The sequence below is a fragment of the Streptomyces sp. C1-1 genome, from assembly GCF_050214755.1.
Classification (GTDB): Bacteria; Actinomycetota; Actinomycetes; order Streptomycetales; family Streptomycetaceae; genus Streptomyces.
Genome location: NZ_CP189826.1, coordinates 8,513,693 through 8,629,035 on the forward strand (window position 1 = coordinate 8,513,693; position 115,343 = coordinate 8,629,035).

A 115,343-nucleotide genomic window follows, 5' to 3' on the forward strand; every position below is an offset into this window, starting at 1 on the left:
CTACCTGCGGCTGGCCGAGCAGATCGTCGCGGCCGGCGCGCACATCCTGGCGATCAAGGACATGGCCGGACTGCTGCGCGCCCCCGCCGCGGCGAAGCTCGTCTCGGCGCTGCGCCGCGAGTTCGACCTGCCGGTCCACCTGCACACCCACGACACGGCGGGCGGCCAGCTCGCCACCTACCTCGCCGCCATCCAGGCGGGCGCCGACGCGGTGGACGGCGCGGTCGCCTCGATGGCCGGCACGACCTCCCAGCCGTCCCTGTCCGCGATCGTCGCCGCCACAGACCACTCCGAGCGGCCCACCGGCCTCGACCTCCAGGCCGTCGGCGACCTGGAGCCGTACTGGGAGAGCGTCCGCAAGATCTACGCCCCCTTCGAGGCGGGTCTCGCCTCCCCGACCGGGCGCGTCTACCACCACGAGATCCCCGGCGGCCAGCTCTCCAACCTGCGCACCCAGGCCGTCGCGCTCGGCCTCGGCGACCGCTTCGAGGAGATCGAGTCGATGTACGCGGCCGCCGACCGCATGCTCGGCCGGCTGGTCAAGGTCACCCCGTCGTCCAAGGTGGTCGGCGACCTCGCCCTGCACCTCGTCGGCGCCGACGTCACCCCGGAGGACTTCGAGGCGACGCCGAACAGGTTCGACATCCCCGACTCGGTGATCGGCTTCCTGCGCGGAGAGCTGGGCACCCCGCCCGGCGGCTGGCCGGAGCCCTTCCGCAGCCGGGCGCTGGAGGGCCGTGCGCAGCCCAGGCCGGTGCAGGAGCTGACGCCGGAGGACCGCGAGGGCCTCGCCAAGGAGCCCCGCGCGACCCTCAACCGGCTGCTCTTCCCCGGCCCGACGCGCGAGTTCGACACCCACCGCCAGGCCTACGGCGACACCAGCGTCCTGGACAGCAAGGACTTCTTCTACGGTCTGCGCCCGGGCAAGGAGTACGCCGTCGACCTCGAACCCGGCGTCCGGCTGCTCATCGAGCTGGAGGCCGTCGGCGAGGCAGACGAGCGCGGCCTGCGCACCGTGATGTCCACCCTGAACGGCCAGCTGCGCCCGATCCAGGTGCGCGACAAGGCCGCCGCCTCGGACGTCCCGGTCACCGAGAAGGCCGACCGGTCCAACCCCGGCCATGTGGCGGCGCCGTTCGCCGGTGTGGTCACGCTCGCGGTCGCCGAGGGCGACGAGGTAGACGCGGGGGCGACCGTGGCCACGATCGAGGCGATGAAGATGGAGGCCGCGATCACCGCGTCCCGGGCGGGACGGGTGAACCGGCTGGCGATCAACCGCATCCAGCAGGTGGAGGGCGGCGACCTGCTGGTCGAGATCGGCTGAACCGACGGAGCCGGCGACGGGGCGGTGCGCGCGAGAGCGGGCGCCGGGGACCCGGAGACGTCCCCCGCCACCTGGGTCAGCAGGCCGGGGCCGAGCATGGTGATGTTGTACCGGGCGCCGCAGATGCGGCCCGAGTACGGCAGCTCGGGCGGCGCGAAGGACACCACGTCTCCGGGGCCGAAGGAATCCCGCACACCCCGGTGGGCGTGGTCCTCGATCGTGCCGCTCAGTGGGGCCGGCGCACGAGCCTCCACTCCTGCGAGCCGTCGGCCACCGAGCTGCGCAGGGTCAGCGGGGACCCGGGGGACTCGCCGGTCAGATAGAGCCCGGTGTTCCGGGCCGCCTGGAGGCGGTAGTAGCCGTCGGCGGTCCTGATCAGGTTCCAGCTGCCGGTGGGGCTGTTGTCGACCCACTGGCCGATCCTCTGGCCCGCCGTCGCGTTCCCCGTCCAGATCGCCGCCGCGGTTCATCGACCCTCCTGGTCGGTGTTCCGGCTGTTCCCGCTGCTCTCGGTGTGGTCGCCGCCGACGGCGACCTCGCTCTCGCCGACGAAGACCCGCACGTCCCACGCGCCGAGCCGCACCGTGGCGCCGGCGGTGAGGCGGCTGCCGTCCAGCACGTCGGACAGCTCCGCCGGTGCCTGGACGGTGGCCGGTTCCCAGCTCCAGTTGTGGACCACGTGGAGGCGGCGCCCGTCGACGGCCGTGCCGGTCGTCGCGGTGACGGACGCCGGGAGGTCCTGCCACGGGGTGCGCGCCCGCGGCGCCAGCCAGGCGGCCAGCGCCCGGGCCAGCTCACGCCCCGGCACGGTGCCGACGTGGGTGACGCGGCCTCGGCCGTGTCGGCGCGTGGTGACGGCGGGCCAGCGGCCGAAGTGCGGATGGTCGTACGTCACCAGCACGTCGGCGTCGGTGACGGTGAGGCCGTCGGCCCAGTACGTGGCGGTGGCCGTCTCCGGCAGCCGCAACTCCCCGTCGGGGACGGCACGGACGCGGACGTCCCGCAGCAGATTGCTGAACTCGTCGTACGACACCCCCGCGGCCTCCGTCAGACGCCCGGGCGCCGGTTCGGTGCGGGCCCGGGCCTCGTGGTCGGCGTAGCCGGTGCGCGGGCCCAGGACCAGGTGGCCGCCCGCCTCGGCGTAGGCGGCCAGCCAGTCGAGCGCGGAGTCGGCGGCGAGGTAGAACGCCGGTACGACGAGGACCGGATGGCGGGAGACGGCCTCCCGCGGCGAGAGTCCCTCCCGCTCGCCGCGCGGGTCGTGCAACTGGCGGGCGTGGACGATGCGGACCTGTCGGCCGGCCTCGAAGGCGCCGCGGTGGAACGGGTCGAAGATGCGGTGGTAGGCGGCCGGGTCGGGCTCGCCGTGGGGCCCGGGCAGCGGCGGGTACTTCTCCATGAGCCACTTGCTCGGCGTCGAGTGGAGCAGGGTGATGTCGGCGTCCGGTTCGATCCCCGCAACCAGCGGGCCGGCGGTCTCGAACTCGGCACCCAGGCGGGCGAGTTCGGCGTACGTCCGGCCGGGCCGGCCGGTGTGCGGGAGGACGCCGCCCCAGTAGGTCTCGGCACCGAAGTGCAGGGTGTGCCAGTGCCAGTACTCGATCATGCGGGCGCCGCGCGAGACGAGCGCCCAGGCGGCCTGGCGCCACTGTCCGTCGTAGGCGGGCCGGTTGTGCCACGGCTCGCCGATGGACCCGGCGTTGGTCTCGGTGACCAGGAAGGGTTCCTGGCGGGAGGAGAACATCCAGTCGGCGGTCTGGTAGAGCGCCCACACGCCCGTGGTCTTCCAGCCCTGTTCGTGGCCCTCGGGCGTGGGATCGGGCAGCAGCAGGCCGTCCTGCATCTCGTAGTAGGGATTGCCCGAGGCGATGTCGAGGGAGTCGGTGAGTTCGTCGTCCTCCACCGCGGGACGGGTGTAGGAGATGCAGGTGGTGACGAACTGCTCGGGGCGGGCGTACGCGCGGACGATGTCGGCCTGCCAGCCGATGAACTCGGTGACCTGACGGGCCTGGAACTCCCGCCAGGCGACGTCGTACTGCGGCTGGGCGTTGGCGTCCGGCGTCCACAGGTCGGCCCAGGTGGACAGGCGATGGGACCAGTAGACCAGGCCCCACTCGCGGTTGAGGGTCTCGACGTCGCCGTACTGCTGCCGCAGGTGGTCCACGAAGCGCTGGAAGACACCGTGGTTGTGCAGGAGCTCCAGGCCGGGTTCGTTGTCCACCTGGAAGCCGATGACCGCGGGATGGTCCGCGTACCGGCCGACGATCGCACGGACCACCCGCTCGGCGTGGAAGCGGAACGCGGGGTGGGTGAAGTCCACCTCCTGCCGGGCGCCCCAGCCGATGCGCTCGCCGGTGCGCCGTTCGCCGGTGATCTCGGGATACTGGCGGGCCAGCCAGGGCGGGACGGCGTACGTCGGCGTGCCGAGGACGACGGAGATGCCGCGCTCGTGCGCACCGTCCAACACCGGTCGCAGCCAGTCCAGTTCGAACCGACCGTTCTCCGGCTCCCAGGTCGACCAGACCGATTCGCCCACCCTGATCACGGTGAAGCGGGCCTCGGCCATCAGGTCGAGGTCGGCCTTGAGGCGTTCGGCGGGTTGTGCGGTGCCGTAGGGGGGTCGGTACTCGTGGTAGTACGCGGCGCCGAACAGGACACGGGCAGGCAGAGCCGCCATGAAGAAGACCTCCGGGAAGAGGAGAGGGGAGCAAGGAGCGAGGGAGGGCTACTGCTTGACGCTGCCCGCGGCCAGGCCGCTCTGCCAGTACCGCTGCAGCAGCAGGAACGCCACGACGAGCGGGACGATCGACAGCAGGGAGCCGGTCACGACGAGCGGGAGCATGTCGCCGCTGCTGCCCGCCCCGCCGTTCTGCGCCTGCGCGGCCCAGGAGGAGAGACCGACGGTGACCGGATAGAGGCTCGGGTCGTTCAGCATGATCAGCGGCAGGAAGTAGTTGTTCCAGGTCGCCACCAGCGTGAACAGCAGGACCGTGACCAGGCCCGGCGCCAGCAGGCGCAGCGCGATCCGGAAAAAGATCCGCGCCTCGCCCGCGCCGTCGATGCGAGCGGCCTCCAGAATGCTGTCCGGGACGGCGTCGGCAGCGTAGACGCGCATCAGGTACAGGCCGAACGGGTTGACGAGGGACGGCAGGATGACCGCCCACGGGGTGTTGACCAGACCCGCCTTCGCGAAGAGCAGATAGGTCGGGATCGCCAGGGCCGTGGCCGGCACCATGACGGCACCGAGGACGAGGTTGAAGGCGAACCGGTCGCCGCGGAAGCAGAACTTGGCGAAGCCGTACCCGCCGGCCGCGGCGAGCAGCGCGGCCCCGACCGCGCTGACACCCGCGTACATCACGGTGTTCAGCAGCCAGTGCAGGAAGACCCCGTCGTCCTGGGTGAAGGTGTCCTCGATGTTCGCCGGCAGTTGCGGGGCGTGCGAGAACCACAGGCCGAAGGTGTTGACGAGGTCCTGGGTGTTCTTCGTCGAGGCGATCAGCAGCCAGCACAGGGGGAGGAGGAAGTAGGCGAGCGCCGCCAGCATCGCGATGGTGAGGGGGGTGCTGCGGCGCACCCGGCGGCGCCTGGTGCGGGCGGCGCGCACGGGTGCCGGGGCCGTCGGCGCGGCCGCGGGGGCGGGAGTCGTGGTGGTCACGGTGTCCTCCTGCGGTTCGCGGTGAGCAGGACGCCGTAGGAGGCGATCACGATGACGAGGCCGAGGAGGAAGGAGACGGTGGCCGCGTAGTCGACCTGCTGGCCGGTGAAGGCGAGGGAGTAGGCGTAGAGGTTGGCGGTGTAGGAGGAGCTGATGACGTCGGGGGCGATCTTCATCAGCAGGTTCGGCTCGTTGAAGAGCTGGAAACTGCCGATCACGGAGAACAGCAGGGTGAGCAGGAGAGCCGGACGCAGCGCCGGCAGCTTGACCGACCGGGCGACCCGCCAGGCGCCGGCGCCGTCCACCGCGGCCGCCTCGTACAGCTCGTGGGGGATCGTCCGCAGGGCCGCGTACAGAATGATCATGTTGTAGCCGACGAACTCCCAGGTCACGATGTTGGCGAGGCTGCCCAGCATCCAGCCGTCGCTGAGGAAGTGCGGTACCGGCACGGCCAGCTTCCGGCCCAGTTGGGCGAACGGGCCGAAGTCCGGGCCGTACAGATATCCCCACATGAGGGTGGCGACCACGCTGGGCACCGCGTACGGCACGAAGATGCCGAGCCTGATCACCCGGGCCAGCCGCAGCAGCCCGCTGTCCAGGGCGAGCGCGAACAGCAGGGCGAGCAGCAGCATCACGGGCACCTGGACGACGAAGAACAGCGCGACCCGGCCGAGGCCGTGCAGCAGCCGGGAGTCGCCCAGGGCCTGGACGTAGTTGTCCAGTCCGACGAAGACCGTGCCGCCGATCAGCCGCTCCTGGAAGAGGCTGAGGTAGGCGGCGTAGCCGAGGGGTGCGAGGAAGAGCAGCAGGAACAGGACGAGGAACGGGGCGACGAACAGCGGCCCCGCCGAGCGTTGACGCCGTACTGCGCTCATGTCAGCTCCCCTTGACGGTGAAGCCCTGCTTCTTGGCGTACGTGGTCAGCCGCTGTTCCCAGGTGCCGAGCGCGGTGACGGTGTCCGACCTGTCGGCCAGCGACTTGCCCACCGTCTCGGTCCAGTCGGTGGCCGCCTGGTCGAGGAACGGCGGCCACTGGAAGGAGGAGTTGACCGTGTCGCCGACCTCCGCGAACACCTGGTTGACCCGCTGGCCGCCGTAGAAGGAGGGGGTGTCGCCGGTGAAACTCGCGTCCGTGAGCAGGGACTTGGTGGCGGGGAAGAAGAACTGCTCGGTGGCGAACATCTTCGCGCTGGCCGGGTCGCTGTTGAGGAACTGGGCGAACACCGCTGCCGCGATCGGGTTCTTGGTGGAGCGGATGACCGCGGTGGTCGAGCCGCCCCAGTTGCCCGAGGCGGGCTTGGCGGCGTCCCACTGCGGCAGCGGGGCCGCCCGCCACTTGCCGGCGGTGGCCTTCGCGGAGCCCGAGAGGAAGACCGGCCCCCAGGCCGCGGTGAGCCAGGTGGCGTACTTCCCCTTGTTGAGGGCGGCGTACCAGGAGTCGGTGAAGTCCGGCTCGACACCGATGACGCCCTCCTTGGCCAGTCCGCCCCAGTAGGCGCCGTCTTGGAGACCGCGTCGTCGACGCTGATGGTGATGTCGCTCTTGCCCGAGGTGACGTACGGCTTTGCGCCCGCCTGCCACAACAGGCCGTGCCAGGCTGCCACTTGGTTGGCCGCGAGGTTGGTGAGGTACACGCCGGGGTCGGCCTTGTGGAGCTTGCGGGCCGCCTGCGCGAACTCGTCCCAGGTCTTGGGTACCTGGATGCCGTGCCGGTCGAAGATGTCCTTGCGGTACAGCATGCCCATGGGCCCGGTGTCCTGGGGCACCGCCCAGACCTCGCCGTCGGGGCCGCTGACCTGACCCCATGTCCAGTCCACGAACCTCGACTTGAGCGCGCTCGCGCCGTACGGCCGCAGATCCAGCAGGCTGTTCGTGATGGTGAAGGTCGGGATGGCCTGGTACTCGATCTGCACCATGTCGGGTGCGCCGCTGCCGGCCTTGAGCGCGGTGCGCAGTTTGGTGTACTGCGGGGTGCCCTGGCCCGCGTTGACGATCTTGACCTTGACGGCCGGGTACTTCTGCTCGAAGAGCGCCACCTCCTTGGCGATGTTCGGGACCCAGGTCCAGAACGTCAGCTCGGTCGGCGTCTTCATGGCCTTGTCGATGTCGGCCTGGCCGACGGGCTTGGCGGAGCCGGACGAGCCGCCCGAGTCACCGCCGCCGCACGCGGTGAGGGCGGCGCCGAGCGACAGGGCTCCCGTGGTGGACAGAAAGAGCCGGCGGCTCATGGGCGAAGGGCTGGATGTGGGCATGGTGAACTCCCGCCGGTGGCAAGGGTGGAGGCACGCCTGGCGAGGGCGTGCGTGTGCAGGGGAGGAGAGGGGCGCCTGAGAAGTGGAGCGACGCCTGCTCCGAGAGTGTGCTGGTGAAGGGGCCGCCGGGCTACGGGGCGGACGTCACGGCTCGGGTGCGGGTGAGAGGGGCGGGACGGGCTGGGCGCGTCGCCCCGGTGTGTGCCGCGGCGGCTGACCGGTGCTGATCAGCGGCGGGTTGCGGAACCTCCGTTCGGCGGCGCGGTCGATTCGCGGACGATCAGGTCGATCGGCGGGCCGTCCGACGACAGCGGGTCGGCCTCCGGGTTCTCGATGGCGTGCACCAGACGCTTGAGCCCCTCCTGTGCGACGGCGTCGAAGGGTTGCCGCACCGTGGTCAGGGGAGGTGTCACATAGGCGGCGACCGGGATGTCGTCGAAACCGGCGACGCTGACGTCCTCCGGCACCCGCCGTCCGGCCTCTCTCAGCGCGCGGATCAGGCCGATCGCCATGTCGTCGTTGGCGCTGAAGACCGCCCTGACGCCCGGATCCCGGGCGAACTCGCGGCCCGCCGCGTAACCGGACGCGGCCGACCAGTCGCCCTCGACGGGCTCGGGCAGGTCCCTGCCGTGGGCCGTCAACGCCGTCCGCCACCCCTCCAGACGGTCCCGGGCGGCGTACCACCGCTGTGGACCGGCCAGATGATGCACCGTCACATGCCCGAGCGCCAGCAGGTGTTCGGTGGCGGCGTGGGCCATGAGATCGGCGCCCGCGCCCGCGGTCAGCACCGCGGGCGCGGTCAGGGGCGGTGGCGGTGCGCCGATGACGAGGACCGGCACGCCGATGTGCAGGGGGGCGCCGTCGTCGCCCTGCTGCTCGTCGATCGGTTCGGAGATGACGATGCCGTCCACGCCCTGGTCGAGGAGTGAGTCGACGGCACCGGCGAGGCCCGCCGGGTCACCCTCCATCGTGTTGACCACACGCAGGGCGTAACCCGTGTCGCGGACGACCCGCTCGACGCCCATCAGCAGGGAGGCGGGCCCGTACAGGGCCGTGCCCAGCGTGATGACACCGATCGAGCGGGTACGCCCGGAGGCCAGTGCCCGGGCGGCGTTGTTGCGCCGGTAACCGAGCTGCTCCGCCGCTTCGAGGACGCGGCGGCGCACCTCGGCGGAGACATAGGGCTCTTCGTTGAAGACGCGCGACACCGTCTTCTGGGAGACACCGGCGAGACGTGCCACGTCCACGCTGTTCGGCGCGCCGGAGCCGCCGCTCCGTCCTGTGCCTCGCGTCATGGTGCCTCCCGGTGACCGCACGATCGGCCCCAATGATGTCAGACACCGCCGTCTGACTGCGCAGTCATGTCTACGCAGTCAGAGTCGTGACGTCAAGGGTTCTGACACACGGAGGAGTCTGAGGGCCCTCAGGAAGGCTGGACCTCTTCGAAGAGGGCGAGGGCTTCCGCGGGGTTCGCGCTCACCAGGCGCTCCAGGCCGGCCGTCGTGATCTTCGCCCACCTCTCGGCCCGGGCCCACATCCGTTCCTCGAAGGCGCGGACGGTCTCGTCCAGATCTCCGGAACCCGTGGCGATGCCCTCGGCGAGTTCGGCGCCCTCCAGCATCGCGAGGTTCGCGCCCGCCCCCAACGGAGGCATCAGATGCGCGGCGTCCCCCAGGAGCGTCACCCCCGAGGCATGGGCCCAGGTGTGGGAGACCGGCAGGACGTACAGGGGGCGGTGGGTGAAAGCGGCGCCGTGGCGCAGGAGTTCGAGAACGGGAGCGGCCCAGCCGTCGAACAGCGCCAGCAGGCTCGATCGCACCGCCTCGACGTCGGCCGGGTCCAGGCCCGCGTGCCAGTCCAGCGGTGCGCGGAACTGGGCGTACACCTTGACGTAGCCGCCGCTGTTGCGCTGGGCGACGAGCTTCCGGTTGACGCCGTACACGGCCACGGAGCCGTCGCCGACGAGCCGGGCGAGGTCGGGGTGACGGGTGTCGACGTCGTCCAGCGAGGTCTCCACCGAGGTGACGCCGGTGTAGTGCGGCTGCACCGGCGACACGGCGGGCCGGACCCGGGACCAGGCGCCGTCCGCGCCGACGACGAGATCGAACATCTCCTGCCGCCCGTCGGTGAAATGGACCAGCGCACCGTCCGCGGCGCCTGGCGTCACCCGCGCCACGCCCCGCCCCCACTGGACGTCGAGAGGGCCGAGCAGCAGGTCACGGAGTTGCCCGCGGTCGATCTCGGGATTGGCCCGCTCGTCGGGACGCGGTCGCCAGTCGCGCAGGACCGTCCCGTCCGTGTCCAGGATGCGCATGGCCTGCCCTTCGGGACGGGACAGCGCCTGGAACTCCGTCAGCAGTCCCGCCTTGTCGATCGCGAGCTGGCCCAGCCCTTCGTGCAGGTCCAGGGTGCCGCCCGGAGGGCGGGCGTCGGGGGAGGGGTCGCGTTCGAAGACGGTGGCGTGGTGGCCGTGGCGGTGCATGACACGGGCGAAGGTGAGTCCGGCGGGGCCGCTTCCGACCACGGCGATACGATGTCTCATATCGATACACTGTATTTCTCGCTTACGATGCACCGCAAGCAACTGCACCGCAAGCAACGGAACGGTGTGATCATGACTGTGTGGGACCGGCCCGAGCCGCCGGCTCGCCCCGCGCCGCTCGACCGGGAGCGGATCGTCGCCGCCGCCGTCGCGCTGGCCGACGAGGGCGGCCTGGAGGCGGTGTCGTTGCGCAAGGTCGCCGCCCGGCTCAACGCCGGACCGATGCGCCTGTACGGCTACATCTCCACCAAGCAGGAGCTGTTCGACCTGATGGTGGACGAGGTCCAGGCCGAGATCCTCCCCGAGGAACCGCCCGGTGACTGGCGGGAGGCGCTGAGCACGCTCGCCCACCGCACCAGGCGGGCCGCCCTCCGGCACGAATGGCTGGCCGACCTGCTCGGCGGCCGCCCGAGCCTGGGCCCGAACGGCCTCGCCGTGACCGAGGCCACGCTGGCCGCCCTGGACGGCCTCGCCGACATCGACACGGTGATGCGCGCGGTGGAGACCGTCAGTGCCTACTTCACGGGCGCGATCAGACGCGAGATCGCGGGCGTACGTGCCGAGCGGGCCACGGGCCTGTCGAAGCGCGAATGGCAGCGCGCCTTCGGCCCCCATGTGACGAGAATGCTGGCCACGGGCCGCTTCCCGGCGCTGAGCAGGGCCGTGCACGACGGCACCGACGTGGACGCCGAGACCACCTTCACGACCGGCCTGGACTGGGTCCTCGACGCCGTCGCCGCCAAGCTGCAGACGCCTGACCTTGGCGATCGGTGATCGGTGATCGGGGATCGCTGATCGGTGATCTGTGATCAGCCAGGTCAGGCGCCTTGCGTGTGCCTCTAGAAGAAGCCGAGCTTCTTCGGCGAGTACGACACCACCGTCTGCCAGGCGCTGTCTCGGTAATCCGGGGGCTTGGCAGCCCCACCCTGTGGGCGTGAAGATCGGTGCGTGGCCGTTCGGCGGGCGTCGAGGAAAACCTGCCACCAGCACCGCCCCGGCCTGCGTAAAAGCGCCTTGGATGACGTGGGCGTACCTGCGCTCCCGAGCGCGCCGCCCGTGGCACTGCCGCCGCTGACGCCGCCGCTCGACAGCGCCGTCTGACTGATCATGCACCGTATGGCGGAGGACCAGCTCGACCGCGAGCGGTACGCAGACCACTCGGCTCGAAGAACAGGCACCCCGCCGCCCGCGACCACGTGGGCAACAAGCCAACGAGACCCGGTGGGCGTCGGCACAGCGATGAGTGGGGGCCGACGTTCGGTCGTGTCGGCTTGTAGTCCGTCTATGAACGCGCGCCGCAGATCGCTCAATAACTTCACATTCGGTGCGAGAAAGAGGACCGCCGCTTGCGCAACTGCCACGCTCACAAGCGCCGAAGGAGGTGGCTGTGACCTCGATCGCGGAGACCCGGGAATCGCCCGCTCTTGCTGTGGGTACGACGGCGCAACGGATCACGGACCTCGCTGCTCGACAGCGACGGGCCCTGGCCGGCGGATCGGCACAGGCCGTGGCCCGGCAGGCCGCGCGCGGCCGCCTCACCGCTCGCGAACGCCTGACTCGGTTGCTGGATGCGGATTCCTTCGTCGAGACCGGCGCACTGGTGTGCGGCCGGAACGGCAGCGGCGACACGGCCTACGGCGACGGCGTGATCACCGGCTTCGGCACGGTCGACGGACGCCAGGTGTGCGTCTTCGCGCAGGACGCCACCGTCCACGGAGGCAGTATGGGCGAGGCGTTCGGGGAGAAGGTCGTCAGGACGATGGACCTGGCGATGGAGACCGGGTGCCCGGTCATCGGTCTCAACGACTCCGGCGGTGCACGCATCCAGGAGGGCGTGGCCGCCCTGGCCCTCTACGCCGAACTGGCCTGTCGCAACGTCCATGCCTCCGGCGTCATCCCGCAGATCTCCGTGATCATGGGCCCGTGTGCGGGCGGCGCCGCCTACTCGCCCGCCCTCACCGACTTCACCGTCATGGTCGACGGCACCTCGCACATGTTCGTCACCGGCCCTGACGTCATCGAGTCGGCCACCGGGGAACGGACGACGGCCGAGGAACTCGGCGGAGCCCGCGCCAGCAACTCCGTCAACGGAAACGCCCATTTCCTCGCCGAGGACGAGGACGATGCCCTCGACCTGGTCCGGGTCCTGCTCTCCTACCTTCCCGCGAACAACCGCTCCGGCTGCCCCGAGTACGCTTTCGCGCCGGCCGCCTCCTTCGACGATCCGCGCCTGGACGCCATCGTCCCCGATCGGCCCGAGGCGGCGTACGACATGCGAGAGATCCTCGTCTCGGTCGTCGACGACGGTGAACTGCTCGAAGTGCACGAGCTGTTCGCACCCAACATCCTCTGCGCCCTGGCCCGGGTCGAGGGCCGCTCCGTCGGCGTCGTCGCGAACCAGCCGTTGCACAGCGCCGGTGTGCTCGACATCGACGCCTCCGAGAAGGCTGCCCGGTTCGTCCGCTTCTGCGACGCGTTCGGCGTACCGCTGCTGACCTTTGCCGATGTCCCCGGCTACCTTTCGGGCACCCACCAGGAACAGGCCGGGATCATTCGGCGCGGCGCCAAACTGCTCTACGCCTATGCCGAAGCCACCGTGCCGAAGATCACCGTAGTGGTCCGCAAGGCCTACGGCGGCGGTTACGCCGTCATGGGCTCCAAGCACCTGGGCGCCGACGTCAATCTCGCCTGGCCCACCGCCAGGATCGCCGTGATGGGCGCTCAGGGGGCGGTCGGCGTGCTGCACCGCCGTGAGCTCGCCGCAGCCGCGGCGGTCGGCGAGCGGTCGGCGGCGGATCTGAGGGCGAAGTTGGTGGAGCAGTACGAAGCCGTCTGCGGCACCCCCTACGCGGCCGCCGCGCGCGGCTACATAGACGCGGTCATCGAGCCCCGCAGCACCCGCTCGCACATCGCTCGCGCCCTGCGTGTGCTGCGCACCAAACGTGCCACCGTCCCTGACCGGCGGCACGGCAACATTCCGCTGTGAGTGCTGCAGCGAAGCCGTGATCGCAGTCCCCGGTCCGTGAGACGACCAGTGACGTGAGGAGTACTCCCATGCCCTCGCACGCCTTGCCGCACACCTCCGACGCATCAGGCACAGCGCCGGACGACCCGAGCAGTCTCTCCGCTCACCTTGCCCACTGGGCCCGTCACACCCCGGGCCGTCCCGCGTTCACCTTCGCCGAGCACCCGGCGCCCGGTCTCCGGGCCAGGCACCGCACGCTCACCTGGCACCGCGTCGACATACGCACGCGCGCGGTCGCCTCCCGGCTGAGGGAAACCGTGGCTCCCGGCGAACGCGTCGCCCTGCTCTGCGGCCAAGGCCTCGAATACATCGTCGGTTTCCTCGCCGCGCTCACCTCCGGCGCCGTCGCCGTCCCCCTGTTCACCCCCGACCTGCCGGGTCACGCCGACCGCCTGGCCGGGATCCTCACCGACGCACGGCCCGTCGCCGTGCTCACCACCAGCGCCGGTGCCGACACGGTGAGCGCCTTCCTCGCCGCACATGGTCTGCGGTCCCGGCTGATCGTCACCGACCTCGTTCCCGACGACCAGGCCGATGGCCGACGTGTCCCCGCTCCGGACGGGCAGGCGACCGCCTACCTGCAGTACAGCTCCGGCTCCACCCGCACACCGACCGGCGTCGAGATCTCGCACGCGAACGTCGTCGCCAACGCCCGCCAGGCGCTCACCGCGTACGGCGCAGACGAGCGGCCGCCCACCATGGTCGGCTGGCTACCGCTCTACCACGACATGGGGCTGGTGCTCAGCGTCGCCGCCCCCGTCGTCCGTGGACTGCGGTCCGTCGTCATGGACCCGCTGGCCTTCCTGCGGCGGCCCGCACGCTGGCTGCGCCTGCTGTCCGAGTTCCCGAACGCTCTCAGCGCCGCGCCGAACTTCGCGTACGACTACTGCGCGACCGTCATCTCCGACGAGGACAAGGCCGGCCTCCGGCTGGTCCGGGTCGCCGTGCTCGTCAACGGCAGCGAACCTGTGCGGCCCGAAACCGCCGACCGCTTCCACGCGGCCTTCGCCGACCAGGGACTGCCGGCAGAGGTGCATTCCCCGTCCTACGGGCTCGCCGAGGCCACCGTCTTCGTCAGTGCCCATCGGCCGGGACAGCCGTTGCGCCGGTACTCCCTGGACCGCGAGGCCCTGGCGGCCGGCAGCGCCGTTCCCGTCGCCCCGGATGATCCGGCCGCGGTCCTGCTCGCCGCCTGCGGCGAACCTGTCGGGCAGACGATTCGCATCGTCGACCCCGTCACCACCGCCGTCCTGCCGCCGGGGGTGGTCGGCGAGGTCTGGGTCCAGGGACCCAACATCGGGCGCGGCTACCAGGGTCGCGGCCCGCAAACCCGTGAGACCTTCCAGGCCCGCTTGGCACACGAACCCGGCCACTGGCTGCGGACAGGTGATCTCGGCACGGTGCTCGACGGGCAGCTCCTGGTCACCGGCCGCCTCAAGGACCTGATCATCGTGGACGGGCGCAACCACTATCCGCAGGACGTCGAAGGCACCGCGCAAGCGGCCCACCGGGCGATACGCCCCGACCGTCTCGCGGCCTTCGCCGTCCCGGCCGGACAACTCCCCGCCGGCCGGGACCCCGCTGTCGACACCGAGACCCGTGCCGCGATCGCCACGGAGTCCGCGGTGATCGTCGCCGAACACGTCCGTGGCCTGCCCGCCCCGGCCCGCAGTCCCCAAGAGGTCGCTGCCGCCGTACGCGCGGCCGTCTCCGCCCGGCACGGCCTGCGGCTGGCCGACGTGCTGCTGGTCCGGCCCGGCAGTGTGCCGCGCACCTCCAGCGGCAAGATCTCCCGCACCCTGACCCGCGCCCGCTATCTCGACGGTTCCTACGAGCATCCGGAACGGGGCACGTCATGAGCGCGACAGCGGACGGACCGATCGGTCTGAGGCGGTTGGTCGTCGAACGGATCGCTTCCTGGGCGGGGCTGCCGGAGGAGGACGTCACCGGGGACCGGCCGTTGGCGGAGCTCGGACTTTCCTCGCGCGATGCGGTCGCCATCACCGGAGAACTGGCCCACGCGGTCGGCCGTGAGCTGCCCGCGACCCTGCTGTGGGAAGCGCCTACCGTCGACGCGCTGGTCACCCTCCTGGGCGGCGCGGCGCCCGACCCGCAGGCCGTGCACGTGTCCCGCGGGGCATTCGCCGACGAGCCGATCGCCGTGGTCGGAGTCGGCTGCCGGCTGCCCGGAGGCGTGCGCGGACCTGGTGACTACTGGCGGCTTCTCGTCGAGGGCACCGACGCCGTCACCCAGGTGTCCCCAGGACGTCGGCGTGACTTCGTCTCCGTGGTGCCGTCGGACACCAACCCATGGGGCGGCTATCTCGACGACGCCACCCTGACCGGATTCGACTCCTCCTTCTTCAGGGTCTCCCCGCGTGAGGCCGACGCGATGGACCCTCAGCAGCGCATGCTCCTGGAGGTGACGCAGGAGGCCCTCGACCACGCCGCCGTCCCCGCCGCCCGACTGGCGGGCACCGCCACGGGGGTCTTCGTGGGCATCTCGACCCAGGACTACGGTCGGCTCACGAGCGCCGACCCCGAGACCGTCGAGGCCTGGGCGACCACCGGCGCCGCTTCCTCGGTCGCCGCAGGCAGGCTCAGCTACGTCTACGATCTGCGCGGCCCGAGCGTGGCCGTCGACACGGCCTGTTCCTCCTCCCTCGTCGCCGTCCATCAGGCCTGCACCGCCCTGCGCGGCGGTGACTGCGACACGGCGCTCGCCGGCGGCGTCAACGTGCTTCTGACACCCGCCGTCACCGCCGCCTTCGACCGCTCCGGGGCTCTCGCGCCCGACGGCCGGTGCAAGCCGTTCTCCCGGTCGGCCGACGGCATCGGCCGTGCCGAGGGCTGTGCCGTCGTGGTCCTCAGACGTCTGAGCGACGCACTGCGCGAGGGCGACCGGATCCTCGCCCTCATCACCGCCACCACCGTCAACTCCGACGGCCGCTCCAACGGCCTGACCGCGCCCAGCCCGGCGGCGCAGCGCGCCCTCCTGGAGACCGCCTACGCAAGTGCGGACCGTGACCCCGCGACCGTCGACTACGTCGAAGCGCACGGCACCGGCACGCCGCTCGGCGACCCCATCGAGGCAGGAGCACTGTCCGAAGTCCTGGGCCGCGCACGCCACTCGGACCAGCCACTGCTGCTCGGCTCGGTCAAGGGCAACCTCGGCCACCTGGAGGCCGCCGCCGGGGTGGCGGGACTCGTCAAGACCGTCCTCGCCCTCCACCACGGCGTCATCCCCGGCTCGCTGCACTGCGACACGCCGGCCCTGGACGACGAACGGCTGCGCGTGGTCGTCGAACCCGAGCCCTGGCCCCGCTACAGCGGGACCGCGACCGCCGGAGTCTCCGCCTTCGGCTTCAGCGGCACCAACGCGCACGGCGTACTGGAGGACTGGCAGCCCCCGACACCTGCGGCATCCGACCCGCCCGCCCCGGAGAGCGCCGGTCTGTTCCAGCTCAGCGACGCGGACTCGGCCCGGGTCCGGGACACCGCCGCCCGGCTCGCCGACTGGCTCGACACGCCTGGCGGGAGCGCCGTGTCGCTCCGGGACATCGGACGGACCCTCGCCGGGCGCACCGGCCGAGGTCCCGCCCGAGCGGCCGTCGTCGCGCACGACCGCGCGGAACTGGCTGACGCACTGCGTTCGCTGGCCGCCGGCCGCCCCCATCCGCGGGTCAGTACCGGCGACCGGGACCGGCTCGGGCCCGGCCCGGTCTGGGTCTTCTCCGGCTACGGCTCCCAGTGGGCCGACATGGGGCGCCGACTGCTCGTCTGTGAACCGGCGTTCGCCGCGGCCGTGGAAAAGCTCGCTCCGGTGCTCGCGGCCGAGTGCGGCATCGCCCTGCACGAACTGCTCGACGGCTGCACACCGGACGACCTACGACGTGTGGAGATCGCACAGCCCCTCCTGTACGGCACTCAGCTGGCGCTGGCCGAACTCTGGCGGTTCTACGGCGTCGAACCCGCCGCGGTCGTCGGGCATTCGATGGGAGAGGTCACGGCGGCGGTCGTCGCCGGGGCGCTCGACCCCGCCGACGGTGCCCGTGTCATCGCCGTGCGGTCCCAGCTGCTCACCACCCTGCGTGGCGGGGCGATGGCGGTGGTGGACCTCACCGACGCGGAACTCGACGACATCGCACCGCGGTTTCCGGGTGTCCACCTCGCCGTGCACACCTCACCCGGGCAGAAGACGGTGACCGGTCAGGCACCGGCCGTCGCCCGGCTCGTCGAGCACCTCACGGCCGAGGGGCGCACCGCCCGCACCATGCTGGTCGAGGGAGCCGGGCACTCGCCCCAGGTCGAGCCGCTCATACCCGAACTGGTCGCCCGTCTCGGCGACGTCCGGGGCCGCTCCGGCACCGCCGTACGCGTCTACTCGACCGTCCACGACGACCCCACCGGTCCCTGCGACTTCGACGCCGCGTACTGGGCGGCCAATCTCCGCTCTCCGGTCCGGCTGGCCGGCGCGCTGGCCGCCGCGGCGGCGGACGGCCACACCGCCTTCGTCGAGATCTCGCCGCACCCGCTGCTCCTGCACGCGCTCGCCGAGAACCTGCCCGACGCCCTCCACCTGCCCACACTGCGCAGAGACGACGACCCCGCCCTCACCTTCCGCGGCCAACTGGCCGCCCTGCACACCGCGGGCCATCCCCTCCCGGCCCGCCTGCTCCACCCGGGCGGCGAGGTCGTCGACGTCCCCCTCCCGGCCTGGCGCCACACCCGCCACTGGTGGACGGCCGAACGCAGCAGCCCGGCCGGCGGACCGCCCGCCGCACCTGTCCCGGCGCCGGCCAGCGTGCCTCCTCCGCCGGATCCGGATGCCGGAAAAGGCACGATCACCGCGCGGCTGATCCGCCAACTCGCCTCCATCACCGGCCATCGCCCCGAGCACATCAGCCCCGACGTCCCGCTCACCGCACTCGGCCTGGACTCGCTCATGGCCGTCCGGCTGCGCGAGGCCGCCGTCCGCGAGTTCGGCGTACCGCTGGCGCTGGGCGACCTCCTGCGGGCCGGTACCGTACAGGCCGCCGCGGACATGATCACTCTGGCTCCGCACGACGACCGGGGGACACGCCTTGCGGACCCTACGGCCGCTCCCCGCCCGGTCCGCCGACCTCTGCCGTACCCACTCCGCGCGCTCCAAACGGTCGGCGACCGCCCGCCACTGATCCTGGTCCATGCGGCCGGTGGCACTCCCGACGTCTACCGGTCGCTGGCCGGGCTCCTGGCTCCGGGGCAGCCGGTGTACGGGCTGGACCGGGTGGAGGAGGCGGAGACGGTCGCGTCGAAGGCGCGGGTGTGCTCGGAGGTGATCCGCGAGGCGTGGCCCGACGGCCGTTACCGGATCGGCGGCTGGTCGTTCGGCGGGTTCGTGGCCCAGGAGGCCGCCCGGCTGCTGGCCGCCGAGTTCGCACCGCCCGACGCGGTCGTGCTCATCGACGCCGTATGTCCGCTGCCCCGGCCGTCCGGGCGGACCACCTGGGAAGTGGCACGCGAGCACTTCGAGGGATTCACCGCGTACGTCGCCCGTACCTACGGTGCGTCGCTGGATCTGCCGTACGAGGAACTAGCCGGGCTCGACGACCGGGGCCGCATCGAACGGGTGCTGGAGGCGCTGAGCGCGGTCGCGACCGTCCCACCCGCCGCGCTGCGGCACCAGCGTGACTCGTACCTGGACCTGAGGGCCGGTGAGGCGCACACGCCTCGTCCCTACGACGGCCGGGTGATCCTCTACCGGGCCACCGAGCGCGCCCCGCACACGGTGCGCGACCCGGCCTACGAGCGCGCGGACGACGACCTCGGCTGGGCGGAACTGTGCCCGGACCTGGAGGTCGTGCGCATTCCGGGACACCACCTGTCGCTGCTCGACCCGCCGCACGCCCAGACCATCGCCGATCACTTGAACCGAGTACTCGGCCAGGAGCCGGTCTGAGGATCGGCCGGCGCCGGAACGTCCGTACTCGTCTCCTCCCGACCCCCGCAAGGAGCCGCCCGCCATGTCCGACCGCCCGTCCGCTCACCACCGCGGTCCGTCCCGCCGTACCGTCGCCAAGGCCGCCGCCCTCGGAGTCGCGGGTGTGCTGGCCGGGGCCTGGAAGGCTTCGGCCGCCGGCGTCACCGTCACTCAACTGGACGCCCGCACCTACGACCTCGGCGTTCCCTCCGCCGCGCTGGGCCGCACCGCGCCCGTGCGGATCATCCTGCCGACCTCCTACGCCGACCAGCCGGGCCGGACCTGGCCGGTGCTCTACCTCCTGCACGGCGCGCACGACGACTACACCTCGTGGACCAGGGAGACCGACATCGAGGCGTTCACGGCGAACCGGAACCTCATCGTCGCCATGCCCGACGGAGGTCCCACCGCCATCCCCACGCACTGGCGGACCGGCCCCGACTACGAGACCTTCCAGCTCCAGGAGGTTCCGGCGGTGCTGAGCGCCAACTACCGGGCCTCGGGCGTCCGGGCCGTCGCCGGGGTGTCGACGGGAGGGTACGGGGCGATGGCGCACGCCGCCCGCCATCCGGGAGCGTTCGTGGCCGCCGCGTCGTACAGCGGTATTCCCGACACCATGGTGACGAGGATGCCGTCGATCATCGAGGCGATCGTGGCGCGCGAGAACCTCGACCCCATGACGATGTGGGGCGATCCGACCCGCGACTTGGCCACGTGGCAGGACTTCAACCCCCTGGCCCGGGCGAGCGCCCTGCGGGGCACCGCGCTCTACGTCTCCGTGGGAAGCGGCAGCCTCAACAACCCCGTCGCCATCATCCTCGCGATTATCCAGCTCATCAACGGCAACTTCGACTTCAACGGCGCTCTGCCCGGAGTCCTGGAGAGCCTCGTGGCACCCTCCACCCAGAGCTTCGTCAACGAACTCGGCCGCCTGGGCGTCCCGGTCACCCAGCACCTCTATCAGGGCGGCGGTCACCAATGGAGCGACTGGAAGCGGGAGTTCGTCACCTCCTGGCCGCTGCTCGCCGCGGCGCTCGGTGTGCCGGCCTGATCCGTGGGTGTTTGTCATGAACGGACAACTTCCCAGCCTGCATTATCACTTGCAGAACAGTTCGGCGGGGTCCCGCGGGGGATATCGTCTTCGGTTGTGCCGCCTTGACCGAGCGGTAGGAGCAGACACGATGGATCCCTTCGCTGTCGTCCCTCAGAGATTGGCGGACTTTCTGCGTCCGCATCTCGACGAGATCACCCAGGAAATCGAACGCGAGGTACAGCTTCAGGTACCCGAATACGCGCGGCCCGCCGACGACGCGTATGTGCGAACCATCAGAGCCGGAGTCAGACGGGCTCTGACGCTTTTCGTGGACCGCATCGCCGACGTCGACCAGGATCAGGAGCGTGTCGCTCGCACCTACCAGGAGATCGGACGAGGCGAAGCCGGTGAAGGTCGTGGCCTGGAAGTGCTGCAGGCCGCGCTCCGGCTCGGCGGGCGGGCCGCCTGGCGGCGCCTGACGAAGGCCGCCGACGAACTCGGGCTGGACTCCGGCGAGGTGGCCGCGCTGGCGGAGGCGGCCTTCGCCCATATGCACGAGATCATGCAGGCGGCCACCGAAGGCCACGGTGAGGCCCTGCTGCACAGCACCGGCGAGTTGCAGCGCCGCCGCAAACGCCTGATGGACCTGCTGTTCGCCGATTCGCCGGCCTCCGCCGAAGCGGTCGAGGAACTTGCCCGCGCCGCACGTTGGGCCATGCCGAGGCGTGTCGCGGTCCTGGCTGTGGACGGAATGGAGGAGGACGACGAACGGCTGCTGCCCGTCGGAGTGCTGGCCGACATGAGTGCACGCCCCGCACGTCTGGTCATCCCGGACCCGGACAGGCTCGGCGGGCCACGAAGACACGCTCTCGCACCCGTGCTGCGCGGTCGGCCCACCGCGGTCGGGCCGACCGTCCCGCTGTCCCAGATCGCCGGCTCGCTGCGCTGTGCGGCACGGGCTCTGTCGCTGATGCGTCGTGGAATCCTGCCCGGTGATGGCGTGCTCCGGTGCGCCGACCACCTCTCGACGCTGGTCCTTTACGCGGACGAGCCGCTGATCCGGGCACTGTCGTCCCGGGCTCTGGCACCGCTGGCCGGAATTCCCGCACCGCAGCGTGACCGGCTGGTGGAGACGTTGCTGGCCTGGTTACAGAGCGAGAGCAGCGTGGGGGTGACCGCCGCGCGGCTGCATGTCCATCCGCAGACTGTGCGATACCGGATGAGGCAGTTGGAGAAATTGTTCGGTGAGGCGCTGCGGGATGCGGACGCCCGTTTCGAGTTGGAGATGGCCCTGCGGGCGAACGTGGTCTTCGGCCCGTCCCGTGAACGGGGCCGGTCGGGCCCTGACCGTGAGCATTCCCGGCCGGCGCCGGAGTGCGTACGGCCCCCGGCGTCCCCCCTGCGCTCGACGGGCACCTGAGTGTCGCGCCACAGCCTGTTACAGATCTCAGGCGGGCGTCCTCCCGCGAAGAGGTGCTCACCGCCTCGTCGAACGTTCGCGGTCTCCGGTCTCCGGTGACGGGGCCGGACACCCCGGGTGGGGGCGAGAGGAGGACGCCGGTTCGCCGAGGCCGGCCGCGGCGAGTTCCGGGCCGAGGAAGGGAGCCAGAACGGAAAACGTCAGACCTGGAAGCAGGCTTGGCAGGTCGGCGGTCCTGCCGGCGGCGATCCGCCGGTAGGTCGCGGAGCACACGCCGCCGACCACGGTGTCGATCAACTCGTCTACAGGGAAGGGGAGTTCGCCATCGGGCAGGTCTATGAAGAAGTCCCGGAAACATGCCAACAGAGCCTCGCGCGCGTCTCGGCCCGCGGGCCCTACAGCGTCGATCTCCACGATGGCCATCGTCGCGAACGCGGGAGCTTCGGCCAGGATGCCCAGCAGTGCCCCGAGTCCGGCCCGTACCCGGCCTGGCCAGTCTGAGGCCGCTGGGTGGGCGTGCTCCATGGCGTCGAGGACCAGGGAGGTGCCGTACCGGTGAGCGGCGGGGAAGGCGTCCTGCTTGCCGTCGAAGATCTCGCAGAAGACCGGTCGGTCACGCCCGCGGCCAGGCAGACGTCGCTGATGCGAGTACTGGCGTAGCCGACCTCGGCGACGGTGTGCACAAAGCCGTCGAGCAGTCTGTCGCGCTGGTTGGCGGTGACCGCCTCGGGTGAGGTTCGGCGTCAGCCTCGTCGCAGCGAGCGCTCGGGGTCGCGTCCGGTCCGGGTACCGGGCAGCACCAGCTGACGTGGCGTCGACGTCCCTGCGGCCATGGCTCGTCCTCTTTCATTGCGAACTCATGTGCAATGTATTGACTTGAAAACCCATCAGGTTTACAACTCTCACAGGTTTTCAACTTGCGCGGACCTGCGGCCGTAGAGCCGCCGGAGTCGACGGCGTCACGCACGCGCAAGACCACCAGCAAGTGAGCACTCCCTCTGGCCTCGGGCCAGGGAGGCACATCGGACCAGCAGTTCCCGCAGTCCGGGAACCGCCTTGCCCGGGTCACCGCGTTCACCCCGAGTCGGGGCCGGCGAACCCGCCTTCGCCACCTGCACGCACAGCAGAGGACCCCGCATGCCCAGGTTCACAGTCCCCGCCCTCGCCGCCACGGCCGCCCTGACGGCCCTGGCCGTTCTCCCGGCCGCTGCCGCCTCGGCGGACAGCGCCGTGCTCACCCATGGCAGCGCCGCCGGAAACGCGGTCTCCGTCGGCGACGTACTCACCGCCTCGCTGGCGAGCGGCACCACAGCCACTCTCGCCACCACCAGCGACGGCGCCTCCCGCATCGCCTGCACGGGATCGACGCTCTCCGCCACGGTGTCGTCGAACCCCGCGGCCCCGGGCGTCGCCACCGAGTCCGCGACCTCCCAGACCTTCAGCGGCTGCACCAGCAACATCTTCGGCGTCACCGGGGTGCGCAGCATCACCGTCAACGCCCTGCCCTACGCCACGTCCGCCGCCTCCGACGGCACGGTCACGGTGACCCCGGCCCCGGGTGGCAGCATCCAGACCACGGTGGTGCTCTCCACCCTGCTGGGCTCCGCCACCTGCGTCTACCAGGCGCCCAGCCTCTCCGCGACGAGCTCCAACGGTGACAGCGGCCTGACCTTCACCAACCAGGTCTTCAGGAAGGTCTCCGGCTCGCTGCTGTGCGCGGGCAACGGCTACTTCTCAGCCAGCTACGCGCCCGTGGTCGACAGCAGTGTCGCCGGTGCCCCGGCCGTCTACACCAACTGACAGCACGCCCGAGAGGACTCCCGTGAAACTGCTCCGCCCCCGAGCGCTCATGGCGTTCCTTGCGGTCGTGACCTCGATCGCGCTCGCCGCCCCTGTCCACGCGGCCTCCGGTAACCCCTACCAGCGAGGCCCGGACCCCACCGAGTCGAGCGTAACCGCCGTCACTGGCCCGTTCGCCGTCTCCTCCGTCGCCGTGCCTGCCGGAAGTGGCCCCGGTTTCAACGACGGCACCATCTACTACCCGACCGACACGAGCCAGGGCACCTTCGGTGCCGTCGTCATCATGCCGGGCTTCTTCGCCGTACAAGGCCAGATCGCCTGGTACGGGCCACGGCTGGCCTCCCAGGGCTTCGTGGTGATGACCATGGACAGCAACGCGTTGTGGGACTTCCCGTCCGACCGCAGCAGGCAGCAGCTCGCCGCGCTCAACTACCTGACCACGAAAAGCCCGGTCAAAAGCAGGATCGATCCCAACAGGCTGGCCCTGATGGGGTGGTCGATGGGCGGTGGCGGCACTCTGGAGAGTGCGGCGGCCAACCCGTCGCTCAAGGCGGCGATCCCTCTGGCCCCCTGGGACATCACAAACCCCGGCGACCAGATCAGCGTGCCCACCATGATCTTCGGAGCCGATGGCGACACGGTCGCCCCCGTCTCCACCTTCACCCGGCCCGCCTACGATGCGCTGACCAACGCCCACGACAAGGCTTTCGTGGAACTCAAGGGCGCCGATCACTTCACCTTCGCGAGCCCCAACACCACGGTCGCCAAGTACAGCATCTCCTGGCTCAAACGCTTCGTCGACAACGACACCCGCTACGACCAGTTCCTCTGCCCGATCCCGAACGACCCCAACACCGTCGCCTTCGAGGGCACTTGCCCCCTGTGACCTGATCGGGAGCGCGGCGGGCACGGACCGTCCCACAACGACGGTCCGTGCCTGCCGCGCCCCATTCCGGTGGTGGCCGGAACACCTCGAGAGCTTCCGTACGTCAACCGCACCGGACTGAGAAATACGGAATCCTGACACAAAGCGGAAGCGGCAGGCCCCGGTCTCCCGGAATGCCTGCCGCTTCGCGTTACTGCATGTGCTCGGTGCTGCTTGCTACGGGATGCGGTACGACCAGAGGTAGTACGGCGAGGGGGTGCCGAGACCGGTGGCGTCGTCGTAACCGCGGCCCGCCTTCAGCAGCCGGTCGTCGCCGAAGGTCACGGTGATGGTCGGAATGTTCTGGGTCGCCGGAAGGACGGCGGCCGCGCGGGCGCCGGCCCCCTTGGCGGTCAGGTCGGTGAAGGCGGGGCTGCCGGCCCGCGCGTAGAGGGCGGGGTTCGCCCAGCCGATGCCCTCTCCGCCCTGCGCCTGGATGGCGTCGGCCTGCAGGCCGGCGAAGAGCGGGCAGGCGAGGCTGGTGCCGCCGATGTCGGTCTCGACGTACTCGGTGCTGCCGTCGGACAGGGTCAGGGTCTTGCCGGCCATGAAGGCGGTGAAGGGGTCGGCGGGCATCGACACGTCCGGGGCGACCCGCATCGGGCGGGCGACCTTCGTGCCGTTCGGCAGCGTTGTCGCGAGGTCGTCCGGGACCACACCCTTCTGGTAGTAGGGCCGGCCGAACGCGGCGCTGGTGCCGCCACCGCCGCCGAACAGCCATCCGCCGGACACCCAGGCATCGTCCTGCAGGACCCACGCGTCGTTGCCCCACGCGGTGCTCCACAGCGCCTGGTCGTGTGCGCCGATCGCCAGGCTGGTGCCGCCGACGGCGGTGACCCACGGACTGGAGGACGGGAAGCCGGCCTGCGGGGTCGACGACTCGGACACCAGGCCGCACAGGGTGGCGGGGTCCGCGGCGCCGCAGTTGCCCGAGCCGAACTGGTAGCTGATCCCCTCGATGGCTCCCTGCGCGAAGAGCCGGTTGTACTCGGCGATCGCCGGCTGGTCCACGTCGCCGGTGGTCCTGTAGATCAATCCTTCCCACGAGTTGGAGACGATGTCGGCGCCGTGGGTTTCGTTGATCGTCTCGAAGACCTGGAAGAAGCCCGTGTCCCTGCAGGTGTTGGCGCCGTAGTAGTGGACGTTCGCGTCCGGCGCCATAGCCTGCACGGCTTCGACGTCCAGGGTTTCCTCGTCCGCCCAGCTCTCGACCCCGCCGCAGCGGCTCAGATCGGTCCACTGCTCCGGGGTGACCGTCTCGGTGTACTGGCCGTCCCTGAACGGCTTGTCGCCGTGGTTCTCGGCGTGCCGGTTCGCGTCGGCGAGCATCGTGGACGAGCCGTAGACGCCGACGACCGCCACCGTCGCGCCCTTGCCGGTGAGCCCGGACCGGGTGACGCCGTACGCGCCGCGCAGCTGGGAGGGTACGTATCCGCACAGGACGTACGGGTTGTGCTTGCCGTTGAACGGCGGGTCGGTGACGTCCTTGACCTGCCCGTAGTAGGAGGAGCAGCGGGCCGGGCCGAGGAAGGCGGCACCGTTCGAACCCTTGGACACAGTGGCCTTGGCCCCTGTCACGCCCTTGGCGATGCTCGTGGTGACCTGGCCGACCAGGCCCGCCGACCGCGCCACGACCGGCATCGTCGTCAGGCCCGTGATGGTGCCCACGTCCCCGGCGACCGCGGTGGGCACTTGAGCGTCGGCCGCGGGCGCGACGTAGGTCTCACCTCTGACCTCGTAATTGTGCAGGGTGACGCCGAAGGCCTTCTGGATGGCCGGGGCGGTGCCGGTCACGGTGACACCGGCCGCGTTCGACGAGGTGATCTTCAGACCGGCTCCGGTGAGCCAGGAGCGCACCGCCTTGACCTGCGCGGCGGTGGCGCCGAAGCGCGTGTGGTACTCGGCGGGGGTGAGGTAGTGGCGGTAGAGGGGGCTGGTCGGCGTGGAGACAGCTTGCGCGTAGGCGGTCATGCCGGCGAGGTCCTGCCCGGCATAGAAGACCGTGGGGGTCAACGTGGTGGAGGCGGCTGCCGCGCCATGGTCGGCCGTGGCGGTGGCCCAGGCGGGGTGCGTGTGCGCGACCGCGGCCGTGGCCGAGGCGGCGGCGGGACTCGCTACGAGAAAGGCGCTGACGAGCGCGGCGGTCAGCAGCGTGGCCGCGGTCCGCGCGCCGCGAGGGCGGCTGGCTGAAGTCGTCCGGTGTATCCGGCTGTTCTGGGACTCGGTGAGCAACTGGATCCCTTCCCCCGGGGTGTGCCCGGGTTTACCCAGGCGGCGCCCTTGGCATCAGGGGTCGATGACACCGCGGCGGCCGCTGTCCTCCTCGCGCCGCGGCGGGTGCAGCAGCGTCTCAGTGCACGGTGCTCTGGCGCCGACACCGCTCCCGATGAATATCCGGACCCGTCAACGTCTGAATAGTCGGAGGATTGAGCGCTCCTGGCTCGCAATATGTAGAAAAAGTAAGGCTCCCGACAGGAATCCCAGGTGAACAGCCGTCGCTGGGTGAGCAGTTCTGACTTTCGGATCACCCGCCGCCTCACCCACGAGACCACCCCCAACTGGCGCGACAGCTAAAGACCGTGTCCTACGTGGTGAGGCGGACGAGTCGTCTGTAGCAGCAGAGTGCTGCGGCGAGCCCGAGAAATGCCAGGTAGTTGCGGGATGGCGCTCGTAGGGGGGCTGAGTCTGCGGTAGCCGGACAGCCACGACATCGTGCGCTCGATCATGACGTCAACGAGTCCGGCGTCGTCGAGTCGGTGCATCAGGTGTGTCCTGCGTTCCGCCGCCCTGTGGTCGCACCCGCGATGGCGGGATCAACGGCTTCGCAATCTCCCACAACCCGCAAGGGGGAGAAATCTGCTGTAAGGGGGTATATCGCCTCACCGCTTTGCTTGCGTCACGAAGGGCGCCTGACGGGCTTCTTCCCAGGTCAGGCGCCCTTTCTTTGGTGTCTAGAAGAAGCCCAGCTTCTTCGGCGAGTACGACACCAGGAGGTTCTTCGTCTGCTGGTAGTGCTCCAGCATCATCTTGTGCGTCTCGCGGCCGATGCCCGAACCCTTGTAGCCGCCGAACGCCGCGTGCGCCGGGTAGGCGTGGTAGCAGTTCGTCCAGACGCGGCCGGCCTGGATCGCACGGCCCGCCCGGTACGCCGTGTTGATGTCACGCGTCCACACGCCCGCGCCGAGCCCGTACAGCGTGTCGTTGGCGATCTTGATGGCGTCGTCGAAGTCGTCGAACGACGTCACGGAGACGACCGGCCCGAAGATCTCCTCCTGGAAGATCCGCATCCGGTTGTCGCCCTCGAAGATCGTCGGCTGGACGTAGTAACCGCCCTTCAACTCGCCGTCGTACTCGATGCGTTCGCCACCGGTGAGAACCTTCGCGCCCTCCTGCCGGCCGATGTCCAGGTAGGAGAGGATCTTCTCCAACTGGTCGTTGGAGGCCTGCGCGCCGATCATCGTGTCCGTGTCCAGCGGGTGGCCCGTCTTGATCTGCTCGGTCCGGGCGACCGCCGCCTCCATGAACTCGGCGTAGTGGCCGCGCTGCACCAGCGCCCGGGACGGACAGGTGCACACCTCGCCCTGGTTGAGCGCGAACATCGTGAAGCCCTCGAGCGCCTTGTCCCGGAACACGTCGTCGACCGCAGTGACGTCCTCGAAGAAGATGTTCGGGGACTTGCCGCCGAGTTCGAGGGTCACCGGGGTGATGTTCTCCGACGCGTACTGCATGATCAGCCGGCCCGTCGTGGTCTCCCCGGTGAACGCCACTTTCGCCACCCGCGGGCTGGACGCCAGCGGCTTGCCCGCCTCCACGCCGAAGCCGTTGACGATGTTGAGAACACCCGGCGGGAGCAGATCGGCGACCAGGCTCAGCCAGTAGTGGATGGACGCCGGGGTCTGCTCGGCCGGCTTCAGCACGACCGCGTTGCCCGCGGCCAGTGCCGGCGCCAGCTTCCAGGTCGCCATCAGGATCGGGAAGTTCCACGGGATGATCTGCGCGACCACGCCGAGCGGCTCGTGGAAGTGGTACGCCACCGTGTCCTCGTCGACCTCGCCGAGCGAACCCTCCTGCGCCCGGATCGCGCCCGCGAAGTAGCGGAAGTGGTCGATGGCGAGCGGGATGTCGGCGGCCAGCGTCTCCCGGATCGGCTTGCCGTTCTCCCAGCTCTCGGCGACCGCCAGCTTCTCGAGGTTGGCCTCCATGCGGTCGGCGATCTTCAGCAGCACGTCGGAGCGCTCGGTCATCGACGTGCGTCCCCACGCCGGAGCCGCCGCGTGTGCCGCGTCGAGCGCCCGTTCCACGTCCTCCGCGGTGCCGCGCGCGATCTCGGTGAACGGCTGCCCGTTCACCGGGGACGAGTTCTCGAAGTACTGCCCCCGGGCCGGCGGCACGTACTCACCGCCGATGAAGTGGTCGTAGCGCGCCTGGTAGGAGACGATCGCGCCCTCGGTGCCGGGCGCCGCGTAACGGGTCATGCCGGTGCTCCTTCAGAAGCGCTGCCCGCCGTTGGGCAGCTTTCCTGCGGAGGCTAGGGACGGGCACGTTGCAACCACGTTGCCGCCCGCCCGGTCGGCCGGCCGACCGCGGGGCGGTGGCAGGACCGGGGGAGCAGGGCCTGGTCGGTCAGCGCGGGCGCGCCGTGGGTGCCGACAGTTCCGCCTCCAGTGCCGTGAGGCGCGACCGTACCGCCGGTGTCGGGCGGACCGCGGCGAGCGCCCGCCACACGTCGAGGTCGTCCTCGCCCCAGGGCGCGTGCGCCCAGTCCGCGAGGAGGTCCGGGTCACGGCGGGCGATCAGCGCCGTGCGCAGGCCGTCGGCGATGCGGTGCCTGAGCCGCACCACCGCCGGAGCGTACGAACCGGGCAGCAGCGGTCCCGCGTACGCCCTCGCGGCCGCCGTGACCGCCCCCGTCTCCAGTCGCCGCTCGACCACGGCGACGTCGCACTCCACCGGCACCGTCAGTCGGTAGGGCCGCGAGGCCAGCAGCCCCGGGCCCAGCATCCTGCGCAGCCGGGCCAGTTCGGCACGCAACGTCACCGGCGTCACCGACTCGTCCTCGTACAGCGCGCACAACAGCTCGTCGCCGGTCAGCCCCTCCGGGCGCCGCGCCAGGAGCACGAGGATCTCGCTGTGCCGGCGGCTGAGCCGGATCCGGCGTCCGTCGACGCGCAGCTGGGCCTCGTCCCGTCCCAGCACGGTCAGTTCGGGCGTGTCGGTGCCGGGCCGCTCCGGCACGAGCAGCGCCAGCTGCGACTCGGCGGCCCGGGCCACCGCCTGCACGAAACCCAGGCTGTGCGGATGCGCCAGCCCGTCGCCGCCGGTGATGTCCACGGCGCCGAGCACCCGTCCGGTCCGCGGATCGTGCACCGGGGCCGCCGCGCAGGTCCAGGGCTGCACCCGCCGGATGAAGTGCTCGGCCGCGAACACCTGCACCGGCCGGTCCACCGCGACCGCGGTACCCGGGGCGTTCGTCCCCATCGCGGTCTCCGCCCACCGCGCACCCGGTACGAAGTTCATCCGTCCCGCGTGCCGCCGGGTCGTGGGATGCCCCTCGACCCACAGCAGCCTGCCGTGCGCGTCGCACACCGCCAGCAGATGCTCGCCGTCGGCGGCGAACGTCCCCATCAGTTCCCGGAACAGCGGCATGACCCGCGCCAGCGGATGCTCGGCCCGGTAGGCGCCGAGGTCGTCGTCCATCAGGTCCACGTCCGCCAGTCCGTCGGGCCCCACGCCGGCCCGCGCCGAACGCCGCCACGACTCGGCGACCACCGAACGCACCGGGCGGGTCACGGTGCCCGCCTCGGTGAACGTCTCGTGCGCACGACGCAGCAGCCGTGTGCGCTCGGCGAGGTCGGCCCCCGGCTCCAGGGCCACCCACGGATCGGTCAACTCGGCCTCCCCGGAAAACGATGCGGCTGAGGACATCGTCACTCCGGGTACGCGCCCCGACAACCGTTTGGACCACGTCACTCGGACGGGGCGCCGGCCCGCTTGCGCCGAGCGAACCCCACCGGCCACCGGACGAGGCGCCGGCCCCCTCGCCTCACGCGAAGTTGACCATCCTTATAAAGCGAGTCCAGTCCCAGTCGGGTCCGGGATCGGTGTGGTCCGTGCCCGGCACCTCGTAGTGGCCGATGATGTGCGCCCGGTCCTTCGCAATGCCGTAGTTGTCGCAGACCGCCGCCGTCAGCTTGGCCGACTGCTCGTACAGGGCGTCGGTGAAGTAGGCGGGCCGGTCCACCCAGCCCTCGTGCTCGATGCCGATGCTGCGCGTGTTGTAGTCCCAGTTCCCGGCGTGCCAGGCGATGTCCTTCTCCCGGACGCACTGCGCCACATGCCCGTCGGCCGAGCGCACCAGGTAGTGCGCCGACACCGCCTTCTTGGGGTTCTGGAAGATGGCGAGGGTGTCCGCGTACGTCTCCTGGGTGACGTGGATGACCACGTAGTCGAGCGGATAGGACATGGGCCGGCTGGACGCCGTGTAGTTGGAGGTCGTCGCGGGCTGCCACTCCGCGGACGGGTAGTCGACGGCCTGGACCCCGGCGTCGGCCCGCGCGTCGGGCAGCAGGACGTACGGGACGGCGGCCAGCGCGGCCCCCTTGAGGAACCGTCTTCTGGAGGTACCGGGTCTTGCTCGCTCCATCGAGCCGTACCTTTCGTGTGTGGGGGGTGGGAGTGGGCCTGCTCAGCGCCCCAGCGCGGCGGCGGTTTCCCGAAGCCGGGCGTGCATGCCGCGGTAAGTCTCGCGCTCGGGCAGCCACTGCTTGCGGATCTTCGCCACGCACGTGTAGTTGGTGTCGCACACGTTGGCCAACGGCGACTCCACCGCCTGGGTCGCGAACTGGTACGCGTCCAGCTCACCGAACCCGTAGTCGCGCACCAGCCACTGCACCAGGTCGAGCTGCGAGATCCGGAACGCGTCCTCCAGCGGACGGGCCGAGCCGGTCGAGATGATGTGGGTGTCCGACTCGATGCGCGGCCAGGGCGTGGCCACTCCCTTGAGCAGCTCGACGATCACCACGGTGTTCATGGCGCACTCGACGGCGACCCCGCAGGTCTCGCCCTCGCCCTGCCGGGCGTGCCCGTCGCCGAGGCTGAGCAGCGCCCCCTCCACGTTCACCCCGAGATAGCAGGTGACGCCGGCCCGCATCTCCGGCGTGTCCATGTTGCCGCCGTGGGCGTCGGGCACCAGTGCGGAGCGGACCTCCAGGTTGGCGGGCGCGACGCCCACCGTGCCGTGCATCGGGTCGAGGGGCAGCTCGGCCTCGATGTCACTGTCGTGCGCCCGGAACAGCGCCGTGCGCCGGGTGAGGTCGAGCTGCCAGATCCACACGGTCTCCGGCAGCGGTGGCTGCAGCGTGGCCGTGGCGTGCGTGGAGGTGAGCGCGCCGAACAGGGGGACCGTGGTCGACGCGGCCCAGTCGCGCGCCGGCTCGATCGACACGAAGTGCACGGCGACGGTGTCGCCCGGCTCCGCGCCCTCCACATGGAACGGGCCGGTCTGCGGATTGAGGAACGGGAACTCGCACACCTCGGACACCAGGTCCTTCTCGGACCGCACCCGCCCGGCGAAGCAGTCCTCCGTGTACAGGTCGAGGACCGTGCCGGGCGTGACGCGTGCCACGGGCGGTGCGCCACCGAACGTCCAGGCGTACTCGCCCGGTTCGGGCCGGACGGTCAGGATCCGGGGGTCGCTCATCGGTGTGTCGCTCCGTTCTGCGCGGGATCGGTGGGGGCGGGTTCGTCGAGGTGGACGCGAGCGGTCTCGGCTATTCGCCCGGGATGGCGCCGCGTCAGCACGACCAGCACCACGAGTCCGAGAGCCATCCATATGCCGAGGACCACTCCTGGTGCAGCGTGCCTGCCGTGGTGAACCCGAGCTGCAGAAGCAGCAGTGGTGGGACGAGCGCCTCCACGAAGACGTAACCCCAGCCCACCAGGAACCCGACGACGGGGTGCAGTCCCTGCGCCGCGTACGTGGACACCGAACCGGCGGCCGGGAGTTCCCGTGCCGGCTCGGCCACGCAGGACGCGGTGAACAGACAGGCCACCAGCGCGATCAGCACCGCGAGGGGCAGACTGCCCCCCGGCGAACGCCGCCCCGGACGGAATGGACGCGGCGACCGCCGCGGCCGGAGCCATGGCCGTGATGCTCTGGAACAGCACCTCGCGCAGTCCGATCGCGTCGCGCCTGAGCCCTCCCCCCGCTTCCCCCGACATGTGAATCCCCCTCAATCCACGCCGACTTGCCCGACGCCCTCGATACCGACGGCTGCGCCTCGCGTGATTCACGGTACGGCGCTCGCGGGATGGGCAGAAGGGCACGACGTGCTTCGGTGGACGCCACCGCGGGTGTGGACAACTCGGCCACCCGGACGGGTGAAGAGAGTCTGATGCGGCCGTTCCGGCGCGGTGGACCGGGTCCGCGGACCGGGCGGTGCGGCCGAGGGTCAGCCCCGCTCCGCGACCGCCGCCGGATCGTCGAGGACCGCCCGTACCACCGAGTGCGCGGCGCCCAGCAGCGGTCCATCGGAACCGAGACCCGACACCGTCACCGGGCAGGCGGGGCCGGCGGTGCGCCGGGCCAACTCGGCCTCCAGCGACGGCAGCAGCCACGGCGCGAGCCCGGCCAGCGCGCCGCCCAGCACCACGCCCTCGGGATCCAGCAGGTTGACCGCCCCCGTCAGCGCTATGCCGAGCGCCTCACCGGCGTCGTGCAGGGCCCGCCGTACGTCGGCGTCGCCGTCGGCGGCCCGGTTCGCGAGCAGACCGACTCGGTCCTCGCCCGGTTCCAGTCCCGCCGCCCGCAGCACCGCCTCCTCACCGGCGTACTGCTCCAGACACCCCCGGCCGCCGCAGGGGCAGGAGGGCCCTTCCGGACGTACCGGCACATGCCCCAGCTCGCCCGCGAACCCACGCGTCCCGCGCAGCAGCCCGCCGGCCACGACGACCGCGGCGCCGATGCCGATCTCCGCGGACACGTGCAGGAAGTCGCGCGGTGTGCCCTCGCCGAGCCAGAGTTCGGCGAGGGCGCCGAAGTTGGCCTCGTTGCCGACGGTCAGCGGCCAGTCGGACGGCAGCAGCGCGCCGAGGTCGGTGTCGTGCCAGTCCAGGTTCGGGGCGCGGACGACGGTGCGGGCGTCGCGGGCCACCAGGCCCGGCACGGCCACCGCGAGCCCCGCGGGCCACAGCCCCTCGCCCTGCGCCTCGGCGACGACCCGGTGCACCAGCTCGGTGAGTTCCCCGATCACCGGTTCGGGGGCACGGCCGCGGTTCGCGCCGTGCCGGACGGCCTTCGCCCGTACCTGTCCGCGCAGATCGACCGCGCACACCGCGAGATGGTCGACGCCGACCTCCGCGCCGATCCCGGCGGGGCCGTGCCCGCTGACGGCGAGCGCCGAGCCGGGGCGGCCCACCCGGCCGGGCCGCTCGGGACCCAGCTCGTCGAGCAGGCCCGAGCGTATGAGCTCGTCGACGAGGCTCGACACCGCCGCCCGGGTCAGTCCGATACGGGAGGCGACGGCGGCACGGGAGAGCGGGCCCTCGGCGCTGACCGTGTGCATCACCCGGGCCAGGTTGCGGCGGCGCATGCCCTGCTGGGTGTCCGGCAGCGCCCGGCCGGGCCCGGCCGGGTGTGCCTCGTGCAGCGGTGCGCTCATGCCCCCGTCCTCAGCCGTTCTCGGTGCTCCGCTCCAGCAGCGGGGCCGCGTCGGAGAGTACCCCGGCGATCCTTTCCAGCGTCTCGTCGTCCCGCTCCACGGCATCCAGCACCGGCCCCGCGGCCGTGTTCCAGCGCCGGGCGACCGCGGCCGGATCCTCACCGGTCAGCAGCCCCGCCGCCTGCGCGGCGGCGCCGAGCGCGACCAGCTCCCTGGCCTCGGGCACCTGCACCGCGCGGCCCGACAGCCGTCGTACGGTCTCCTGCCAGGCCCGGCCGCGGGCGCCGCCGCCGATCAGCAGCAGCGGCACCGAGCGGTCCGCGTCCGCGTCGAGGACGAGGTCGAGCGCGCCGAGCAGGGAGTGCACGGCGCCGTCGTAGGCGGCCTGCAGGAGCTGACCGGCGGTCGTGTCGTGCCGCAGGCCGTGCAGCAGCCCCGACGCGCCGGGCAGGTTCGGGGTGCGCTCACCGTCCAGGTAGGGCAGCAGGGTGACGCCGGTGGGTTCCACGGCCTCTCGGTCGAGGCCCACCAGGGCGGCGACACGGTCCACGGCGAGGGTGCAGTTCAGCGTGCAGGCGAGCGGCAGCCAGTCGCCGTGGGCGTCGGCGAAGCCCGCCACCGTGCCGGTGGGGTCGGCCGGTCGGTGCTTCGACACGGCGTACACGGTGCCCGAGGTGCCGAGGCTGAGCACGGGGGCGCCGGGCCGCAGCCCGAGGCCCAGCGCGGCGGCCGCGTTGTCGCCCGTCCCCGGCGCGACCAGGGTGCCCTTGGAGAACGGCAGGTCGTGGCCGTCGCGCACGGTGCCCGCCACCTCGCCCGGCCGCACCACGCGGGGCAGCATGGCGGGATCCAGGCCCACGTGCGCGAGGGTCTCCTCGTCGTAGCCTTCCGTCCCGGACGCCCACCAGCCGGTGCCCGAGGCGTCGCCGCGGTCGGTGGTGCCCTGCCCGGTCAGGCGCTCGGTGAGGTAGTCGTGCGGCAGGCGCACCGCCCGGGTCGCACGGACCGCCTCCGGCTCGTGCTCGGCCAGCCACGCCCACTTGGTGACCGTGAAGGACGGCCCGGGGACGCTGCCGGTGCGCTCCGCCCAGGCCTTCGGGCCGCCGAGCTCCTCGATCAGGCGGCGGGCCTGCGGCGCCGAGCGCACGTCGTTCCACAGCAGGGCGGGGCGTACCGGTTCGCCCCGCTCGTCGAGCGTGACCAGGCCGTGCTGCTGACCGCCGATCGACACGGCGGCCGCCTCGTGCGCCGCGTCGCCGCACTGGCGCAGGGCCTCGCACAGGGCGTCCCACCACTGGCGCGGGTCGCTCTCGCGGCCGGCCCCGGAGGAGACCGTGTGGGGGGCCTGACCGCTCGCGACGACGAGGCCGGTGGCCGCGTCGACGACGAGCGCCTTGGTGGACTGGGTGGACGTGTCCACGCCGACGACGAGCGGTCCCTCGGCTGCTGACATCGGGCTCTCCCTCTTCCGCGGCTCAGCGGGATGTTTTGTGACAGACCCCCTGGACTCTTCCCAGGGCTGCGTCCGCATACTAATTTGTAAACGGCCATGACGAAATAGTTCGCCATAGTCCGCACGACAGTCTGCGAAGCAAGGAGCCGCGGCATGAGCTACCAGCCCACCCCCGAAGACAGGTTCACCTTCGGCCTGTGGACCGTCGGCTGGCAGGGAAGGGACCCGTTCGGCGACGCCACGCGGCGTGCCCTCGACCCGGTCGAGACGGTGCAGCGCCTGAGCGAGCTCGGCGCCTACGGCGTCACTTTCCACGACGACGACCTGATCCCCTTCGGATCCTCAGACAGCGAGCGCGAGTCGCACATCAAGCGCTTCCGCCAGGCCCTCGACGCGACCGGCATGACCGTCCCGATGGCCACCACGAACCTCTTCACCCACCCGGTCTTCAAGGACGGCGCGTTCACCGCCAACGACCGCGACGTGCGCCGCTACGCCCTGCGCAAGACCATCCGCAACATCGACCTCGCGGTCGAGCTGGGCGCGAAGACCTACGTCGCCTGGGGCGGCCGCGAGGGCGCCGAGTCCGGCGCCGCCAAGGACGTACGGGTCGCCCTGGACCGCATGAAGGAGGCCTTCGACCTCCTCGGCGAGTACGTCACCTCCCAGGGCTACGACCTGAAGTTCGCCATCGAGCCCAAGCCGAACGAGCCGCGCGGCGACATCCTGCTGCCCACCGTCGGTCACGCCCTGGCGTTCATCGAGCGCCTGGAGCGCCCTGAGCTGTACGGCGTCAACCCCGAGGTCGGCCACGAGCAGATGGCCGGACTGAACTTCCCGCACGGCATCGCGCAGGCCCTGTGGGCGGGCAAGCTGTTCCACATCGACCTGAACGGCCAGTCCGGCATCAAGTACGACCAGGACCTGCGCTTCGGCGCCGGCGACCTGCGCGCCGCGTTCTGGCTGGTCGACCTCCTGGAGAGCGCCGGCTACGCGGGCCCGAAGCACTTCGACTTCAAGCCGCCGCGGACCGAGGACCTCGACGGCGTGTGGGCGTCGGCGGCGGGCTGCATGCGCAACTACCTGATCCTCAAGGAGCGCGCCGCCGCCTTCCGCGCCGACCCGGAGGTGCAGGAGGCCCTGCGCGCCTCGCGGCTGGACCAGCTCGCCGAGCAGACGGCGGCGGACGGCCTGGAGGCGCTGCTGGCCGACCGCAGTGCCTTCGAGGAGTTCGACGCGGAGGCGGCCGCCGCGCGCGGGATGGCCTTCGAGCGGCTCGACCAGCTGGCGATGGACCACCTGCTGGGGGCGCGCGGCTGAGCACGTGCGGGCGTGCGTGTCCATGCGCACGCCCGCGTGTCCGCCGCACGGCACACGCGGGCGTGCGCGGCCGGAACGCGTACGTCCGTGAGCCGGCCCGGCATGTCGCGCGCGCGTCCGTGAGCGGGCTCCGCACGGAATGCGCCGGAATCGTGCGGTCCACGGAATGGGGCCGTATCAAGTTCCGTGCGGGGCTCGCGCGTCGTCCGGTCCGAGGCGATTCTGGACGGTATGGCCATCCCGCCGGTACCGCCTCGCCCGCCCGGACCGCCGGGTGACACGCCGCTTCCAGGCGGCGGCTTCGGACCGCCCTCCTACGACGACTGGCCGTCGGGCCCCCGGCCGCCGGAGGGTCCGGACCGGCCGCCTGGGCCCGGACGGCGGCGAAGCCCGCTCTTCGTCTGGCTGGTGGCGCTCGCCGCGATAGCGGCCGTGGCCGTCGTCGTGGTCATGGCGACATCCCGGCACGACGGCTCACCCGACAAGAAGGCGCCGGCCCACAGCAGCACCGGCACCGGCGGCTCACCGTCCCCGCCCCGCGGCTTCCCGACAAAGCTGCCCAGCGAACTGCCGTCGAAGCTGCCCAGCGGACTGCCGAGCGAGATCCCGAGCGGCATCGAGTCGCTGATCCCGTCCCTGGGCGGCCTCGATGTGCCGTGACGTGCGGAAGGGCATCGGAGGCGGCTACGCGCGGTCGGGCATCTGAGGCGGCCGCCCTGCGGTGACTCCCGTCAACCGTCACCGTCCTCGGCAGCCGCCTCCAGTGAGGCCAGCGCTGTCGCCGGGTCCCGGGAAGCTACGCCGCCGGGAACCCAGCGTCCGCGCTCCTCGCGATACGGCCACCAACGCCCGTCCCGCCCCAGCCGCAACTGGACCGGCGCACCCACGACGGTCCACCGGTTGCCGACGGACCGCAGCGACGGTCGCTCCTCGTCTTCCCACGCCTCCTCAAGGGTGGCACGCGCGCGTGCGAGCGTTTCGCCCGAGACGATCCACTCCTCCTCCAGCACGGCCAGCGCGTCCGCACCTCCGAGCTCCCACGCGCGCGTGGCCGGCGCCAGACTCTCCCGGTCACGTGCCGAGCCCTCCGCCAGCCGGTCCGCCACCTCCTCCAAGGGCCCGCCGAGCGCCAGCCGCACCGCGTCCTGGGCGGTCGTCAACTCCTCGGCGAGACCGGTTTGTTCCGTTCCGGCATGCAGGGCCTCGGCGAGGAGCCGGTGCGCTTCCGCGGCGGTCCGGGCGGCCAGGTACCGCAGCGCGTCCGGATCGATGCCCGCTGGGGGTGGGGTGTCGGTGACGAAGGAGGGCGGCGTGCCGGGCTCCGCGGGCAGGTCCGGCAGGGCGGGCAGCGGCGGCAGGATGTCGCCGGCCGCATACGCCTCCGTGGCGTCCACGCCCTCGTCTGCGGATGCCTCCGCAGCGGGTGGCGCACTGCGGGCCTGGAGGTCGGTCAGCAGCGCCCGTTCGCCCCGTCCCCGCATCAGGAGCAGGGCCAGCGGGTCCTGGTCCAGCAGCCGTGCCACCTGGTAGCACAGGGCCGCGGTGTGCCCGCAGTGGTCCCAGGCGCCGCAGTCGCACTGCGCCTCCAGGTCGCCCATGCCCGGCAGCAGTTCGACGCCGGCCGCCGCCGCGTCCTCGACGAGATGCGGCGGCATGTCGCGATCCAGGAGGGCCGCGACGTGTCCGGCCCGCTCGACCGTCATGTCCAGCAGGCGGTTCCACTGCTCGCCGTCGAGCTCCGCCAACAGGACGTCGGCGCGGTGGGCGCTGCGGTCGCGGTCCTGGACCACGGCGGTGATGCGCCCCGGCCGGACGGACACCGCACCCACGGCTCCCGCGCGGGTGAGCCTGCGCCCGGCCTTGAGCTGAGCCGAGTCCAGTGCGGCGTCCTCCAGGGCCTTCAACCAGGCCCGGCCCCACCACGTGTGCGCGAAGGCCCGCCCGTGCGGGGGCGGCAGCGGCGCGAACGTGCGCTCGCTGTCGGCGTCGTGCCGGCTCATCGTGTTCCCCCTCGCAGCTCGACCAGATCGGCCAGCTCGGCATCCGTCAGCTCCGTGAGAGCGGCCTCGCCGGAGCCCAGCACCGCCTCGGCGAGCTCCTGCTTGCGGGCCAGCATCTCGGCGATACGGTCCTCGACGGTTCCCTCGGCGATCAGCCGGTGCACCTGGACGTGCCGGTTCTGGCCGATCCGGTGGGCCCGGTCGGTGGCCTGGGCCTCGACGGCCGGGTTCCACCAGCGGTCGTAGTGCACGACGTGCTCGGCACGGGTGAGGTTCAGGCCCGTGCCGGCGGCCTTCAACGACAGCAGGAAGACGGGTACCTCGCCGTCCTGGAACCGCCGCACCATCGCCTCCCGGCCGGCGACGGGCGTGCCGCCGTGCAGGAGCTGAGACGGCACTCCGCGTGCCGTCAGATGCCGTTCCAGCAGGCGTGCCATGCGCACGTACTGGGTGAAGACCAGAACACTCGACCCCTCGGAGAGGATGGTGTCGAGAAGTTCGTCCAGCAGCTCCAGCTTCCCGGAGCGCCCGCCGGTCCTCGGCAGCTCCTCCTTCAGGAACTGCGCCGGATGGTTGCAGATCTGCTTCAGTCCCGTCAGCAACTTCATGATCAGTCCGCGTCGCGCCATGCTGTCGGCTCCCGAGATCTGCGCCAGCGTCTCGCGCACCACCGCCTCGTACAGCGCGGCCTGTTCCTCGGTGAGCGACACGGCGCGGTCCGTCTCGGTCTTCGGCGGCAGCTCCGGCGCGATCCCCGGGTCCGCCTTGCGCCGCCGCAGCAGGAACGGCCGTACCAGCCGCGAGAGCCGCTCGGCGGCGGCCGGGTCCCCGCCGCCCTCGACGGCCCGCGCGTATCGGCTGCGGAAGGTGCCGAGCCGGCCCAGCAGCCCCGGGGTCGTCCAGTCGAGAATCGCCCACAACTCCGACAGGTTGTTCTCCACCGGGGTGCCGGTGAGCGCCACGCGTGCGCGTGCGCCGACGGAACGCAGCTGTCGGGCGGTCGCCGAGTACGGGTTCTTCACGTGCTGTGCCTCGTCCGCCACGACCATGCCCCACGACACCTCCCCGAGCCGGCGGGCGTCCAGGCGCAGCGTGCCGTACGTGGTCAGCACGAACTCCCCGTCGCCGACGCCGTCCAGGCCCCGGCCGGGTCCGTGGAAACGGCGCACCGGGGTGCCCGGTGCGAACCGCTCGATCTCCCGCTGCCAGTTGCTCATCAGCGAGGTCGGACACACCACGAGAGTGGGACCGGCCGTCGACGTCCTGGCCTGCCGGTGCAGATGCAGGGCGATCAGCGTGATCGTCTTGCCGAGCCCCATGTCGTCGGCGAGACAGCAGCCCAACCCCAGAGACGTCATTCGGGCCAGCCAACTCAGCCCCCGCAGCTGATAGTCCCGAAGGGTGGCCGCGAGCGCTGCGGGCTGTCCGACGGGCTCGTGCGCCTCGGGTTCCGCGAGCCGCTCGCGCAGGGCTTCCAGCCAGCCTGTGGGGTGTACGGCGACCAGGTGGCCGTCGACCTCGGTGGAGCCCGTCAGGGCGGCGCTGAGGGCGTCGACGGGCGCGATCCGGCGAGCGTGCCGCGCGCGGGCCCGCTGAGCCTCCCGGGGGTCGACCAGAACCCACTGGTCTTGCAGTCGCACGACGGGGCGTTTGGCCTCGGCGAGCAGGTCCAAATCCTCCCGCGTCAGCCGCCGGTCGCCCAGCGCGAAGCGCCAGTCGAAGGCGAGCAGCGCGTCGGCGGACAGCGACGACGGCGCGTCCGACTCGTCCCGGTGGGCCGTCGCCTCGCCCTCCGGCGGACCGATCACCGCGCCGACGGTCAGCCCGCGGGCCGGTTCCTTCGGCCAGTGCACGTCGACTCCGGCCGCGGCGAGCGCCCCGGTGCCCTCGGAGAGAAGCTCGGTGATCTCCTCGTCGGCGAGCTCGACCGCGTCCGGCACGCTCGCCGACAAAAGCGGTGCGAGCGGCGGCCACGCCCGGGCCGCGCGCCGCAACGCCAACAGAGTGTCCAGGCGCGCGCGGGGGCCGAAGCCCCTGGCGGTGTGCGCGGCGGTGTCCCACATGTCGGCGGCATCCGCCACGAGCCCCGGATCGTGCACGCCGTGCACCTGGGGCACCGCCCGGAACGTCACCGCCGTGTCGTCCGGGGCCGGGTCCGCGAGGCCGGTCACCTCGATCCGCAACGACAGCCGTACACCGGCGTCGTGACCCGCGGCGACGTCGGCGGCCCAGTCCCGCAGTTCCGGCCTGCGCCGCGCCTCGCGCGCCGCGTAGGCGGGGCCGCCGGTCACCAGCGGTGCCGCGGGGGAGCGCGGCACGGTGTCGGCGACCGCGTCCAGGAAAGCGCGCAGCAGCCGTTCCGGGTCCGGCAGGCGCCAGGGCTCGGTGCCGTTCAGCGGTGTGGCGTGCGCCTCCGGCGGCATTGCGGCGGCCAGCCGGCGCACCTGCTCGGCGTCCTCCGGGGACAGCGGACCGACGCGCCAGGCGTCGTGGTCGCCGGGCGACAGACCGGGCAGCAGCAGTCCACGCGCCACCAGGTGCAGTGCGAGTACGGCCGCGGCGCCCCAGAAAGCCGTCGCCCGGGGCCCGTTCGCGTCGGCACGCGCGCGTGTGAGGACCGGCAGTGCCGCCCGCACCGGCAGCACGGCGGCGGGCACGTCGATCTGTTCGAGACCGTCCTCACCCGGCAGGACGACGCCCACCGCACGGGCACTTCCGGCCGCGACCGACGGAGGGGCGGCGCCGTCGGGCCGCCAGAAGGCGACGGCGCCGGCACGTGCCGGGTCGCCGGGCAGAAAGACAGCGCGGCAGCGGGTCAGCTCATGGATCTCGGACGGTGTGGCCAGAAGGATCCTCTGCACGGCGAACCGCACTCCTCAAATTTGACTAATGAGGTCGGGAGGGTCGAGGGTACAGCAATCCGGCCCAAGATCCACCGCGGTCGCCGCCCACCGGAATTCCTCACCCTGGGGGTGCTGTCAACCCCCCTGTGCGCCCCGGGCTGGCACCAGGCCGTACACGGGTGGTGGCGTCATGGTCGCCGACTGTCGTCGGTCCGTACGTTTCTACAGGTCAGACCGTTGCCCGAGGAGCCGGAGACCGGACATGCCCGAGCCCGTCACAGCCGTCGTCGAACCGATCCCCGCCGCGCGCGCCGCACCGCCCTCCGCGAGCGAGTTCACGCCTTTGCTGCGCACGGTCAAGGGCCAGGGCCTCCTGGAGCGGCGCCACACCTGGTACGCGCTCGGCATCGCCGTCAACGCGCTCGCCCTGGCGTGCGTGGTCACCGGAGTCGTCCTTACCGGCGACTCCTGGTGGTCCCTCCTCCTGGCCCCGCCGCTGGCGGTCTTCTCCGCCCGTACCGCGTTCATAGGCCACGACGCCGGACACTCCCAGATCACCGGCCACAAGGCCCGCGCCCGGGCCATCGGCCTGATCCACGGCAACCTGCTGCTGGGGATGAGCTACGCCTGGTGGAACGACAAGCACAACCGTCACCACGCCAACCCCAACCACATCGACAAGGACCCGGACGTCGTCGCCGACGTCCTGGTCTTCACCGCCGCACAGGCGGCACACCGTTCGGGCCTCCGCCGCTGGCTCACCCGCAACCAGGCCTGGCTCTTCTTCCCGCTCACTCTCCTCGAAGGCGTTGCCCTGAAGGTCCACGGCTTCAAGGACCTGCGCCGACAGCCCCTCCGGGAGCGCGCGGTCGAGGGCAGCCTCCTCGTGGCGCACGTCGCCGCGTACGCGACGCTGCTGCTCATCACGCTGTCACCGGGCAAGGCGCTCGCGTTCGCCGCCCTGCACCATGCGCTGTTCGGCCTGCACCTGGGACTGGCCTTCGCTCCGAACCACAAGGGCATGGAGATGCCGGACCCCACCGGCGAGCGGTGGGGACATCTGCGCCGGCAGGTCCTCACCTCGCGCAACATCCGCGGCGGAGTGCTGACCGACTGGTTTCTCGGCGGCCTCAACTACCAGATCGAGCACCACCTCTTCCCCAGCATGCCGCGCCCCCATCTGCGTCTGGCCCGGCCTCTGGTGCGCGCCCACTGCGAGGAGTTGGGTATCCCCTACGCGGAGACCGGGCTCGTCGACTCCTACCGGCAGGCCCTGCTCCATCTGCACGAGGTGGGGGAGCCCCTCCGGCCGGCACGGTCATAAAGGGCTCTCAGGGACGAGTCGGGGTCACGACTCAGGGTCGTCTCAGGGTCGCGGCCCGGAACCGTGGGGAGCCCGGGCCCGTTTTCAGGACAGAGAGCGGCAGTGGCCGCGAAGGAGGCGACGCACATGTCGAGGAACGCGAAGATCGCCATAGGAGGTGTGGCGCTCGGGCTCTTCCTGTGGATCTGGCTGCCCTTCTGGGCGGTGGTCCTGATAGTCATCGGAATCCCGACGGCCGCATACCTCACGCTGGACCCCTCACAGCGGCGCAGGCTGCGCCGCATCAACCGCAAGGAGCTGGGCCGCTGAGGCGCTACCGCGACGAGGCACCCGGATCGGCAAGCGCGCACGAGTCGACCACATCGCCGCTCGAAGGCCGTGCGACGGTGTGGTCGGCGGGCGGCCGCGTGCCCTTCTCCACCCAGGAGACCAGCGCGTCGAAGGCCGACCGGTAGCAGGGCAGGATGGGCCGCAGCCGGTCCGGATAGGTGTCGTAGAGGCCGTCGACGTGTGTGCCGCCCTGGATCGTGTAGTAGCGGTGCAGGGGGCCACGGCCGCTCGCGCCGACCATGCGCGCGTACACGTCCGAGTCGGCCGCCTTCGGCAGCAGGGCGTCGAGGTCGCCGTGCAGCGTGATCAGCGGCCTGCCGATCCGACCGGTCAGCGACACCCGGGCCACGGCCCGGTGCACGGCGGCGGGGCGTGCCGCGTAGTCGTAGGTGGCGTCGGAGGCGCAGGGGGCCAGGATCTGGTCCGCGGTGCTCCCGGCGGACGGACCGGGGCAGCCCAGGTCGTAACCGGGGTCGAACTCGGCGCGGTAGATCTTCTGTGTGACTCCCCAGTAGGCCTTCTCGTGATACGGCCACAGGAACTCGGAACCTCGTGCGAAACCGACCGCGTACATGTCCTCGTCCCGGGCCGAGCCCAGTGTCCGGGCCACGGCGGTGGGCAGGGAGGTGAGCAGGTTGGGTCCGTCCGCGGTCCACAGCGCGCCCTCCCAGTCCACGCCTCCGTCGTACAGCTCCGGATGGTTCTCCAGCTGCCACCGGGTGAGATAGCCGCCGTTGGAGATGCCCGTCATGTACGTGCGGCTCGGGGCCTGCCCGTACCGCTGGGCCACCGCGCGCCTGGCCGCTCGCGTGAGCTGGGTGGTGCGCGCGTTCCATTCGGCGATCGCGTCACCGGGGCGGGTCCCGTCCCGGTAGAAGTCCGCGCCGCTGTTGCCCTTGTCGGTCGCCGCGTAGGCGTAGCCCTCGGCCAGCACCTGGTCCGAGATCGCCTTGTCCGTCGCGTACTGCCGGCGCGTGCCCGGTGCGCCGGTGACCACCAGGCCGCCGTTCCAGTGGTCCGGCAGCCGGATCACGAACTGCGCGTCGTGCGCCCAGCCATGGGTGGTGTTGAAGTGGGAGGAGTCCGGGAAGTACCCGTCGATCTGCAGCCCGGGCACCCCTGACGGAGTGCGCGTGCCGGCGGCCGTGAGCCCCGCCTGATCGGCCGAGTCGGTGTACGGCGTCCCGGCCAGCCCGGTCGTGGTCAGGTCGGGCAGACACGCGTCGCGCTGCAGGGCCGCGCCCGGTACGCGCACCCGCTCCTGCCGGGCGCAGTGCTCCCCGCCCACCGCCGCGGCCGACGCATGAGCCGGCCACGCCAGGGCCGCCGCGAGCAACGTGGCGGCAGCGAGCGGAACACCGCGGATGGGACGCATGACGGGCCTCCTGAGGCAGCGCTGGGTAGGCGGCGCCCGAGTGAGACGGGCGCCGAGAGCTGCCTCATGGTGCGGTCAGGCGTTCAGCGCATCCATGGGTCGGGACCCCATGGAAGGAGGCCGTCATATGGGGGAGCAGCACAGGCGGCCTTATGGGGGAGCAGCACAGGTGGCGCCCGCCCGGTGGCTCAGCTCGGGCGCACGGCCATCTTGTCCAGGGCCTCCAGCAGCCCCGGCAGCTCCGGCCCCCGGCCCACCGGCAGCACCTCGCCGGGCTCCGCGTCGAGGAGCACGAAGGCGATGTCGTCGGTCCGGGCCACCAGCGACCAGCCGGGACCGTCGGCGCGCAGGGTGCGCGCGTCGCCCGGGGCGAACGACGAGCGGACGCGGCCGAGCGGCGGCGGCGACTCGACGTACGCGCGCGCCTCGGCCAGTACACGCCGAATCCCGTTGTGCCCGGCGGACTTCACCTGCCGACCGTCGGCCCCCGACTCACCCGAATCGCTCGACTCACCGGACTTGTCCGGCTCGCCCTGGCCGGCCTCATCGGCGTCCTGCGAGCCCTCACCGGCCGCCGAGGCCCCGTCCGCGCCCGCGAAGGCGCCGTCGTCGATCTGCTCCCGCCACAGGGCCCACTGGAGCGCGATCTCGTCGGCGCCCAGCCGCCGCTGGGCCGGACCCCAGGTGGTCGTGTCCGGCGGCGCCAGCGGCGCACGCTCCGCGACCTCGGGAGCGGGGTCGTGCGGCTCGGGCACGCCGGGGGCCGCGACGGCGACCGCGAGCGGCCAGCCCGGCAGAGCCGCCACGACCGAACGCTCGTCGGGCGACAGGTCGTACTCCATGCCGCAGTCCCACGACGCGATGGCGACGGCGACCAGCGACACGTCGTCGACCACGACGGTCCACCGCGCGCCGTCCCCGTCCTGGCCGATCACCAGGCCGTAACCATCGGCGAGCGGCGCGAGGCCGAGCGCCGCGCAGGCCTCCGGATAGTCGTCGCCCAGCACGCTCGGAAACTTCGCCGGCGTCAGCAGCACCGCCGTGAGCACATAGAGCGCGTCGTCCGCGGCGGCGACGGCGCCCTCGTCCGTCCCGGCCATCCCAGCCTCCCCATCGTTCGTCCAACGGCGCGCACCCTAATGCGCGCGGAAGGCGCTTGTCACGACTCGCAAGCACACCCGGAGCTGCAGTTTTCCGGGTGGACGGGGCGAATCGACCTCCGGCCGGTGCGCGCGTCAGGCCGCCGGAAGCCCGAGCAGGGTGCGGGCCACGGCCCGCGGGGACTCGTCCCGCTCCCGGGCCAGCGCGATCAACGCACGGCAGGCCAGCTCGTTGACCCCGAAGGACAGCGCCTCCGGGGACACCCAGCCCGCCGCCTCGTCGATCCGCTCCTGGTCGTCCTCGGCGCACGCCGAGACGTACGCGGCAGCGGCTTCGAAAAGATTGTGTGTACGTTTGTCCCGGCCGTCGTTCATCCCCCCGCGCGCGGCGGTGAGGAATCTGGCACCGGACTTGCGCAGCCTGCCCCACATACTGATCGCCTTCCCCCTGCGTCGTTGCCCTGACACATCGTCCATCTCCTGCCCCTCAACGTAGAGTTGGAGTCCCGACGGCAGAAGGGGGAGGACGCGGTGAAGCGCTTCGAGCGGCTCGAGGAGATCCGGCGGCTGGACCCGTACCGGGACGCATCCGAGATCTACCGTCTCAGCTCGGCCTACGAGTTCCCATGGGACTACACCCGCGCGCTGGAACTGGCCCTCTACCGGACGTACGCGGTGCCCGCCATCGGCCGGCTGCTCGCCGAGACGGCGGAACTGACCGAGCGCGCCCAGAAGCGGTACGACGACACCACGCTGCTGCTCGACGCCGTCGTGGAGCACGGCTTCGGCAGCGCGGAGGGCCGCACGGCGATCCGCCGGATCAACCGGATGCACCGCAGCTATGAGATCGGCAACGACGACATGCGCTACGTCCTGTGCACGTTCGTGGTGATGCCCAAGCGGTGGATCGACGCCTACGGCTGGCGCAGGCTGTCACGGCACGAGATCGTCGCCACCGCCGAGCACTACCGCACCCTCGGCCGCCACATGGGTATCCAGGACATCCCCGGGTCCTACGAGGAGTTCGAAGCGCTTCTCGACGACTACGAGGAGGCCCACTTCGCGTGGGACGCCGGCGCGCGGCGGGTCTCCGACGCCACGCTCGACCTGATGGCCTCCTGGTATCCGCGCCCGCTTGCCCCCCTCCTGCGCACCTCGACTCTCGCCCTCCTCGACGACCGCCTCCTGCGGGCTTTCCGCTACTCGCCGCCGAGCCCCGCCACGCGCGCGCTGGTGCGCCGCGGGGTACGCGCGCGTGGACGGTTCGTGCGCCTGATGCCGCCGCGGCGGACACCGCACCACGCGCGGCAGAACTGGGAGGTCAAGGGCTACCCGGACGGCTACACGCTGGAGCGGCTGGGCACCTGGCCGGTTCCGGGCGTGCGGGGCTGTCCCGTTCGGCACCTGGACGTGTCAGCCGGCGAGTGAGCCGGTCCGATCCTCCCGCACGGCCAGGGCGAGGAAGCGGGTGTCCTCGTCGGCGTAGGACGTCATCCGCCATCCCGAAGCGGCCAGCAGGGGTCGGAGGTTGGGCTCCGCGCGCAGGTCGTCCGGAGTGATCCGGCGGCCCTGGCGCGCGGCGAGCGCCGACCGGCCGATGGGGTGGAACAGGGCGAGCACGCCGCCGGGACGCACCACCCGGGCCAACTCCCGCAGACCGTCGGCCGGCCGGGGCAGATGCGCGATCAGCCCGGCGGCGAACACCGCGTCCAGCGACCGCGACCGCAGCGGCAGCGCGGCCACGTCTGCCAGCAGCAGCTGCCCGTCGCGGTCCCTGCCCGCCCGTACGGCGGCCTGGAGCATGGCCGGGGTCAGATCGGCCCCGACGACCACTCCCGTGGCCCCCACGGCGGCACGCAGGGGCGTCAGGGCCCGCCCGGTGCCGCAGCCGGCGTCGAGCACCCGGTCGCCCTCCCGCAACCCGAGGTCGGCGACCGCGGAGGCGTAGGCGGGCCCGTCGTCGGGGAACCGGCTGTCCCAGTCGGCGGCGCGGGCACCGAAGAACTCCTGCACATGTGTGTGGTCGTCGCTCATGTTCCGCATGATCCCTCACCGCCACGGATGACGCCCTGGTGCGCACGTTCGGGCGTGACCCGGTCTTTCAGGCGCACCGCTGCGTCATATTGCAGCACCTTTCGAAATGCGCCCCCTTTGTGCGCCTGTGCTCCCAGTAGCGTCCCGGGGCCATGGGACACCTGGACCACGCCACCTTCGGCTGGCTGACCCCCGTACTGTCGTACGTGATGGCCTGCATAGGCGCCGCACTCGGGCTGCGCTGCACGGTCCGCGCCCTCGGCGCCACCGGACGCTCGCGCCGCAACTGGCTGCTCACCGCCGCCTCCGCCATCGGCACCGGCATCTGGACCATGCACTTCGTCGCCATGCTCGGTTTCGGCGTCAGCGGCACCGACATCCGCTACGACGTGCCGCTGACCATCGTGAGCCTGCTCGTCGCCATGCTCGTCGTCTGCGGCGGGGTCTTCGCCGTCGGCTACAGCAAGGACCGCACCCGGGCGCTGCTCCTCGGCGGACTCGCCACCGGCATCGGCGTGGCGAGCATGCACTACCTGGGCATGGCAGCGGTACGGCTGCACGGCCACGTCGGCTACGACCCGGCCCTCGTCGCGCTCTCCGTGCTGATCGCCGTCGTCGCGGCCACGGCGGCCCTGTGGGCGGGGCTCAACATCAAGTCGCCGGTCGCCGTCAGCCTCGCCTCGCTGATCATGGGCGCCGCGGTCACCAGCATGCACTACACCGCGATGTTCGCGGTGCGGGTCGACGTCGTGCCCTCCGGCCAGGCCCTGCCCGGGGCCACGGCGATGCAGTTCATCTTCCCCCTCGCCGTCGGCCTCGGGTCCTACCTGTTCCTGACCTCCGCCTTCGTCGCGCTCTCGCCGACGACCGGGGAGCGCGAGGCGTCCGCCTCGGCCCAGCGGCCGGTCGAGAGCGCCGTCCCCTAGGCACGGGTCCGGCCCGACGGCACGCATCCAAACCACTCCCGAGCGAGGAGTCCATGCGCACACCCCGTAGGACGTCCACCAGCGGCGCCGAGACGCCCCCCGGGTCTCTCCCGCGCGGTCGGCGCGCCCACGCCGGACCGCCGGCCGACGAGCGCGAGCAGGAGTACGACGGCTCGGCGCCGCGGGAGCAGCCCACGCGCGCGACGCGGCGGCGAATACGCCCGCGCACCATCCGGGCCAGGATCGTCTGCCTGCTGATGGTGCCGGTCGTCTCGCTGCTGGCCCTGTGGGCCTACGCCACCGTCACCACCGCCCAAGGCGTCTCCGGACTGCGGCAGTTGCAGCGCGTCGACGACGAGATCCGCACGCCCGTCGCCGAGGCCGTCGCCGCCCTCCAGGCCGAACGCACCGCCGCGGTGCGCTGCGCCGCCGATCCGTCGCCCCGGCACAGGAACGAGTACAAACGGCTCGCGGACCGCACCGACCGGGCCGTGGCCCGGCTGCGGCTCGGTGACGACAGCACCGTCGCCGACGGAACGGAACTCCCCGCAGACGTGGCCCGACGGCTCAAGACATTCGTCACCGGCGCCGGACAGCTGACTCCCCTGCGCACCGCCGCCCTGGACCACCGCACCGACTGGACCCGGGCGTACGGGGGCTACACGAGCGCCATCGCCACCGCCTTCGGGGTCGGCGGCGCGCTCGGCGGCATCCGGGACGCCGACCTCGGCACCGACGCGCGCGTGCTGCTCGAGTTCTCCCGCGCGGGCGAAGCTCTCGCCCAGGAGGACGCGATACTGGCCGGCGCGGACCGCGTCGACGGTCTCAGCGGCGCCGGACTGACGCTGTTCACCGGCGCCGTGGACACCCGCCGGACCCTCACCGGGATCGCCGTCGCCGACCTCCACGGCACCGAGCGCGACACCTGGCACGACCTCGCCGGCAGCAGCGCCTACAGGGCCGTCGGCACCGCCGAGAACCGCGTCCTGGCCGGCACCCCGGGCCCGCTGAGGGCCACGGCGTCGCAAGACACCTGGAACAGCGCCCACGCACGCGTACAGGCCGGCATGCGCGCCATCGAGGCCGACGCCGGACACGAGGTCGCCGGCCGGGCCGATCCGTTCACCCGCGGCCTGCTCACCCCCGCCGGCGCCGCCGTCCTCCTTGGCCTCGCCGCCGTGGCCGCCTCGCTCGTCATCTCCGTGCGCATCGGCCGCGGTCTCGTCGTCGAGCTGGTGGGCCTGCGCAACAGTGCCCTGGAGATCGGCCGGCGCAGCCTCCCCGAGGCGATGCGGAAGCTGCGCGCCGGCGACGAGATCGACATCCGCTCCGAGGCCCCGCACGGACCGCCCGCCGAGGACGAGGCCGGACAGGTCGCCGAGGCCCTGGGCATAGTGCACCGCGCCGCCCTGCGGGCCGCCGTCGAGCGCGCCGAACTCGCCAGCGGCATCTCGGGCGTCTTCGTCAACCTCGCCCGCCGCAGCCAGGTCCTCGTCCACCGCCAGCTGACCCTGCTCGACAGCATGGAGCGCCGCTCCGACGACCCGAACGAACTGAGCGACCTCTTCCGGCTCGACCACCTCACCACCCGGATGCGGCGGCACGCCGAGAGCCTGATCATCCTCTCGGGGGCGGCGCCCGGCCGTGCCTGGCGCATGCCGGTGTCGCTGACCAACGTGGTGCGCGCGGCCGTGTCCGAGGTCGAGGACTACGCGCGCGTGGAGGTACGACAGCTCCCCGAGGCGTCCGTGATGGGCGCGGCCGTCGCCGACCTCACCCACCTGCTGGCCGAACTCGTCGAGAACGCCGCCCAGTTCTCCCCACCGCACACGCGTGTGCGCATCACGGGAGAACCCGTCGGCAACGGCTACGCTCTGGAAGTCGAGGACCGCGGCCTGGGCATGGGCAAGGAGACCCTGGCCGAGGCCAACCGGCGCATCGCCCAGTCCGAGGCGCTCGACCTCTTCGACAGCGACCGGCTCGGCCTCTTCGTGGTCAGCAGGCTCGCGGCCCGCCACGGCGTCAAGGTGCAACTGAGCACCTCCCCGTACGGCGGCACCACCGCGGTCGTCCTGTTGCCGACCGCACTTCTGCACGCCGACGCGGCGGAACGTTCTCCCGGCAAGGCGGCGGACCCGCAGCGGCCGGTGGAACGCGAGTACGCGCGCGTACCCGCCCCCACGTCGCCCAAGGAGTCCGTGCACGCCCTTGCCGAGCGGCCGGCGCTGTCGGCACCCGCACCCGCCACGGCGGAACCGGCGTCCGACCCCCCACCCCCTGGAGTGACCGCCTTGCGCCTGCACCGTCCCGAGGACGACGTCGAAGCATCGGACGACCTGCCCCGCCGGGTGCGCCAGGCGAGCCTCGCCCCCCAGTTGCGCGGGCACCGCGCCGAGGAACCGGCCCAGCGGCCCTCCGGCCCCCTCGCAGACGAACAGCGCACCCCGGAGGTCGTACGGGAGCGCATGGCGGCCTACCGCGACGGCTGGGCGCGCGGCGGTGGCAGGCAACCGGGCCGCGGTGCCGGCCCGGAATCCACAGCGGGCAGCGACAGCAGCGAAGGAGATCGCGCATGATCCAGGATCCGAGCACGAGGGCCGCCCAGCGGGGTGGTGAACTCGACTGGCTGCTGGACGACTTGGTGCTGCGCGTGGCCGAGGTGCGGCACGCCGTGGTGCTGTCCAACGACGGACTCGCCGTGGGCGCGTCCACCGATCTGCGCCGTGAGGACGCGGAACACCTCGCCGCCGTCGCCTCCGGCTTTCACAGCCTGGCCAAGGGCGCGGGCCGCCACTTCGGGGCCGGCGGCGTGCGCCAGACCATGGTGGAGATGGACGACGCCTTCCTGTTCGTGGCCGCCGCGGGCGACGGCTCCTGCCTGGCCCTGCTGACCGCCGTGACCGCCGACATCGGCCTGGTCGCCTACGAGATGGCGCGGCTGGTCAAGCGAGTCGGCGAGCACCTGTACACAGCGCCGCGCGTCGCCGCGCGGCCGCCCGCCGCCCGATGAGGCGCGAGGGCGGTCCGCGCACATGAACCTCGACAGGACCGGCGTCCCACAGCAGCCGGGCAGCCAGTGGTACGACGGCGAGGCCGGGCCCCTCGTGCGGCCGTACGCCATGACGGGAGGGCGAACCCGGCCCGGGCCGACCGGCGTCCGTTTCGACCTGATCGCCCTGGTCACCCTGGACCTTGGCGCGCCCGGCGGGGCGGACGACGCGGCGCTCGGCCCGGAGCACCGGACCCTGATCGCCCTGTGCCGCACGGAGACGCAGTCGGTCGCCGAACTCGCCGCCGGCGCCGACCTGCCCGTGGGCGTGGTCCGTGTACTCCTCGGTGACCTGCTGGAGTTCGGCCGCGTCACCGTGAGCCGTCCCGTGCCTCCCGCCCAGCTTCCCGACGAACGGATTCTGCGCGAAGTGATCGAGGGATTGCGGGCGCTGTGACGAACGTCGACGACCAGACGCGTATGGACGCCCACCGTTTCCGGTACACCCGAGAGAAGTGATCGATGATCTCCGAGCACCCCGAGCACCCCGAGCACCCCGAGCAGCCCGAGCACTCCGACGCCCAGGGCGGTGAGACGGCCGCGCTCGCGTTGAAGATACTGGTCGCCGGCGGGTTCGGCGTGGGCAAGACCACCCTGGTGGGCGCGGTCAGCGAGATCAAGCCGCTGCGCACCGAGGAACTGCTCAGCGAGGCCGGTCAGTCGGTGGACGACACCGGCGGCGTGGACCAGAAGGTCACGACGACCGTCGCCATGGACTTCGGCCGCATCACCATCCGCTCCGGCCTGTCCCTCTACCTTTTCGGCACACCGGGTCAGGACCGCTTCTGGTTCCTGTGGGACGAGTTGGCCCAAGGGGCGCTGGGCGCCGTCGTCCTCGCCGACACCCGCAGGCTCGACGACTGCTTTCCCGCGGTCGACTACTTCGAGCACCGGCACATCCCGTTCGTGGTGGCCGTCAACTGCTTCACGGGCGCCCGCAGGTACACGGCCCAGGAGGTCTCTCGCGCCCTCGACCTGGACCGGGGTACGCCGGTGGTGCTCTGCGACGCCCGGGACCGCGACTCGGGGAAGGAGGTGCTGATCCGGCTCGTCGAGTACGCCGGGCGGATGCACACCGCCCGGCTGCTCGACTCGGTCGGCTGACGCCCCACGCCGCCCGGTGGACGGTCAGCCGGAGACGGCCTTCTCCGCCAGAACCTTGTCGATCGCCATCCGCACGAGGAGTTCGCCGGGTACGCCGTTGCGGGCCCCGAACTCCTCCGCCCGCTCCTCGCCCATGTACCGGGCCCCGATGCGGGTGGCCCAGTACCGCAGTTCCTCCGGGTCCTCCGAGATCCGGGCCCGGCCCTGCAGCACGACGTAGTCGTAGGGCGGCCGGTCGTCGTCCACGCACAGCGCGGCACGCCCGTCGCGGGCCAGATTCCGCCCCTTCACACTGGACTTCGCGGTGTTGAACACGACGTCGTCCCCGTCCAGCACGAACCAGATCGGCGTCACATGCGGGCTCCCATCGGCCCGGACGGTCGAGAGTTTCGCGGTGCGGGTGCCGTACGAGACGAATGCCCGCCATTCCTCATCGGTCATCTTCTGTGCCATGCCCCCATCCTCCTTGCTCGTGGGCCTGGTGTGGGGAAGGCTGACGGGCAGATCCTCCGGCCAGGGGGAGTCGTCACACGGGGAGTTTTCGACCATGGTGCAGAACCAGACACTTGGCTGGCTGCTGGACGATCTGACCGAGCGGGTGGAACAGGTGCGGCACGCCCTGGTCCTGTCCAACGACGGACTGGTCACCGGCGCGAGCACGGGCCTCAGGCGTGAGGACGCCGAGCATCTCGCCGCCGTCTCGTCCGGACTGCACAGCCTGGCCAAGGGCTCGGGACGCCACTTCGGCGCGGGCGGAGTGCGTCAGACGATGGTGGAGTTCGACGACGCCGTGCTGTTCGTCACCGCGGCCGGCGCGGGCAGCTGTCTGTGCGTGCTCAGCGCGGCGGAGGCCGACATCGGCCAGATCGCCTACGAGATGACCCTGCTCGTCAACCGGGTCGGCGAGCACCTCGACATCGAGGCCCGCCAACCCGATCCGGCCTCGGCGAAAGACTTCTGACCTGCAAGTTCTCCCTCTCCCGTGGAGTTATCCACAGGCCGCCACAAGATCCGCCGAAACGGCTACGGTTTTTTCCGAGGCCGCGCGGACGGCGCGGACCACCGACTCCACGGGGGAGACCAGCCATGTCAGGCAACATCGTCACGCCATCGTCCCGCACCCGCACGACCCGCACGACCCGCACGACCTGCACGACCTGCACGCCCAGCCGGGCGGCTCGGGGACTGGGCCTCAAACGGGGCGAGTTCGACCTCGCCGTTCATCTCGGACACATCCGGACCGTCCCCGACGAAGGCGGTGGTGGACGGCGCGTCCCACGGGCGGAGGTCGACCGGCTGTGTGCCGGGGAGGGCTTTCCCGAGACCCTGCGCAAACGCGTCGAGACCGTGGGCACCAGGGAAGGAGCCGGCCTGCTCGACGTGTCCGTGGGCCGGTTCACGCGACTGGCGCGCCTCGGCGTCGTCGTGCCGGTGAAGTTCTATCTCAACCGCTACCGGGCAGTCGTCTGGCTCTATCTCGCCGAGGAACTGCAGCAGTTCGCGGCGGACGAGAACAACGCGTCCCTGCTGAGCGGGCGCACACCACCGGGACTGCGGGAACAGCTGAAGGAGGGCCTGGACGTCCGGGCGCGCAACTGGCGGGTACGGCACCTTGGCTTCCTGCGGCGGCAGAGCGCCGGCCACCCATGGGCGCAGGCGGCGGCCGTCGCCTCACTGCTCGACCCGGCCCGACTCGCGGAGATCGTGCAGGACCCCTACGAGCGCACTCACCTGAGCCGGTTCCTGCCCAAGCCCATGGCGTACGGCGCCCCCGATTCGCCGACCGCACAGGTGGCCGAGCGAATCCTGCGGGCCGCCGACCCCGACGAGATCGCCTGGTACCGCGCCGACCTCGAACAGGCGGTGAGCGCCGCCCGCGCCGCCCAGCCCGCACCCCGCCCCGCTCCGGCCTCCGCTCCGGCCCTCGGAACGACCCGACCACAGCGGCCGCCCGCGGCGCCCGGCGCGCCGCATCAGCACCCGCCGTTTGTGGAGAGGCGACGGCCCCGCGGCCTGCTCGGCCGGTTGTGCCGCAGGAACGCGTGAGCTACAGCCGGCGGAACAGACCCTCCTGGACCACGGACACCAGCAGCCGACCCTCCACGTCGTAGATCCGTCCACGGGCCAGGCCCCTGCCGCCGACCGCGACCGGCGACTCCTGGTCGTACAGGAACCACTCGTCCGCGCGGAACGGCCGGTGGAACCACATGGCGTGGTCCAGCGACGCGATGTCGAAGCTGCGCGGCCCCCACAGGGGCTGGACCGGGATGCGGACGGCGTCCAGGAGGGTCATGTCGCTGGCGTAGGTCAGTGCGCAGGTGTGCACGACGGGGTCGTCGCCGAGCGGCCCGACCGCGCGCATCCACACGGCGCTGCGCGGCTCGGCGTCCTCGACCTCCTCGGGCGTCCAGCGCAACCGGTCCACATAGCGGATGTCGAAGGGCTGACGGCGGGCCATCCGCTCCAACTGCTCGGGGAGCGCGCCGTGATGCTCGCGGATCTCCTGCGTGACCGTCGGCAGGGACTCCGGGTCCGGGACCTTGCGGGCCGGCGGCAGCTGGTGCTCGAAGGGCCCTTCCTCAGGTTTGTGAAAGGAGGCGGTGAGATTGAAGATCGTGCGGCCCTGCTGCACGGCGGTGACCCGGCGTGTGGTGAACGACCTGCCGTCCCGCACCCGTTCGACCTGGTACACGATCGGCACACCCGGCCGGCCCGGACGCAGGAAGTACGCGTGCAGCGAGTGCACGGGGCGCTCGCCGTCGGTGGTGCGGGCGGCGGCGACCAGCGCCTGGCCCGCCACCTGGCCGCCGAAGACCCGCTGCAGCGACTCGTTCGGGCTCAGGCCACGGAAGATGTTGACCTCGATCTGTTCCAGGTCGAGCAGGTCGACGAGTCTCTCGGCCGGGTTCGTCATGCGTGGCTCGCTCCTTGGCTCACAGCTGACCGACGTCGGTGACGCGGACGACCGCACGGCCCTCCGCGTCGGAGGCCGCGAGGTCGATCTCCGCGCTGATGCCCCAGTCGTGGTCGTCGTTCGGGTCGTCGAAGATCTGCCGGACGCGCCAGACGCCCTCCTTGGGCGCCTCCTCGATCACCAGCAGCTTGGGGCCGCGGGCGTCCGGACCGGTACCGAGGTCGTCGTACTCGTCCCAGTACTTGTCCATCGCCTCGCCCCACGCCTCGGCGTCCCAGCCGTACTCGGCGTCCATCTCGCCCAGTTCCTCGACGTGGTCGAGTGCGGCGAGCTCGACACGGCGGAAGAGGGCGTTGCGGACCAGGACTCGGAAGGCGCGTGCGTTGGCGGTCACCGGCTTGACCTCGTCGGCCTTCTCCTGGGCCTCCTCGGCGGTCATCTCCTCCGGGTTCGCCAGCTGCTCCCACTCGTCCAGCAGGCTGGAGTCGACCTGGCGGACCATCTCGCCGAGCCACTCGATCAGGTCCTGCAGGTCCTCGGACTTCAGGTCGTCCGGGATGTTGTGGTCGAGGGTCTTGTAGGCGCTGGCCAGGTAGCGCAGCACGATGCCCTCGGTGCGGGCCAGCTCGTAGAAGGACACCAGCTCCGTGAAGGACATGGCCCGTTCGTACATGTCGCGGATGACGGACTTCGGCGACAGCGGGTGGTCGCCCACCCAGGGATGGCTCTTGCGGTACGTGTTGTAGGCGTGGAAGAGCAGCTCCTCCAGCGGCTTGGGGTAGGAGATGTCCTGGAGGCGCTCCATGCGCTCCTCGTACTCGACGCCGTCCGCCTTCATCGCCGCCACGGCCTCGCCCTTGGCCTTGTTCAGCTGGGCGACGAGGATCTGCCGGGGGTCGTCGAGCGTCGACTCGACGACCGACACCATGTCCAGGGCGTAGGACGGGGAGTCCGGGTCGAGGAGCTCGAACGCGGCGAGCGCGAAGGTGGACAGCGGCTGGTTGAGCGCGAAGTCCTGCTGCAGGTCGACGGTGAGGCGGACGATACGCCCGGTGGGGTCCGGCTTCTCGAGCTTCTCGACGATGCCGCCGTCCAGCAGCGAGCGGTAGATGGCGATCGCCCGCCGGATGTGCCGCAGCTGCTGCTTGCGCGGCTCGTGGTTGTCCTCCAACAGGTGCCGCATGGCGTCGAAGGCGTTGCCCGGGCGGGCGATGACCGACAGCAGCATGGTGTGCGTCACCCGGAAACGCGAGGTCAGCGGCTCAGGCTCGGAGCCGATGAGCTTCTCGAAGGTGTTCTCCGTCCATCCGACGAAGCCCTCCGGCGCCTTCTTGCGGACGACCTTCCGCCGCTTCTTGGGGTCGTCGCCGGCCTTCGCGAGGGCCTTCTCGTTCTCGATGACGTGCTCGGGCCCCTGCGCGACGACGAAGCCCGCCGTGTCGAAGCCCGCCCGCCCGGCCCGGCCGGCGATCTGGTGGAACTCCCGGGCGCGCAGGGTGCGCACGCGGTTGCCGTCGTACTTGGTCAGCGCCGTGAACAGCACCGTGCGGATGGGGACGTTGACGCCGACGCCCAGCGTGTCCGTGCCGCAGATGACCTTCAGCAGACCGGCCTGGGCGAGCTTCTCCACCAGACGCCGGTACTTGGGCAGCATGCCGGCGTGGTGGACGCCGATTCCGTGCCGGACGTAGCGGGAGAGGTTGCGGCCGAACTTGGTGGTGAAGCGGAAGTTGCCGATCAGTTCGGCGATCTGCTCCTTCTCCTCCTTCGAGCACATGTTGATGCTCATCAGCGCCTGCGCCCGCTCCACCGCCTGCGCCTGGGTGAAGTGCACGATGTAGACCGGCGCCTGCCTGGTCTGCAACAGGTCGGTGAGGGTCTCGGTGAGCGGCGTGAGCCGGTACTCGTAGGAGAGGGGAACCGGGCGGGTCGCCGAGCGGACCACCGAGGTGGGGCGGCCGGTGCGGCGCGTGAGGTCCTGCTCGAAGAAGGAGACGTCGCCCAGCGTCGCCGACATCAGGATGAACTGCGCCTGCGGCAGCTCCAGGATCGGGATCTGCCAGGCCCAGCCGCGGTCGCCCTCGGCGTAGAAGTGGAACTCGTCCATGACGACCTGGCCGACGTCGGCGTCCTTGCCGTCGCGCAGCGCGATCGACGCCAGCACCTCCGCGGTGCAGCAGATCACCGGCGCGTCGGCGTTGACGGAGGCGTCGCCGGTCAGCATGCCGACGTTCTCGGTGCCGAAGAGTTTGCACAGCTCGAAGAACTTCTCCGAGACCAGCGCCTTGATCGGCGCCGTGTAGAAGGTGACCTCGTCGCGGGCCAGGGCCGCGAAGTGGGCGCCCGCCGCGATCATGCTCTTGCCGGAGCCGGTGGGCGTCGACACGATCACGTTCGCGCCGGAGACCACCTCGATCAGCGCCTCCTCCTGGTGGGGGTAGAGCGTCAGGCCGCGCTCCTGGGTCCACGACTCGAAGGCTTCGTAGAGAGCGTCGGGGTCGGCGGTCGGCGGCAGCTGATCGATGAGTGTCACGCACCCATCTTGCCTGGCGTCCTCCTTCATGGGGGAATCGGCTGCAGGTACGAAGATCACGAGCAGTACGCTGTGACGCCGACGGAGCGTCAGCGCACCCGGTCAACTGGACAGCGGCACACGAGGAATGGGGCGGGCAACGGCCATGATGGGACCAGCACACTCACTGTCGGGGGCCGCGGCCTGGCTCGGCGTCGGTGCGGCGGCCGCCGCGACCGGGCACTCGATGCCCTGGCCGGTCCTCCTCGTCGGTGCCCTGATCTGCGCCGGAGCGGCTCTCGCGCCGGACCTGGACCACAAGGCGGCCACCATCTCCCGCTCCTTCGGGCCCCTGTCCCGCTGGCTGTGCGAGATCGTCGACAAGCTGTCCTACGCGGTCTACAAGTCGACAAAGAAGCAGGGCGACCCGCGCCGGTCCGGCGGCCACCGCACGCTCACCCACACCTGGCTGTGGGCGGTGCTGATCGGTGCGGGTTCGTCGGCAGCGGCCATCACCGGTGGCCGCTGGGCGGTGCTGGCCATCCTCTTCGTCCACATGGTGCTGGCCATCGAGGGGCTGCTGTGGCGGGCGGCGCGCGGCTCCAGCAGCGACGTGCTGGTCTGGCTGCTTGCCGCGACCAGCGCCTGGATCCTCGCCGGGGTCCTGGACAAGCCGGGCAACGGCTCCCACTGGCTGTTCACCGAGCCGGGCCAGGCGTACCTGTGGCTGGGGCTGCCGATCGTGCTGGGCGCGCTGGTGCACGACATCGGGGACGCGCTGACTGTCTCCGGCTGCCCGATCCTGTGGCCGATCCCGGTCGGCCGCAAGCGCTGGTACCCGATCGGCCCGCCGAAGGTGATGCGGTTCCGGGCGGGCAGCTGGGTCGAGCTGAAGGTGCTGATGCCGGTGTTCATGCTGCTGGGCGGGGTGGGCTGCGCGGCGGCACTGAACTTCATCTGAGGCAGCCGGCCCCGCTGCGGAAGGGGCCGCCGGGGCGGGCACGGCCGCAGGGCTCAGCCGTCGCCACCCTGGCCTTGGCCCGACCCGCCGCCGTAGCGCCGCTCGAACTGGGCGATGCGGCCCTCCGAGTCCACGGTCCGTGCCTTGCCGGTGTAGAAGGGGTGGCTCTCCGAGGAGATCTCGACGTCCACCACCGGGTAGGTCTCGCCGTCGTCCCAGTCGATGGTCTGGTCGCTGGTGGCGGTGGACCGGGTCAGGAAGGCGTAGCCCGCGGCGCGGTCCCGGAAGACGACCGAGTGGTAGTCGGGGTGCTTGTCCTGCTGCATACGTGCTCCTCGTGCGCAGTGGGCGCGGCGGACGGGTCAGCCGTAGAGGGAATCCTCGTCGACGATGTGCATGGCCGCCTCCTCGGCGGAGGCCGCGGCGCCGTCGATGCCCACATCGGTGGCGATCAGGGCGCTCTCCTCGTCCTCGTGCGCCCCTTCGTCGGGGGCCACGAGGCGGCCGGAGCGCACGGCACCGACCTCGTTGTCCAGCAGCTCCCCGTCGGTGCCGTCGCAGTCGCCGAGGCCGTCTCCGTCGGGCGCGGCGAGGTCCGGGAGCTCCTCGGCCAGACGCTCTTCCAGCGTCTCCCCGTGGTGCCGCTCCGCCGCCGTCACATCGGCGCGCTCCACCGCCCAGGGCCGGTCCGGAGGGGACCAGCCGCGGTCGAGGGGGTCGTCGACACCGTCGTACTCCAGGGTGTCCTCGGAGTCGAGCAGCCCGGTGTCCTCCCGCTGGTCGGATCCGTCGGGCTGGTAGACGTCGTCTCCCCATCCCTCGGCGCTGTTCACGGGGTACCTCCAGGTGCTGGGGACGGGCCCGTTCCGGTCAGGCCCGGCGTCGGGCCGCCGGTGCGCGGGGCACAGGCCATGCCCGTGCGGACCGCAGGGTCCTCGGGGCACTCCCCGAGCCGGTGCCGGTATCCAGACTTCCACTCTCGATCGGCACCGCGCAACGGCACGGCCCGAGGAGGCCGGGGACCATGGGCGACGGGCCCGCGTGGCACCTCCCGCGCCACTCGGCCCCGTGCCCTCGGCCCTGCGCCCCACGTCCCCGCGCCCCGTGTCCCTCGGCCCTGGGGCACACCGCCACCCGCCCTGGCCTCACCCGTGCCAGGACCGCCACAGCGCCGCGTAGGCGCCCTGGGCGGCCACCAGCTCGTCGTGGCTGCCGAGCTCGCTGATGCGACCGTTCTCGACCACGGCGATCACATCCGCGTCGTGCGCGGTGTGCAGACGGTGGGCGATGGCGACCACCGTGCGCCCGTCCAGGACGCGGGCCAGGGAGCGCTCCAGATGCCGGGCCGCACGCGGGTCCAGCAGGGAGGTCGCCTCGTCCAGGACCAGCGTGTGCGGGTCCGCCAGCACGAGACGGGCCAGCGCGATCTGCTGGGCCTGGGCCGGGGTGAGCGCCAGGCCGCCGGAGCCGACCTCGGTGTCCAGACCGTCGTCCAGCGCCGTGGCCCAGCCGTCCGCGTCGACCGCGCCCAGTGCCGCCCACAGCTCGGCGTCGTCGGCGTCGGTCCGGGCGAGCAGGAGGTTGTCGCGCAGGGAGCCCACGAAGACGTGGTGCTCCTGGTTGACGAGGGCCACATGGGAGCGGACGCGTTCGGCGGGCATCCGGGACAGTTCCGCACCGCCCAGGACGACCTCGCCGGTCCGCGGGGCGTAGATCCCGGCGAGCAGCCTGCCCAGGGTGGACTTGCCCGCGCCCGAGGGGCCGACCAGGGCCAGCCGGGTGCCGGGAGCGACGTCCAGGGACACCTGGCGCAACACGTCCACGCCCTCGCGGTAGCCGAAGTGCACCCGGTCGGCGTGCAGGTCACGGCCCTCCGGGGAGAGCGCGTCCTCCCCGGCGTCCGGTTCGATGTCCCGGACCCCGACGAGGCGGGCCAGCGACACCTGGGCCACCTGCAGTTCGTCGTACCAGCGCAGGATGAGGTTCACCGGGTCGACGAGCATCTGCGCGATCAGCGCGCCCGTCGTCAGCTGGCCCACCCCGATCCAGCCCCGCAGGACGAACCAGCCGCCGATCATCAGGACCGACGCGAGGACCGTCACATGCGTGAAGTTGATGACCGGGAAGAGCACCGACCGCAGCCACAGCGTGTAGCGCTCCCACGCGGTCCACTCGCGCACCCGGCGGTCCGACAGCTCGATCCGGCGGCCGCCCAGGCGATGGGCCTCGACCGTGCGGCCGGCGTCGACCGTCTCGGCGAGAGCGGCGGCCACCGCGGCGTACCCGGCGGCCTCGGAGCGGTAGCCGCGGGGCGCCCGCTTGAAGTACCAGCGGCAGCCGATCACCAGCAGCGGCACGGCGACCAGCACGGCGGGCGCCAGCGGCGGCACCGTGACGACGAGGCCGCCGAGCAGCAGCACCGCCCACACCACGCCGATCGCCAGCTGCGGCACGGCCTCGCGCATCGCGTTGGCGAGCCGGTCGATGTCGGTGGTGATGCGGGAGAGCAGGTCGCCCGTGCCGGCCCGCTCCAGGACACCCGGCGGCAGCCCGACGGACCGCACCAGGAAGTCCTCGCGCAGGTCGGCCAGCATCCGCTCACCAAGCATCGCCCCGCGCAGCCGCACCTGCCGCACGAAGACGGCCTGCACGGCAAGCGCCAGCACGAACAGCGAGACGGTGAGGGGGAGATGGAGTTCCCGGGCGCCGTCCGAGACCCGCTCGACGAGGTCGCCCAGCAGCCACGGGCCCGCCAGCGAGGCCAGGACGGACACCGTGTTGACGGCGATCAGGACCAGGAAGGCACGGCGGTGCCGGCGGAACAGCTCGGCCACGTAGGCACGTACGGTCGCCGGGGCGCCGACGGGCAGGGTGTTCGCCGTGGTCGGGGCCGCCGGATCGTAGGCCGGTGGCGCCACGCCGATCATGCTGTCTCCTCGATCTCTTCCAGTGCGTTCAGTTTCTCGAGCGCGCCGTTCAGGGCGGCCTCTTCGTCGGTCTCGCGGGTCACGACCGCCCGGTACCGGGGTTCGGTGTGCACCAGTTCGCGGTGCACGCCGATCGCCGCGACCTCGCCCTCGTGCACGAGCACGACCCGCTCCGCGCGGTCCAGCAGCAGCGGCGAGGAGGTGAAGACCACCGTCGTGCGCCCCTGTCGCAGAGCGCGCAGTCCTTCGGCGATCCGCGCCTCGGTGTGCGAGTCCACGGCCGAGGTCGGCTCGTCCAGGACCAGCACCTCGGGGTCGGTGACCAGCGACCGGGCCAGGGCGAGCCGCTGGCGCTGCCCGCCGGACAGGGACCGTCCGCGTTCGGTGATCCGGACGTCCATCGGGTCCTCGGCGTTCAACGACCCCTGCGCCAGGGCCTCCAGGACGTCCGCGCACTGGGCGGCCGCCAGCGCGTCCCGCGCGGTGACGGCACCGGAGGCGGGCACGTCCAGCAGCTCGCGCAGCGAACCGGACAGCAGCACCGGGTCCTTGTCCTGGACCAGCACGGCCGCGCGGGCGGTGTCCAGGGGCAGTTCGTCGAGGGGCACCCCGTCCAGCAGCACCGACGTGCCCGGCTCGGCGGGGTGTCCGCCCAGCCGTTCGGCGAGCAGTCCCGCCGCGTCCGGGTCGCCGCACACCACCGCGGTGAGCCGGCCCGCCGGGGCCAGCAGACCGGTCGCGGGGTCGTACAGATCGCCGGCCGGTGCGTCGCCCTGCCGCGCGCCGCCCGTGTCCGTGGCCCGCTCCAGCGACAGCACGCGTGCCGCCCGCTCGGCCGAGGGCCGCGAGAAGGAGTACGCCATCGCGATCTCCTCGAAGTGGCGCAGCGGATAGGTCAGGACCATCACCGAGCTGTAGACGGTGACCAGTTCGCCGATGGTGATGCGGCCCTGCCGGGCCAGATGGACGCCGTACCAGACCACGGCGATCAGCAGCAGACCCGGCAGCAGGACCTGGATCGCGGAGATCAGGGACCACATGCGGGCGCTGCGCACGGCGGCGTGGCGGACCTCCTGGGAGGCACGGCGGTAGCGGTCGAGGAAGAGTTCCTCGCCGCCGATGCCGCGCAGCACGCGCAGTCCGGCGACGGTGTCCGAGGCGAGTTCGGTGGCCCGTCCGGCCTTCTCGCGCTGGACGTCGGCCCGGCGGGTGGCGCGGGGCAGCAGCGGCAGCACCGCCACCGCCAGCAGGGGCAGTCCGACGGCGACCACCGCGCCGAGGGCGGGCTGGTAGACCAGCAGGGCGACGCAGACGATCACGACGGTGGTGGCGGCCGCGGTGAACCGGGAGACGGCCTCCACGAACCAGCCGATCTTCTCGACATCGCCGGTGGACACGGCCACGACCTCACCGGCCGCCACCCGCCGGGTCAGGGCCGAGCCGAGCACGGCGGCCTTGCGGGCGAGCAGCTGCTGGACGCGGGCGGCGGCCGTGATCCAGTTGGTGACGGCTGCCCGGTGCAGGAAGGTGTCGCCGACCGCGACGCACACGCCGACGAGCAGCAGCAGACCGCCGGTCAGTGCCAGTCGGCGGCCGGAGCGGTCGACCACGGCCTGGACGGCGAGACCCACGCAGAACGGCAGCGCGGAGACGGCCACGAAGTGCAGCAGCCCCCAGGCCAGGGACTTGAACTGGCCGCCCAGTTGGTTGCGGCCCAGCCACCACAGGAACCGGGGACCCGAGCGGGCGTCCGGCACACCCGGATCGGGATACGGAAGGTCTTGGATCTGCATGACGACTGCGTCCCAGTGGCTCGTGTCAAGGGTGGGTGGAAACCGCGTTCGGCGGCAGCAAACCGTGACAGGTTCGCCTCGCAGCGTGGTCAATGGCAAACGGTTTTCCCCGCCGCCGTACAAAATGGGGCGATGCGAATGAACGGTGCGCCGCGCGCGGCGATCGCGTTGGCGGCCGTGGGGACACTGCTCGCCGCACTGGCGGCGTGCGGCGACGCCCGGCACGGCGGCCCACCACGACAAGCCGGACGGACAGGTGCCGCGGGCAAGGCGGCCGACACCCCCGCGCACCACGGCATCCCGGGCGTCGGCGAGCGGCTGGGGCAGCTCATCCCCACCGACACCGGCCAGGTCGTCGCCGTCTACGGAGAGGGCAGGGACTCGCCCGACTCGAAGGCCGTCCTGTACACGAGACGCGGCTCGGCATGGGAGGAGACCCGCAGTTGGCCGGCGCACAACGGCAAGAGGGGCTGGACGGCCGACCACCACGAGGGCGACCGGCGCAGCCCCGTCGGCGTGTTCACCCTCACCGACGCGGGTGGGGTCCTGCCCGATCCCGGCGCCGGACTGCCGTACACGCGCGACGCGTCCTTCGCGGCCCCGCGCTGGTGGGCCGAGTCGCACTGGCACGACTTCGACTACGTCATCGCCATCGACTACAACCGCGTCAAGGGCACCCCGCCCGACGACCCGGCCCGCCCCGAGGGCGAGTCCAAGGGCGGCGGCATCTGGCTGCACATGGACCACGGCAGCGGCACCTCCGCCTGCGTCAGCCTGTCGAGGGCGGCGATGGAGTACCTGCTGCGCACGCTGGACCCGGACCGGCACCCGGTGGTGGTGATGGGGGACAGGGCCGACCTGGAACGCTAGTCCCCGCGCCGGAGGCCTCATTGCCACACGGTGCCGACTCGCCGTAGAACACCGGCCATGAAGAGACGGATCGTCATGTCCATGCTTGCCGGAGCGACCCTCCTGGCGAGCACCCTCCTCGGGGCCGCCCCGGCGCAGTCCGCCGACGTGCCCGCCGAGTTCGGCACCGACTGGCACGACCCGGTGACCGCGGCGCCGCCGGTCGAGAAGCCGTCCGGCAAGTCCTGCCAAGTCACCCTCGCCGAGGCGCAGTTCCGGGACTTCACCCCGTACCGCGGCACGTACGCCCCGCCGAAGGGCTGCGGCGACCGCTGGAGCAAGGTGGTGCTGCGGCTGGACGGCAAGGTCAAGGGCCGGCAGTACGACCGGCTCGGCTATCTGCACGTCGGCGGGGTCGAGATCCTGCGCACGTCGACGCCGGAGCCCTCGCCCGACGGCATCGGGTGGTCCGTCGAGAAGGACGTCACGCGCTACAGCGACACCTTCCGCCGCGCGCAGGACGTCGAGATGCTCATCGGGAACGTCGTCGACGACACCTACACGGGCGTGATCGACGTCAAGGTGACGCTGACCTTCTACGCCGGGAAACCGGCCGCCGCACCCGACCGCGTCCTCACCCTCGGGGAGGGCGACGCCCTCACCACCCCGCGCAACAGCGAGCGCATCGTCGCCGAGGTGTACGCCACCGGATCGGGCGGCGGCTGCGAGGAGTTCTGGTATCTGGCGGTGCCGGACAAGGCGCCGTACTCCTGCCAGGCCGACGGCGGGCCCTACCGTGAGGTGCAGATCAAGGTGGACGGGCAACTGGCCGGGATCGCCGCGCCGTTCCCGCACGTGTGGACCGGCGGCTGGTCGAATCCCTTCCTCTGGTACGTCGTTCCGGGGCCGCGCGCCTTCGACGTCAAGCCGATCGAGTACGACCTGACCCCCTTCGCCGGGCTGCTGAACGACGGCCGGCCGCACCGCCTCGACGTCTCGGTCGTCGGTGTGCCCGAGGGGCAGAGCGGCTGGAGCGCGCCGGTCGACGTGCTCGTGTGGCAGGACGCGAAGAGCTCCCACGTGACCGGCAAGCTCACCGCGCACGAGGTCGGCGATCTCGCCAACTCCTCCACGTACACGGCCGGTTCGCCGGAGCGGGTGGACACCGACGCCGGTCACCGGCTGACCGTGGCCGGCTACGTGGACACCTCGCACGGCCGGGTGACGACCACCGTGAGCCGCTCGCTCGCGAACACCTCCAGGCACGTGTGGACCGACGGTGAGAACACGGACGCCCTCGACGCCAGGTGGACGGACGACGAGTCGGTCACCGTCGACGGCCGCGGCCCGGCCCGCACGACGGCCACGCACCGGACGTACACCATGGACGGCTCGATCACGATCGGCGCGGACGACCGGCTGCGCACCGTGCTGACCCTCGGCGACCGGGCCGCGGTCGTCGGGTCGTCCGGCGGCCGGCGGACCGTCCGGTCGCGTCTCGACGACACCGTCTCCGGTGACGCCTCCTGGACGCTGAACGTGCCGCGCGACCAGCGCCACGCGGTCGGCACGACGAGCGAGCGCTACCGGCTGCACGGCTCCGGCGGCTGCTACGACCGCACCCTCACGGCCGTCCAGGGGGTGCTCACGGAGGACCGGAACGACTGCTGAGTCGGGTGTGTGCGGTGCGCCACATGCGGTGTGATTTACGGGGCTGAAACACGCAGGTCGCTTGCGTGATCAACGGCACCTCCAGAGTGATCGGCACGGAAGCAGCTTTCCGTATCGCAGAAGTAACCGCTCTCCTCCCGGACTTCTGCGTACCGCCGTCCCCCTCAAGGAGTGCCCGTGCCGTCGTCCGTCCCCTCCACCCCGCGACGCCTCGCACGCACGCTGCGTACCTCGTTGTTCGCGCAGGTCCTCTGCGCGCTCGTACTCGGAATCGTCGTCGGGCGGCTGTGGCCCGGCTTCGCCGCGGACCTGCAGCCGCTCGGCGACGGTTTCACCCGGCTCATCAAGACGATCATCACGCCGCTGGTGTTCTGCGTGGTCGTCGTCGGCATCGCGAAGGCCGGTGACCTGAAGGCGTTCGGCCGGATCGGGCTGAAGGCGCTCGTCTGGTTCGAGGTCGCCAGCACGCTCGCCCTGATCATCGGGCTCCTCGCCGCCAATGCCGTCCAGCCCGGCTCGGGCATGCACGTCGACCCGTCCACGCTCAGCGCCAAGGCGGTCGACGAGAAGACCGGCGGCGGATCGCTGCCGTCGACGACCGAGTTCGTCCTGAACGCGCTCCCGACCAGTTTCCTCGGCGCCTTCGCCGAGAACTCCCTGCTCCAGGTCCTCGTCCTGGCCTGTCTGGTCGGCGCCGCGCTGCTGCACCTCGGCCACACCAGGGTTCCGCAGGTACTGCCCGCGATCGAGCAGGCGCAGGAGGTCGTCTTCGCCGTCGTCGGTTTCGTCATGCGACTCGCCCCGATCGCCGTATTCGGCGCGATGGCCGTTCTGATCGGCCAGTACGGGCTCGGTGTGATCGAGACGTACGCCAAGCTGATCGTTCTCTGCTACGCCGCCGCCGCGCTGTTCGTCGTCCTGCTCGCGGTCGCCCTGCGCGTGGTCACCGGGCTGAGCCTGTGGAAGTTCCTGCGCTACATCCGCGAGGAGATGCTGCTGGCGCTCGGCACCGCGTCCACCGAGTCCGTGCTGCCGCGCGTGATGCAGAAGCTGCGGCGGGCCGGCGCCCGCGACGATGCCGTGGGCCTGGTGCTTCCCACCGGCTACTCCTTCAACCTCGACGGCGCCTCGCTCTACCTCTCCATCGGCACCCTGTTCATCGCTCAGGCCGTCGGCGTCGAACTGAGCCCCGGCCAGCAGATCACCGTGGTCGTGGTGCTGATGCTCACCAGCAAGGGCATGGCGGGCATCCCCGGTTCGGCCTTCCTCGCCCTGTCCGCCACGGCGAGTTCGCTGGGCGCGATCCCGGCCGGCGCGGTGGCGCTGCTGCTGGGCGTGGACCGGATCATGGACTCGATGCGGGTGGTGACGAACCTGCTCGGCAACTGTGTCGCGGTGTTCGCGGTGGCGCGGTGGGAGGGGGCGCTGGATCTGGAGCGGGCGAGGAAGGTGCTGGACGGCGAGGTCGTCGCCGACGAGGAGGCGGTGCCGGTGGCTGTCGCCCAGTAGCCAACGGGTTCCTGTTTCGCGGCGGGCGCGGGTGGTCGGTGGCCGGTCGCGCAATTCCCCGCGCCCCTCCAGGGACGTGCTGTGGTCCCACCTCAGGGGCGGGAATTGCGCGACCGGCCCCCGCGCACCCGCGCCCGCCCACGTGCCGCACCCGCCGGAGGCTATCCGCAGTGCCGGCTCCCCTCCGGAGCCCCGTCCACCAGCGTGTCCAGCAAGCCGCCCAGCACCTCGCGCTGCGCCTCCGTCAGCGGCGCGAGGATCTCCTGCGCGGCCGACCTCCGCGCGCCCCGCAGCTCGCGCAGCGCCTTGCGGCCGTCGTCCGTGAGCTCGATCCGGATCACCCGGCGGTTCGTCGGATCCGGCACCCGGCGCACCTTGCCGCTCGCCTCCAGGCCGTCGACCAGGGACGTCACCGCCCGAGGGACCACCTCCAGGCGCTCGGCGAGATCGGCCATGCGCGGTGGTGCGCTGTAGTGCGCCAGGGTGCGCAGCAGCCGGGACTGGGCCGGGGTGACGCCCATGCCGCACTGCTCGATGTGCCGCTTCTGGATGCGGTGGACCCGGCGGGTGAAGCGCAGCAGCTGCTCGGCGAGCAGGCCGTCGGGATCGGGGGTGGTCATGAGGGGAACAATATCAGGAGGCAGTTCATTGTGAACATAGGTAACAATGAGCTAAGCTCCGCCAGTCTTCATCCTCACCGTTCCCTCACCTCACGCAGGAGCCCATGCATCCCGATCGAGAACCCCGCTGGACACCGCCGGCCGACGCCAAGGAGCAACCCCGGCAGGTGCGGCGCATCCTGAACCTCTTCCGTCCCTACCGGGGACGCCTGGCGGTCGTCGGCCTCCTGGTCGGCGCCGCGTCCCTCGTCTCCGTGGCCACGCCCTTCCTGCTGAAGGCGACCCTCGACGTCGCCATCCCGCAGGGCCGCACGGGCCTGCTCAGTCTGCTCGCGCTCGGCATGATCGTCAGCGCCGTGCTGACCAGCGTCTTCGGCGTGCTGCAGACGCTGATCTCCACGACCGTCGGCCAGCGCGTCATGCACGATCTGCGCACCTCCGTCTACGGCCGCCTGCAGCGCATGTCGCTGGCGTTCTTCACCCGCACGCGCACCGGCGAGGTGCAGTCGCGCATCGCCAACGACATCGGCGGCATGCAGGCGACCGTCACGTCGACCGCCACCTCCCTGGTCTCCAACGTGACCAGCGTGGTCGCCACGATCGTCGCGATGGTCGCCCTCGACTGGCGCCTGACCCTCGTCTCCCTGCTGCTGCTCCCGGTCTTCGTCTGGATCAGCCGCCGCGTCGGCAACGAACGCAAGAAGATCACCACGCAGCGCCAGAAGCAGATGGCCGCGATGGCCGCGACGGTCACCGAGTCGCTCTCCGTCAGCGGCATCCTGCTCGGCCGCACCATGGGCCGCTCCGACTCGCTGACGCAGTCCTTCGCCGAGGAGTCCGAGGGCCTGGTCGACCTCGAAGTGCGGTCGAACATGGCCGGGCGCTGGCGCATGGCCGTCATCACGATCGTCATGGCCGCCATGCCGGCCGTCATCTACTGGACCGCGGGCATCGCGCTCCAGGCGGGCGGCCCGGACATCTCCATCGGCACGATCGTCGCCTTCGTCTCGCTCCAGCAGGGCCTGTTCCGGCCGTCCGTGAGCCTGCTGTCGACCGGCGTGCAGATCCAGAGCTCGCTCGCGCTCTTCCAGCGCATCTTCGAGTACCTGGACCTGCCCATCGACATCACCGAACGGGACGAGCCGGTCCACCTCGACCGGATCAGGGGCGAGGTCCGCTTCGAGGACGTCGAGTTCCGCTACGACGACCAGGGCGCCCCGATCCTCGACGGCATCGACATCTCCGTCCCCGCCGGCAGCAGCCTCGCGGTCGTCGGTCCGACCGGCGCCGGGAAGTCGACGCTCGGCTATCTCGTCCCCCGCCTGTACGACGTCACCGGCGGCCGGGTCACCCTGGACGGCGTGGACGTGCGCGACCTCGACTTCGACACCCTCGCCCGCGCGGTCGGCGTCGTCTCCCAGGAGACGTACCTCTTCCACGCCTCCGTCGCGGACAACCTGCGCTTCGCCAAGCCCGACGCCACCGACGAGGAACTGCACGCGGCGGCGAAGGCGGCCCAGATCCACGACCACATCGCGGCCCTGCCCGACGGCTACGACACGGTCGTCGGTGAGCGCGGCCACCGCTTCTCCGGCGGCGAGAAACAGCGCCTGGCCATCGCCCGCACCATCCTGCGCGATCCGCCGGTGCTCATCCTCGACGAGGCGACGAGCGCCCTCGACACGCGCACCGAGGCGGCCGTCCAGGAGGCGATCGACGCCCTGTCGGCCAACCGCACCACGCTGACCATCGCCCATCGCCTGTCCACCGTCCGCGCCGCCGACCAGATCGTGGTCCTCGACTCCGGGCGGGTGGCCGAGCGGGGCACGCACGAGCAACTGCTCGACCGTGACGGCCGGTACGCGGCGCTCGTACGCCGGGATGCCCAACTGGAACCGACAAGCTGAAAATATGCCGGGATTGTGACGATATGCGGGTTAACGTGCCCGCATGTACCTGAACACTCCGCCACGGAGAACGATTCGACTGACGCGCAGGGGCCGGCTCGCCCTCATCGCGACCGGAGCCGTCGTGGCCGGCACCGCCGTGGCGGTGCCGCTGCTGAGCGTGGAGAGGGAGAAGGACGCCAAGCCCACGACCTTGGTGATCCCGGAGGGCTGGCGTGCGGGGCAGGTCTACGACGCCGTGGACAAGGCACTCGCCCTGCCTCCGGGCAGCACCAGGAACTCCCTGGCCAAGGCGAAGCTGAAGCTCCCGAGTGACGCCGAGGGCAACCCGGAGGGCTACCTCTTCCCGGCGACGTACCCGCTGCAGCCGGGCGGGAGGAAGGCGACGCCCGAGGCCCTGCTGTCCTCCATGGTCGCCACCGCCGACAAGAGGTTCAACGGCGCCCCGGTCGCGGCCGGCGCCCAGCGCAACGCGATGAACGTCTACCAGGCGGTCACCATCGCCAGCATCGTGCAGGCCGAGGCCGCCTCCAAGGCGGACATGGGCAAGGTGGCGCGGGTCATCTTCAACCGGCTCGAGCGCGGGATGCCGCTGCAGATGGACTCCACCATCAACTACGCGCTGAACCGCTCCACGCTCAGGACGAACGCCAACGACACCCGGATCGACAGCCCCTACAACTCCTACCAGCGCATGGGCCTGCCGCCCACGCCCATCGACAACCCGGGCGAGGCCGCGATGCGCGCCGCGATCAACCCGGCCCCGGGGGACTGGCTGTACTTCGTGACGGTCAAGCCCGGCGACACACGCTTCACCGCTGACTTCGCCCAACACCAGCGCAATGTGGCCGAGTTCAACGCCCAGCGGAAGAGCGCGAGCCCGGCCAGGTGAATCCGGTGGAACGTCAGGCGGCCACCGGCTCGCTCGCCAGCAGCCGCCTGATGTCCCGTACGGCCGCGCGGCCGGCGCGGTTGGCGCCGATGGTGCTGGCCGACGGGCCGTAGCCGACGAGATGGACGCGGGGGTCCGCCACCGCGCGTGTGCCGTCGACGCGGATTCCGCCGCCGGGCTCGCGCAGCCGCAGCGGCGCCAGGTGGTCGATGACGGCCCGGAATCCGGTGGCCCACAGGATGACGTCCGCCTCGATGTGCCGTCCGTCGGCCCACGTCACGCCGTCCGGCGTGATCCGGTCGAACATGGGCCGGCGGTCGAGGACCCCGTCCGCGAGGCCCTGCCGGATCGCGTCGTTGAGCGGCAGCCCGGTCACCGAGACCACGCTCCGGGGCGGCAGCCCCTGACGCACCCGCTCCTCCACGAGAGCGACGGCCGCGCGGCCCACCTCCTCGGTGAAGGGGCCCTCCCGGAAGACGGGCGGACGCCGGGTGACCCAGGTGGTTGCGGCCGCGTGGCCGGCGATCTCCAGCAGATGCTGGGTGCCCGAGGCCCCGCCGCCCACCACGATCACCCGCCGGCCCGCGAACCACTCGGGCCCGGGGTACTGCGCGGTGTGCAACTGCCGCCCCAGGAACGTCTCCTGGCCCGGATAGCGCGGCCAGAACGGCCGGTTCCAGGTGCCGGTGGCGTTGATCAGCGCCCGGGTGGACCAGGTGCCGTCCGAGGTCTCGACGAGCAGCCGCCCGGCCTCGCCCTCGCGCACGGCCCGCACGTCGACGGGCCGGTGCACGCGCAGGTCGAAGCGGCGCTCGTAGGCCTCGAAGTACTCGGTGATGACTTCGGCGGACGGGCGCGCGGGGTCGGCGTCCGCCAGTTCCATGCCCGGCAGCGAGTGCATCCCGTGGACCTTGCCGTACGTCAGCGACGGCCAGCGGAACTGCCAGGCTCCACCCGGTCCGGGGGAGTGGTCGAGGACGACGAAGTCCCGCTCCGGTTCGAAACCGGAGCGGCGCAGGTGATAGGCGCTGGACAGACCGGCCTGACCGGCACCTGTGACGACGACCTCGACCTCGCGCGTGTTGTTCACCTTTCTACCAACCCTGGAGGGCTCGAGGATCTTCCCCCTGATCGCCCTCGGGCGCGCGCGGCGGCGGATGGGTCAGGATGGGGGCATGTCAGATGCCTTCACCACCCGAGTCCTGAACATCACCACCGGCTCCGCGGAGAGGGTGGTCGACCTGACCCGAGACTGCGAGGCCTTCCTGCGCGAGGTGGCCCGCGGGCGCGACGGCCTGCTGAACCTCTTCGTGCCCCACGCGACGGCCGGCATCGCCATCATCGAGACCGGCGCCGGGAGCGACGACGACCTGCTCGCCGCCCTGCACACCATCCTCCCGGCCGACGACCGCTGGCAGCACCGCCACGGCAGCCCCGGCCACGGCCGCGACCATGTCCTGCCGGCCTTCGTGCCGCCCCACGCGACGCTGCCCGTGGTCGACGGCGGACTGGAGCTGGGGACCTGGCAGTCGGTGTGCCTGGTGGATACGAACAGGGATAATGCGGAGCGGAAGGTGCGTTTCTCGTTTCTTGCGGGCTCCTGACTGCAACCTCGGTCTCTGGGCGACTTGCGGCGTGGCGGGCACCCGTGAATGTGCGAAGTAGGCCCGATCCGTCTCGCGTCCGGTGACGTCCTGCCGTCGGAGCCGTTCCAGCCTGGGAGCGGTGAGTACAGATGAGTCCGAGTTCCGGCGATGCCGCGAATCGCGCGCCGACCGGCGTCGGCAACGGGCCCGCCGTCTCCCGTCGGGAGTTCGACGCACTCTTCGAGGCGGTTCGCACGTGGGGTCGCTGGTCCCCGGCCGACCGCGGTGCCTGGAACCGGGTCACCGCGGACCATGTGCGGCGGGCCGCAGCGCGCGTGCGGACCGGGACGGTCGTCCCGCTGGCGCTGCCGTGGAACACCCGGCCCGGCCCCGGCAACCGCAGGCCTGCCCTGCACCACATGACCGACCTCGGTGACGTGGAGGCGCCGGAACCCTCCACCCACAAGGACTTCATCGCCGCCGACTACCACGGCAAGGGCATCACCCATCTCGACGCGCTGTGCCACATCGCCTATCGGGGGCAGCTCTACGACGGCCGCACGGCACACGAGGTCGTCGATGCCGCAGGCGCCCGCTTCGGCGCGGTGTCGACGCTCGGGTCCCTCGTCACGAGGGGAGTGCTCCTCGACCTGCCCGCCGTCCTCGGGATCCACTGGTTGGAGCCGGGGCAAGCGGTGCACGCGAGGGACATCGTCGTTGCGGAGAAGGCGCTCGACGTGACGATCGGCGATGGCGACGCGCTGCTGCTGCGCTCCGGACACGTCCGGCGCCGCGAGGAACTCGGCGCCTGGGACCCCGACACGGCCAGCGCGGGCTTTCATGTGGACGCCCTGCCGCTGCTGGCCGAGCGTGGCATCGCGCTGCTCGGCGGAGACGGCGACAGTGATGTGCGGCCCTCACCCGTGGACGGCGTGCACTCGCCGGTCCACGCCCTGGCTGTGGCCGCGATGGGGGTGCCACTGCTGGACAACCTCGACCTGGAAGCGCTGTCGGCCGCGACCGCGACGGCGGGGCGCTACGACTTCATGCTCGTCGTGGCGCCGCTGAACGTTCCGGGCGGGACGGGCTCGCCCGTCAACCCGGTCGCGGTCCTGTGACGCCGATCCGGTCCGGTCACCGTGTGTGAGGGGCCTTGTGAACGGTGACTCGCGCCTCCGATACCCGTATCCTCGTCCATATCGGGCATTTCGGAAGGGTTGACTGTCGAAGGCGCGAGTGAGGCGGAGCGTGGTTCGGGCCAGCGAAGATCCGATACCGGCGGGGCGTGCGCCAGGCGGCACGGGGCCCGCCAGTTTCCGCGAGCGGTTCCTGCAGGGGGAGCCGGTCGAGACGGGCGTGCGCACGTCGATCCTGAATTCCTGGCGGCGCTGCCGGACCCTGGGGCTGTCGCCGGACCAGTCCGACCTTCCCTTCCGGGAGGACTTCGAACCGGACGGACGGCTCGTCCGCGCGGCCGTTCCGGTGCTCGACCGGCTGCAGGCCATGTTCGCCGGCAGCGCGATGAACATCTCCGTCGCCGATGCGAGCGGGACGGTTCTCCTGCGCCGTTTCGGAGAAGCGTCGCTGGCCAGAGTTCTCCCGGCCATCCAGAGTGTCCCCGGGTTCGTGTTCGCCGAGAAGGTCGCAGGTACCAACGGCATCGGTCTCGCCCTGGCCGAGCGCCAACCCATCCGGGTCTACGGTGCCGAGCACTTCGCCGAGCGCTCCCAGGGCAGTGCCTGCCGCGCGCTTCCCGTCCGCGACCCGCTCAGCGGCCGCATCGAGGGCGTCCTGTGCTTCGGCTATCCGCGCAGCGCCGAGGACCCGGCGCTGGACACCGTCATACGCAAGGCGGCCGAGACCATCGAGCGGCGGCTGCTGGGGCAGAGTTCCTCGCGTGAGCGCGCTCTGCTGCGGGCGTACCTGGACAGCGGAGCCGAAGCCGCCGCAGGTTTTCGGCACCGCACAGGGGTGCGGGAACTGGCCGTGGAGATGAGCCCCCGCGACCGGGCGATCCTCATGGAGAAGGCCGCCGAGCTGATCGCCTGCGCGCAGCGGGCCTGTGTCGACGTGCCCCTGTCCGACGGCCGTCGGGTCACACTCGTGAGCCGGCCGATGACGAGTGCCTCCGGAGTGGAGGGCTTCGCCATCGAGGCCGTTGTCGCCGGTCCCTCACCGCGCGAGCCCCTCGCCCTCCCGCATCAGGTCCACGAGCCGCTGGGCCGCCCTGCCGAGCTTGCCGTCGCCACCTCCCTCACGTTCTCCGGGGCCGTTCCCGACGTGACGCCCGGGCAGCTCCACGTCACCCCGCCGTCGGAGTATCTTCCCGGCACGGAGCGCGGCCCCGTCGCCGTGGGCGTCGATCGCGTCACGGCCGGCGACGGCACGACGGACGAGCACCCCGACTCCCCGCCCCCGGCGAGAGCGCTCATGATGGTGGGGGAGCCGCACGTGGGGACCTACGCCCTGGCCGCGCGCCGCCGCCTGGAATTGTTGTCCGAGGCCGGCGTCCGCATAGGCACCACCCTGGATGTGCGCAGTACCGCCCGGGAGCTCGCCGAGGCGGCGGTGCCGCAACTGGCCGACTTCGTCACCATCGACCTGCCGGAAGCCGTACTCCGCGGCGAGGAGTCCGCCGATCCCCGCAGTGACCTACGCCGTACGGTGGTCCACGGCATCCGTGACGACTGTCCCTTCCACCCGGCCGGCAAGCAGGTCGACTACGGTCCGGCGATGCCGCAGTCGCGGTGTCTGACGAGCGGCCAGGCAGTGCTGGAACCGGACCTGAAGGCTGCCGCGGGCTGGTTCGCGCAGGACCCTGAGCACTCCGCACAGCTGCTGAGCCACGTCCACTCCCTCATCGCGGTGCCCCTGGTCGCCCGCGGCGCGGTCCTGGGCGTGGCCGGCTTCTACCGCGCGCGGGGCTCGCCACCGTTCGGGGACGACGACCGGTCGCTGGCCCAGGAACTGGCCGCCCGTGCCGCACTGTCCATCGACAACGCCCGGCGCTACACGCGCGAACGCGCCATGGTCCTGGCCCTGCAGCGCAGCCTGCTCCCGCACGGTGTGCCGGACCAGGACGCCGTCGAAGTCGCCCATCGCTATCTGCCCGCCGAATCCGACGTGGGAGGGGACTGGTACGACGTCATACCCCTGTCCGGCAGCCGCATCGGGCTCTTCGTCGGCGACGTCGTCGGCCACGGCATGCTCTCCGCCGCCACCATGGGGCGGCTGCGCACGGCCGCCCGCAGTTTCGCCGAACTCGACTTCCCCCCGGACGAGGTCCTCACCCACCTCGACAAACTCGTGGGACGCCTGGACCGGGAGGACCCCGGCGCCGTGGACGCAGGCATCATCGGCGCGACCTGTCTCTACGCCATCTACGACCCGACCACACAGCAGTGCACCATGGCCCGCGCCGGCCATCCCCCGCCCGCTCTGGTCCGCCCCGACGGCACCGTGTGGTTCCCCGACCTGCCCGCCGGACCGCCGCTCGGCCTCGGCGGTCTGCCGTTCGAAGCCGCCGAGCTCGACCTCCCTGAGAACAGCCAGCTGGTCCTCTACACCGACGGGCTCATCGAGGACCGTCACCGCGACGTCGACGTGGTCCTCGATCAGCTGCGCGCCACGCTGGCCCAGGCGAACGGCACGCCCGACGAGACCTGCGAGGCGGTACTCGACACGGTGGCCCCCGCCCACCCCCTCGACGACATCGCCCTGCTCGTCGCCCGCACCCACGCCCTGGACCCCCAGCGGATCGCCACCTGGGACCTGCCCGCGGATCCGGCCCTGGTCAGCGAGGTGCGCGCCTCCGCCACCCGGCAACTGACCGACTGGGGACTCGACGAGGTCGCGTTCGCCGTTGAACTGGTGCTCAGCGAGCTGGTCACGAACGCCATCCGCCACGGCGCAGGGCCCATCCGGGTACGGCTGCTCCACGACCGCGTCCTGATCTGCGAGGTCTCCGACACCAGCAACACCGCCCCGCACCTGCGCCGAGCGGCCGGCACCGACGAGGGCGGCCGCGGCCTGTTCCTCGTCGCGCAGCTGACGCAGAGCTGGGGCACGCGCTACACCCAGCAGGGCAAGGTCATCTGGGCCGAATGCGGGCTCGAGGGGGCCTGAGGCGCCGACCCCGGCGATTCGCTGCTCCGTTGGGGTCACAGAGAGTGGCCAGATGTCCAAAGATATGCGACATGTTCCGCTAATGTCATGGATGCGCATCGGGAAGAACACGACAGGTCCAACCCCGGAGAGGTCCGTGCACGAGGCCCACGACACCGCTGCGCATGCGGTCCCGCCCTTCGGGGCGGAACCTCTGGTCCGTGTCCGCGGACTTGCCAAGCGCTTCGGGGGAACCCTCGCGCTCGCCGGGGTCGACCTCGATGTCCACGCCGGCAGCGTCCTCGCCCTCCTTGGTCCCAACGGAGCCGGGAAGTCCACGCTCATCAAGGTGCTCGCCGGCGTCCACCGCGCCGACTCGGGGCAGGTCACCGTGGCCGGGCACCCGCTCGGGAGTCACGCCGCTTCCCGCCACATGTCCTTCATCCATCAGGATCTCGGCCTGGTGGAGTGGATGACGGTAGCCGAGAACATCGCTCTGAGCACCGGGTATCCGCGCCGCGCCGGACTGATCTCCTGGCGGCTCACCCGAGAACACTGCACCGAGGCCCTGCGGGTCGTCGCCGGACATCTCGACCCCGACACGCCGATCTCCCTCCTCGCCCCGGCCGAGCGTTCGCTCGTCGCCGTCGCACGAGCCCTGGCGGCCCGGGCGAGACTCATCGTCCTCGACGAGCCGACCGCCCGCCTGCCCGCCGCGGACTGCGCCCGGCTGTTCCGGGTGCTGCACACCCTGCGCGACCGGGGGCACGGCATCCTCTACGTCAGCCATCGCCTGGACGAGGTGTACGAGGTCGCCGACACCTTCGCCGTGCTGCGCGACGGACGCCTGGTCAGCCACGGCTCGCCGGCGAGCCACACTCCTGCCCGCCTGGTGCGCGCCATCACCGGCGAGGCGCCGACCGATCACCGCCCCGCCGCCACCCCGGCCGGCGGCCCGGCCATCCTGACCCTGGACGGGGTGCGCACCCCCGACGCGGGACCGGTCAGTCTGGAGCTCAGGCGGGGGGAAGTCCTCGGCCTGGTCGGCCTCACGGGCGCCGGACACATGGGCCTCGCCCGAGCCGTCGCGGGCGCCCGGCCCCTCCTCGGTGGACGGGCCCTTCTCGGCGGTCGCCCGTACCGTCCCCGTACGGTCGCGGACGCCGTCGGACGGGGTGTCGCCCTCGTCCCCGGTGACAGACAGCGCGAGGGTAGCCTCGCCGAGCTGACCGTACGGGAGAACCTCCTGGCCAACCCTCGGGCGGGAGGCATGTCGGCGCTGTGCTGGATCAGCCCCCGCCGCGAACGCGCCGAGGCCGGCACCCTGATCGAACGGTTCTCGGTGCGTCCCGACGACAGCGAGGCTGCCATCGCCACCCTGTCCGGGGGGAACCAGCAGAAGGTCATGATCGGCCGGTGGCTGCGGCTGGCCCTGCGCCTGCTGATCCTCGAGGAACCGACGGCGAGCGTGGACATCGGTGCCAAGGCCGCGATCCACCGCCTGCTCGACGAGGCGCTCGCCGCCGGCCTCGCGGTCCTCCTCATCTCCAGCGACTTCGAGGAGGTCGTCGGCGTGTGTCGGCGCGCCCTGGTCTTCGTCCGCGGATCCGTGACGACCGAGCTGACCGGCCCGGCCCTCACGGTCACCGAGCTCACGCGGGCGGCTTCGGCCCTGCCCTCCTCCGGAACCGCGGCGAATCCGTGACCGGCTCCCCCTCTCCGGCTGCGCCCCCGCCACGGCCGCGTCGCTCGGGACCACCGAGGCGACTCGCCCGACTGCACGGCCGTAGCGGGCAACTCATCGGCGCCTACGGCCTCCTGACCCTCACCGCCCTGCTCTTCCTGATCTTCTCCCTCACCCTGCCGCGTACCTTTCCCACCCGGGACACCGTCGACTCGATCCTGTCCAACCAGTCGATCCCGGCCGTCCTCGCACTCGCCGCGATGGTCCCCATCGTGACCGGCGCGTTCGACCTCTCCATCGGCTACGGTCTCGGCCTGGCGCACGTCATGGTGATGCAGCTCGTCGTGGGCGACGGGTGGCCCTGGCCGCTCGCCTGCCTCACGGTGATCGCCGGAGGGGGCGTCGTGGGCGTCCTCAACGGTGTCGTCGTCGAATTCGGACGGATCGATTCGTTCATCGCCACGCTCGGAACCGGCAGCATGATGTACGCGGTGACCGGATGGGTCACCGGCGGCGGCCGGATCGTCCCCGGCCCGCAAGGCCTCCCGGCCGCCTTCACCGACATCTACGACTCGACGTTCCTCGGCCTGCCGGTTCCCGCCTTCTACGTGCTCGCGCTCGCGGTCGCCCTCTGGGTGGTTCTGGAGCGGCTGCCGCTCGGCAGGTACCTGTACGTCGTCGGGTCGAACCCGCGCGCCGCCGACCTGGTCGGCATCCCGACCCGCAAGTACACCGTCTACGCCTTCGCCGCGTCGGGACTGATCGTCGGCTTCGACGGAGTGCTGCTCGCGGCCCAGCAGCAGATCGGCAATCCCAGCGTCGGCCTCGACTACCTGCTGCCCGCGTTCGTCGGGGCCCTCCTCGGCTCCACCGCCATCAAACCCGGGCGCCCCAACGCCCTGGGCACCCTCGTCGCCGTCGCCGTCCTCGCCGTCGGCCTCACGGGCATCGCCCAGATGGGCGGCGACTTCTGGACGGTCCCGTTGTTCTACGGCGGCACCCTGCTCCTCGCCGTCGGACTGGCCGGCTACTCCGCTCGTCGCCGACTGCGCACCGGTGCGGTCGTCGCCCGCGATTCGCCCGCCGCGACACAGGACGACGGCACGCCGGGCAGCCCTCCATGACCCACGCCGCGGGCACCGCGAGAGTGCCCGGGCGGCATCCTCCGCAAGGAGCTTCCGTGCACCGCAACCGCAACCGCAACACCCCCACCGTCCGCAACACGCGGTCCACTGCCACCGCCCTGGTGGTCGCGGTCGTCGTGCTGGCCGGCTGTGAACGCGGCTCGTCGAGCGGCCCGGCGCACTCCACCTCGGGTCCGAGCGGCTGCCCCGCGGCCCAGACCAGGGCCCAGGCCGCCGTCAGCCGGGCGGAGCGGACCGACATCCCCTGGAACGGACCGACCAGCGGTCCCACCGCGGTGGCCGGCAAGACCATCGTCTACGTCGCCCAGACCATGACCAATCCCGGAGTCGCGGGCGCCGCGGACAGCGTGCGGAAAGCCGCGCGCGTCATCGGCTGGCACGTCCGGGTGATCGACGGTGGCGGCACGCCCGCCGGCGTCCAGGCGGCGATGAGCGAGGCCGTGGACGTCAGACCCTCGGGCATCGTCATCGGGGGCTTCGACCCGGGCTCGACCTCGCAGCAGGTGGCGCGTGCGAACGCGGCAGGCATCCCGCTCATCGGCTGGCACGCGGTCGCTTCCCCCGGCCCCAGCCGGCGCCCCAGGCTCTTCACCAACGTCACCACCAAAGTCGAGGACGTGGCCAGAGCCAGTGCGCAGTGGGTCATCTCGAGCTCCGACGGCACAGCCGGGGCCGTGGTCTTCACCGATGCCTCGATCCCCTTCGCCAAGTACAAGTCCGACCTGATCAGGAAGGAGCTGGCCACCTGCGCGGGGGTAAAGCTGCTGGCGTACGAGAACATCCCGATCCCGGATGCAAGCAGCCGCACGCCTCGGGAGATCTCCTCACTGCTCTCCCGCTTCCAGGGGAGATGGACCCACTCCGTCGCCATCAACGACCTGTACTTCGCCGATGCCGCCCCGGCGTTCCGCGCGGCCGGCAAGAAGGGTTCCGGCCCGCCCTTCAACATCGGCGCCGGCGACGGCGACCCCTCCGCCTTCCAGCGCATCAACAGCAAGCAGTACCAGGCGGCCACCGTGCCAGAGCCGCTGTCCCTGCAGGGCTGGCAGATCGTCGACGAGTTCAATCGCGCCTTCTCCGGCCGGCCGGCCAGCGGGTATGTGGCCCCCGTCCACATCAGCACGGCCGACAACAGCCACGGCGCCACGACCTGGGATCCGGCGGGATACCGGGAGGCGTACCGGAAGATCTGGGGCACGTGACAGTGGCGGCGGGGACTGGTCAACGTGGCGGGGCGTACTCGGTGAGCAGGAGCGCGATGTCGTCCGCCCTGTCGGGGGAGGCGTGGCAGGCATCCCGCAGCAGCCCGTCGGCCAGATCGTCCAGGCCACCCCCGCCAAGCCGGGCCAGCGACCCCCGGAGTCGCTCGACGTCGGAGCCGATGTCCGAGTCGCGCCTCTCGATCAACCCGTCCGTATAGAGGGCCAGGACCGACCCGGGAGCGAGACGCAGCTCCGACTCCGGAAAGCGTGCCGTCGCGTCGATGCCGAGCAGTGGGCCGCCGGGCACATCCAGGATCTTGGTGTGCCCGTCGGGCAGGCGCAACAGGGGCGGGAGATGGCCCGCCCGGACGATGCGTACGATCCCCGAGCGGGGATGGAACTGGGCGTAGCAGCAGCTGGCGAGGAGCACCGGGTCGAGGTCCATGTGGAGCCGGTTGGTGCCGGCGGCGACGTCGCTCGGTCGGTGGCCGGCGGCGACGAATGCCCGCATGGCGCTGCGCAGTTGGCCCATGGCGGCCGCGGCGGGGACGTTGTGCCCCTCGACGTCCCCGACGATCAGTGCGACTTCGTCGCCGGTGGGGATGACGTCGTACCAGTCGCCGCCGATGTCCATCCCCCTGGTGCCCGGAAGATAACGCCCGGTGACGTGCAGCCCGGGCAGAGTGGGCAGCCGGTGCGGCAGCAGCGCGTCTTGCAGGCCGCGGGCGAGGGCGAATTCGGCGTCGTAGAGTCTGGCGCGTTCCAGCGCCTGGCCGATCAGGCCGCCCAGCGCGGTGAGGACTCCGCGCTCCTCGTCGGGGAACCGGTGGATGTCGTCGAAGCCGAGAATGCAGGCGCCGACCGGGTGGTTCGAGGCGATCAGCGGCAGGAACGCCCAGGAGTTGGTGTGACCCACCATGAGCCCGGGGTAGCTCTCGCGGAGCTGCTTCCGGGACTCGACGAACAGCGGGACCCCGGAGGTCAGCGCGTCCGTCACGGGCAGCCGGGCGTGCAGCGGGGTGCCTTCGAACCGGGCGAGAAAGCGTTTCGAGTAGCCGCGCTGAGCGAGCAGGTGCAGGCGCTGTTCCTCCAGCACGGCGATCGCCAGCTTCTGGCCGCCGAAGGCCGGCAGCAACTGTTCGGCGACGGCATCGAACACCTCGCCCGCGGTGGCCGCCTCGGTGAGGGCGCTGCCCAGCGTGAGCACCCGGTAGAGGGAACCCACGCGGGGGGCCGCGGGCGGAGGCGCCGAGGAGATGGGCGGCCCCTCCTCGGTGACCGGTGCACCGGGTGCGGTGCCGGCCGGTACGGGCTGCCGCACTCGTGAGGCCCATCCCGTCATGCCCTGAGCGCCCGGGTGGAGGGAGAAGACCAGCCACTCGTCCGGCGGGCGGCGGACCAGGAAGGAGACCGGTTGCTGGGACACCAAGGCGGCCCGGTAGCGGTCCTCGTACACGGGATCGGCCAGCCAAGGCAGGATGTCCCAGGGGCGCCGGCCGAGCAGTTCGTCCTGGCGGACCCGCAGCAGATCCTCCAGGCTGTGGTTGGCGTAGGCGAGGCGTCCGTCGGGAGAGAGCGCGAAGAAACCGTCCGCGAGCCGCTCGATCGCCGCCACGGCGGCCATGCCGCTCCCGGAGTCCAGCACGGCGCCGACCAGGTGGCAAGAGGCCTCCGAGTCGTCGGGGCTCGCCGGTACCCGGCCCCACAGCTCGACGACGCGGTGTCCACCACGGCCGTCCAGGATGCGCAGGCGGTGCGCCAGTAGGTGTCCCTCCTCGACCGCGGCGCGGGCGACGGACCCGAAACCGGGCAGATCCGCCGGCTCGATGTGGGCCGCCAGTGTGGCCGCCCGACCGTCGAACGCGCGGGGCGCAATCCCGAAGATCGCGCACAGCTCGTCGTCGGCGGTGAGGGCTCCGGTGTGGAGGTTCCAGTCGAACAGGCCCACCCGGATCGCCGGAGCGGACGGCAGCGGGACCAGTACCGGAGCCGTCCGCTCGTCGTACTCACCGAGCGTGCCGCGGGCCCGCAGTCCGGCGAGGGCGGTGCCCAGCCGGTCGGCGGCGGAGCGCAACTGCCCGCGCTGCGCCCTCGACAGTCCTGTCCCGCCCGGCCTGGCCGTCCACACCACGGCGATGGCGCCGAAGGTCCGCTCGCCCGCCCGTACGGGGACCGATGCAGAGCCGAACGGATAGGGCAGGGCGATCGAGAGCTGGGGGAAGCGCCGCATCGTCTCCTCCGCCCCGGCCAGGTGGACCATGTGCCCGGAGCGGCAGGCCTCCGCCACCGGCATACGGCTGTTGACCGGGATCCGGCGCCACCCGCTGAGCAGGGAGGGCGGTGTCCCGCAGGACGCGGCCACGACGAGCGAGCGATGGTCGCCGGAGAGCAGGAACACACTTCCGGCATGTGCTCCGGTGACCTCCACGGCATGGACCACGGCCCTCACCAACGCGTCGTCGCGCTCGGGCGCTGCGCCGACACCCGCGGCGCTGAGCGGGTATGAGCTCGATGCCATACCGTTGGCCGACACGCTGTCCTCGATCATCCATGGAGTGCTTTTCTCAGTTTAGGGTCATTCGCACCTATCTGTGGATGGATGTCGGGCCGGTGTGGGTAAGTCGATTTTTTCCCGCAGGCCAGGCGGAGCGGGGGAACGTTCGCCAGGTTGCCCGATCATGAGTGAGAGCGATTCGGCCGCCCCAGCGGAAGCTCCTCTCACCACGGATGCGGCCGTGCTCGCGCCCTTGGGGCGGCCGGCACCTCGGGGGTCGGGCGTTGGCTGCGTGTCCTGGCGGAGTGCTGGATGCGGCCCGTGTTGCGGCGCCTCACCTTCCTGGCGGGTTCCTGACGGGCCGACCGCGCCGGTCGCGGGCCGGCCGCGCCGTCAGCGGAGGGTCAGCCGACCGCGGAAGTTCTCCGGCACCGGTGCGAACCGCAGCGCCATCGTGATCCCGTCCGGCCTCCGGGCCGTCAGACGGTAGCGCGTGCACAGCAGGTGGCACAGGGCCATCAGCTGGAACGTCCCGATGTTGGCGCCGACGCACTTCTTCGGCGCCCAGCCGAACGGCACGTAACTCGTGCGGTCCGCCGGTCCGTGCGGGGCGCCGGGGAGGAAACGGTCCGGGTCGAAGACGTCGGGCTGCTTCCAGACCCGTTCGTCGCGGTGGATGAGGTGCGGACTCAGCAGGTACCACTGCCCCGGTTCGAGCTCGGCCCTGCCCAGGTCGAACGCGTACTTGGAGCGCCGCACCAGCAGCAGCGGCGGGCTCCACATCCGCAGCACCTCCTTCACGAACCGGTGCGTCACCGGCGCCACCCGGGTGGGCGCCTTGCGGAACTCCGCCGGATCGACGGCGCACAGTTCGTCCGCGAGCCGGCGCTGCCACTCGGGGTGCCGTACGAACTCGTACAGCAGACTCGCCGCGGCGGTGCCGGGCGGGCCGCCGATGGCGGTCAGGACCGTCGTCACGACGTCCAGCGCGCGGTCCATGCCGAGTTCCGGCAGCAGGTCCACGAAGGGGTCGGCGAGGTCCGGCTCGCGGCCGCGCCGGCCGTCGGCACGCTGCCGCAGGACCCGCCGCACCACCAGACCCGCACGGATCTGGACCACGATGTGACGCAGGTGGTGCAAGGGGCCGCCCGGCTCGGGCGAGACCAGCCGGGACAGCTTCATCTCCAGGTCCCGGCGGACCAGTTCCTCCTCGGCGGAGGTGAGGCCGTCCAGCGCGACGGGCAGCAGCGAGCGCAGCGTCACGTCCTGCATCAACATGGTCAGGTCGACGTCCTCCCCGACCCGCTCGTCCATGACCCGTTCCATGCGCGCGACCAGCAGGCCCTGGTGCTCGGCCGTCGCGAGGGCGTGCAGGCGGGTCATCCAGGCGGAGCGGACCCGGCTCCACAGGATCTCGGGGCTGCGACGCCGGCGCACCAGGTCGACCAGGCGGTCGTGCATGACGTACCGGTGCCAGTTCGTGGCGCTGACCCGGCGCGCCGCCTCCGGCTCGAACACGCCGAGCCGCTGGTCGTCGACCCAGAAGATCCCGTTCTCACGCGCGCTGCGCCGCCTTATGGAGTGCAGGAAGTCCTCGGGGTGCTGCGGGGTGGTCATCGTGAGCGTTCCCCTCGTGGGGCGCGGGGAGCCGACCGTGGGGCGCCTCCCCGCGCAGGGCCGGTCAGATGTGGTGGTACAGGTACCAGAAGTGCGAGTAGACCTTGCGGACGTTGAGGACCGACTTGGTCTTGAAGTACAGCGCGCGCATGCGGGTTCACCTCCTTCCGGGGCAGCCGTCGTGACGGCTCAGCGTCGCGGTGAACCGCGGCGGAGCCAGCGCCGGACCCACCTGGGGACCCGCGCCGTCATGAGGGGTGACCGACAGACGCCAGTCACGGGTGAGCAGACCTACGAGGTCCTCCAGCAGCCGCACGGTGACGGTCGCGCCTGCACAGGTGTGCGGACCGTGCCCGAACGGCAGGTACGCGGCGTCGGGCACCCCCGTCGCCCAGCGCTGCGGTACGAACTCGTCGGGCCGGTCCCAGTGCCCGGGATGCCGGTGCACCAGATAGCTGCACACCACGAGCCGGTCCCGGGGCGTCACCCGCGTCCCGCACAGCTCCTGCACCCGGCTCGGCGTGCGCGCGAACAGCCACGCGACCGGCCACAGCCGCAACGCCTCGCGCACCGTCCAGCTCGGGTCCGCCGGGACACGGTCCGGATGCGTGCCCATCAGGTGGACCGACCAGCCCAGCGCGAACCCGACCGACCCGACCACCGCGAACAGGAACGAGAGGTAGACCTCCACGAGATCCCGCGGATCGGCCGCCGCTCCGCCCCCGTCGACCACCACGTCCATGAGGTCGCGTGGTACGGACGGGCCGTCGAGCCGGTCCTGCCGGACGCGTACCTCCTCACGCAGGGCTCGCAGCGCACGGCGGCGGAACAGCAGCCGGGACGGGACCGAGTGGCGCCGGCGCGCGCCCGCCAGAACCGCGCGGGCGACGATCGCCTCCACCGTCGTCTGCAGCCCGGCCGGCGCCTCCCGGTGCAGCAGCACGTCACGCAGATGCGACAGGACGAGCAGGTTGCCGGCGTCCGGCCATTCGCTGCGCGGAGCGAGCCGCTCGGCGACCAGGCGGGGCAACTCGTCACGACGGGCGTCGAGGTGACGTCGTATCAGGTCGCGTGCCGCCCGCCCGATGGCGATCTGCGCGGAGCGCGGGCCGAAGACGCCGTGCCGGTTGTGGTAGAAGTCGGACGTCTCCGCCACCGTGCCGTGCCGGTTGCCCATCACCGCCCGGACCGCCTCGGGATCGGCCACGCACACCTCGCCGCCGGCCGAGCGCCACACGCCGTGCACGCCGTCGAACTCGGCGCTGATCCGAGCCAGCGGGTCGGTACGGCGCTCGTGCGAACGCCCCGCACCGCGCACCGCGCGTGGCGGCGACGACTCCATGGTGGTCCCCCGTAAGTCGTGATTCGGATCGCGGTCGTCCCGTGCCGTTCTCGGCGCTCGGCCTTCGGGGCGACGGGCACAGCCTGCTGGCCCGCGGTAGGCCTGTCGCCCGCTGTGCCGCTGAGCGGAACGGGCGGGGCACGGCGCCCGTGCGCCACCCCGGCGGCCAGGGGTGCCACCGGGCCGGTCAGCGTTGCCGTCCGAGGGCCGCCGTGATGGCCGACGCCGCCCGGCGGGCCGTCTCGGCGAGGCGTTGCAGGCGGTGGTCCGGCCCGGTCAGGACGCCCAGCGCCGCCACCGGTACCCCACCGGCGGCGAACACCGGTACGGCGGCGCAGCAGACGCCCTCCAGCACCTCCTCGCGGTCGTAGGCGACGCCGGACTCCCGGATGCGCGCGGCCTCGTCCGGCCAGGACCGGGGCAGCGGTCCCTGCGGCAGGCCGGGTCCCGCCCAGGCGGCCAGGATCTTGCCGGTCGCCGTGTACCAGGGCCAGATCCGCCGGTCGTCGGGCACCGGCCGGGAGAGGTCGGTGGCGGTCCGGTCGAGGATCAGCGTCTGCCCCTCGTACAGCACGGCGAGGGTGGCGGTCGTGCCGGTGGCGGCCGCCAGCCGTCGCAGTGGCCGCTGCGCGGCCGCGCGCAGCCCCGGGTACGGCTGCCAGCCCTGGCCCAGACGGAACATGCCGGGTCCGATGCGGTAGCGGCCGGCACTGCGTTCGACGGCCCCCAACTCCACGAGTTGGTCGAGCAGCCGGTACGCGGTCGTCTTGGGCAGACCGCACGCCGAGGCCAGAGTGGTCACGCCCGCGTCCTCCAGGTGGTGCAGGGCGTCGAGCAGGGCGAAGGCGCCTTCCAGTACGCCGCGGCCGGCTGTCGCGGACAGCGGTCCGGGCAGGCCGGGCGAGGGCGCCGGGGCGAGCGGTCCGGTCCGTGGGGGCGCCGCGGCGGTCGCGGTCGCCGTAGTCGATCGATGCACGTGTCTACCCCCGTGTTCACGTGTGAGCCCCGTGTGATGACGGTGTGGTGCGTGGTCGCGCGTGCGCCGCTCCGTCGTCCGGAGCGGCGTCGCTCGAACGAGGGTGGGGTGAGGGGATGGGCCGAGATTTTGCCGAAAGCTTGTCGCCCTGCGTACGGATATGAGGGGAATGTGGATGCGATGTGAACGGGGGGTGGGTGCGGTGCTGCGCCTGTGTCTGTCGGGACCCGTGGAAGTGCTGGTGCGCGACGCGCCGGTGGACCTGGGGCCGCCCCAACGCCGGGCCGTCCTCGCCGCGTTGGCCGTGGACGCGGGCAGACCCGTACCGGTCGAGGTGCTCATCGACCGGATATGGGGCACCGAGCCACCGGACGGAGCGCGCCGCGCCCTGTACGCGCACGTCGCCCGCATCCGGCGCCTGGCCGAGCGCCTGGACGACGACGGCGAGGGACGATTACCGGTACTGCGCAGGGCCGGCGGCTACCAACTCGACCTCGACCCGGACCGGGTCGACCTGCACCGCTTCCACCGCCTCGCCGCCCTGGCCCGTGACGAGGCGCTGCCCGACCGCTCCCGCGCCGCACGGCTGCGCGAGGCACTGGAACTGTGGCGCGGCGAGCCCTTCGCCGGCCTGCCCGGCGCCTGGCCCGCCCGGATGCGCGAGACCTGGCGTCGCCGGCGAGTGGACGCGGCCGTACGGCTGGCGGGCATCGAGACCCGCAGCGGCGATCCGACCGCCGTCCTGGGCCAGTTGACCGACCTCCTGGGCGAATACCCGCTGACCGAGCCCCTGGCGGAGGCCCTCATGCAGGCCCTGCACGCCTCCGGCGACAGCGGCGAGGCGCTGCGCTGCTACGCCCAGACCAGGCGGCGCCTGATCGAGGAGCTCGGCACCGAACCCGGGCGCCGGTTGCGGGAGTTGCACCAGGAGATCCTCGGGGAGCGCCCCCTCGGACATCCGAGAGAACATCCGCCGACGCGAGAATCCGCGGCCACCTCGCCGGCCCGGCCGGTGCCCCGCCCCGCGACGCCCGACCGGCCGACGCCCCGGCCCGCAACGCCTGCCCGGCCGACACCGAGCCCCGCCTCGACCGCCGCCGCACCCCGGGACCCGGTCGGCGGCGCCCCCTACGTCGTACCGGCCCAACTTCCCGCGACGACGGCGGGCTTCACCGGCCGCACCGACGAACTCGCCCGTCTGGACGCACTGCTGGCCCCGGTCGGGCGGCGGCCGGCGGCGGTCGTCGTCTCCGCGCTGTCGGGCATGGGCGGCGTGGGCAAGACCGCCCTGGCGGTGCACTGGGCTCGACAGGCGCGCCCCGCCTTTCCCGACGGGCAGCTGTACGTCAACCTGCGCGGCTTCGACCCGGGCGGCGCGCCCCTCACCCCGGACCGGGCCGTACGCGGATTCCTCGACGCGCTCGGAGTGCCCGCCTCCCGGGTGCCGGAGTCCCTCGACGCCCAGGTGGGCCTGTACCGCAGCCTGCTGTCCGGCCGGCGGGTCCTGGTGCTGCTCGACAACGCGCGGGACGCCGATCAGGTCCGGCCGCTGCTGCCCGGTGCGCCGGGCTGCCTGGCGCTGGTGACCAGCCGCGCCCCGCTGACCGGACTCGCCGCCGCGCAGGGGGCGCAGCTGCTCGCCCTCGACCTGCTCGGGGCCGAGGAGTGCCGTGAACTGCTCGCCGCGCGCCTCGGTGCCGCGCGGGTGGCGGCCGAGGCGGCCGCCGTCGACGAGATCGTCGTGCGCTGCGCGGGACTGCCGCTCGCGCTCGCGGTCGTCGCCGCCCGGGCCGCCGCCGCCCCGGCGCTGCCGCTGGCCGGCCCGGCGGAGGAACTGCGCACCGCCGAGCGCATCCTGGACCCGCTGGACACCGGAGACCCGGCCACCGCGGTACGGACCGTCCTCCACTGGTCCTACCGGACCCTCAGCCCGCGGGCCGCCCGGCTGTTCCGCTTCCTGAGCCTGCATCCCGGCCCCGACGCCGACCTGACCTCCCTCGCCGCCCTCGCCGGCGCGGTCGTGGGCCAGGTGCGGGCGCCGGTGGCGGAACTGACCGCCGCCCACCTGCTGAGCGAGCACCTGCCGGGCCGCTACACCTGCCACGACCTGCTGCGCGCCCACGCCGTCGAACTGGCCGCCGAACACGACGACCCGCCCAGGCTGCGCGCCGCGACGCGCCGCGTCCTGGACCACTATCTGCACACGGCGTACGCGGCCGACGCCCTGCTGACCCGCCGACGCCACCCGATGACCCTCGCACCGCCCGCGCCCGGCGCGCAGGCGCGGCAACCGGCCGACGCCGAGGAGGCGTTGGCGTGGCTGACCGCCGAACAACCCGTCCTGCTCTCGGCCGTCGAACACACCGCACCGGGATTCGCCGCGCACACCTGGCAGTTGGCCGCGATGCTGACCACCTTCCTGGAACGCCAGGGCAACTGGCAGGCCCTCACCGACGTCCACACCGTCGCCCTGCGCACGGCCATCGACCACGCCGATCCGGCCGGGCAGGCGGCCGGCCACCGCGGCCTCGGGCTCGCCCGCTTCCAGCTCCGCGACCCCGACGGAGCCCGCCACCATTTCACCCGGGCCCTCGATCTGTTCCGCCTGCTGGACAACCACCCCGGGCAGGCCCGCACCTGCCAGAACCTGGCCAAGATGGCCTGGGCACACGGGGCGCCGCACGAGGCGCTGCACCACGCCCGCCGCTCACTCGAACACTTCCGGCTGGCCCACGACCGCGGCGGACAGGCGGTCGCCCTCAATGACATCGGCTGGTACCTCGCCGAGCTCGGCGAGCTGCGGCTGGCCCTCGTCCACTGCCGCAGGGCCCTGCCCCTCGTGCAGGCCACCGGCGACCTCAGCGGCCAGGCGCACACCTGGGACAGCCTCGGCTACATCCACCGCCACCTCGGGCACCACACCGAGGCCGTGGAGTGCTACGACCGCGCGCTCGCCCTCTTCCGCAAGGCCGGCGACCGCCGCAGCGAGGCCATCGGCCTCACCTACCTCGGCGACACCCACGAGAAGGCGGGCGCCCTCGGCCCCGCCCTGGACGCCTGGCAGCGGGCCCTGGACCTGTTCGACGAACTCGGCCTGCCCGAGGCCGACACCCTGCGCGCCAAAGTCAGGGCACGGGCGCCGGCCGACTACTGAACGGCGCCCGTCACCCCTTTGTGTGATCTTTGCCGCTCGCCGCGTTGTCCCCCTCGCCGACCCCACCTAGCCTCACCCGCGGACACGGGAGGGCCGGCATGCTGAAGACCGTACGAGAACAGGCATCGGGACTCACCAAGGACCAGCGCAACGCCTTCGTCGCCGCCTACTTGGGGTGGGCGATGGACGCCTTCGACTACTTCCTCGTCGTACTCGTCTACAGCGAGATCGCCGACGACTTCGGTGTCTCGCTCACCGACATGGCCTTCCTCACCACGGTCACCCTGGTGATGCGGCCGGTCGGTGCCCTGATCTTCGGCATGTGGGCGGACCGCAAGGGCCGGCGCGTGCCGCTCATGGCCGACGTCGTCTTCTATTCGCTCGTCGGCTTCGCCTGCGCCTTCGCGCCCAACTACACCGTGCTGCTGGTGCTGCGGCTGCTGTACGGCATCGGGATGGGTGGCGAGTGGGGCCTCGGCGCGGCGCTGGCCATGGAGAAGATCCCGGCCGAGCGGCGCGGCTTCTGGTCGGGGCTGCTGCAGAGCGGCTACTCGCTGGGATACCTGCTCGCCGCCGTCGCGTTCCTCGGCATCGAACCCGCCTTCGGCTGGCGGGGGTTGTTCGCCTTCAGCCTGGTGCCCGCCCTCGTCGCCCTGTGGGTGCGGACGCGGGTCGAGGAGAGCGAGGTGTGGGAGAAGAGCGTGGCGCTCAACCGCACCCCCGCCCACCAGGTGTTCAGGAACCCGGCGGTGTTGCGGCGCTTCGTGTACCTGGTAGCGCTGATGACCGCCTTCAACTGGATGTCGCACGGCACCCAGGACGTCTACCCGACCTTCGTCAAGAAGGGCCTCGGCCTGTCACCGGACACCGCGATCGCCATCGCCGTGGTCTACAACATCGGCGCGATGATCGGCGGATCCCTGCTCGGTGCCTACTCCGAGCGGCTGGGCCGCCGCCGTACGATCATGGTCGCGGCCGCCGCGGGCCTGGTCGTGGTGCCCTTCTTCGTGCTGTCCACCACCACGGGCTGGCTGATGCTCTCGTCCTTCCTGATGCAGGTGTGCGTGCAGGGGGCCTGGGGCGTCATCCCCGCGCATCTGACCGAGATGAGCCCGGACGCCGTCCGCGGCTTCTATCCGGGCGTCACCTACCAGCTCGGCAACCTGATCGCCGCCCTCAACCTGCCCATCCAGGAAGCCGTCGCCGAGCGGCACGGCTATCCGGCGGCCATGACGTGGACCGTGGTGCCGGCCCTGACCGCGGTGATCGTGCTCAGCGCCGTCGGCAAGGAGGCCAAGGGCATCCGGTTCGGCAGCGCCGGCACCAGGGCGCCGACCACGGCGGCGGCCGACAACGCGTAGCACCCGGCCACCGGGCACCGCGGTGACGCGTTTAGCCTTGGGTGTGATCGGATTTCCCCTCGGCGCCTCGACCACGCTCGCCGAACTCGCCCGCGATCCGCACCCGCGCCTGGCCCTCCTGCGCGCCCACGAGCCGGTGTCGTGGCTGCCCGAGCTGAACGGCTGGCTGGTGACCCGCCGTGACCTGGCGCTCGACGTGATGCGTGAGGCGGCCGCCTTCACCGTCGACGACCCCCGCTTCACCACCGCGCAGGTGGTCGGGCCGAGCATGCTGTCCCTGGACGGCGCCGAACACACCCGCCACCGCGACCCCTTTGCCGCCCCCTTCCGGCCCCGCGCGGTCCGCGAGGGGTTCGCCTCCTTCATCGAGCGGGAGACCGGCCGCCTGATCACCGGGCTCGAAGCGTCCGGCACCGCCGACCTGCGACGTGCCTTCGCCGGCCCCCTCGCCGTCGCCGTCGTCACCGAGGCGCTCGGACTCACCGGCACCACCACGGACACCGTGCTCTCCTGGTACGAGGCCATCGTGCGCTCGGTCTCGGACCTCACCGCAGGGGTGGCCGCGGGACCCGCCGGCGCGGCCGCGTACGCGCGGCTGAAGGACGCCGTGGAGGCCACCGTCGCGGACCGGCGGGCGTCCTCGCTGCTCGTCTCCGCGGCCGACCGGCTGGCACCGGCCGAGGTGGCGTCCAACGCGGCCGTGCTGATGTTCGGCGGCATCGAGACCACCGAGGCGATGATCACCAACGCGCTGCTGCACCTGCTGAGCCACCCCGACCAGCTCGCCCTCGTACGGACCGACCCCGGACTGCTGGACGGCGCGATCGAGGAGTCCCTGCGCCTCGAACCCGGCGCGGCCGTCGTCGACCGCTACGCCACCCGCGACACGCGGCTCGGGCCGGCCACCGTCCGCCGCGGCGACCTCGTCACCGTCTCCCTGGCCGGCGCCAACCGCGACCCGGCCGTCTTCCCCGACCCGGACCGCTTCGACGTCCGCCGCGACAACGCCCGCCTGCAACTGGCCTTCGCCCACGGCCCGCACCACTGCCTCGCCGCCCACCTGGCCCGCCTGGAGACCCGCATCGCCCTTCAACGCCTGCTCGAACGGCTCCCCGGCCTGCGCCTCGATCCCGGGCGGCCCGCCTCGCCGTACGGCCTGGTCTTCCGCAAGCCCGACACCCTGCACCTGCGGTGGGACGTCCCGTCCGACCCGGCGGACAGCCGGAGCGGACCCACCACGCCCTCGTGATCACGCTCGGGTGCCCATGACAGGCTGAGATGTCGGACAGACGGCCCTCGGCACCCACAGGAGCACCACGTGACCTACGACATCAGCGCACTGCGCTCCCGGTTCCCCGCCCTGGCCGCGGGTATCGCCCACTTCGACGGCCCCGGCGGCACCCAGACACCCGAACCCGTCATCCGGGCCGTCGCGGACGCCCTGGCGAACCCCCTGTCGAACCGGGGACAGGTGGCGGTGGGGGAGCGCAACGCCGACGCCATCGTCACCGGGGCCCGGCAGGCCATGGCCGACCTCCTGGGCGCACAGGCGTCCGGGATCGTCTTCGGACGCAGCGCCACCCAGCTCACGTACGATTTCTCCCGCACCCTCGCCAAGACCTGGGTGCCCGGCGACGAGGTGGTCGTCACCCGACTCGACCACGACGCCAACATCCGCCCCTGGGTGCAGGCCGCCGACCTGGCCGGGGCCACCGTGCGCTGGGCCGACTTCGACCCCGCGACCGGGGAGCTGACCGTCGACCACGTCCGGGCCGTACTGTCCGAGCGCACCCGGCTGGTCGCCGTCACCGCCGCGTCGAACCTGATCGGAACGCGCCCCGCCGTGGCCGAGATCGCCCGACTCGCCCGCGGGACGGGCGCGCTGACCTACGTCGACGGCGTCCACCACACCGCCCACGCGCTCGTCGACCTGGAGCTGCTCGGAGCCGACTTCTACGTCTGCTCGCCGTACAAGTTCCTCGGCCCGCACCTCGGAGTGCTCGCCGCCCGCCCGGAGTTGCTGCAGAGCCTGCACCCGGACAAGCTGCTGCCGTCCACCGACACGGTGCCGGAGCGCTTCGAACTGGGCACCCTGCCCTACGAGTTCCTCGCCGGAACCCGCGCGGCCGTCGACTTCCTCGCCGGGCTCGACACGAGTGCCATGGGAAGCCGCCGCGCACGCCTGGCCGCCTCCTTGACGGCGCTCGAAGAGCACGAGCAGGTCCTGCGTGCCCGGCTCGACAAGGGCCTGTCGTCGTTGGAGGGCGTCACCGTCCACTCCCGGGCCGCCGACCGCACCCCCACCCTGCTGCTGACCTTCGCGCACCACAGCACCGTCGACGCCTACCACTTCCTCGCCGAACGCGCGGTCCACGCCCCCTCGAGCTCCTTCTACGCGATCGAGGCCTCCCGCCGGCTCGGCCTGGGCGACACCGGCGGCCTGCGCGTCGGTCTCGCGCCCTACAACGACACCGAGGACGTCGACCGGCTGCTGACCGGACTCTCCGAGTTCCTGGCGCTCCCCGGGACGGACGCCCGCTGACACGCGGCTGCTTGCGGCTATTTGGCGCCCCCGCGCGCGTTGTAGACGACGATGTCTCCGGCGTCGACGGCTTCCCGGTAGGCGCGGAACACCGTCAGGGCCTCCTCGCGCAGGACGTCCCTCACGACCTCGATGCCCCGCTGCTCGAACTGTTCGGCCCAGTCCGTGCGCAGCGGCCCCTCGTCGAACGTGGTGAGCTCCTCCAGTTCCGGTCCGGCGCCGGCGATCACCAGACCCCGCACGCCGGACCACAGGGCGGCGCCGTAACACTGGACGCAGGGACGCCAGTTGACGACCAGCTCGTGCGCCGGGAGGCCCTCGCCGCCGAGGTCCCAGCTGCCGGTCGCCCGCTGGGCCAGACCGAGCGCGAGGACCTCGGCGTGCGCGCTGGACACACCGGAGGCGAGCACGACGTTGACGCCCACCGAGACGATCCGGCCGGTGTCCCGCTCGGCGACGAGCGCCGCGAACGGACCGCCGTCGCCCGCACGCCAGTTGCGGTCGGCCAGGCGGTGCACCAGCCGCATCCGCTCCTCGCGGCCCGGGACGACGGCGGGCACCTCGGCCAGCTCCTCGTCGATCCACGCCGGCAGCGCGACACGGTATTCCTTGGCGATGTCGATCATGTTCGGCCCTCTGTGCGGTGGCTGGAGTGCTGCGGCACCCCGTCGAACAGGTCACCGCATCGCTCCTTTGTAGCAAGATCGGTCCGTCACTTCGGGTGGCCGTATGCGTGCCGTCAGTTGAATCCGGGGCGGGTGGTGCACCAGTGTGTGGTCCCATGGACCGTGACTGGAGCCCCACCTTCCGTCCGACCCGCCGTCAACTCCTCGCCGCCGCAGGCGCCTTGCCCCTCGTGGGCGCGGCCCCGGCGGTCGCGGCACGACAGCGCACCGACGTCGCCTCCCTGACCTTCACCCGCGCCACCAACGGCGCGGCCACCCTCGCTCCCGGCGGGGACCACCTGGTCGCCGAGGTGCAGGGAACCCTGTGGTCGCTGCCCCGCGCCGGCGGCAGAGCCCGACCCCTGACACCCACCGACCTGGAACCGGGCCGTCCGACCCACTCCCCGGACGGTCGGCTCATCGCCCTGTGCGCCTACCGGGACGGCGGTTTCCACCTGTGGACCGTACGCCCGGACGGCTCCGACCTGCGCCGGCGCACCGACGGCCCCTGGGACGACCGCGGCCCCGCCTGGTCGCCCGACGGCACCCGGCTCGCCTTCGCCTCCGAACGCGGCGGCGACCCCGTCGACGGCGGCCCGTACCGCATCCACGTCCTCGACCTGAGCACCGGCCGGATCACCCGCTTGACGGGCCTGCCCGGCCAGCAGGGCCCGCTGCAGGACACCCCGTGGGAGGACTTCGACCCCACCTGGTCACCGGACGGCGCCCACATCCTGTTCGTCCGGGCGAAGACCGTCACCACCTCCCTCGGCCTGACCGTGGAGGCCCGTACCATCGCCGCCGTGCCCGCCGACGGCAGCGGCCCCGTCGCCGTCCGGTACACCGAGACGGAGGCCGCCCAGGTCATGACGCCGGCCCTCGCCGCCGACGGCCGCCTGGCCCACCTGCGGACCACCGCGGCCCCGAACGGCTCCTGCACCCTGGTCGTCGACGGCCGCGCCGTCCCCGTCCCCGGCGACATCGCCCCGGTGCCCCCGCGCTGGACGAGCGAGGGCGAGCTGCTGCTGACCCTCGACGGCGCCTTCACCCTCGTACGACCGGACAGCCCCGGGCAGCCGCGAACCGTCCCGTTCGAGGGCGTGCTGTCCGTGCCCCGGCCCCGCTACCGGGTCAAGGAGTACGACCTCGGGCAGGCCCGCACCCGGCCGGTGCGCGGCATCCACCTGCCCGCCCTCTCGCCCGACGGCCGCCGCATCGCCTTCGCCGCCCTCAACTCGCTGTGGCTGGCCGACAGTTCGGGCGGCAGACCACCCCGGCGACTGCACACGGCGGACGCCACCCGCTATCTCCTCGGCCCCTCCTGGGCCCCCGACGGCCACTCCCTCGTCTACGCCGACGACCGGGACGGACTCCTCGGCGTGTACCGGCACGATCTCGCCACCGGCGAGGAGACCGCGCTCGCCACCGGCGGGCGGGTCCATCCGGCGCTGTCGCCCGACGGACGGCGACTGGCGTGCCTCGACATGACCGGCAGACTGCTTGTCCGCGACCTGGCGTCCGGCGAGGAGCGCGTCCTGGCCGCGCCGCTCGGCGGCGGCGGTCTGCCCGGACGGCCCAGCTGGTCGCCGGACGGCCGCCACCTCGCCCTGTGCGACCGCAACCGGCTCAACGCCCGCTTCCGGGAGGGCTACAACCTGGTCCGGATCGTCGACGCCACCACCGGCGCCGCCCGCCTCCACGCGGTGGCACCCCACACCTCGATCGCCGACCGGTACGACTCCGGGCCCGTCTGGTCGCCCGACGGCCGCATGCTGGCGGTGATCGTCGAATCCGCGCTGTGCCTGCTGCCCGTCGACCCCGACGGCACCCCGCGGGGCGAACCGCGCACGCTCACCGACGAACCCGCCGACCACCCCTCCTGGTCCGCCGACTCCTCCACCCTGCTCTACCTCTCCGGCGACCGGCTGCGCCTCATCGGCGTCGACGGCGGCCCGGCACGCACCGTCCACATCCCGCTCGACGCACACAGACCCACCCCGCCCGACCTGGTCGTGCACGCCGGACGACTGTGGGACGGCACCGGCGAGACGACCCGCGACGACGTCGACATCGTGGTCGGCGGTGGACGGATCACGGCGGTCGAACCGCACCGCGGCGGACGCCGGGCCGCCCTCCGCCGTGTCGACGCCTCCGACCGCACCGTCCTGCCCGGCCTGTGGGACACCCACACCCACCCCTGGCAGAGCACCTACGGCGGCCGCCAGACCGTCGGCCAGCTCACCTACGGCATCACCACCGCCGTCTCCCTGGGCGGATTCGCCTACGAACAGGCCCGCATCCGCGAGGCGGTGGCCGCCGGGCAGCTCGCCGGGCCCCGCCTGCTGGCCACCGGCGAACTCCTCGACGGAGCCCGCGTCGCCTACAGCATGGGCCGCGCCCACCGCACCCGTGAGGGACTGCGCCGCTCGCTGGCGCGAGCGGCCGCGCTGGACTGGGACTTCGTCAAGACCTATGTCCGGGCGCCGGGTTGGGTGATGCGGGAAGCGGCCCGCTTCGCCCACGAACAGCTCGGGGTGCGTACCGGAGGACACCTGCTCTCGCCCGGCGTCCAGCTCGGCCAGGACCTGACCACCCATCTGCAGGCCACCCAGCGGGCGGAGTTCGGGCACGCCGTCACCGCCGCGGGCCGCGCCTACCAGGACGTCGTGGAGATCTACACCGAGCGGGGCGTGGACTACTCGATGATCGCCACCCCCTTCAGTGCCGCGCCCCTCCTCGGTGCCGACCCCGCCCTCGCCGACGACCCGCGGGTCACCGTGGTCATGCCCCCGTGGGACACGGCAGCGGTCAAGCAGTCGGCCGGCGTCCCGCCCACCGCGGCCCAGCTGGCCACCCTGCGCACCGAGACCGACATCTACCGGCGCATCCTGGCCGCCGGCGGACTCGTCGCCCTCGGCACCGACCAGCCCCTCGTCCCCGTCGGCCTCGCCCTGCACCTCGGCCTGCGCGCCCTGCACCGGGGCGGGCTGTCCCCGGCGCAGGCCCTGCGCACCGCCACCGTCCTGCCCGCCCGCCTCTTCGGCCTCGACAACGACCTCGGCACCGTCGAGGAGGGCAGGCTCGCCGACCTGACCGTCGTCGACGGCGATCCGTTCACGGACTTCGCCACCCTCGTCCGCACCGTCGCCGTGCTCCGGGGCGGAGTTCCGTACACGACCGAGGAGTTGGTCGCCGCGTTCGAACCCACGGCCCGGCGGACCGCGGCCGCCGAGGACGACTGGCTCGGACTGGGCCGGCTGATGCGAAGGGACGGCTGCTGCGACGGCCACGGACCGTACGGCGGCTGACGGGGCGGCATCCGACGACACGGCGGCATGAACGGAGGTACTGCCCAGAGCGCCGCCGGAGGATCCGGGTCGCATCAGGCGAGGCAGGCCGGGTACGGCCGGGCAGGAGGGACGTTGATCCGTGTTCTTCTCGTCGAGGAGAGGGACCCGCCGCGCGGGGCGCTCGCCGCACTGCCGGCCCGCGAGGAAGACATCGAGGTGGTCGCCGAGTCGCCCGGGAACGGCCGGGTCGTCAACCGCGCCGCTGTCCTACCGGCCGGACGTGCTGGTCATCGGCAGCGACGGTTGCGAGGACCGGGCGCTCGGCACCTCGCTGGAGCCGGCCGCGCAGCTGGTCACCCGGGACCGATGTGGACCACGCGGGCCCACGCGGGCGGAGTGTCCGGCACGTACTCCGGATCGTCCTCGTCCCAGGAGTCGTCCGGCCGGGGGAACAGACCCACCACCGTCCGGCAGGCGGGCCGCTCCTCCGGCCAGGGCGTCTGCCCGTCGGTGAGAACTACGACGACATCGGGGCCGGGACGCGTCCGCAGCGCCTTGGCGAAGCCCGTACGCAGATCCGTACCGCCGCCGCCGAGCAACGGGATGCCCTCCGCGCGGCACAGGGGGTGCACTACCCGCGCCGCCGCGTCGCACGGCACGACGGTGACCAGGTCCCGGCGGCCGCCCACGGCACGGGAGATCGCGGCGACCTCCAGCAGCGCGCCGCCCAGTTCGGCGTCGCTGACCGAACCGGAGGTGTCGATGACCACGCACACGCGGGGCGGCCGGCGCCGCAGAGCGGGCAGCACCACGCCGGGCAGTCCCGCCGAGCGTCGCGCCGGACGGCCGTAGGAGTAGTCCTCGCCCGCGCCCGGGGCGGACGCCGCCGAGCGTACCGCCGCCCCCAGCAACTCCCGCCACGGCTGCGGCGGATGGAACGCCTCCTCCGCCCACCGCCGCCACTGCTCCGGGGCGTTGCCGGGGCGTCCCTTGATGCCCTGCGCCACCCGGAAGCGGACCGCGTCCCGCTCCTGTTCGCTCAGACCGTGCGCGCCGTCCGGACCCAGATCCCACCCCCGCTCCCGCCCGTCGGCACCGCTGCCGCAGTCCAGCCAGGCCAGGCCGTCGGTGTGCGGCCCGAGCCGGAACTGACGCAGGTAGTCCTCCATCAGCTGCCCCGTGGGCAGTCGGAGGGTGCCGGGGTGGACGGCGCCCTCGGGCCGGGGCAGCCCGTCGCCGTACACGTCGTCGTTGATCTCGAAGTCCGCGGCGATGTTCATCCGCAGCCGCTCGGCCGGGCCGGTCAGCCCCCGCTCCTTCGCAACCCGGTCGCTGCGCCGGTGGTGCTCGCGCAGCAGGTGGGACACCTCGTGCACCCAGACGCCGGCCAGCTCCTCGACCGGCGTGCGGTCCACGAACCCGGGCGACACATAGCAGCGCCAGTGCCGGTCGACGGCCATCGTCGGCACCGTCCGGGACGCGACGGTGTGCAGGGCGAACAGGGCCGTGGCCAGGTAGGGGCGGGCGCGGGCGGCCTGCAGGCGAGCGGTGAAGAGCTTGGCCTCGTCCAGGGCCCCGGCCGCGTCCCCGCTCATCGCGCCACCCTGGCGGCCGCCTCGTCCGCGCGCCGGGAGAGGGACACCACCCCGGCGAGCTCCTCGATCGACGCCGGCACGTCCCAGTCCTCCCGGCGCAGCGAGGCCAGCGTGGTCGCGGGGACGACCACCAGGTCCGGGGCACCGGTCCGCACCGCCCGCACCAGCAGCTCCCAGGCCGCGTCCCAGCGGGACCTGTCCGGACGGGCGCGGACCGCGGCCACCACACCGTCCAGGGCGGCCTGGCGCAGATCCCCCCGTTCGGGCAGGACGGCGGCCGCCGGATCGGCGAGCAGCTCCTCGGGGTCCGGGAGGTCCATCCGGTCCACGCTCGCCAGCAGTTCCAGCCCCGGACCGTCGCCCACGGTTCCCCTGACCAACAGCGACAGCACGTCCCGGGAGGAGCCGGCCGCGGTCGCGAAGGCGATCAGACGCAGGGTCATCTCCCAGCTCCGGGGCGAGGGCCAGGGCCCGCCCCGGCGGGTCTCGCTGCTGGGCAGCCGGTGCACCAGGGCCGGACGGGCGCTCAGCAGTCCGCAGACCGCCCGACGGGCGAAGTCCACGGCCTCCGGCAGCCGGTGCGGGTCGAGCCGGGGCAGAGTGGCCCGGGGCCAGGTCCCGCCGAGGCCGCGTACGACGACCTCGTGGTCGTGGGTCCACTGCAGGTGCACGAACCGGTTGGCCAACGGCGGGCTCAGCTCCCAGCCGTCGGCCGCCGAGGAGCGCGGGTTGGCGGCGGCCACGATCCGCACGCCGGGCGGCAGCCGCAGGGCTCCGATGCGCCGCTCCAGCACCAGCCGGAGCAGGGCGGCCTGGACGGCGGGCGGCGCGGTGGACAGCTCGTCCAGGAACAGCAGCCCCCGGCCGGCCCGCACCAGGCGAACCGCCCAGTCCGGCGGGGCCATCGGGACGCCCTGCTCGGCGGGGTCGTCGACGACGATGGGCAGCCCGGAGAAGTCGGACGGCTCGTGCACGCTGGCGATCACCGTGGTCAGCGGAAGATCCAGGGCCGCGGCCAGCTGAGTCAGCGCGGCGGTCTTCCCGATGCCCGGCTCGCCCCACAGCAGGACGGGCAGATCGGCGGCCACGGCCAGGGTGAGCGCCTCCAGCTGGATGTCGGGGCGGGGTTCGGTGGAGGCGTCGCGCAGAAGGGTCAACAGCGTTTCGGCGACGTCGAGTTGAGGGTCGTCGACGGAGATGCGGGGCAGGACGGACGAAGGGCGTACGGGCATGAGTGATCACCTCGGGTGTTGTGTGGGTGGAAAAGGGGTGTGCGGGGCGCGCGTTCAGCGTGTGGTGTGGGTGGGAAAGAGGCGGTGGCGGTCGCCGGGTCAGCGGACCGTGCCATGGCGAGGGCGTTGGCGCAGGGAGGGCGGACGCGGTGTGCCCGGGAGGACCCGGCCCGGGCCCGGCCCGGCCAGTCCGGTGCGGAACAGGCCGTAGGCGATGCGCCGTTGGGCGGCCGCCTCCAGTTCCTCCCGCAACGGACCGTCCCGCAGCACCGCCTCCGGACCCAGCAGCCCTTCCACGACAGCCAGCGCGCCGGCGGTGTCGCCGTGGTCCAGGCGCTCGCGGACCCCGGCGAGGCAGTCGGGCCGGCGGTGCGCCCGGTCGATGGCCCGCAGACAGGGCAGCGGGGTGCCGGTCAGGGCGGCCAGCAGTTCCTCGCGCCGGATCTCGTCCGGCCGGTGGTCGAGCGCGGTCAGCACCCCGTCGACCAGACCGATCCGGTGCACCTCTCCGCGGCAGTCGACGAGGTGCGGCCGGTCCGCCCGCTCGGGAGCCGGCGGCGGCCCGGTCGGCGGGTGAGCGGGTGCCAGCGCGGCCGCGACCAGCGGATGCAGCAGACCGGCGTCGATCGCGCCGGCGCGCAGCAGTTCGAGGTCGGGCGGCACCCAGGTCGCGGCGTCGGGCAGCACCGGCAACCCGTCGCCGCCGCCCGTGCGGAGCCGCACCGGGGTGCCCCCGAGCGGGTCGAGGAGCAGCCGGTGGCGACGGCCCAGCCGCACCACGACACCGGGTGCGGCCCGCTCGTCGGCACGCAGCACGAGCCGCGCCTCGGCCGCCCAGCGGTCCACGGCACACCGGTGCCCGTTCGGCGCCGACCGCGGCAGCGCGCGATCACCCGCGCCCGGCGGCCGGTCGGCCCCCGACCGGACCCGCAGTTCACCCGCCCTGCGCGCGTCCCACAGGTGCCGGTGCAGGTCCATCCGGAACCGCGGATGGGGATGCGGGTGCGGGCAGGCGACCGTCCCGGCCCGGGACCCGTCCCACACCGACAGAGCGATCCGCTGGCCGGCGTCGGCCCAGGCGGGCGGGGTCCGGGCGACCAGATGCACCGGGTGGGGGCCGTGCCGGCCCGCGGCGGTGTACCGGGCCAGACCGACGGTCAGCCCGGGCCGCAGCAGTCCGTCGGGGGCGATCCGCGGCATGTGCCAGCGCAGCAGATCGGGGGCCAGATGCCGGAGATCGTCCCGTACCCGGGCCGCCAGCTCACGGCCGTAAAGACGAGTGACGGAGCGCGGGTCGAGGTCGACGTCGACCCGCGCGGCGGCGCAGGCCCCCGCCCAGTCACCGGCGAGGCGGCGGGCGGTCGCGGTCGATATCATGGAGGGCGGCACGGCGAACTCGCGCACGCGCAGCCAGAGGGAGAGGCGGGAATCCCCGTTCGCGATGTGAGTGGCCATCAGCACTCACCTTGCGCGGACGGGACCCCCAATCTGAGAACCGAGGAAGTCGTCATCGCGGGCGAGCGTAGCGTCCCCCGTGCCGGACTGTCAGCCGCATTTTCTCCGAGCCCGGGCGCCTGTGGTTGACTACGGCCGTGTTGGACGAATCGGTTCTGCGGACTTTGGACCTTCCGGCGGCCGACCGTTTCGAGGCCTGGACCGAGCGTCTGGGCCGGACCCACGCGCCCATGGATCTGGCCAGCGACCGTGCGGCGGACTACCGCGGAACGCAGCGTCTGATCAGCCTGGGCGACGTGACCGTGTGGCCGGCCACCTTCGACCATCTGGTGTTCCGCCGGACGCCGCGGCTCGTACGGTGCTCCGACCCCGAGGTCTACCACCTCTCCCTGCTCAGGCGGGGCGAGGGAGCGGCCAGTTGGGGCCGGGAACAGCTCGCCTACCGCAGCGACGACTTCCACGCCAACAGCTCCTCACGGTCGTACGAGATCCACACCGGGAGCGAACCGGTCAGCATGATCGGCGTCGAGATCCCGCGGGCTCTCGTGGCGCTGCCCGGCGACCGGGCGGACGGCATCATCGGCAGCCGCATCTCCAGCCGCGAAGGGATCGGGGCGCTGCTGGCGCAGTTCCTCGTGCAACTCGTCTCGGACACCAGCTGCTACGGGCCGTCCGACGCGCCGCGGCTCGGCGCCGTCGTCGCCGACCTGACCACCGCCGTCTTCGCCCACGCCCTCGACGCCGAGCGCCGGGTGCCGCCCGAGACGCACGCCCGGACGCTGACCCTGCGCATCAAGGCGTTCATCCGCCGCCACCTCGCCGACCACGAGCTGACCCCCGCCCGTGTCGCCGCGGCGCACCACATCTCCCGCAGCTACCTGTACCGCCTCTTCCAGACCGAGGGCACCACCGTCGCCGCGTACATCCGCGACCAGCGGCTGGCCAACGCCCGCCGGGAGCTCACCGACCCGGCGCTGCGGGCCCTGCCGATCCACGCCGTCGCCGCCCGCTGGGGCTTTCCCCGGGCCGCCGAGTTCACCCGGGCCTTCCGCACGGCCTACGGCGTCCCGCCGAGCGAACTGCGCCGTGGACGCTCCGCCAAGTAGCTGTGGACCGTGCGCCAACGACAGACCGGCGGGCATCCGCGCATCCTGTGATCAGCGCGCCGGACATACGGGGCGGACGAGGGCCGGAGCCAGGACCACGTGGGGAGTCCTGGCCCCGCCTCCTTGCGCGCGAGGGGGCGGAACGGCGCGCGATGGGCTGACATGCCGTCCCGGGCGCGGACCACGAAGGACCCGCGGAAACGACGAAGGCAAGGAGCTCGTCCACTCCTTGCCACTCTCAACTTATAGCGCACCGGGGGGCTTGCGGCAAGGCCCCCCGCATGCCGCACAATCGTCGGCCTGAGCCCAGGACCTGCGGAAACGGCGAGACGCGGAGTGCGTCCGAGGGTTGGTGACCCCGGGGATCACCGCCCCTTCGGTTCTCGCCGGCCGCGCGTCGTGCCGCACACCCATCGACGTGCACCGTCCAGATCGGAGCTTGCCGTGAAACCCGCGACCGCCAGTGCGTTCGCCCTGCCCGACCGTCTTGCCGCGAAGGCCGACCCGGCGCTGATCGCCGACGACGAGCGGCACTTCGCGGCGATCGCCGCGTGCCTCGACGAGACCATCGCCGAACTGTCCGACCGCCTCGACGCCGAACGCCGGGCGCCCGGCGGCCTGGGCCGGCAGGCGATGGACCGGGACGCCGAGATCCACCGGCTGACCGCCCGGCTGCGCGCCCTGCGCCGCTTCGGCCTCGATCTGTGCCTCGGCCGCATGGTCGGCACGGACGACACCGAGCCCGTCTACGTCGGACGACTCGGCCTCACCGACAGCACCGGGCGCCGGCTGCTGGTGGACTGGCGCTCGCCCGCGGCCGAACCGTTCTTCGGCGCCACCCACGCCCGGCCGACGGGGCTGGCCAGCCGCCGCAGGTACCGCTGGACCGGCGGCCGGATCAGCGACTACTGGGACGAGGTGTTCACCCCCGACGCCTTCGCCGGGCACGCCGCGCTCGACGACCAGTCCGCCTTCATCGCCAGCCTCGGCACCAACCGGTCGGACCGGATGCGGGACGTCCTCGGCACCATCCAGGCCGACCAGGACGCCATCATCCGGGCGGGCTCCCGCGGCGCCCTCGTCGTGGACGGCGGTCCCGGCACCGGGAAGACCGTGGTCGCCCTGCACCGCTCCGCCTACCTGCTGTACTCCGACCCCCGCCTCGCCCACCGCAGGGGCCGCGTACTGTTCGTCGGCCCGCACCGGCCCTACCTGGCCTACGTCTCGGACGTCCTGCCCAGCCTGGGCGAGGAGGGCGTGCAGACCTGCGTCCTGCGGGACCTGGTCGCCGAGGGCGCGACGGCGGCGGTGGAGAGCGACGCCGAGGTGGCCCGGCTGAAGGCGTCCGCGGAACTGGTGCGGGCGGTCGAGGCGGCCGTCCGCTTCTACGAGGAGCCGCCCACCCGGGGCATGACCGTCGAGACCCACTGGTCCGACGTCTGGCTGAGCCCCGACGACTGGGCGGAGGCCTTCGGGGCGGCGGAGTCCGGCACCCCGCACAACGAGGCCCGCGAGCAGGTCTGGCGGGAACTGCTGACGATCCTGGCGGACAAGCACGACGGCGAGGAGGTCCCGCCCGACCTGCTGCACCGGTCGCTGCGGCAGAACCGGGAGCTGCGCGCGGCCTTCGACCGGGCCTGGCCGCTGATCGAGGCGGCGGACCTCGTAGCGGACCTCTGGTCGGTCCCCGCCTACCTGCGCCGGTGCGCCCCCTGGCTCGGCCCCGACGAGATCCGCAGGCTGCAGCGGAAGGAGTCCCCACAGGCCTGGACGGAGTCCGACCTGCCCTTCCTGGACGCGGCGCGGCAGCGGCTCGGCGATCCGGAGGCGGCACGTCGCAAGCGCCGCGGCGAGGCGATCCTGGCCGCCCAGCGCGAGCGTATGGAGCAGGTCGTCGACAACCTGATCCACGCCGTGGCGGACTCCGGCGCCGACGGCGACGACGGCGAGGGCCTGGTGCGGATGCTGCGCGGCGCGGACGCCCGGGTCAGCCTGGTCGACGAGGCCGAACTGCCCACCGCCGAACCGGATCTCCTCGCCGGTCCGTTCGCGCACGTCGTCGTCGACGAGGCCCAGGAGCTGACCGACGCGGAGTGGCAGATGCTGCTGCTGCGCTGTCCCTCCCGCAGCTTCACCATCGTGGGGGACCGCGCCCAGGCCCGGCACGGGTTCGCCGAGTCGTGGCGGGAACGGCTGGAGAGGGTCGGGCTGAACCGGATCGAACTGGCGTCGCTGAACATCAACTACCGCACTCCGCGGGAGGTGATGGCCGAGGCCGAGCCGGTCATCCGGGCGGCACTCCCCGACGCCAACGTGCCGACCTCCATCCGCAGCGGTGGCGTCCCGGTCGTCCACGGTTCCCTCGTGGACCTGGACTCCGTCCTCGACACCTGGCTCGCCGCGCACGCCGAAGGCATCGCCTGCGTCATCGGGCATCCCGCGTTCCGGGCGACGGCCCGCGTCCGGTCCCTGACCCCGGAGCTGTCGAAGGGCCTGGAGTTCGACCTGGTCGTCCTCGTCGACCCGCGGGACTTCGGCGACGGCATCGAAGGAGCGGTCGACCGCTACGTCGCGATGACCCGCGCCACCCGGCAGCTCGTCGTCCTCACCGGCGCCTGACCCCACCGGCTCCGGAACGCCCTGCGCCAAGGATGCTCAGGGCGTTGGCGGCGACGACCGCGCCGATACCCGCCCACTCGGCCCAGCCGAGCCGCTGGCCGAGCCCCACCCGGCCGACGGCCGCCGCGAGGACCGGGTTGACGCTCATGAACAGGCCGAAGGCGGGCGCGGGGACCCGGCGCAGGGTGAACAGGTCGGCGAGGTACGGCACCGCCGAGGAGAGCACGCCGGCCGCGACGGCGCACGCCAGCGCGGTGACGGTCGGCGGATGCCGGAGCACGACGGCCACGCCGACGGGCAGGAACAGAAGAGCCGAGACACCGGCCGCGGCGGCCGAGCCCTGGGCGCCGGGCAGCCGCCGTCCCACGGTGCGGTTGAGGAGGATGTACGAGGCCCAGCAGGCCGCGGCCAGCAGACCGAGGCACATGCCGACGTAGTCCGTGGAGGGCCGCGGCCGCATCAGCGTGACGACACCCGCGGCGGCGATCACCGCGCAGCAGGCGTCGGCCCGGCGCCGGGCGGCGGCCAGGGCGATGGTGAGGGGGCCGAGGAACTCCAGGGTCACCGCGAGGCCGAGGCCGACCCGGTCGACGGCGCTGTACAGGGACAGGTTCATCGTGCCGAAGACCACGGCCAGCAGCAGCACGGGCCACCACTGCCGCCAGGTGAACGTCTGCAGCCGGGGCCGGCCGACGGCCAGCAGCACGATCGCGGCGACGTACTGGCGGACCGCCACGACCCCCGCGGGCCCGAGCACGGGAAAGGCGAGGGAACCGATCGCGGCGCCGGTCTGGTTGGACAGCCCGCTGCCGACCATCGCGACCACGCCGGCCGGCCGCGGCCGGCCGGGCCGCGCGACTGCGGCGGCGGGCGCGGAGACCGGGGGCGCGGGTGCGGGCGCGGACGTACGAACAAGGCGCATGGCCCGATCGTGAGACCCGGCCGACCATGCGCAAAATGCGTCCGGCCCTCGATCCATACGCTTGAGTCATGGATGTGGAGATACGACAGCTGCGCTGCCTCGTGGCCATCGTCGACGAGGGCACCTTCACCGACGCGGCCATCGCCCTCGGCGTCTCCCAGGCGGCCGTGTCCCGCACCCTGGCCTCGCTCGAACGGGCCCTGGGGGTACGGCTGCTGAGGCGCACTTCCCGCTCGGTCACGCCGACCGTGGCCGGGCAGCGCGTGCTCCGGCACGCCCGTCGGGTCCTCGGCGAGGTGTCGGACCTGGTCCACGCGGCGACCTCGGACCGTGCCGAACTGCGCGTCGGCTACGCCTGGTCGGCACTAGGCCGGCACACCCCCGCCTTCCAACGGCACTGGGCCCGGGCCCACCCGGAGACCGACATGCACCTGATCCGCGTCAACTCCGCCACGGCCGGTCTCGCGGAGGGCGTCTGCGACCTCGCCGTGGTGCGCAGACCGCTGGGGGAGGACCGGCGCTTCGACAGCGCCATCGTCGGCCTGGAACGCCGGTTGTGCGCCCTGGCCTCCGACGACCCGCTGGCCGGGCGCCGCTCGGTGCGCCTCGCCGATCTCGCCGACCGCACCCTCCTCGTCGACCGGCGCACCGGCACCACGACCATCGACCTCTGGCCGCCCGACGCCCGCCCGGCCACCGAGGAGACCCACGACGTGGACGACTGGCTCAACGTGATCGCCGGCGGCCGCCGCATCGGCGTGACGGCGGAGTCGACCGCCCACCAGTACCCACGGCCCGGCGTGGTCTACCGCCCCGTCCGCGACGCCGAGCCCGTCGCCGTACGCCTCGCCTGGTGGCGCGACGACCCGCACCCCGCCACCCCCGCGGCGATCGAACTCCTCACCACGCTGTACCGCGAGTCCTGACGGCCCGGGCCCGGCCCGCTTCGGATCCGCCGCGGGGGATCATCCCGGTGCGGGCGTCAGCTCGTCGCGCGCACCGCGTCGCGGATCAGGTCGGCGACCTCCTTGGGCCGGGAGACGGCGACGGCGTGCGAGGCGCCCTCCAACTCCACGGTCGTCGCGCCCGCCCGCTTCGCGCCGAAGCGCTCCACATCCGGGTTGATCGCCTCGTCCGCCCCGGCGACCAGCGCCCACGACGGCTTGGTCTGCCACGCCGCGGCCGCCGCCGGCTCGTCGAACACCGAAGTGGCCAGAGGCCGTTGGGACACCGCCAGGGCCTTGGTCACCGGGGCGGGCACGTCGGCGGCGAAGATGGCGGGGAACGCCTCGGCCTGGATGGTGACCTCGACGGCCGGCTCCGCGCCCTCGACCGGGTACGTCCACTGCTTGAGGTTGCTCACCAGCGGCGAGAGCGGGAAGCGCCCCTGCAACTCGCCAAGGCTCTCGCCCTCTTCGGGAACGTAGGCCGCGATGTAGACCAGGCCGACGACGTTCTCGACGGTTCCGGCGACGGTGATGATCGCGCCGCCGTAGGAGTGCCCGACGAGGACGACAGGGCCGTCGATCTGCGCGGCGACGGAGGCGATGTACGCGGCGTCGGAGGCCAGCCCGCGCAGCGGGTTCGGCGGCGCGATCACGGGGATGCCGTGGTTCTGCAGCTCCGCGACGACACCGGCCCAGCTGCCGGCGTCGGCGAAGGCGCCGTGCACGAGAAGGGCGGTGGGTGTGGTGGTCATGTCCGCTGTCTCCGGGGTCAGTTGGTGTGGAGGGCCGTGCGCAGGGTGGTGACGGCCTGGTTGATGGCGGCCTCGGCGGCGTGGGTGCCGCGCAGGGCGTTGAGCATCACGAAGTCGTGGATGATGCCCTGGTAGCGCACGGCGGTGACGGGGACGCCGGCCGCGCGCAGCTTGTTGGCGTAGGCCTCGCCCTCGTCGCGCAGGACGTCGGCCTCGCCGGTGATGACCAGGGCCGGGGGCAGTCCGGTCAGCTGTTCGGTGGAGGCGCGCAGCGGGGAGGCGGTGATCTGGGCCCGCTCGGCGGCGTCCGTCGTGTACTGGTCCCAGAACCACTGCATGCCGTCGCGGCGCAGGAAGTAGCCGGTGGCGAACTGGTGGTAGGAGGCGGTGTCGAAGCCGGCGTCGGTCACCGGGTAGAACAGCACCTGCTGCACCAGCGGGACGTCCCCGCGCTCCTTGGCCATCAGGGTCAGCGCCGCGGTCATGTTGCCGCCGACCGAGTCACCGGCCACCGCCAGCCGCGAGGCGTCCAGAGCCTTGCCGGAGCCCTCCCGGACGATCCACTGGGCGACGGCGTAGTTCTGCTCGATGGCGACCGGGTAGCGCGCCTCGGGTGAGAGGTCGTACTCGGGGAAGACCACCGCGGCGTTCGCGCCGACGGCGAGTTCGCGGACCAGGCGGTCGTGGGTGTGGGCGTTGCCGAACACCCAGCCCGCGCCGTGGATGTAGAGGATCACCGGGAGGGTGCCGGTGGCGCCCGCGGGGCGGACGAGACGTGCCCGGACGCTGCCCGTCGGGCCGCCGGAGACGGTGATCCACTCCTCGTCGACGGCCGGCTTGTCGATCTCGCCGGACTGCACCTCGTCGACCGCCTTGCGGCCCTCGGCGGGCGGCAGGTCGAACAGGTAGGGCGGGTTGGCGGTGGCCTCGACGAAGGCCTGGGCGGCGGGTTCCAGAACCGGCTTCGCCGGCTCCGGGGCGGTCTCGGACATGCGTCTCTCCTGGGGTGTCGCAGTGCTTCGACCGGCACGCTAGGACCGCCGGAGCGGGCCGGGTTGCCTGCGCGCGCACGGCCGCTGGCCCCTCAGCGCACGGTCGGCCTACGCGCCGGGGCCGACGCCAGCGGAATCTCGCCACTCGCTGGGGGACATGCCGTACGCGGCCCGGAAGACGCGGCTGAAGTGCGGGGCGCTGAGGAAACCCCAGCGGCCGGCGACCGCGGCGATGGTCCGGCGGCCGCGGACCCGGTGCAGCAGGTCACGCCGGCACTCCTCCAGGCGGCGGCGCTGGATCCACCGGCCGACGGTAGTCCCCTGCTCCTGCTGGAACAGTTTGTGCAGATAGCGCACCGAGATGTGGTGGGCGTTGGCGATCACCTCGGGGGAGAGGTCCGGATCGGCGAGGTGCTCGTCGACGAACCGCAGCAGCCGGGACAGCAACGGCGACCGTTCGTCCTCCGCCGCGTCGGGACCGTCCTCGCCCGACTGCTCGGCCGCGACCGTGGCGAGCAGGTTGACGGCGTTCCAGGCGAGCATCTCACCGGTCGCGGCCGGGGACGACAGGACGGTGTCGGCGAGTTCGGACAGGAACGGCGACACCAGCCGCCCCAGACGCGAGGACCGGGCGACGGGCGTCGGCAGAATCCGCCGCAGGGCACGCTCGTCCAGCCCGAGTGCCTCGCGCGGCACCCGGAACACCTTCAGCCGGGCGGATGCGGGAACGTCCAGGGACGGCGGGTGGTCGACGTCGTAGAAGCAGATGTCGCCGGGGTCGAGCCGGACGGCCCGGGGCTGTTCCAGGGCTCCGATGCAGCCCCGGATCCCGACGAAGAGGTAGTCGCCGGGACTCCCGGCGACGAGACGCGGTGCCAGGGGCCCGGGGTGCCGGTCCGCGGGCAGTCGGGCGGGCGTGGTGCCGGTGACGAGGATGTCGAGAGCCAGGGGCATCCGGCACACCGTGTTGATGTCAGATGTCATCTGTCGCCGCCTCCGAGCACGACCGAACAGAAACTTTCACTGCCCGGAGCCTAAGGACGACGTGTGCAAAAAAAGTGACAGAGAAGTGAGGGCGGCTCTCCGGCCTGCGGTCATGCCTCGGCCGGGTCGATGGCGACGGTGCGGAGCAGGGGGTGCCGGGCGAAGCGGCCGGGTGCGGTCTCGCTGACGAGATGGACGTCGGCGAGTTCGTCGAGCAGCAGCCGGGTGCGGCGCACGGGCAGTCCCGCGAGCTCACCGGCGGCCTCCGCGGTGAGTTCCGGACCCGGATGACGGGCGAGCAGGCGCAGCAGCCGGGCCGCGTCGGCCGACAGGTGCCGCCGGGAGGTGGCGAACGCGGTGCGCACTCCGGCCAGGGCGTCGAAGGTGCCCCGCGCCAGGCGGAGTTCGGCGGCGACGGTCGCCAGCGGGAGGTCGGGGCGGTCGGCGGCGCGGGCGGCCACGGCGGCCAGGGCCAGCGGCAGCCGCCCGCAGAGTCCGACGATCTCGTCGGCGGCCGCGGGCTCGGCCGCCAGGCGGTCCCGGCCGACGCGTTCCGCCAGCAGGTCGCGCGCGTCGGCGGCGGACGGCGGGTCCACCCGCAGCGGACGGGCGCCCGCGGTGACCAGGCCGGACAGCCCGCGCCGGCTGGTGACCAGCGTCAGGCAGCCGGGGGAGGCCGGCAGCAGCGGCCGCACCTGTTCGGTGTCGAAGGCGTCGTCGAGCAGGACGAGCATCCGCCGCCCCGACAGCGTGCTGCGAAACAGGCCGGCCAGAGCGTCCGGGCCGCTCGGCAGCCGCCGCTCGGGCACGCCCAGCGCACCGAGCATGCCCCGAAGGGCCTCCGCCGGGTGCAGGGGCTCGGCGACAGGATCGAACCCCCGCAGATCCACGTGGAGTTGACCGTCGGGATACCGTTCGGCGAGTTCGTGGCCCCAGTGGACGGCGAGGGCGGTCTTCCCGACACCGGCCGTTCCCTGGAGGAGGACGGCGGCCGTTCCACCGTCGGTCCCCAAGAGCGCCCGCAGACAGCGGAGTTCCACGTATCGACCGGTGAACCACTCGATGTCGTGCGGTAGTTGCGCGGGACGTACGCGTGGCCCAGGCGGCTTCTCGGGGCGGGGCGCCGCATCAGCCGGGCGCACGTCCTGGCGGAGTACCCGCGTGTGCGCCGCGGACAGTTCGGCGCCTGGAGCGACACCCAACTCGCGGGACAGCGTCAGGCGTACCGACTCGTGGGCCGCCAGCGCCTCGGCCTGCCGGCCGGCGGCGGCCAGGGACAGGACGAGCCTGGCGTGCACGGACTCGTTCAGGGGGTCCAGCCCCAGTGCGCGCCGCAGGTGCGGCAGCACCTCTCGGGTGCGGCCGCACAGCAGCGCCGCGTCGGCGGCCATCACCGCCGTACGGACCAGCTCGCGCTCCACCTCGGTGAACACGGCGTGTTCCCGGACGGCCGGCGGAATCCCGGCGGCCACCGGGCCCCGCCACTCGCCCAGCGCGCGGAGGAAGTGCCGCAGGGCCACCTCCGGTCGTCCCGTGGCGGCCGCCCGCTTGGCCCGCCGGGCCAGGCCGCGGAACCTCAGCAGGTCGACCTCGTCCTCGTCGGCGGCCAGCAGATAGCCGTCGGCGCCGCCTGCGATCCGGCGGCCCGCCGCCCGGGGCGGCAGCCCGGGTTCCAGCAGCCGGCGCAGCGAACCCGCGTAACGGCGCACCACGTTCAGCGCGCTGGCGGGCGGGCGACCGGGCCACAGGACGTCGACGATCTCGTCCGCCGGCACCGCCCGGCCCACCCGCACCAGCAACAGGGCGAGCAGTGCCCGCTGTTGGGGGAACCCGAGCTCGGGCTCAGCCGGTCCCAGCTGCACCCGTAGCGGCCCGAGCACCTCGAACCCGGTCGGCTCTGCGCGATCCATGACCCGTCGGCTTCCCTCAGGCGAGATCGCGTGCGCCGGCGTCGCCGGACAACCGCTCACGGACCTCATCGGCGTCCGGATGACCGAGGCCGGCCAAGAGCGCGAGGGCCTCGCGCCAGACCTCCGCCGCCTCGTCCGGGGCGCCCGTCGCCAGGTGGGTGTCGCCGATCCGGACCAGGGTGCTCGCCTCCAGGTAGGGCACGCCCAGCTCCCGGTACAGCGTGAGGGCGTTGTGGTAGCCGAGCAGGGCGTGCGGATGGCGGCCCAGGCCGTGCTGGGCGTAGGCGATGCTGTCCCAGGTGGATGCCTGGCCGTAGCGGTCGCCCAGGTCCTGGAGCAGGGCGAGCGCCTCGAAGCAGTGGGACAGGGCCTGCCGGTACTGGCCGAGCAGCGCGTGGTACCAGCCGACCGAGTTCAGGACGCTGGCCTGCGCGGCCCTCCGCTCCTGGGCGCGGAACAGCTCCAGGGCCCGCTGATTGTGCGTCAGGGCGCCCTGTAGGTCGCCCCGTTGGTCGCTCTCCCAGCCGAGGCTGCGGTGGGTCTGGGCCTGTCCGATGCCGTCGCCCAGACGGGTGAACAGGTCGAGGGCCCGGCGCAGCCGGGGCAGGGAGCGGTCGTGCAGGCCCAGCCGCCCTTCGGCGCGGGCCAGCCCGAGCAGTCCGCGCGCCTCCCAGCCGGGATCGGACAGCCGCGCGGCCGACGCGCGCGCGGTGCGCTGGGCGGCCAGCCCGTCGTGCCAGTGGCCCCGCCGGTCGAAGAAGGGCTCCAGGGACCAGGCCAGCAGGCACACGAGACGGTCGCGACCCGAGCGGGCGGCCGCGTCGAGCACGGCGAGCAGGACCGGGTACTCGGCGGTCAGCCAGGCCAGCGCCTCCCGGTCGTCGGCGAGGGGTTCGGCGGCGACCCCGTACGGCGGCGGACCGGGCGGCGGGGGGTCGGCGTGCGGGGCGAGGATGCGGTCGGCGGCGTGGGCGGTGTGCAGGAAGTACGCGTACAGCCGGTCCACGGCCGCCTCGCGCTCGTCCTGCGGCCACTCGGCATCGACCAGTTCGGCGGCGTGGGCGCGCAGCAGGTCGTGCAGGGAGTACCGGCCGGGAGCGTGCTCGCTCGCGAGATGTACGCCGGTCAGCTCGGCCAGCAGCCGACGCGCCTCCCGCACCGGGATTCCCGCCAGGGCCGCCGCGGCCGGCGCGGAGACGTCCGGGCCGGGATGCAGTCCGAGCAGCCGGAACAGGCGGGCCGCGCCGGGCGAGACGGCGGCCAGCGACCAGGAGAACACCGCGCCCACGTTCGCCGCGGTGTCGGTCCGGCTGAACGCGTCGAGGCTGCCGTGCGCCGCGCGCAGCTCGGCCGCCACGGCGGACAGCGGGAAGTGCGGATGGGCCGCGGCGCGGGCGGCGACACACGCCAGGGCGAGCGGCAGACCGGCGCAGAGCTCGGTGATCTCGGCGATGGCCCGGTCCTCGCCCGCGAGCCGTGCGGCGCCCAGTCGGCGGGCCAGGAACGCCCTGGCCCGGCCGGCGTCCAACGGACGCAGGGTCAGCGTCCGCGCCCCGTCCGCGGCGACCAGGGAGGGCAGCCGGCGGCGGCTGGTGACGATGGCCAGACAGCCGGGCGTGCCCGGCAGCAGCGGCCGTATCTGATCGGTGTCGCGGGCGTTGTCCAGCAGGACCAGCAGCCGCCGCCCGGACAGCGTGCTGCGGTACAGCGCCGCCTGCGCCTCCGTCCCGTGCGGCACCCGCTCGGGCGGTACGCCGAGCGCGTCCAGGAACAGCCGTACCGCCTCGCCCGCGCTCATCGCCGTCCCCGACGGACCGAAGCCGCGGAGGTCGACGTACAGCTGCCCGTCGGGAAACCGGCCGGCGATCCGGTGCGCCCAGTGCACGGCGAGGGTGGTCTTGCCGATGCCGGCCATGCCGTCGATGGCGGTGATGACCAGCGCCCCGGACAGTTCCTCCTCCAAGGGGCCCAGCACCTCGGCCAGTTCGGCCTCACGGCCGGTGAACGTCGGCAGGTCGTGCGGCAGTTGGGCGGGCACCGGCGACACGGACACGGGGTCGAGGAGGACGGCGCGGTGGGCGTCGCGCAGTTCGGCGCCGGGGTCTATGCCCAGTTCGTCGGCGAGCCGGGCGGCCACCGTGCGGTACACGTCGAGGGCCTCGGACCGGCGTCCGGCTGCCGCCAGCACGTGGATCAGCCGGGCCAGTAGCGGTTCGTCCAGCGGATGGGCGGCCGCGGCCTGACGGAGCCGCGGCAGTACGGCCTCCGGAACGCCCGCGTCGAGCGCGGCGTCGGCGGCCTCCCGCACCGCCGACAGGCGTTCACGGTCGACCGCGTCGAAGCCGGCGCGTTCCTGGACCTCCGCGGGGAGCCCGTCCGCCACCGGGCCACGCCACAGATCCAGCGCCGCCGTGAGGAGTCCGACGGCCCGCGAGGGCGCGGCACGCCCGGCCTCCTCGCGCAGCCGGCGGAACCGCAGCAGGTCCAGCGAGCCGGCGTCCGCCGCCCACCGGTAACCGCCCGCGTCCCGCGCCAGCCAGCGCCCGGCCGCCCGGGCGGGCAACTCCGGCTCCGCGAGGCGACGCAGCGAACCGACATGACGCCGGACCACGTTCACGGCGCTGTGCGGCGCACGCGGGCCCCACAGCACCTCGACG

84 protein-coding genes and 3 pseudogenes (2 of these 87 running past the window's edge) are annotated in these 115,343 nt (G+C 72.4%); 41 read left to right on the forward strand and 46 right to left on the reverse strand.

The annotated features are described in order from the left end of the window. Nucleotides 1-1,324, forward strand: the final stretch of a protein-coding gene (locus tag ACQF4J_RS38790) for a pyruvate carboxylase (RefSeq protein WP_351802721.1). 2,051 nt of this gene lie to the left of the window's left edge; only the last 1,324 of its 3,375 coding nucleotides appear in the window; its start codon lies beyond the left edge, outside the window; it ends in the stop codon at nt 1,322-1,324. Nucleotides 1,325-1,550: 226 nt separating this feature from the next. On the opposite strand, the pseudogene ACQF4J_RS38795 reads toward ACQF4J_RS38790, so the two are convergent. From ACQF4J_RS38795 to ACQF4J_RS38825, 7 genes and pseudogenes are all read right to left on the reverse strand, one after another. Beyond that, nucleotides 1,551-1,787 (reverse strand): annotated as a pseudogene (locus ACQF4J_RS38795) (RICIN domain-containing protein); the annotation flags it as partial. 3 nt (nt 1,788-1,790) lie between these two features. Beyond that, nucleotides 1,791-4,001 carry a beta-galactosidase gene (locus ACQF4J_RS38800; RefSeq protein WP_427167839.1) on the reverse strand — a complete coding sequence of 737 codons (2,211 nt, stop codon included), beginning with the start codon at nt 3,999-4,001 and terminating at the stop codon, nt 1,791-1,793. Between the two features lie 48 nt (nt 4,002-4,049). Then, entirely contained in the window at nt 4,050-4,979 is a 930-nt protein-coding gene (locus ACQF4J_RS38805; protein WP_427167840.1) for a carbohydrate ABC transporter permease, read from the reverse strand. Further along, nucleotides 4,976-5,854, reverse strand: a complete 879-nt coding sequence (locus ACQF4J_RS38810) for a carbohydrate ABC transporter permease (RefSeq protein WP_351564940.1) — start codon at nt 5,852-5,854, stop codon at nt 4,976-4,978. The genes ACQF4J_RS38805 and ACQF4J_RS38810 overlap by 4 nt, the downstream gene beginning before the upstream one ends. A 1-nt stretch (nt 5,855) precedes the next feature. Then, a pseudogene (locus tag ACQF4J_RS38815) lies at nt 5,856-7,207 on the reverse strand (ABC transporter substrate-binding protein). 251 nt (nt 7,208-7,458) lie between these two features. After that, a complete protein-coding gene (locus tag ACQF4J_RS38820) occupies nt 7,459-8,526 on the reverse strand; it encodes a LacI family DNA-binding transcriptional regulator (RefSeq protein WP_427167841.1) in 1,068 nt (355 codons plus the stop codon). A gap of 128 nt (nt 8,527-8,654) precedes the next feature. Next, the gene (locus tag ACQF4J_RS38825) at nt 8,655-9,773 is read right to left on the reverse strand and encodes an FAD-dependent oxidoreductase (protein WP_427167842.1); all 1,119 of its coding nucleotides are present in this window, start codon (nt 9,771-9,773) and stop codon (nt 8,655-8,657) included. A 72-nt stretch (nt 9,774-9,845) separates the two neighbouring features. Between ACQF4J_RS38825 and ACQF4J_RS38830 the strand changes: the two genes are divergently transcribed. From ACQF4J_RS38830 to ACQF4J_RS38855, 6 genes are all read left to right on the forward strand, one after another. After that, nucleotides 9,846-10,547: a TetR/AcrR family transcriptional regulator gene (locus ACQF4J_RS38830; protein ID WP_351564957.1), complete on the forward strand. Its 702-nt coding sequence runs from the start codon at nt 9,846-9,848 to the stop codon at nt 10,545-10,547. A gap of 613 nt (nt 10,548-11,160) precedes the next feature. Beyond that, nucleotides 11,161-12,759 carry an acyl-CoA carboxylase subunit beta gene (locus ACQF4J_RS38835; RefSeq protein WP_351802648.1) on the forward strand — a complete coding sequence of 533 codons (1,599 nt, stop codon included), beginning with the start codon at nt 11,161-11,163 and terminating at the stop codon, nt 12,757-12,759. A 68-nt stretch (nt 12,760-12,827) separates the two neighbouring features. Continuing rightward, a complete protein-coding gene (locus tag ACQF4J_RS38840; protein WP_427167843.1) occupies nt 12,828-14,657 on the forward strand; it encodes a fatty acyl-AMP ligase in 1,830 nt (609 codons plus the stop codon). Beyond that, a complete protein-coding gene (locus ACQF4J_RS38845; protein ID WP_427167844.1) occupies nt 14,654-18,739 on the forward strand; it encodes a beta-ketoacyl synthase N-terminal-like domain-containing protein in 4,086 nt (1,361 codons plus the stop codon). Before ACQF4J_RS38840 ends, ACQF4J_RS38845 begins: the two co-directional genes overlap by 4 nt. A 64-nt stretch (nt 18,740-18,803) precedes the next feature. Then, nucleotides 18,804-19,811, forward strand: a complete 1,008-nt coding sequence (locus ACQF4J_RS38850) for an alpha/beta hydrolase (protein WP_351564967.1) — start codon at nt 18,804-18,806, stop codon at nt 19,809-19,811. A 160-nt stretch (nt 19,812-19,971) separates the two neighbouring features. Next, nucleotides 19,972-21,213, forward strand: a complete 1,242-nt coding sequence (locus tag ACQF4J_RS38855; protein ID WP_427167845.1) for a PucR family transcriptional regulator — start codon at nt 19,972-19,974, stop codon at nt 21,211-21,213. A 57-nt stretch (nt 21,214-21,270) separates the two neighbouring features. Here ACQF4J_RS38855 and ACQF4J_RS38860 read toward each other — a convergent pair whose 3' ends face one another. Beyond that, nucleotides 21,271-21,627 (reverse strand): hypothetical protein, encoded by a 357-nt coding sequence (locus tag ACQF4J_RS38860; RefSeq protein WP_427167846.1) that lies wholly within the window; start codon nt 21,625-21,627, stop codon nt 21,271-21,273. Nucleotides 21,628-22,350: 723 nt separating this feature from the next. Here ACQF4J_RS38860 and ACQF4J_RS38865 point away from each other — a divergent pair. Further along, entirely contained in the window at nt 22,351-23,013 is a 663-nt protein-coding gene (locus ACQF4J_RS38865; protein ID WP_351564976.1) for a Tat pathway signal sequence domain protein, read from the forward strand. Between the two features lie 49 nt (nt 23,014-23,062). Then, nucleotides 23,063-23,899: a dienelactone hydrolase family protein gene (locus ACQF4J_RS38870; RefSeq protein WP_427168671.1), complete on the forward strand. Its 837-nt coding sequence runs from the start codon at nt 23,063-23,065 to the stop codon at nt 23,897-23,899. Nucleotides 23,900-24,115: 216 nt separating this feature from the next. Here the strand turns inward: ACQF4J_RS38870 and ACQF4J_RS38875 are convergent, their stop codons facing one another. The 9 genes and pseudogenes from ACQF4J_RS38875 to xylB form a co-directional block, all read right to left on the reverse strand. Next, nucleotides 24,116-26,170, reverse strand: a complete 2,055-nt coding sequence (locus ACQF4J_RS38875; protein ID WP_427167847.1) for a S53 family peptidase — start codon at nt 26,168-26,170, stop codon at nt 24,116-24,118. 352 nt (nt 26,171-26,522) lie between these two features. Beyond that, nucleotides 26,523-26,664 (reverse strand): annotated as a pseudogene (locus ACQF4J_RS38880) (IS5/IS1182 family transposase); the annotation flags it as partial. A gap of 225 nt (nt 26,665-26,889) precedes the next feature. Further along, complete coding sequence (gene adh, locus ACQF4J_RS38885; protein ID WP_351802636.1) at nt 26,890-28,413, reverse strand: aldehyde dehydrogenase; 1,524 nt, start codon at nt 28,411-28,413, stop codon at nt 26,890-26,892. Between the two features lie 148 nt (nt 28,414-28,561). Continuing rightward, nucleotides 28,562-29,827, reverse strand: a complete 1,266-nt coding sequence (locus tag ACQF4J_RS38890) for a GAF domain-containing protein (RefSeq protein ID WP_351802634.1) — start codon at nt 29,825-29,827, stop codon at nt 28,562-28,564. Between the two features lie 154 nt (nt 29,828-29,981). After that, nucleotides 29,982-30,581, reverse strand: coding sequence for an N-acetylmuramoyl-L-alanine amidase (locus ACQF4J_RS38895; protein WP_351802632.1), 600 nt, complete (start codon nt 30,579-30,581; stop codon nt 29,982-29,984). A 42-nt stretch (nt 30,582-30,623) separates the two neighbouring features. Beyond that, entirely contained in the window at nt 30,624-31,637 is a 1,014-nt protein-coding gene (locus ACQF4J_RS38900) for an acetamidase/formamidase family protein (protein ID WP_351802630.1), read from the reverse strand. 94 nt (nt 31,638-31,731) lie between these two features. Then, on the reverse strand, nt 31,732-32,004 hold the full coding sequence (locus ACQF4J_RS38905; protein ID WP_427167848.1) for a hypothetical protein: 273 nt from the start codon (nt 32,002-32,004) through the stop codon (nt 31,732-31,734). A 384-nt stretch (nt 32,005-32,388) separates the two neighbouring features. Beyond that, nucleotides 32,389-33,597: an ROK family transcriptional regulator gene (locus ACQF4J_RS38910; protein ID WP_351802626.1), complete on the reverse strand. Its 1,209-nt coding sequence runs from the start codon at nt 33,595-33,597 to the stop codon at nt 32,389-32,391. 10 nt (nt 33,598-33,607) lie between these two features. Next, a complete protein-coding gene (xylB, locus tag ACQF4J_RS38915) occupies nt 33,608-35,050 on the reverse strand; it encodes a xylulokinase (RefSeq protein ID WP_351575462.1) in 1,443 nt (480 codons plus the stop codon). A 153-nt stretch (nt 35,051-35,203) separates the two neighbouring features. Here xylB and xylA point away from each other — a divergent pair, with 153 nt between their 5' ends. Both xylA and ACQF4J_RS38925 read left to right on the forward strand, forming a co-directional pair. After that, nucleotides 35,204-36,370, forward strand: a complete 1,167-nt coding sequence (gene xylA / locus ACQF4J_RS38920) for a xylose isomerase (RefSeq protein WP_351802624.1) — start codon at nt 35,204-35,206, stop codon at nt 36,368-36,370. Between the two features lie 231 nt (nt 36,371-36,601). Further along, nucleotides 36,602-37,030 (forward strand): hypothetical protein, encoded by a 429-nt coding sequence (locus ACQF4J_RS38925; RefSeq protein WP_427167849.1) that lies wholly within the window; start codon nt 36,602-36,604, stop codon nt 37,028-37,030. A gap of 71 nt (nt 37,031-37,101) precedes the next feature. Here ACQF4J_RS38925 and ACQF4J_RS38930 read toward each other — a convergent pair whose 3' ends face one another. Together ACQF4J_RS38930 and ACQF4J_RS38935 are read right to left on the reverse strand one after the other, a co-directional pair. Beyond that, entirely contained in the window at nt 37,102-38,370 is a 1,269-nt protein-coding gene (locus ACQF4J_RS38930) for an SWF or SNF family helicase (RefSeq protein WP_427167850.1), read from the reverse strand. Next, nucleotides 38,367-41,231 carry an SNF2-related protein gene (locus ACQF4J_RS38935; RefSeq protein ID WP_427167851.1) on the reverse strand — a complete coding sequence of 955 codons (2,865 nt, stop codon included), beginning with the start codon at nt 41,229-41,231 and terminating at the stop codon, nt 38,367-38,369. Before ACQF4J_RS38935 ends, ACQF4J_RS38930 begins: the two co-directional genes overlap by 4 nt. Nucleotides 41,232-41,475: 244 nt before the next feature. Between ACQF4J_RS38935 and ACQF4J_RS38940 the strand changes: the two genes are divergently transcribed. Together ACQF4J_RS38940 and ACQF4J_RS38945 are read left to right on the forward strand one after the other, a co-directional pair. Continuing rightward, on the forward strand, nt 41,476-42,537 hold the full coding sequence (locus tag ACQF4J_RS38940) for an acyl-CoA desaturase (protein ID WP_427167852.1): 1,062 nt from the start codon (nt 41,476-41,478) through the stop codon (nt 42,535-42,537). Between the two features lie 126 nt (nt 42,538-42,663). Further along, nucleotides 42,664-42,846 (forward strand): hypothetical protein, encoded by a 183-nt coding sequence (locus tag ACQF4J_RS38945; protein WP_200699304.1) that lies wholly within the window; start codon nt 42,664-42,666, stop codon nt 42,844-42,846. A 4-nt stretch (nt 42,847-42,850) separates the two neighbouring features. Here the strand turns inward: ACQF4J_RS38945 and ACQF4J_RS38950 are convergent, their stop codons facing one another. The 3 genes from ACQF4J_RS38950 to ACQF4J_RS38960 all read right to left on the reverse strand — a co-directional run bounded on the left by ACQF4J_RS38950 (nt 42,851) and on the right by ACQF4J_RS38960 (nt 45,774). Next, entirely contained in the window at nt 42,851-44,242 is a 1,392-nt protein-coding gene (locus ACQF4J_RS38950; RefSeq protein ID WP_351575479.1) for a tannase/feruloyl esterase family alpha/beta hydrolase, read from the reverse strand. Nucleotides 44,243-44,430: 188 nt separating this feature from the next. Further along, nucleotides 44,431-45,342: a hypothetical protein gene (locus ACQF4J_RS38955; RefSeq protein ID WP_427167853.1), complete on the reverse strand. Its 912-nt coding sequence runs from the start codon at nt 45,340-45,342 to the stop codon at nt 44,431-44,433. 135 nt (nt 45,343-45,477) lie between these two features. Beyond that, entirely contained in the window at nt 45,478-45,774 is a 297-nt protein-coding gene (locus ACQF4J_RS38960; protein ID WP_351575637.1) for a hypothetical protein, read from the reverse strand. 99 nt (nt 45,775-45,873) lie between these two features. On the opposite strand from ACQF4J_RS38960, the gene ACQF4J_RS38965 reads away from it, so the two are divergent. Next, a complete protein-coding gene (locus tag ACQF4J_RS38965) occupies nt 45,874-46,770 on the forward strand; it encodes an oxygenase MpaB family protein (RefSeq protein ID WP_427167854.1) in 897 nt (298 codons plus the stop codon). On the opposite strand, the gene ACQF4J_RS38970 is transcribed toward ACQF4J_RS38965, so the two are convergent. Further along, nucleotides 46,756-47,376: a class I SAM-dependent methyltransferase gene (locus ACQF4J_RS38970; RefSeq protein WP_427167855.1), complete on the reverse strand. Its 621-nt coding sequence runs from the start codon at nt 47,374-47,376 to the stop codon at nt 46,756-46,758. The two genes, ACQF4J_RS38965 and ACQF4J_RS38970, sit on opposite strands and share 15 nt — an antisense overlap. 152 nt (nt 47,377-47,528) lie before the next feature. Between ACQF4J_RS38970 and ACQF4J_RS38975 the strand changes: the two genes are divergently transcribed. The 5 genes from ACQF4J_RS38975 to ACQF4J_RS38995 all read left to right on the forward strand — a co-directional run bounded on the left by ACQF4J_RS38975 (nt 47,529) and on the right by ACQF4J_RS38995 (nt 52,455). Next, on the forward strand, nt 47,529-48,302 hold the full coding sequence (locus tag ACQF4J_RS38975) for an MHYT domain-containing protein (RefSeq protein ID WP_351575491.1): 774 nt from the start codon (nt 47,529-47,531) through the stop codon (nt 48,300-48,302). A 53-nt stretch (nt 48,303-48,355) separates the two neighbouring features. Then, the gene (locus ACQF4J_RS38980) at nt 48,356-50,878 is read left to right on the forward strand and encodes a sensor histidine kinase (RefSeq protein WP_427167856.1); all 2,523 of its coding nucleotides are present in this window, start codon (nt 48,356-48,358) and stop codon (nt 50,876-50,878) included. After that, complete coding sequence (locus ACQF4J_RS38985) at nt 50,875-51,312, forward strand: roadblock/LC7 domain-containing protein (RefSeq protein WP_351575504.1); 438 nt, start codon at nt 50,875-50,877, stop codon at nt 51,310-51,312. The genes ACQF4J_RS38980 and ACQF4J_RS38985 overlap by 4 nt, the downstream gene beginning before the upstream one ends. 22 nt (nt 51,313-51,334) lie before the next feature. After that, nucleotides 51,335-51,748, forward strand: a complete 414-nt coding sequence (locus ACQF4J_RS38990) for a DUF742 domain-containing protein (protein ID WP_351575507.1) — start codon at nt 51,335-51,337, stop codon at nt 51,746-51,748. Between the two features lie 65 nt (nt 51,749-51,813). After that, on the forward strand, nt 51,814-52,455 hold the full coding sequence (locus ACQF4J_RS38995; RefSeq protein ID WP_427167857.1) for a GTP-binding protein: 642 nt from the start codon (nt 51,814-51,816) through the stop codon (nt 52,453-52,455). Between the two features lie 24 nt (nt 52,456-52,479). Here ACQF4J_RS38995 and ACQF4J_RS39000 read toward each other — a convergent pair whose 3' ends face one another. Beyond that, on the reverse strand, nt 52,480-52,908 hold the full coding sequence (locus ACQF4J_RS39000) for a PPOX class F420-dependent oxidoreductase (RefSeq protein WP_351575513.1): 429 nt from the start codon (nt 52,906-52,908) through the stop codon (nt 52,480-52,482). Nucleotides 52,909-53,002: 94 nt separating this feature from the next. Here ACQF4J_RS39000 and ACQF4J_RS39005 point away from each other — a divergent pair, with 94 nt between their 5' ends. Together ACQF4J_RS39005 and ACQF4J_RS39010 are read left to right on the forward strand one after the other, a co-directional pair. Further along, nucleotides 53,003-53,416 carry a roadblock/LC7 domain-containing protein gene (locus tag ACQF4J_RS39005; protein ID WP_351802608.1) on the forward strand — a complete coding sequence of 138 codons (414 nt, stop codon included), beginning with the start codon at nt 53,003-53,005 and terminating at the stop codon, nt 53,414-53,416. A 125-nt stretch (nt 53,417-53,541) separates the two neighbouring features. Further along, the gene (locus ACQF4J_RS39010) at nt 53,542-54,501 is read left to right on the forward strand and encodes a DUF6397 family protein (RefSeq protein ID WP_427167858.1); all 960 of its coding nucleotides are present in this window, start codon (nt 53,542-53,544) and stop codon (nt 54,499-54,501) included. A 1-nt stretch (nt 54,502) separates the two neighbouring features. On the opposite strand, the gene ACQF4J_RS39015 is transcribed toward ACQF4J_RS39010, so the two are convergent. Continuing rightward, nucleotides 54,503-55,369 (reverse strand): acyl-CoA thioesterase, encoded by an 867-nt coding sequence (locus ACQF4J_RS39015; RefSeq protein ID WP_351575521.1) that lies wholly within the window; start codon nt 55,367-55,369, stop codon nt 54,503-54,505. A 19-nt stretch (nt 55,370-55,388) separates the two neighbouring features. Continuing rightward, on the reverse strand, nt 55,389-57,902 hold the full coding sequence (locus tag ACQF4J_RS39020) for a DEAD/DEAH box helicase (protein ID WP_351575524.1): 2,514 nt from the start codon (nt 57,900-57,902) through the stop codon (nt 55,389-55,391). A 145-nt stretch (nt 57,903-58,047) separates the two neighbouring features. On the opposite strand from ACQF4J_RS39020, the gene ACQF4J_RS39025 reads away from it, so the two are divergent. After that, entirely contained in the window at nt 58,048-58,842 is a 795-nt protein-coding gene (locus ACQF4J_RS39025; protein WP_351575527.1) for a metal-dependent hydrolase, read from the forward strand. 53 nt (nt 58,843-58,895) lie between these two features. On the opposite strand, the gene ACQF4J_RS39030 is transcribed toward ACQF4J_RS39025, so the two are convergent. The 4 genes from ACQF4J_RS39030 to ACQF4J_RS39045 form a co-directional block, all read right to left on the reverse strand. After that, entirely contained in the window at nt 58,896-59,168 is a 273-nt protein-coding gene (locus ACQF4J_RS39030; RefSeq protein WP_351575530.1) for a type B 50S ribosomal protein L31, read from the reverse strand. A 36-nt stretch (nt 59,169-59,204) separates the two neighbouring features. Next, a complete protein-coding gene (locus tag ACQF4J_RS39035) occupies nt 59,205-59,675 on the reverse strand; it encodes a DUF5709 domain-containing protein (protein ID WP_351575533.1) in 471 nt (156 codons plus the stop codon). A 312-nt stretch (nt 59,676-59,987) separates the two neighbouring features. Continuing rightward, nucleotides 59,988-61,769 carry an ABC transporter ATP-binding protein gene (locus tag ACQF4J_RS39040; protein WP_351575536.1) on the reverse strand — a complete coding sequence of 594 codons (1,782 nt, stop codon included), beginning with the start codon at nt 61,767-61,769 and terminating at the stop codon, nt 59,988-59,990. Continuing rightward, a complete protein-coding gene (locus ACQF4J_RS39045; protein ID WP_427167859.1) occupies nt 61,766-63,562 on the reverse strand; it encodes an ABC transporter transmembrane domain-containing protein in 1,797 nt (598 codons plus the stop codon). The genes ACQF4J_RS39040 and ACQF4J_RS39045 overlap by 4 nt, the downstream gene beginning before the upstream one ends. A 132-nt stretch (nt 63,563-63,694) precedes the next feature. On the opposite strand from ACQF4J_RS39045, the gene ACQF4J_RS39050 reads away from it, so the two are divergent. The 3 genes from ACQF4J_RS39050 (at nt 63,695) to ACQF4J_RS39060 (ending at nt 67,591) form a co-directional block, all read left to right on the forward strand. Continuing rightward, nucleotides 63,695-64,432 carry a L,D-transpeptidase family protein gene (locus tag ACQF4J_RS39050; RefSeq protein ID WP_427167860.1) on the forward strand — a complete coding sequence of 246 codons (738 nt, stop codon included), beginning with the start codon at nt 63,695-63,697 and terminating at the stop codon, nt 64,430-64,432. 57 nt (nt 64,433-64,489) lie between these two features. Then, nucleotides 64,490-66,082: a peptide-N4-asparagine amidase gene (locus tag ACQF4J_RS39055; RefSeq protein ID WP_427167861.1), complete on the forward strand. Its 1,593-nt coding sequence runs from the start codon at nt 64,490-64,492 to the stop codon at nt 66,080-66,082. Between the two features lie 177 nt (nt 66,083-66,259). Beyond that, the gene (locus ACQF4J_RS39060) at nt 66,260-67,591 is read left to right on the forward strand and encodes a cation:dicarboxylate symporter family transporter (protein ID WP_427167862.1); all 1,332 of its coding nucleotides are present in this window, start codon (nt 66,260-66,262) and stop codon (nt 67,589-67,591) included. A gap of 161 nt (nt 67,592-67,752) precedes the next feature. Here ACQF4J_RS39060 and ACQF4J_RS39065 read toward each other — a convergent pair whose 3' ends face one another. Continuing rightward, entirely contained in the window at nt 67,753-68,211 is a 459-nt protein-coding gene (locus ACQF4J_RS39065) for a MarR family winged helix-turn-helix transcriptional regulator (RefSeq protein WP_351575556.1), read from the reverse strand. Between the two features lie 104 nt (nt 68,212-68,315). Between ACQF4J_RS39065 and ACQF4J_RS39070 the strand changes: the two genes are divergently transcribed. Together ACQF4J_RS39070 and mltG are read left to right on the forward strand one after the other, a co-directional pair. Then, entirely contained in the window at nt 68,316-70,118 is a 1,803-nt protein-coding gene (locus ACQF4J_RS39070; protein ID WP_351575559.1) for an ABC transporter ATP-binding protein, read from the forward strand. A 43-nt stretch (nt 70,119-70,161) separates the two neighbouring features. Further along, nucleotides 70,162-71,010 (forward strand): endolytic transglycosylase MltG, encoded by an 849-nt coding sequence (gene mltG / locus ACQF4J_RS39075; protein ID WP_427167864.1) that lies wholly within the window; start codon nt 70,162-70,164, stop codon nt 71,008-71,010. 13 nt (nt 71,011-71,023) lie between these two features. Here mltG and ACQF4J_RS39080 read toward each other — a convergent pair whose 3' ends face one another. Continuing rightward, nucleotides 71,024-72,100 (reverse strand): NAD(P)-binding domain-containing protein, encoded by a 1,077-nt coding sequence (locus ACQF4J_RS39080; protein ID WP_427167865.1) that lies wholly within the window; start codon nt 72,098-72,100, stop codon nt 71,024-71,026. An 85-nt stretch (nt 72,101-72,185) separates the two neighbouring features. Between ACQF4J_RS39080 and ACQF4J_RS39085 the strand changes: the two genes are divergently transcribed. The 6 genes from ACQF4J_RS39085 (at nt 72,186) to ACQF4J_RS39110 (ending at nt 80,731) form a co-directional block, all read left to right on the forward strand. After that, the gene (locus ACQF4J_RS39085; RefSeq protein ID WP_351802591.1) at nt 72,186-72,614 is read left to right on the forward strand and encodes a YjbQ family protein; all 429 of its coding nucleotides are present in this window, start codon (nt 72,186-72,188) and stop codon (nt 72,612-72,614) included. Between the two features lie 131 nt (nt 72,615-72,745). Then, complete coding sequence (locus ACQF4J_RS39090) at nt 72,746-73,714, forward strand: cyclase family protein (RefSeq protein WP_427167866.1); 969 nt, start codon at nt 72,746-72,748, stop codon at nt 73,712-73,714. Between the two features lie 130 nt (nt 73,715-73,844). Further along, on the forward strand, nt 73,845-76,721 hold the full coding sequence (locus ACQF4J_RS39095; protein ID WP_427167867.1) for a SpoIIE family protein phosphatase: 2,877 nt from the start codon (nt 73,845-73,847) through the stop codon (nt 76,719-76,721). Between the two features lie 136 nt (nt 76,722-76,857). Further along, a complete protein-coding gene (locus ACQF4J_RS39100) occupies nt 76,858-78,405 on the forward strand; it encodes a sugar ABC transporter ATP-binding protein (RefSeq protein ID WP_351575576.1) in 1,548 nt (515 codons plus the stop codon). Next, nucleotides 78,402-79,508, forward strand: a complete 1,107-nt coding sequence (locus ACQF4J_RS39105) for an ABC transporter permease (RefSeq protein ID WP_427167868.1) — start codon at nt 78,402-78,404, stop codon at nt 79,506-79,508. Before ACQF4J_RS39100 ends, ACQF4J_RS39105 begins: the two co-directional genes overlap by 4 nt. A 56-nt stretch (nt 79,509-79,564) precedes the next feature. Further along, nucleotides 79,565-80,731, forward strand: a complete 1,167-nt coding sequence (locus ACQF4J_RS39110; RefSeq protein ID WP_427167869.1) for a substrate-binding domain-containing protein — start codon at nt 79,565-79,567, stop codon at nt 80,729-80,731. A 19-nt stretch (nt 80,732-80,750) separates the two neighbouring features. Here ACQF4J_RS39110 and ACQF4J_RS39115 read toward each other — a convergent pair whose 3' ends face one another. The 4 genes from ACQF4J_RS39115 to ACQF4J_RS39130 form a co-directional block, all read right to left on the reverse strand. Then, nucleotides 80,751-83,249, reverse strand: coding sequence for a SpoIIE family protein phosphatase (locus tag ACQF4J_RS39115; protein WP_351575584.1), 2,499 nt, complete (start codon nt 83,247-83,249; stop codon nt 80,751-80,753). A 369-nt stretch (nt 83,250-83,618) separates the two neighbouring features. Further along, nucleotides 83,619-84,842, reverse strand: coding sequence for a cytochrome P450 (locus ACQF4J_RS39120; RefSeq protein WP_351575587.1), 1,224 nt, complete (start codon nt 84,840-84,842; stop codon nt 83,619-83,621). A gap of 157 nt (nt 84,843-84,999) precedes the next feature. After that, nucleotides 85,000-86,184 (reverse strand): cytochrome P450, encoded by a 1,185-nt coding sequence (locus tag ACQF4J_RS39125; protein ID WP_351802584.1) that lies wholly within the window; start codon nt 86,182-86,184, stop codon nt 85,000-85,002. Between the two features lie 187 nt (nt 86,185-86,371). Next, nucleotides 86,372-87,160 carry an IclR family transcriptional regulator gene (locus ACQF4J_RS39130; RefSeq protein ID WP_351575593.1) on the reverse strand — a complete coding sequence of 263 codons (789 nt, stop codon included), beginning with the start codon at nt 87,158-87,160 and terminating at the stop codon, nt 86,372-86,374. A gap of 175 nt (nt 87,161-87,335) precedes the next feature. Here ACQF4J_RS39130 and ACQF4J_RS39135 point away from each other — a divergent pair, with 175 nt between their 5' ends. From ACQF4J_RS39135 to ACQF4J_RS39150, 4 genes are all read left to right on the forward strand, one after another. Further along, a complete protein-coding gene (locus ACQF4J_RS39135; protein WP_427167870.1) occupies nt 87,336-90,314 on the forward strand; it encodes an AfsR/SARP family transcriptional regulator in 2,979 nt (992 codons plus the stop codon). A 98-nt stretch (nt 90,315-90,412) separates the two neighbouring features. After that, nucleotides 90,413-91,675 (forward strand): MFS transporter, encoded by a 1,263-nt coding sequence (locus ACQF4J_RS39140; RefSeq protein WP_351575599.1) that lies wholly within the window; start codon nt 90,413-90,415, stop codon nt 91,673-91,675. A gap of 43 nt (nt 91,676-91,718) precedes the next feature. Continuing rightward, on the forward strand, nt 91,719-92,924 hold the full coding sequence (locus tag ACQF4J_RS39145) for a cytochrome P450 (RefSeq protein WP_351802581.1): 1,206 nt from the start codon (nt 91,719-91,721) through the stop codon (nt 92,922-92,924). 69 nt (nt 92,925-92,993) lie between these two features. Further along, the gene (locus tag ACQF4J_RS39150) at nt 92,994-94,217 is read left to right on the forward strand and encodes a cysteine desulfurase-like protein (RefSeq protein WP_427167872.1); all 1,224 of its coding nucleotides are present in this window, start codon (nt 92,994-92,996) and stop codon (nt 94,215-94,217) included. Between the two features lie 17 nt (nt 94,218-94,234). Here ACQF4J_RS39150 and ACQF4J_RS39155 read toward each other — a convergent pair whose 3' ends face one another. Then, entirely contained in the window at nt 94,235-94,843 is a 609-nt protein-coding gene (locus ACQF4J_RS39155) for a nucleoside deaminase (RefSeq protein WP_351575608.1), read from the reverse strand. Nucleotides 94,844-94,998: 155 nt separating this feature from the next. Here ACQF4J_RS39155 and ACQF4J_RS39160 point away from each other — a divergent pair, with 155 nt between their 5' ends. Continuing rightward, nucleotides 94,999-98,190 carry an amidohydrolase family protein gene (locus ACQF4J_RS39160; RefSeq protein ID WP_427167875.1) on the forward strand — a complete coding sequence of 1,064 codons (3,192 nt, stop codon included), beginning with the start codon at nt 94,999-95,001 and terminating at the stop codon, nt 98,188-98,190. 335 nt (nt 98,191-98,525) lie between these two features. Here the strand turns inward: ACQF4J_RS39160 and ACQF4J_RS39165 are convergent, their stop codons facing one another. The 3 genes from ACQF4J_RS39165 to ACQF4J_RS39175 form a co-directional block, all read right to left on the reverse strand. Then, nucleotides 98,526-99,767: a vWA domain-containing protein gene (locus ACQF4J_RS39165; RefSeq protein ID WP_427167877.1), complete on the reverse strand. Its 1,242-nt coding sequence runs from the start codon at nt 99,765-99,767 to the stop codon at nt 98,526-98,528. Continuing rightward, complete coding sequence (locus tag ACQF4J_RS39170) at nt 99,764-100,999, reverse strand: AAA family ATPase (protein ID WP_427167879.1); 1,236 nt, start codon at nt 100,997-100,999, stop codon at nt 99,764-99,766. Before ACQF4J_RS39170 ends, ACQF4J_RS39165 begins: the two co-directional genes overlap by 4 nt. Nucleotides 101,000-101,098: 99 nt before the next feature. Then, on the reverse strand, nt 101,099-102,454 hold the full coding sequence (locus ACQF4J_RS39175) for a hypothetical protein (RefSeq protein ID WP_427167880.1): 1,356 nt from the start codon (nt 102,452-102,454) through the stop codon (nt 101,099-101,101). A gap of 137 nt (nt 102,455-102,591) precedes the next feature. Here ACQF4J_RS39175 and ACQF4J_RS39180 point away from each other — a divergent pair, with 137 nt between their 5' ends. Together ACQF4J_RS39180 and helR are read left to right on the forward strand one after the other, a co-directional pair. Next, nucleotides 102,592-103,560, forward strand: coding sequence for a helix-turn-helix domain-containing protein (locus ACQF4J_RS39180; RefSeq protein WP_351575622.1), 969 nt, complete (start codon nt 102,592-102,594; stop codon nt 103,558-103,560). 444 nt (nt 103,561-104,004) lie between these two features. Continuing rightward, on the forward strand, nt 104,005-106,179 hold the full coding sequence (gene helR / locus ACQF4J_RS39185; protein WP_351575625.1) for an RNA polymerase recycling motor ATPase HelR: 2,175 nt from the start codon (nt 104,005-104,007) through the stop codon (nt 106,177-106,179). Here the strand turns inward: helR and ACQF4J_RS39190 are convergent. Then, the gene (locus tag ACQF4J_RS39190) at nt 106,166-107,101 is read right to left on the reverse strand and encodes an EamA family transporter (protein ID WP_427167882.1); all 936 of its coding nucleotides are present in this window, start codon (nt 107,099-107,101) and stop codon (nt 106,166-106,168) included. The two genes, helR and ACQF4J_RS39190, sit on opposite strands and share 14 nt — an antisense overlap. Nucleotides 107,102-107,169: 68 nt before the next feature. Here ACQF4J_RS39190 and ACQF4J_RS39195 point away from each other — a divergent pair, with 68 nt between their 5' ends. After that, on the forward strand, nt 107,170-108,027 hold the full coding sequence (locus ACQF4J_RS39195; RefSeq protein WP_351575628.1) for a LysR family transcriptional regulator: 858 nt from the start codon (nt 107,170-107,172) through the stop codon (nt 108,025-108,027). Between the two features lie 56 nt (nt 108,028-108,083). Here the strand turns inward: ACQF4J_RS39195 and ACQF4J_RS39200 are convergent, their stop codons facing one another. From ACQF4J_RS39200 to ACQF4J_RS39220, 5 genes are all read right to left on the reverse strand, one after another. Next, nucleotides 108,084-108,800, reverse strand: coding sequence for an alpha/beta fold hydrolase (locus tag ACQF4J_RS39200; RefSeq protein ID WP_427167883.1), 717 nt, complete (start codon nt 108,798-108,800; stop codon nt 108,084-108,086). A 17-nt stretch (nt 108,801-108,817) separates the two neighbouring features. Next, nucleotides 108,818-109,792: an alpha/beta hydrolase gene (locus tag ACQF4J_RS39205; RefSeq protein WP_427167885.1), complete on the reverse strand. Its 975-nt coding sequence runs from the start codon at nt 109,790-109,792 to the stop codon at nt 108,818-108,820. A gap of 108 nt (nt 109,793-109,900) precedes the next feature. Then, nucleotides 109,901-110,776: a helix-turn-helix domain-containing protein gene (locus tag ACQF4J_RS39210; RefSeq protein WP_427167886.1), complete on the reverse strand. Its 876-nt coding sequence runs from the start codon at nt 110,774-110,776 to the stop codon at nt 109,901-109,903. A 110-nt stretch (nt 110,777-110,886) separates the two neighbouring features. After that, nucleotides 110,887-112,686 (reverse strand): BTAD domain-containing putative transcriptional regulator, encoded by a 1,800-nt coding sequence (locus ACQF4J_RS39215; protein WP_427167887.1) that lies wholly within the window; start codon nt 112,684-112,686, stop codon nt 110,887-110,889. A gap of 16 nt (nt 112,687-112,702) precedes the next feature. Beyond that, a protein-coding gene (locus ACQF4J_RS39220; protein ID WP_427167888.1) for a BTAD domain-containing putative transcriptional regulator crosses the window boundary here: on the reverse strand, nt 112,703-115,343 show its 3' portion. 149 nt of this gene lie beyond the right edge of the window; only the last 2,641 of its 2,790 coding nucleotides appear in the window; its start codon lies off the right edge, out of view; the stop codon is at nt 112,703-112,705.

What these genes read in the sequence shown, in the direction of transcription:
- ACQF4J_RS38800 (WP_427167839.1), bottom strand. Translation starts at nt 4,001, where the DNA reads ATGGCGGCTCTGCCTGCCCGTGTCCTGTTCGGCGCCGCGTACTACCAC.
- ACQF4J_RS38810 (WP_351564940.1), bottom strand. Translation starts at nt 5,854, where the DNA reads ATGAGCGCAGTACGGCGTCAACGCTCGGCGGGGCCGCTGTTCGTCGCC.
- ACQF4J_RS38820 (WP_427167841.1), bottom strand. Translation starts at nt 8,526, where the DNA reads ATGACGCGAGGCACAGGACGGAGCGGCGGCTCCGGCGCGCCGAACAGC.
- ACQF4J_RS38825 (WP_427167842.1), bottom strand. Translation starts at nt 9,773, where the DNA reads ATGAGACATCGTATCGCCGTGGTCGGAAGCGGCCCCGCCGGACTCACC.
- ACQF4J_RS38830 (WP_351564957.1), top strand. Translation starts at nt 9,846, where the DNA reads ATGACTGTGTGGGACCGGCCCGAGCCGCCGGCTCGCCCCGCGCCGCTC.
- ACQF4J_RS38840 (WP_427167843.1), top strand. Translation starts at nt 12,828, where the DNA reads ATGCCCTCGCACGCCTTGCCGCACACCTCCGACGCATCAGGCACAGCG.
- ACQF4J_RS38845 (WP_427167844.1), top strand. Translation starts at nt 14,654, where the DNA reads ATGAGCGCGACAGCGGACGGACCGATCGGTCTGAGGCGGTTGGTCGTC.
- ACQF4J_RS38850 (WP_351564967.1), top strand. Translation starts at nt 18,804, where the DNA reads ATGTCCGACCGCCCGTCCGCTCACCACCGCGGTCCGTCCCGCCGTACC.
- ACQF4J_RS38865 (WP_351564976.1), top strand. Translation starts at nt 22,351, where the DNA reads ATGCCCAGGTTCACAGTCCCCGCCCTCGCCGCCACGGCCGCCCTGACG.
- ACQF4J_RS38870 (WP_427168671.1), top strand. Translation starts at nt 23,063, where the DNA reads ATGGCGTTCCTTGCGGTCGTGACCTCGATCGCGCTCGCCGCCCCTGTC.
- adh (WP_351802636.1), bottom strand. Translation starts at nt 28,413, where the DNA reads ATGACCCGTTACGCGGCGCCCGGCACCGAGGGCGCGATCGTCTCCTAC.
- ACQF4J_RS38895 (WP_351802632.1), bottom strand. Translation starts at nt 30,581, where the DNA reads ATGGAGCGAGCAAGACCCGGTACCTCCAGAAGACGGTTCCTCAAGGGG.
- ACQF4J_RS38900 (WP_351802630.1), bottom strand. Translation starts at nt 31,637, where the DNA reads ATGAGCGACCCCCGGATCCTGACCGTCCGGCCCGAACCGGGCGAGTAC.
- ACQF4J_RS38910 (WP_351802626.1), bottom strand. Translation starts at nt 33,597, where the DNA reads ATGAGCGCACCGCTGCACGAGGCACACCCGGCCGGGCCCGGCCGGGCG.
- xylB (WP_351575462.1), bottom strand. Translation starts at nt 35,050, where the DNA reads ATGTCAGCAGCCGAGGGACCGCTCGTCGTCGGCGTGGACACGTCCACC.
- xylA (WP_351802624.1), top strand. Translation starts at nt 35,204, where the DNA reads ATGAGCTACCAGCCCACCCCCGAAGACAGGTTCACCTTCGGCCTGTGG.
- ACQF4J_RS38925 (WP_427167849.1), top strand. Translation starts at nt 36,602, where the DNA reads ATGGCCATCCCGCCGGTACCGCCTCGCCCGCCCGGACCGCCGGGTGAC.
- ACQF4J_RS38930 (WP_427167850.1), bottom strand. Translation starts at nt 38,370, where the DNA reads ATGAGCCGGCACGACGCCGACAGCGAGCGCACGTTCGCGCCGCTGCCG.
- ACQF4J_RS38940 (WP_427167852.1), top strand. Translation starts at nt 41,476, where the DNA reads ATGCCCGAGCCCGTCACAGCCGTCGTCGAACCGATCCCCGCCGCGCGC.
- ACQF4J_RS38945 (WP_200699304.1), top strand. Translation starts at nt 42,664, where the DNA reads ATGTCGAGGAACGCGAAGATCGCCATAGGAGGTGTGGCGCTCGGGCTC.
- ACQF4J_RS38950 (WP_351575479.1), bottom strand. Translation starts at nt 44,242, where the DNA reads ATGCGTCCCATCCGCGGTGTTCCGCTCGCTGCCGCCACGTTGCTCGCG.
- ACQF4J_RS38955 (WP_427167853.1), bottom strand. Translation starts at nt 45,342, where the DNA reads ATGGCCGGGACGGACGAGGGCGCCGTCGCCGCCGCGGACGACGCGCTC.
- ACQF4J_RS38960 (WP_351575637.1), bottom strand. Translation starts at nt 45,774, where the DNA reads ATGTGGGGCAGGCTGCGCAAGTCCGGTGCCAGATTCCTCACCGCCGCG.
- ACQF4J_RS38970 (WP_427167855.1), bottom strand. Translation starts at nt 47,376, where the DNA reads ATGAGCGACGACCACACACATGTGCAGGAGTTCTTCGGTGCCCGCGCC.
- ACQF4J_RS38975 (WP_351575491.1), top strand. Translation starts at nt 47,529, where the DNA reads ATGGGACACCTGGACCACGCCACCTTCGGCTGGCTGACCCCCGTACTG.
- ACQF4J_RS38980 (WP_427167856.1), top strand. Translation starts at nt 48,356, where the DNA reads ATGCGCACACCCCGTAGGACGTCCACCAGCGGCGCCGAGACGCCCCCC.
- ACQF4J_RS38985 (WP_351575504.1), top strand. Translation starts at nt 50,875, where the DNA reads ATGATCCAGGATCCGAGCACGAGGGCCGCCCAGCGGGGTGGTGAACTC.
- ACQF4J_RS38990 (WP_351575507.1), top strand. Translation starts at nt 51,335, where the DNA reads ATGAACCTCGACAGGACCGGCGTCCCACAGCAGCCGGGCAGCCAGTGG.
- ACQF4J_RS38995 (WP_427167857.1), top strand. Translation starts at nt 51,814, where the DNA reads ATGATCTCCGAGCACCCCGAGCACCCCGAGCACCCCGAGCAGCCCGAG.
- ACQF4J_RS39000 (WP_351575513.1), bottom strand. Translation starts at nt 52,908, where the DNA reads ATGGCACAGAAGATGACCGATGAGGAATGGCGGGCATTCGTCTCGTAC.
- ACQF4J_RS39005 (WP_351802608.1), top strand. Translation starts at nt 53,003, where the DNA reads ATGGTGCAGAACCAGACACTTGGCTGGCTGCTGGACGATCTGACCGAG.
- ACQF4J_RS39010 (WP_427167858.1), top strand. Translation starts at nt 53,542, where the DNA reads ATGTCAGGCAACATCGTCACGCCATCGTCCCGCACCCGCACGACCCGC.
- ACQF4J_RS39015 (WP_351575521.1), bottom strand. Translation starts at nt 55,369, where the DNA reads ATGACGAACCCGGCCGAGAGACTCGTCGACCTGCTCGACCTGGAACAG.
- ACQF4J_RS39025 (WP_351575527.1), top strand. Translation starts at nt 58,048, where the DNA reads ATGATGGGACCAGCACACTCACTGTCGGGGGCCGCGGCCTGGCTCGGC.
- ACQF4J_RS39030 (WP_351575530.1), bottom strand. Translation starts at nt 59,168, where the DNA reads ATGCAGCAGGACAAGCACCCCGACTACCACTCGGTCGTCTTCCGGGAC.
- ACQF4J_RS39040 (WP_351575536.1), bottom strand. Translation starts at nt 61,769, where the DNA reads ATGATCGGCGTGGCGCCACCGGCCTACGATCCGGCGGCCCCGACCACG.
- ACQF4J_RS39045 (WP_427167859.1), bottom strand. Translation starts at nt 63,562, where the DNA reads ATGCAGATCCAAGACCTTCCGTATCCCGATCCGGGTGTGCCGGACGCC.
- ACQF4J_RS39050 (WP_427167860.1), top strand. Translation starts at nt 63,695, where the DNA reads ATGCGAATGAACGGTGCGCCGCGCGCGGCGATCGCGTTGGCGGCCGTG.
- ACQF4J_RS39055 (WP_427167861.1), top strand. Translation starts at nt 64,490, where the DNA reads ATGAAGAGACGGATCGTCATGTCCATGCTTGCCGGAGCGACCCTCCTG.
- ACQF4J_RS39065 (WP_351575556.1), bottom strand. Translation starts at nt 68,211, where the DNA reads ATGACCACCCCCGATCCCGACGGCCTGCTCGCCGAGCAGCTGCTGCGC.
- ACQF4J_RS39070 (WP_351575559.1), top strand. Translation starts at nt 68,316, where the DNA reads ATGCATCCCGATCGAGAACCCCGCTGGACACCGCCGGCCGACGCCAAG.
- mltG (WP_427167864.1), top strand. Translation starts at nt 70,162, where the DNA reads ATGTACCTGAACACTCCGCCACGGAGAACGATTCGACTGACGCGCAGG.
- ACQF4J_RS39085 (WP_351802591.1), top strand. Translation starts at nt 72,186, where the DNA reads ATGTCAGATGCCTTCACCACCCGAGTCCTGAACATCACCACCGGCTCC.
- ACQF4J_RS39090 (WP_427167866.1), top strand. Translation starts at nt 72,746, where the DNA reads ATGAGTCCGAGTTCCGGCGATGCCGCGAATCGCGCGCCGACCGGCGTC.
- ACQF4J_RS39115 (WP_351575584.1), bottom strand. Translation starts at nt 83,249, where the DNA reads ATGGCATCGAGCTCATACCCGCTCAGCGCCGCGGGTGTCGGCGCAGCG.
- ACQF4J_RS39120 (WP_351575587.1), bottom strand. Translation starts at nt 84,842, where the DNA reads ATGACCACCCCGCAGCACCCCGAGGACTTCCTGCACTCCATAAGGCGG.
- ACQF4J_RS39125 (WP_351802584.1), bottom strand. Translation starts at nt 86,184, where the DNA reads ATGGAGTCGTCGCCGCCACGCGCGGTGCGCGGTGCGGGGCGTTCGCAC.
- ACQF4J_RS39135 (WP_427167870.1), top strand. Translation starts at nt 87,336, where the DNA reads ATGCGATGTGAACGGGGGGTGGGTGCGGTGCTGCGCCTGTGTCTGTCG.
- ACQF4J_RS39140 (WP_351575599.1), top strand. Translation starts at nt 90,413, where the DNA reads ATGCTGAAGACCGTACGAGAACAGGCATCGGGACTCACCAAGGACCAG.
- ACQF4J_RS39155 (WP_351575608.1), bottom strand. Translation starts at nt 94,843, where the DNA reads ATGATCGACATCGCCAAGGAATACCGTGTCGCGCTGCCGGCGTGGATC.
- ACQF4J_RS39160 (WP_427167875.1), top strand. Translation starts at nt 94,999, where the DNA reads ATGGACCGTGACTGGAGCCCCACCTTCCGTCCGACCCGCCGTCAACTC.
- ACQF4J_RS39165 (WP_427167877.1), bottom strand. Translation starts at nt 99,767, where the DNA reads ATGAGCGGGGACGCGGCCGGGGCCCTGGACGAGGCCAAGCTCTTCACC.
- ACQF4J_RS39170 (WP_427167879.1), bottom strand. Translation starts at nt 100,999, where the DNA reads ATGCCCGTACGCCCTTCGTCCGTCCTGCCCCGCATCTCCGTCGACGAC.
- ACQF4J_RS39175 (WP_427167880.1), bottom strand. Translation starts at nt 102,454, where the DNA reads ATGGCCACTCACATCGCGAACGGGGATTCCCGCCTCTCCCTCTGGCTG.
- ACQF4J_RS39190 (WP_427167882.1), bottom strand. Translation starts at nt 107,101, where the DNA reads ATGCGCCTTGTTCGTACGTCCGCGCCCGCACCCGCGCCCCCGGTCTCC.
- ACQF4J_RS39195 (WP_351575628.1), top strand. Translation starts at nt 107,170, where the DNA reads ATGGATGTGGAGATACGACAGCTGCGCTGCCTCGTGGCCATCGTCGAC.
- ACQF4J_RS39200 (WP_427167883.1), bottom strand. Translation starts at nt 108,800, where the DNA reads ATGACCACCACACCCACCGCCCTTCTCGTGCACGGCGCCTTCGCCGAC.
- ACQF4J_RS39205 (WP_427167885.1), bottom strand. Translation starts at nt 109,792, where the DNA reads ATGTCCGAGACCGCCCCGGAGCCGGCGAAGCCGGTTCTGGAACCCGCC.
- ACQF4J_RS39210 (WP_427167886.1), bottom strand. Translation starts at nt 110,776, where the DNA reads ATGACATCTGACATCAACACGGTGTGCCGGATGCCCCTGGCTCTCGAC.
- ACQF4J_RS39215 (WP_427167887.1), bottom strand. Translation starts at nt 112,686, where the DNA reads ATGGATCGCGCAGAGCCGACCGGGTTCGAGGTGCTCGGGCCGCTACGG.